The organism is Flavobacterium aquidurense (genome assembly GCF_002217195.1).
GTDB classification, from domain to species: Bacteria; Bacteroidota; Bacteroidia; order Flavobacteriales; family Flavobacteriaceae; genus Flavobacterium; species Flavobacterium frigidimaris.
In genome coordinates this window covers 1-115343 of sequence record NZ_MUGR01000020.1, presented here as the reverse complement: position 1 = coordinate 115343, position 115343 = coordinate 1, and the positions used below count along the sequence as shown (strand labels likewise).

The window sequence follows — 115343 nt, the reverse complement described above, 5'->3', positions numbered from 1 at the left end:
AAAAGTGCAACTTACTCACGAAGAAAATCAATTTGAACGAAAAACGTTTCCGATAACATTGGTTTGCGATCATATTTATTTTCAGCAAAATATAGGTTCTCTTTTTAGAATCAGCGAAGCTTTTGGGGTCGAGAATATTATTTTTTTAGGAAAAGATATTCCGCTAACACCCAGAAAAATCAATAAAACTTCCCGAAGCACGCATCTTCATGTGCCTTATACTATAATTGAAAAAACAGCAGGACTTGTTGACTTTTTACTTCAAAACAACTTTGAAATCATTGCTTTGGAAATTGCCAGCAACAGTAAACCTCTAAAAGAAGTTGTGATTCCTGATAATAAAAAAATTGCACTTTTGATAGGAAGTGAAATTGACGGAATATCAGACGAACTTTTAAAAATTTCGAACCAAATTGTGCACATCAACATGTTCGGAAAAAACTCCAGTATGAATGTTGTACAAGCTGCCAGTATTGCTTTGTATGAGATTACCAGCTTCTAATTTTTTGATCTAAATATTGTTAAATTTCAACTGATTAGAAAATAGTCTTCAAAAAAACTATCCAAAACCTCGATTAAAAGCAAATAAATACGTTAAAATACATTTTAAAAAACAATAATTAAGAAAAAACATATTAAAAATAAAGTTGCTATTTTTGTAAGAACTAGATTATACAAGGGTTTATAAATTTCTGACAAATAAATCGTTATAAAAATTTGGCTACAAAATGATTTTGTTATAAAATTGCGGAACAAACAACCAAATGTAATTTTTTATAACAAAAACCCAAGTTATTATGAAAAAAATTCTTATTTCCGCGGTAACAGCCTTATTGCTGTTTTCTTGTCAAAATGACCAATCAGAATCAACAGATTCAGAAGCAACAGCTGCATCGACGCGCCGCGCATGTGCATCACAACAAGTTTTAGATGATCAACTGAGAGCTGATCCTACTTTAGCCATCAGAATGAATGAAATCGAGGCTTTTACCAACAAGAGTATCCTTACTAATCGTCTTGTAAATGGTAAAATCGAAATTCCTGTTGTCGTGAATGTTTTATACAGAACGGCGGCACAAAACATTTCTGATGCACAAATTCAATCCCAAATTGATGTCTTAAACAAAGATTTCAATGCATTAAATTCAGATTACAATAGTGTACCCGCTTTATTCTCTGGTGTAAAAGCGAATGTTGGAATTACATTTGTGCTGGATCAGATTATTAGAAAATCTACTACCAAAACTTCATGGGGTACCAATGACGCAATGAAAAAAGTCGCTCAGGGTGGTTTAGCACCTACTTCGCCTGCCACAAAACTTAATTTATGGGCGTGTGCCATTGGCGGCGGAATACTAGGATATGCCCAATTTCCGGGTGGAGCTGCTGCTACAGACGGAGTTGTAATTGATTCTAAATACTTTGGTTTGTCCGGTGCCGCAAATGCTCCTTTTAATTTAGGGCGTACAGGTACTCACGAAGTAGGCCACTGGATGAATTTACGTCATATCTGGGGAGACGCTAATTGCGGAAGCGATTTAGTTTCTGACACTCCAACTCATAATGAAGAAAATTACGGTGTACCTGCCTATCCGCATTACAGCACATGTACGGGAACTCCTGTAGAAATGACTATGAACTATATGGATTATGTTGATGATAATGCCATGTACATGTTCTCACAAGGGCAAAAAAACAGAATGGCTGCTATATTTGTTACAGGTGGCCCGAGAGCTGCATTTGGAATCTAAAAAAACAGATTAAAAAAATAAGTTGAAAAGCGGGATGATATCATCTCGCTTTTTTTTATTTACCTCCCTGCTTTAAAAGCTTTTTTCCTATATTTATATCCTAAAATCGAAACATGATAACATCAAAAATCATTTCTAACGGAATACTAAGAGCTTTAGCAACAATTATTGTGATTCTGAGCATTTTATATTTTCTGTATGAAATACAAACTGTAATAGTATACTTGTGCATCTCACTGCTTTTGTGCCTTCTTGCCAATCCTTTGATACAATTTTTAAAGAATAAATTAAAATTCAGCAACTCCTTAGCTGCTACCACGGCTCTTATTCTTTTTATATTGTCGATAGTGGGCTTTATATTATTATTTGTACCACTAATTATTACACAGGCCAATAATTTATCTTTACTGGACACGCAGAGTTTACAACAGCAATTTATTGAAACTGAAAAAAGTATAGAAGCTTATTTCAATATTCAGAATGTGGATTTGAATAAGGTTCTGAAAGATTCTAAAATCACATCTATAATTGATTTTACCTATTTTACAGGTTTTCTAAATTCAATTTTAGGATTTATGGCCAATATGGGAATGGGTTTAGTATCTGTATTCTTTATCACCTTTTTCTTTATTAAAGATCAGGAATCCTTTAAGGTAACTGCCCGAAAAATACTTCCTGATACAAATGAAGATAAGATTATAAATTCTATTACTAAGATCAATCACTTTTTAACCCGTTATTTTATTGGTTTGCTGCTTCAGCTAACAGTTGTATTTATTTTATATCTAATTGTTCTGGTCATCTTTGGTAACAAAAATGCCTTTGTAATTGCCTTCTTATGTGCCATTTTGAATATTATTCCATATATAGGACCTATCATTGGAACTACTTTGGCCGGGATTTTAACGATGATCAGTATGATTGGCAGCGATTTTCAAACCGAAATCCTTCCGAAAACAATATATGTTATCATCGGATTTTTACTGGTTCAGGCAATTGATAATAATGTGAGTCAGCCTATAATTTCATCAAAAAGTGTAAATTCGCATCCGTTAGAAATATTCCTCGTTACTTTGATTAGTGGAATTACTTTTGGGATCGTTGGGATGATTATTGCTATTCCTGTTTTTACGATGGTAAAGGTAATTTTGAAAGAATTTTTTCCTAACAATAAAATTGTCTCCGTATTAACCGAAAGAATTTAACAGTGAACACTTCTATTTTGCACCAAAATATTCAGGATTTTATAACTCTGAATATTGGTGTACCGATTGCAAAATTAGCTCTTCAGAAAAATCCGTTTCCTGAAACTGACTGGATTCTAATTTTAAATCAAATAGAAGCCAAGTCGAAAGCCAAGGATAAATTACCTTCCTGGTTTTTGACTGAAAATATCATTTATCCCAGTAAAATTTCTGTTGAACAAACCTCATCTGAAAAAACAGCGGCTTATAAGGCGTCTTTGGTTTCCGGTGAAAGTTTAATCGATCTTACCGGAGGTTTTGGTGTGGATGATTATTACTTTGCCAAAAAAATCAAAAACATAGCGCATTGCGAAATAAACGAAGATTTATCTGCCATTGTGCAGCATAATTTCAAACAGCTTAATGTGAATAATTGTACCTTTTATGCGAAGGATTCAACTCATGTATTAAACGAACTGAACCAGAAATGGGATTGGATCTATATTGATCCTTCACGCAGAAATGATGCAAAGGGCAAAGTTTTCATGCTGAAAGACTGTTTGCCGAATGTTCCTGATTTATTGGATTTTTATTTTGAAAAAACAGATTCTATTTTAATCAAAACGGCTCCTTTACTGGATCTGTCAGCTGCTTTATCCGAACTTAAATTCGTTAAAAACATTCATATTATTGCACTTGAAAATGAAGTAAAGGAATTGCTTTTTGAAATTCATAAACATTACTCAGGCAAAATAACGATCAAAACAGCTAATTTATTAAAGGATAAAATAGAATCTTTTGAATTTCTGTTAGATGACGAAACTGTATCTGCGCATTATCACCTGCCGCAAAAGTATGTCTATGAACCTAATGCCGCTATTATGAAATCGGGCGGTTTTGATGAAGTAAGTGCTATTTTTACTATCAATAAACTTCACAAACACTCTCATTTATATACTTCAGATGATTTAATTGATTTTCCGGGACGTACTTTTCAAATTGAAAAAGTGATTCCGTACAGCAAAAACGAAATGAAAATTGCACTCTCTAATCAGCAAGCCAATATCACGACACGAAATTTTCCGGAGACGGTAGAAAACATCCGCAAGAAGTGGAAAATAAAAAATGGCGGAAATTTGTATTGTTTTTTTACAACTGATAAAAATGATAGCAAAATAGTTTTAATTTGCAGAAAAATTACTTAAATATGAAACAACTAATTACACTAACCTTTTTCTTGTTAACCTTTACCACATTTGCCCAAAAACCATGTGAATACAGTACCAATGTAAACGACTCGATTGGCAGTTATAAAGTAACGAACGAATACCTTATAAGCGAAAAATATTTTGGTGGTACTTTTGATTATATCTTCTTTTCGCTGGCCCAGACAGATGGTTTGCCTACCTTAAATTTACAACTTATCCAGAAAAGCAAAGATTTTATAAAAGCGAATTGTTTTGATAAAAACTCTAAGGTTTTTCTACAATTAGAAAATGGAAAAATAGTAACGCTGATTCATATCGAGAGAGAAAATTGCGGTACGCTTATTCGTGACGACAAAGGTTTTGACAATCGTATCAATACAGGAATTTTCATGTTTAAAAAAGAAAATTATGACGAATTAAAAAAATCTCCTGTTTCGATCATGCGAATCAAATACCTGACAACTACAGAAGATTATATTGTAAAAAGAGAATTAACTTCTGAGTTAAATGCCAAGGTATATCATCCTAATACGTACTTCATGGAAAACATGAGATGTGTGGAGTAATTAATCGCATTTCCATTTCTCGTTCGAAACCTTATCATTTAAACCTGCTTTTAAATTATAATGCCACCACTCTGAATCAAAAGAATTGAAACCGTTTTTTATCATTACCGTTTTAAGGTATTTTCTATTTGCTTTAACCGGTACCGGGAATTTTGTATAATTATGACTTGCCTGAATGCCGAAGAAATCAAAAGCGGTTCCCATTTCGAGTTCAGTTCCATCAGCATTGACTAAAGTAATATCTACGGCTCCTCCTCTATTATGGATGGAGCCTTTTTTTGGATCTGCAACATACTTGGGATTGGATACAATCTCCCACATTTTTTTCTGAATAGACAAGGGCCTGTAACAGTCAAAAAGTTTTATTTTGCATCCCTGCTTCATAAATTCCTTATTGGCTGCAATTAAGGCTTGCACTGTCTTGTAACGCAACAGACACTCAGCACAATCATATACTTTTGCTTTTAGAAAATTATCTTCGGTCGCATACTTCATATCGTAGATAAAATCACTACTATAATCTTTTAAATTTACAAAAGTGGTATCTGCAATTTCCTGTGTTGTTTCACTTGAATAGGCTTCGTTTTGAGCTTTTACAGCAACTCCAGACAAAATAAATGATAAGAATAATAAAAACTGAAGTTTTGAAGATGGGTGTATTTTCATTGTAAAAATGTATTGTATCCTGTAAATATAAAGATAAAAGTATTCTCTGGAAAATGGCATTTTGTATAATGCTTTATTAATCTTTATACTTTAAACTATGGTCTTTAATTATTTTCTGGCTTTTGAGTTTAACCGCTTTAGATAATTGTTTCCAATTTTCGTCGTATTCAATTCTGTAAACATCATCTTCATTTCCGGAAGGATAATAGGCTGTTGCTTTCGATTTTATAAAATTTTGGCTGACTGACTTTTCAGGAATTGTATAAATAATTTGCTTGAAAGGTTTTGCATCCAAACCATCGCTGTCTCCCATATACGATAAATAAAATTCTGGTTTACCATCTTTATCCTCATCGCTGATAGTACATTTTTGATAATCAAATTCAGGCCAATAGACTACGTTGCCAAAATCCTGGAATTTGGCTTTTTCAATCATTCCTCCGTGATCGTACAGCAAAACAAAGGCATATAAATTGTGCTCGCTAAAAATGATAGTATCCTGAGGTTTGCCTTTCATATCACTATGCTTCCAGGTTTCTTCTTCATGAACCCATTTTTTTGTTTTAAAGTTATAAACCTCACCAACAGCTCCATTTTTATAATCAATCATACGGCTAAGTTTATTTATTTTCTTTTTGAAAACAAATTCAAAATGACCATACTCACTTTCACAATGAATAATCATGGTTGTTTTACCATATAATTTGCTCTCGTAATTAAAATCAATATCAGGAACAGCCTTGCTGTATTTTACAGAATCTTTGGGATAATAACGCTGTACTATCAGAGGTTTCTTTTGTGCTATTATACTATTTATAAAAAAGAGTGACGTAAGAGTAAAAAGGTAATTTGATATTAATTTCATTTTCTTGGATTATGCTTTTCTTTATTAAATAATAAAAGCTTTATTGAGGTTCGAAATTAGTTTATTTTAGAAAACCTGATTACAGGAATTAGTCTTTTTTACACTACTTTAAGGTATTTATCATATGGTTTTGATAAATAAATTAAAGCTGCAATAGCCAGCCAATTGTAAGTAACACGCTTAAAACTTTTAGCATCTGTAAATGGTTTAGAATTATATATAAATTACTCATTAAAAAGAATTATTCTTTTTTATTTAAAAAATCCCCATATTCTCAGGTTTGATCGTAAATCCAATGCGCACCATACTTCTGTGTTCCTGATAATCGATCAAACTTTCTGTATAGCCCACAAACCATTGAAGCGTGAGATAATAATTTTCGTTTTTATAGGGTCTCCAGTTTACCTGCGTCTGCAGCGATCCATATTTCATAACACCGCTTCCTTTTCTAAACAGAATATCGGCACTCCATCTTCCGGGTTGTATCTGGTACGTTGCACTGGCTTCGCCATAACCTACATATTGGGTAAGATACGGATTGTCTTCTTTATCAACAATCGGAATCCATCCTCTAAGTCCAACCACCCAACGCGGAGAAATTTGCGATTTTAATGAAAAAGCCAGCATGTTCCAGGTTCTGGAATAAATAGAATCCCTTCCGTTTGATTCGTGTTCTAACGAGACAGTTCCGTAAGTGAGTCTTCCTCCTTTTAAATAAAACGGGCGAACGAGGGCTACTCCGGGATTAAAGTTTATTTCTGAAAATGGTTTTGAGCTTGCATAAATATCCCAAAAAGCTTTTTGGGTATACATTAAATACGGGAAAAAACCACCCCACAAAGGTTTCGAATTCAGCCTCAGCTTAAAACTTACCTGATATTTTACATCGGCTGTATTGCGGGTTATAGCTGTATTTATTGGTACGCCTGTTAGAAAATAATTGTCTTTGTGAACAGAAAAACTAGGTTCTTTCAGCAGTGAATCTGCTGCCCGAAAATTTTTTGCATCTTCGACAATTTGGGAATTTGTGTTGATCGAAAACAAAATGACACACGTTAACAGGTATTTTAAATACATTCTTACAGTTTAAATTGAAGCTTATTTTTTTAGTTTTTTTACTAAGGTAAGATATATTGATGCATTATATTAACTCAAAAAATACAAGTTTTAGCTCATTAACGTAAAATTTTCTTATGTTCTGCTGATGGAAATAAAAAAGGATTTTCTTCAATTCTGTCAAAGCAATCATAGAACATATTAGGATAGTTATCTGCCTGATCAATGCCAAATTGACCAACCTCGTAATAATAAATTCTTTTTAAATCTTCTTTGGCTTCGCTACTTAAAAAACAGCTATACATCAGGCAGCTCTCTTTTGAATTCTGCTAACATTTCTTCTCTGCTTTGTTTTTTTACAAAACCGCTTTTTTTTCCCTTATCTATTTTGGCTCTCACAAACTCATAGTATTCTTCTTGTGAACGGGCTTTCTTAGTCAGATAGTTAATAGCTTCACTTTTGCTGCTAAATTCTTAGGTCTCAACCTGATTTTTTAACCACTCTTCATTAGGTGCTGTTAATGATATACTTTGTCGTGTCATAATCCTAATTTTATTGGGTGTAAATTTATACCAGACTTTTCAAATAGAATTAAAATTTTATTTTTATTGGATTAACGTAAAACATCCTTTGGCTTTTGGAGATTTATCGTTTAAAAAAAAGCTCTTGTATTTCATTTAATTTTCAATTTCAAAACATTCACAGAATATGCAGGCAATTTCCATTGCGCTTTCTCCCCTTTCAGTTTGTATTCGCTTTCTTTTGGGCTTATCTTTTTAGGATCTGAAAATGTGTTTTCATCTTGTAAATTCGGACTTGTCAGTGTTGTTAAATTTCCTTTAAACTCTAATTTATTTCCTTTTAAATCAATAATAATATCCTGTGCCTCTGCCGATGTATTGACGACTTTTATAATTACTTCTTTGGTTTTACTGTCTTTTACGGCAGATGCGTACAAATTGTTTTGTCCTGTCAATGGTTTTCCGTCTTGGGTAATCGCTAATAAATCTGTTCCTTTATTGAGAGAAAACAACTTTTGTACATAGTAATTCGCTGAACCATACGTTTCGAGATTATTGAACCAAATCATGTCCGGTGTCCACTGCCAGGCCTCTTCGTGGGCCATTAGCGGCGCATAAGAAGTTAGAGTAACTACCTCAGCATTTCGCTCTAATCCGGTCATAAAAGCAGCTTCAGAAAATGCACATTCCCAATTATTCCTGTTATTGGGATTTGCCCCTGAAACACTTTGCGCCGCATATTCGCCTGCAAATATTTTTGGCCCTTTTCTGTCGTAGCTATCATAACGCCCCGCATTTTCTCTGAACCATTGCGGACTTTTATAATAATGCTCGTCGATCAGTTCTGCATCAAGCTTTTTAAGTTCCTGCATGGCATAATCAAAATGTTCCCCATCCGGCGAAGGTCCGCTTCCGGATACGATAATTATTTTTGGATATTTTGCTTTTATTGCTTTTTCAAATACTTTGTATCTTTCGATATAATCCGGTCCCCATTGTTCGTTTCCAACTCCAATGTATTTTAGATTAAATGGTTTTGGATGCCCCATATCGGAACGCAATTTCCCCCATGGCGTATCAATTGTTCCATTGGCAAATTCAATCAAATCTAAAGCGTCTTTTATATAAGGATCCAATTCTTCGATAGGTGCGAGTTCTCCGGTGTTGTACTGGCAGGCCATTCCACAGCTTAAAATAGGTAACGGTTCTGCCCCGATATCTTCCGAAAGCTGAAAATATTCATAAAATCCCAAACCGAAACTCTGAAAATAATCAGGCGTCTGTTTATGTCCAAATTCGACATTCCAGCGGTTCATCATCGTTTTTCTGTTCTCTACTTCCCCCACCGATTTTTTCCATTGATAACGGTCTGCGAGGGTTCTTCCTTCCACAATACAACCGCCCGGAAAACGCAAAAATCCGGGTTTCATATCATACAAAAGCTGGACAATATCTTTGCGTAAACCATTTTTCCTGTTTTTCCAGGTATCTTCCGGAAATAGTGAAATCATATCTAAATCAATGGTTCCTGTTCCTTCAAAAGTTATTTTTAATCTGGCCTTTGCCTCCGTTTGTGTGGCAGTAAATTGTGAGGTATAATTGTTCCATTCTTTTGATGACGGAATTATGCTGGTTTCTCCCAAAACCTTTTGGTCTTTATCGATAAACTGAAAGATGATTTTTTTGATCGTTCCGTCAGGGTTAGCTACTTTTAAGGAAAGATTATATTTCGCATCTTTCTTAATTCCCATTCCTCTAAAACCTTCATTGATGATGGCATATCCTTTATCGTCGTTGATCAGAATACGACAGAAATTAGGATTGTTTTTATTTTCTGAAACGTTAACAGGTGTTGCTACACCGGATTGCATATTCATAGAAGACCTTTTGGTATTGGGCTGCTCCCATCCCATTAAGGGTTTGTCAAACTCAAAAGAGCGGTTTTTAATCATTTCAGCATACAATCCTCCATCGGCAGCAAAATTGATATCTTCAAAAAACAAACCAAACATGGTGGGCTGTATTTTGGTAACCGTTTTAGCAATATCAACCTCTAATGTTGCCTTTTGGGCATTCGCATACAGACTGCCGAACAACAGACTGCAAATAGCCCATTTTGAAATAGTATTCTTTTTCATTTTGATATATTGAATTGATCTTCTAAGAGATAATTAATTTTAAACACATCGTTTATTATGTGAAGGAAATTGGTTTATTTTTAATGCTTTTTTACAGCTTTTAACTTCTCAGGAAAAGCGGATTGCCCTTCCAGATTATTTATGATTAGCGAATCTACATTTTTACTTTCGACTGCGTATGTAAAATAGTCCGGTTTATTTTTCCCCCATTCTACAGAACAGTTTTGCATTTTGATTTTCTCTGCCGAATCAAAATAGAAACCGGCTGTACTTCCTTTTACAAAACCTTCTAATTCAGACGGACGACGATCATAAATACCGCCCTGATGCGGGGTTGTTTTATCTATAAAAACACTGACATTGTCAAAAACTATATTTTGTATTTTGTCTTTAGATTCTGCACTTACATATACTCCATTTTCTCCTGTGCATTGAATATTGGTAAAATAGATATTTTTTATTTCGCCCACTTTTCCCTCGACAGCTCCTTTTGGAAAACGCCAATTGGCATCTTTATGATTTCCTTTTGCCCTGCGATATGCCGTAATATAAATAGGCTCTGCTTTTCCCCACCAGGTATCAGTCGTTAATTTTCCTTCGATAATGATATTAGAAAATAGAACATCACTGACTGTTCCCTCGTCTCTATTCTGAATTCCTAAGGCACGATTGCTGTTTTTGATAATGCAATTATTAAATACCACCTGTCTGATAGCATCCATATTTTCTGAACCAATCTTTATTGCGCAGCTGCTGCTGGTCATGGTACAATTGGTAACCGTTATATTTTCGCAGGCTCCAAATTCTTCAAATTCACGTCTGTTTTTCAGACAGATACAATCATCCCCGCTTTCGATATAACAATCGCTGATTCGGACATTTTTGCAATGGTCTAAATCGATACCATCGCTATTGCGTACTTTTAGACTGTTTAGTAATGTAATGCCGCTAATAACAACATCATTGCAACCTACAAGATGAATAGTCCAATAGGCCGAATTCCCGATATGAACATCTCTTATCCTGATATTTTTTCCGCCAATAATTGTCAACACATGCGGTCTTGGATCTAAAACTGTAAAAGGTTTCAAAACATAAGAATCTTCTAATTCCTTTCCCATAAAAGAAATTCCGTTTCCGTCTATTTCTCCCGTTCCGCTAATGCTGAAATTTTCTACATTTTCTCCTCCTATCCAGATTGTCCCTTCTCCCGGATTGCTTCGAAAAGCACTTTTGGTATATAATTTCTCATCGGGACTTGCGAGTAATTTCGCTCCGGCTTCGATATGCAGCTCTATTCCTGACTTTACATCAAATGGTCCTGACAAAAAAGTAAACGGTGCCGGTATTAATACTCTTCCGCCCGTTTTGCTGCAGGCGTCTATTGCTTTTTGAATCGCTGCTGCATCATTGGTTTTGCCATCTCCTTTGGCTCCGTATTTTTTTATATCATAAACCTTTTGCGCTGTGGCTGTCAGAGAAAAACAAAAAAGGGTGATGCCGATTATAAGTTGCTTTATCATTTTATTTTTTTATTAAAAGATTGCTTTAAAATCTCTTTGTGAGTTTTGGTAATTGAATTTATTTTGACGGCAATACAAATGTATTTTGTTTGGGTTCTATTTTTCTTTTTACAGCAGCTGCATCCAGATTATCGGATCTGACATCCTTAAAAACAATTTGATTTGTTTTGTCTGAAGGCACATTTATATCCTTCATGACAAGTCCGTTTACATCGTCAAAAACAAATGCGGGACGGAAATCTTCTTTTTCTAGAATCAATTTTATATTTTTCATTTCGATTCCGTTTACGTGGCGCACATAAAATCCCCACGAAGGCAATTCTCCAAACATGGTAAATTCCGGATAGCCTTTTACGTTCTCTAACACATCTTTTAATCTTGTCAAAGGCAGATAGGCCATTCCTTTTGTTGCTCTGCCGGGATAGGTAATTTCGATATTTTCTAATGTTACATTTTCAATAGAATGTCCCGGGATTCCGGCAATGGAAGACGGGAAAGGATTATGGAAATAATCTACTTCTGGGCCGCGCAAATCATAATCGATATCCGGACGCCCGAAAGGAATTTGGGCTTTTACATTTTTGATCGACACATTTTTAATATAACCCGGCTGTCCTCCGTTTCTGTGACCTAACCTAATCAGAATAGCATTTCCTGTGTTTACAGCTGTAATATTCGAAACGTTGATATTCTCAATTTCAGCACCATCAACAGATTCTATAGCAATAGCTGATCTGAAAGTATCAAAAACCTGAATATTTTCTATCGTTACATTTTTGAAACTTCCGTAAGAACCTGTCCCAAATTTAACGGCATTGGCACTTGATCTAATGGTACAGTTGGCGATATAAATGTTATTGTTCTGCAATCCCGGAGAATCTGATTTTAAACAAATCCCGTCATCGGCAGAATTGACATCGCAATTTGTTACTCTTACATTTTCACAGCCGTCGATATCAATTCCGTCATTGTTCCAATAGGCCCTGCTGTCTACTTTTACATAATCAACTACAATGTTGCTGCTTTGCTCAAAACACTGCACCCAACCCGGACTATTTTTGAGCGTGATGTGGGTCATGGTAATGGAATCACATTTTACAAAAGAAACCAGTTTTCCTCTTCCATCAGAAGGGCGCAGTCTTCTGTAGTTATAATTGGGATCAATTTTTACTCCGGTATGATGCAGGCTGTCAACTGCAAGTGCCAATTCCCTACCCTGTCCGTCAATAATTCCTTTTCCGGAAATAGCAATATTTTTCGCGGCATGAGCCAGCACCAAAGCTCTTATTCCTTCATATTTTGGATAATCATTCGGATCTGTGCTTCCTAACAAAACCGCTCCATCTTCAAAAAACAATTCCACACCACTTTTTAAAACGATACTTCCGGATAAAAACGTTCCTTTTGAAAAGACAACTCTTCCTCCTTTATTTTTATTTGCCGCATCAATGGCTTTTTGAATGGCTTTAGTATTTACTGTTTTGCCATCGGCCACAGCTCCATAAAAAGTAACCCGATACTCTTTTTTCTTAACGGCATACATTTCAACATTAAAACTCAACTGTAAAAGAAAAAGTAAAACGATACAACTTTTGAAAATTTTCTTATTATTATTCATAATTATTTTTTTACGCATTAATTTAAAATTACCAAAAGACCGTATATAATGCAATCAATATTCCGCTGATAATGAATGATCCAATAATAAACTCTGAGGACACCCTGAACATCGATTTGTCTATTTCGATTTTTAATGTTTTCTGCTGTTCTTCGCTTTCAGGATTAAAAAGGCTGATGGCAACCATTATCAATACGATTAAAAAGAAAGAAATCGTCATTCTGTCTAAGAAAGGATAATCCGGAAAAGCGCCATTTGTCCATACCGGCAGGAACTTTAATACTGCTGCAATTGGCACTGTCAGCAATGCTCCTGCAAGTCCGGCTGATGGCGTTGTTTTTTTCCAGAACATTCCCAATAAGAATATAGCCAAAACTCCCGGCGAAAAGAAACCAACATATTCTTGTATGAACTGATAGGCCTGATCTAATGATTTTAATGCCGGAGCTACTAATGCTGCAATAAACATAGCAATGACAACCACCCATCTTCCGGTCAATACCAATTTTCTTTCTGATGCTTCTTTGTTAAAATATTTTTTATAAATATCTAAGGAAAAAATAGTCGAAATACTATTGGCTTTACCCGCTAAAGAAGCCACTATTGCTGCGGTTAATGCCGCCAGGGCAACTCCTTTTAATCCTGCAGGCAATAAATTCATTAAGGTTGGATAGGCCTGATCCGGTTTTAAAACTCCTGCAGCATCTACCATTTCTTTTTGAAACATGCCGTTTTGATGCATTACATACATGGCAATACCGGGTAAAACAGCAATAATAGGAACTAATAATTTTAAAAATGCAGCAAATAAGATTCCTTTTCGGGCCGTTTTCAAATCAGCTCCCAAAGCTCTCTGAACAATGTACTGATTACAGCCCCAATACGCCAGATTATTAATTAACATACCACCTACCAGTACTGAGATTCCAGGTAATTCAGCATAATGAGGATTCGATTTATCAAGGATCATATGCAGGTGACCCGGCGCTTCTTCTTTTAAGACCATCAGCCCTTTCAGGATATCTTTTCCAAAACCAAACTGCTCTGACAATAAAGTCAGGGACAAATAAGTGGTTACCAAACCGCCCATAATCAATACGATAACCTGAAACATATCAGTATATCCTATGACTTTCATTCCTCCTAACGTTACTATTATCGAGAATAAACTTAACCCAATAACGCAAAACTGAAAGCTCACCGGTGCAATCGATGAGATGGCCAAAGCACCTAAATATATGATGGAGGTAAGATTGACAAATACATAAATCAACAACCAGATGATGGCCATGATAGTACTTACTGTACCGTTGTATCTTTTTGCCAAAAATTGCGGCATGGTAAATATCTTATTTTTAAGATAGACTGGTAAAATAAATACCGCGACAACAATCAGTGTCGCTGCAGCCATCCATTCATAAGAAGCAATCGCCAGTCCGATTGCAAAACCTGAACCGCTCATTCCTATAAAATGTTCAGCTGAGATATTAGAAGCGATCAATGATGCTCCAATTGCCCACCAGGTAAGGGAACCTTCAGCAAGGAAATACTCGTTGGAACTCGTAGTTGCATTTTTCTTGCTTCTATATATATACATTCCGTAACTCGAGACCAATACGAAATAAATAAAGAAGACAATGTAATCTGCGGTTTGTAATGCATTCATAATGATGTGGTTATTTTTTGGTTAGTCAGTAAAATGTATTCTTAAAATGTTTGGTTCTCCAAACAAATCATAAAGCTTCTCAAAGCTTAAATATTAAATCTATGTATCTATACTCTTTTCTCTTCTCTCTTCTTAAACTTTCAAAAACCATCTCTTTTTATACAAAAAATAAAGCAACAAAAGCTGTACAAAGGTGATGGACAGTGCAGTAAAAACGGGCTGCCAAATAAGCGGTGTAAACTTTATAATGCCGCCAAATACGTATTGGGCAGTGTGTGCAAAATCAACTAAACCTTCTGCTGCTATATAAATCAAAATCGAATTTGAACCGATCAACAATAAAGGAAATGCCCATTTATGAAATCCCAAAAGATCAATTACGAGATAGAAAAAAGTAAAAAACAAAATGCTAAATCCGCCTACAAAACATACAAAAGAGCTGGTCCATAAATGTTTATTGATTGGAAAATCATAATCCCAAATAACTCCTATCCCAATCAAAACAATTGCAGCAAGAATCATTACGGCCAATTTATTCCCTGATGAAAAATGGTTGTTCGTCTTTAAAAATGTTCCTAAAAACACGCCCAGTAAAGCTGTTGCAACAGCAGGAATTGTCGAAAACAAACCTTCAGGATCATAGACTGTGCTGTGCAGTCTTCCGGGTAAAAACAAACGATCAATATAACCTTCTAAGGAACCTTCTTTGGTTAGAACGCCCGCACCAAAATCAGGAACCGGAATAAATTTCATTGCCAGATAATATCCTGCCAGAATACCTGTAAACCAAAGCAATTGTGACTTGAGATTAAAATTCAAATAAATCAGTCCGGCAAAAAACCAGGCAAGTCCGATACGTCCCAAAACACTTGCAAAACGCGTTTGGTCGAATCCGTCAAAGCGTAATAATCCGTTGACAACAAATCCCAAAAACAATAAGATACAGGTTCTTTTAAGCATTGATCTGTATATTTTTTTCTTTTCTTTTGATGGCAGTTCCCTTGGAGTTTTGACACCAGCAAGATTCATTTTCTTTTCGAAAGAATACGGCATTGAAACTCCTGCAACAAATAAAAATATCGGAAAGATCATATCATAAAACGTAATTCCATTCCACTCCGCGTGATGCAATTGCGAGGACATCCAGATAAAAACCGGAATTGGCACAGCCTTTGCCAGCGCATGCATGATATGTTCGCCGCTCATAATCCAAAACATAACAAACCCTCTTAGAGCATCTAAAGAAATTAATCTATCCGGTGTAATTGCTTTACTCATATTCTACTTTATTTAAAAGCATATTTTATCTATTGATCTCTTTTTTGAGTATCAATATTTTTTTCTATTTAGTCATGATATATCCCTACAGATCGCCAAAATTGCGATTGTATGATGGCAGAAATTTTGACAATTAAAACCAGCAACAGGTACTTTTACTGCTTTTAATTGTCCTTTCTTATTTTGATTCTAGTGGTTTTATGATAAATCCGTAGCTGTATTCATTTTTGTCCAGTAGATATTTGTCATGCGGGAATGCTCCCCAACTATTGTCTCCACCCAAACCACGCTGGGTTAAGTCTACACAGACCACAACTTCTTCTCTGGGCGTAATATCACTCGAATGAAGGTTCTTTTTTGAGATGCCCCCGTCAAAATCACTCGGATAATTATTCAAAGTACTGATCCCTAAAGGCTGTAAACCTTTTATTTCAAGTCCATTTCCTTTGTTGTTCGAAAGTGTAAACCAGCGAACATCTGTTTTATATCCGTTTTCCTGCGGACGTGTATACGGCACATATTGATCTGCTACTTTGCTTTGATAAATTCCTTTGAATGCTGCTGTTTTTCTATCAGGATAATTTTCTAAAGGTCCTCTTCCGTAATAATCCAGATTTTCGAACTTGTTTTTTAAAACGAAAAGCATTCCAAAACGTGGCATTTCCGGTACCGGATTATTTCCTTTTTTATAGGATGGTATAATTTCTAAAGCTCCGTCATTACCCAGAAAATATTTGATTGTATAATCTGAAGCGACATCATTAAGTTTCAACTTTGCCACAATATATTTTTTTTCGTTTTCCTCGATTACCTGAATCGCTTCTAAAGTGCTGTTTTTACCTGCTGTTCTCCACACATTCGATTTTAACTGCATTTTATTTCCGAAGTCATTATCCGTTGGGGCTCTCCAAAAATTAGGTTCCGGATATTGCTTAAAATATTCCTCACCGTTTACTGTATAATTTGAAATCAATCCTGTTGTCTTGCTGATTTTAACGGTAACATTCGCGCTACTTAAAATAAACTCATTTTTCTCTTCCTGAACTTTTGAAGAAGACGAGGCCGTTTTTTCAAAATAATGATCACTTTCTAAAACAAATTGTTCTTTGGCAATTTCAAAATTTTGGGGCAGTAATTCTGATCCTCTTTTGGTATAAGCAAAAACATTCAATAAATATTCTACTCCTTGTTTGGATTGCAATTTTGGCAAATCCAATTTAAACTGTTTTTTTGATTTCGGATTCAAAGTGACATTGAATGCTCCTTCTTTGATCGCTTTTCCGTTTTCTACAATCTGGTATTTAAAGTTGTATTGATTCAGATTGGTAAAGCCGAAATCGTTTGTGATTTCAATTAGTCCGCTTTTGAGGTCGACAGCTTCAAATAAAATATCCTGATACACTTTTTTTACTTCAAATGCTCCGGGATGCGGTGTTCTGTCGGCGTAAACCAATCCGTTATGACAGAAGTTTTCATCATTTAGATAATTTTGGCTTCCCATATCACCTCCGTAAGCCCAGTATTTTCGACCTGCTTCATCAGTTTCTTCAAAACCCTGATCTACCCAATCCCAGATAAAACCACCCTGCATATTTTTACTTCCGCGAATAATATCCCAATATTCCTGAAAATTACCGCTGCTGTTTCCCATTGCATGTGAATACTCACACATAATAAACGGACGTGCAACTTCTTTTCGGGCTGCATATTCTTTCATGTAGGCAATTGTTGGGTACATAGGACAAACGATATCTGTATTTTCGTTTTCCTTTGCCTGCTCAAACTGAACCAATCGGGTGTTGTCTCTCTTTTTGATCCATTTGTAAGCTTCGTGAAAAACAGGTCCATTAGCACTTTCATTACCTAATGACCAAATAATTACCGATGGCATATTTTTATCTCTTTCTACCAAGCTGTAAATTCGGTCTAAATGTGCTTCTCTCCATTCCGGAAGATGGCCCGGATTAGTTTTTGGATTCATATAAATAAGAGGCTGCCCCTCTACTCCCATTCCGTGACTTTCGATATTGGCTTCATCTACTAAAAACAAACCGTATTTATTACACAATTTTACCCATAAGATATTGTTTGGATAATGACTGCAGCGCACCGAATTGATATTCAGCTGTTTCATCATCTTGATGTCTTTCAACATCGTGGCTTCGTCCTGATAATGTCCTGTAACAGGATTGTGTTCGTGAATATTTACCCCGTGCACCATTAACCGAACTCCATTTACCAGCAATTGTCCTCCTTTTAATTCTACTTTTCTGAACCCGATTTGGGTACCCACTGTTTCGATCAGATCTCCCCTTTCATTTTTCAAGGTTAACAGTAATGTGTATAAATTTGGCGATTCACTGCTCCATAATTTTGGATTTGATATGTTTTGTTGAAAACTGATCGTCTGAATTGTATTGCTTTCAAAATTGACTTTTAGATCCTTAACAAAAATATTTTTACCCGAAGCATCTACTAATTTTGCTTCTAGTTTTTGATTGCCTGCGGCTTTAGATGTCAGGTTTTTTAAAGTTACGTCTACACTTAAACTTCCGTTTTTGTATTGGGCATCTAAATCAGGTTTTGCAAAAAAATCGGCAATTCGAATATCATTCGTACTGTACAAATAAACGTCTCTGTCAATTCCGGAAAGTCTCCACATATCCTGATCTTCCAGATACGATCCATCGCTCCATCTGTATACTTCGACAGCCAGACTATTGTTTCCGGGTTTTAAATATTTACTAATATCAAATTCCGCCGGACTTTTTGTATTTTCTGTATAACCTACTTTTTCTCCGTTTACCCAAATGTACATTGCTGATGTTCCTGCTTCAAAATGAAGGTAAACATGGCGGTTTTTCCAGTTTTCAGGTACAACAAAATCTCTTTTATAAGAACCAACCGGATTATCTGAATGATTGATAAAAGGCGGGTTTCTCTCGAAAGGATACGTAATATTGGTATAAATTGGCACTCCATAACCGTTTAATTCCCAGTTTGAAGGCACTTGCAATTCTTTCCAGTGTAAAGTACTGTAGTCCTGCTTATAAAAATCTTTCGGGCGCTGATCGGGTGTTGGAGACCAGGAGAATTTCCATTTTCCATTCAATGAAAAATACCATGGAGAATTACTGTACTGATCCATTATTGCAGATGCTTCGTCTGCATACGGAAGAAATGCCGCTCGTGCCGGTTCTCTGTTGATCTGAAATACCGCCGGATTTTCCCAATCGTTACGTTCTGTTTCCTGAGCCGAAACAAAAGTTATGCAAAGTAACAGCAGGCTTAATAAAAGTATTTTGGTTTGGTTTTTATGCATTATTTTGGTTTTAGATAGCTGGCAATTCTTTTTATAACACATAGAAACATAGTTTTTTCTTTGTGTCAAAAGGCGTTTTACTTATTATAAAAACACATAGTTATGTGTGAGAAACCATTTTCTTTAAAAAAATCTTTTTTATGCTAAAAAGAAAATCTATGTTTCTATGTGTTTATGTAACCTTTTAAAACTTCATTTTCTCAGGCAAATATTTAGCGACTAGTTCTTTATAATAAGGCAATAACGCTTTTACATCGGGTTTAACAGGTGCTTTTGTATACAAATCATAAGGATTGAATTTGCGCACCCAGTCAAACATTTCGATGTCTTTCTCATTCATCAAATGTGCATAGGCATTTTCTTTGTGCTGTGAATAAAATGAATGGTAACGAATCATATATAATGCAGGATCCGGCAAATAATCTTTCATAATCTGATACAGATATTCATCATGTCCCCAGCTCATTTTTACATTTTCAAGTCCACAGTTTTCAGTATAAACCCCAAATTTCGTATTGAATCTTTCATCTGTATAATCGGGATTTTCCTTAAAAAATTCAGGATATACAATTTTATCGGAGTAAGAACAGCCTACCGGAAATGTGTCGCCAACAACGGCCCATTGCGGTTCGCCAAACAAACACAGAATTTTTCCTAAATCGTGTATAAATCCCGTTAGTACAAACCAATCCGGATGACCATCTGCCCTAATGGCTTCAGAGGTCTGCAAAAGGTGTTGTGTCTGGTCTAAATCTATATCGGGATCGCTGTCGTCTACAAGTGTATTGAGAAAATCAACAGCTTCCCAAATCGACATTTCTTTTTTATTAAACTGTAAAAATTCAGCTTCTTTACTGCACACAAAATCATAAGTCTGATAGGTGTGATTTATTCTGTAAAACTCCTTAACGGTTTCTACTCTTTCTGAATCGACATAATTTCGAAACTCATCTTTCTCCTTTACAGGTTCAGACGGATCCGGATAGCGTACTAACAAATCGTCTTCCCACTCATCCAGATTATGCAACGGATTATTACTGTCTATTGGCTTTTTCATAAGATCTAAAAATTAATTGTTACCAGACAAAAATAGAGTTACAAACCGCAATCAAAATGGATTAATACATCAAAAACATGGATAGATTTTAAATTTATGTGATTTTTTCAATAAAAAACAGTTACCAAACTAATTGTAAATCAAGAGTAAAGGGTTTTATCACTTGATATAACACTGGTATTAGATAAATTACTTTACAGAGACGCACTGCTTGTTTCTGTACCATATAAAATGTGTAGATTCCGCCACGAATTGCACGAATCTACACGAATTTATTGGTGATAATTTGCAGAATTTGTGGTGAAAAAAATACAGCCAAGACGTACCTCTGCAGTATAAAATGTGTAAATATCGCCACGAATCGTACGAATCTACACGAATTAATTGGTGATAATTTACGAAATTCGTGGCGAGAAAAAGATCATTTCTATTTAATCAAATCGCTCTTTGTATTTTTTGAATAAAGTATTCATTACTAAAAGAACTACTCCAACACCCAATAAAACCAAGGCCCTAATTAGGAAATCAGCATTTGACAAATCGAAAAACATAAGTCGGATTACGCAAACTCCAACTAAGGAGAGCGAAACGTAACGGAAGTATTTTTCTTTCAGGATAATTCCGAGTATTAGCAATCCTAAAGATTCTAAAATCCAGAAGAAAGTTAAAATTCCTTTGTCGAACGAGAGAAACAAAAACAATCCGATGCTAAATGTCGCAGGATAAATAATAATACTGTTTCTGAAACTGAAGTCTTCAATATATTTATAAATAATAAAGATGTATAAGGCCAACAGGACAAATATGATCAGATAAACAAATTCGAATTTAGATTCGTAATACGTGAAACTAATAAATGCCAAATGGAAATTTGCCAATAGATAATACACAATACTGATTTCTTTTTTGTTCCCTATTTTTTTATAGTAAAGACAAAGGTTTACTATGGCTGTTGCTGCCCAAAATACCGGAAGCCATTTGTGTTCTAATTGCGAGAACATAATGATAGAAAGCCAAATATTGATAACGATTTGGTAATCTATTCTAAGTGATTTTATAAACTCTTTTTTGTTCATCAGCAGCACTAAAACAATCAATAAAACAATGCTGGAAAGTTGTAAAACCCACGCCAACAATGTAAAATCATTTAGTTCCCGGATACTGTAAAAAACAGAAGTCAAAAGAGACAAAAGTCCGATAATGATCACGGATTCCGGAATCAATTCTATTTTTTTATATAAGATAAGACCAAAATTCAGGATGGCTAAAAGCATAAATAGTGGTGCCAAATAAATTACCTCTACCTGAATAAGTACTAAAGCGATTACCCACAGGTTCTGAATAATGGGCAAAAATGCAATAAACATTTTACCGTCTTCTCTCTGGCTTTTCATTTGCAGGTAACTATAACCAACAGATAATAAAACAGTTATTGCCTGTGTCGCATACAAAATATTTTCACTCACTGTATTGGCTTCAAAAGCAGCTAAATAAAGGCTTAGAAATATCCCGCCAATTAAAAGCACAAAAGAGTAAATGTTATAACGTTTAAGTCTGTCGATTTTTTGAAAAATCCCAAAAGTAACTAATGCCAGACCTCCTAAATAAACCGGAATATAATCGAGCTGAATACAGGAAAATCCAAAAACCAGAGCGTTAAAAAGAATGAGTTCTGAATTGATAACATTGAAATTCGCCCAGCCTGAAATAACAGCATTCGATTTGTTTCTGATTTTATCTGCAAATAAAATATAAATTTCAATTAATGAAAGTCCTATGGCTATTAATCCTATTTCAGTATTGCTCAAAAATCGCGTATTGTATGCAAATAAAGCACTTCCAAATACTGAGAATGCAAGACAAAAACCGTAGAGCAGGACCTGATTATCTTTCGTAAGGGTTTTTCGTTTGAACTGAATCCATAAAAACTCGTGATTGAGTAAAGCGATAGCAAACCATCCAAAAATCTGGATAATAGTATACGGTGCTAAATATTTATACGACAGCGAAATTAGCAATAGATTAATACCAATGATTCCGATAGTTTTGACAACCGATTCATCATTGTACAATAATTTCACAAACCAGTTAAACGTTACTACAATCATAATTCCTAAAGCAAAGACAATATCCAGATTCGATTTTGGCTCTGTGAGGGTCAACATTAATCCTGTGGCAATGGTGATGATTAAAAAGGTAAATCTTCCAAAATCAAAAGTATTTGTTTTGAATCTGAATCGTAAAAGGCACCACAATAAAGCGATAAATAAAAGCGGATAATAAAACGAAATTTCGATCGTATGGTACCAGCTTACAAAAAACAATATGGAGAACAGCACGGAGAAAATTCCGTTTAAACTCAAATCTTTTTTAAAGACAAAAGAGTCAATTTCGAGATATTCTTTTTTGACAGCACAAAAAACAGCAACTAATAATGTTATGAATGTCATGAAAATGACCGTGGCAAATGAGTTTGTAATGTGGGCTGGCTCAAAAGACGGATTGATGCACGTCAGAAAAAATACTAAAGTCATCAGGCAGAAAACGTGATTGAGCACTAAAAATATTTTGTGCAACAGCACTTCTTTGCTTTTGTAAACGACAAACAGACAAGCGATCACCAAAAGGTACAATGCACAAGCAATAATATCATAACCTACTTTCCAATCATTGAGCATGATGATACTTAACGCAAAGAGTATAAACGAAACCATTCCATCTAAATGGTACAGCCAGATAATCTTTTTCTTTCTGGCAAAAAGAGTTGCACAAAGACAAAGGATTGCGGCGGTAAATAAAACGAAAATTTTGATTTTGCTTCCCGTAGAATGTAAAATTAAGCCCAAAGCAAATAAAACCCAATTGACAAGATGCGTTATAAAAGCAATTCGGTCGAAACGGGTATTGGTGTAAATACTGCGATACTGCATGTACATACAACTTACTGAAACCAAAACAATACCAAGTATCGCAAAGATATTCTGAGACGGACTTAAAATACTTGTTCCTTGTGTAAACCAAATGTCAAATATTATAAAGGCGGAAATAACGATCAATAAATGATATTCCCATTTTTCTTTATACGATAAAATTATTCCTGCTGTTGCCGTTAACGACGCCAATAAAAATGTTATCAGGAGTTTCTCGGGAATTACACATAAAATAAGGAAACTCAGTATTACGTGAAGGGATAAAAAAGTCTGCTGCTTTATGATATAACCTACGTATAAATTGATTGCGATCCCAATCCCGATGAGCGAATATGCGAGCGGAATATTATGTATAAAAGTGAGCGCCGGAATTTGTGATGCACCAAAACAGCCAAACAAAAACAAACTTGCTCCGGCACTGCGAAGCCAAAGTCCTGTCTTAAGCCATTTTTCCTTTTTCTGCAGGAAATAATACGACCCCGCTAAAATTCCCGCGTAAAGCCACAGAATCAGAATTCTGAACATTGGCGAAACTTTCATGGCGGTATAAATACTAAGGTAGCCAATTCCTAAAACCATAATGGCTGTTCCTAAAATTCCGGTCCAGTTTTCGGCAAATTGCTGTTCGAGTTTTTTTATTAGAATCGAAAAAGCACTTTCTACATACACTTCTTCTTCGTATTTCTGAGGTTCAGGCTTTTCTTCTGCTTCATATAACTCCTGAGTTTGTTGCTTTTCGATATTTTCTACCGGTTCCGGTGTCTTTATTTCTGCAATATTTTCTTTTTTGTCATTGATATAAATCGTTGGACTTTCTATACTCAGAGCTAGTTTTTCAAGAACTTCTTCAGGTATTGTATCTTTCTCATTTTGGACAACTTCCTCCACAACAGGATCGGTAACGGATATAATTGGCGGAGGAACTTCCTGAGTTTGTTGGGGAATTATTTCTATTTTCTCTACTTTTGGCGCTATCGTTTCAGCAACAAAATCCGGCTGTGTGATTTGCTTTTTGATCTCCTCGATCTCTTTTCTCAAAGAGTTGTAATCTTCTTTATTCTTTCTACAGAGAGAATCCAGGTATTCGTTTTCCTTTTTTAAATTGGAAAAATTATTAAACAAAATAACAATACAGGCGATTAATGCCAAAAGAATAAAATTCTCCATAGTATAAATTTAGAATCGGCTAATGTAAGAATTATACTTTTAAATCAATTTTAAAAAAAGTTTTTCTCCTTTTAAGGTCTGTTTTTTGCGTTTAGTGTTAACATTTGCAGATAATGCATTGAACACTATAATAGTTCATTACGAAATGCACTAATTATCACGAATTTGATTATGATGAATTGATACAATTTGTGGCAAAAAAAATACCTGCAGTATTTGCCTGCTTTGCTTTTGCCACAGATTTCACAGATTAAAATGATTACTCTTTTTGGAATCATTTTAATCTGTGGCAATAAAAAGAAGCAATTTGTAAAAAAAACAGATCAATTTATCAATTTACTTGGCGGGAAACCAAACTGCTTTTTGAAACATCTGCTGAAATACAACGGATCATTAAATCCAACTAAATTGGTGACTTCCGAAACATTGTATTTTTTGGTTTTTAGAAGCTCTGCCGCTTTTTTCAAACGAATTGTCCTGATAAATTCATTGGGGGCCAAATCTGTCAATTCTTTGATTTTTCGGTATAATTTAGAGGAACTTACCCCCAGTTTATCGCATAGAAATTCTGTCGACAGCTCTACTTCACTCAGATTATCATTGATTAATGTTGTGATTTTTTCCATAAACTCCTCATCAATTGGTGAATGCGTCAATAAACTTATTTTACTTTCTACTTCACCGGAGAATTTTACTTTGAGCTCTAATCTCGACTTAATAATATTTTCAATAACCGTTTTTAGCAATAAAGGTTCAAAAGGCTTTACTAAATAACCGTCTGCGCCCATATCATATCCTTTTACCTTATCTGTGTTTTCAGCTAATGCGGTTAATAAAACAACCGGAATATGACTGATAAATTCATCGCTTTTTAGCTCTTTACAAAATTCTAATCCTGTCATAACAGGCATCATGACATCTGCAACACATAAAATAGGTTTTATTTGTCGGCAGATTTTCAGGCCTTCTTCACCGTTTTCGGCATCATAAACTTTATAATAATCTGACAAATAATCGACGAGATATTTTCGAAGTTCGATATTGTCTTCTATAACCAGTATTTTCTCTTTTAGTTCTGTATTCTGGATAATTTTTTTAGCTGCTTTTTCAGGAATAAGCATGCTTAGATTATCATTTTTCAAAGCATATTCAAATACTTCTTTACTGTCGTAAGAGGCACGATCTATTGGAATCTCAACTCTAAAAGTACTTCCTTTTCCCGGTGTACTTTCTACAGCTACAAATCCTTTATGAAGCGCCACCAATGATTTGACTAACGACAAACCAATTCCCGATCCCGTATTATTTGCTTTGCTGTTTGTGGCCTGATAAAATCGTTTGAAGATTTTTTCCTGACTTTTCAACGGGATTCCAATTCCATCGTCACTTACTTCAATAATTAATACGCCTTCTGTTCCTGATTTTAGTCTCAGAAACAAATCTACATTTCCATATTTGTTGGTGAATTTTAAGGCATTAGACAAGAGGTTATAAAGAATCTTATCGTATTTGTCATTATCAATCCAACCGTTAATACTGTCAACTTCGGCAATAAAATTTAATTTGATTTTCTTGTTGTAGGCCATTTCTTTGTACGAATCAAAGATATTTTTTGAATACACCAGAATATCCGTTTTTGAAACTTTAAGTTTTAATTCGCCTGATTGTGCTTTTCTAAAATCGAGCACCTGATTGACAAGGTTCAAAAGTCTGCTGGCATTCTGATAAATAAGATTGTACCTGCTTTTTTCGTATTCGGTTGCATTGCTGTTATTTTCATCTAATAACTGCTTGGCCGGACCTAAAATAAGTGTCAACGGCGTTCTTAATTCATGCGAGATATTGGTAAAAAACCTTAGTTTTTCATTGTTCAGCTTTACATCGTGTTCCCTGTTTACTTTTTCAGTAAGCAATTCCTGTTTTAGACGGATACGGTGTTTAATCTCTCTTCGAATAAAATAAAAAATACAGGAAAGTACTAAAATAAACAGCACAAATGAAGTGGGTGTAAGCCAGAAAGGCGGCAAAATCTTAATTTGATACGATACAACTTTACTCCAGTGTCCGTCACTATTGCTCGATTTTATTTTAAAAACATATTTACCCGGATAAAGATTGGTGTACTGAACAATTCTGGAGTTACTATTGACTGTAATCCAATGTTTATCAAAACCTTCCAGCATGTATTGAAACTTATTGAGCTTTTCGTTTGCAAATGAAGGTGTCGAAAACTGAAGCGAAAAATTGCGGTTTTTATAGTTGAGTTCTACTTCTTTGCCATAATTCAGATCTTTCAAAAGCGGAATCTGTCCATTGATTTCCATGTCGGGAAATACCTCTTCGTTCTGAATTTTAAATTCGGTAATAACCGGTTCCGGCGACCATTTATTTCTTTTCATTGCCTGTGGAGAAAAAGAAATAATGCCGTTTTTACCTCCTAAATAAATAGTTGTATTATTGAAATTGAAAAAACCGCCGGAGCTAAAAACATCGAGCCTGTTCCCACTATTGACATGATAAATATTGATGTCTTTCAAGTCTGATTTTACCCAGGCGATACTATTGTTATTGATGTTGAGCCATAAATTTCCGTTTACATCAGATACCATATCTGTAATCCACTTGCCGGACAATTCCTTAAAATTATTAACGGTTGTAAAACTGTTCTTTTTAGCCTCATAAAAACATAATCCAAAACGGGTTGAAGCCCATATTCTGCCTTTATTGTCTACAATAATATCGCTGACATTGTCTTCATGCGGTAAAGCGTTTTCTTTTTTAGAAAGTGTTTTATACGTTTCTATTTTACCGGATGGGTAATGGTATCGTACGACGCCTGTTTCTGTAGCAAACCATACATTTCCTTTGCTGTCTTTTTCGATGGCATTAATCTGAAAACCGGGTAATAATTTGCCTTTGGATGTCTGAATTTCTAAAGTTTTAGTATTCAGTATAACAGCTCCTTCTCCAAATGATCCAACAATAACCGACTGCTCGTTTATTTTATTAAATGCAAATACGGGCGATGTATCAAAACCAACACTAATTTCTTTTGATGAATTGGTACTGTAATTATAAACCAGCACATTGCCATCCCAAAGACCGCAATAAAAAATCCTGCCATCATCGGAGTAAATACTGGCAATATCTTTTGATTTATCGTGCAGCGGGACAAATCCTTTGGCGCTCGAAATAAAAAGTCCGTTATGACTTGTGACCACAATTACTTTTCCGTCGTAGGTTTTAGAAAAGCCACGTATACGAGGCGCCTGATTGCCTATAAAACGGGAGATATCTTTGTTGAGTGTAAACTGATTTTCATACGGATCGTACTTATCCAAACCATCTTCGGTTCCTATCCATAAAACGCCTGATGCATCAAAATAAAGTGCCGAAACTAAATTATCTACTATCGAAGTATCATCTGATAATATAGAATAGTACCATTTATAATCGCCGGTTTTAATGTCTTCTAACTGTTTGCAAACTAATAATCCGCCTAAAGTTCCTACCCAATATTTACCATCCGGTGCCTGTGCAACCGACAAAAAATAAGGCCCTAAACTGCCTCTGATTTCTTTGTTTTCGATATATAAATTAATAAACTGATCGTTCTTTTTATCTAATTTATACAATCCTTCACGGGTTCCTATAAAAATATCAGACTTGGCGTCTTCGTAAATAAAATTGATATACGGGTTTTTGACGTTCGAATTGGGAACAGTAAGCGCATAATTATTCATTTTTACAATCGTTCCTTTACTGTCGAAAGTTATTTTTGCTACTGAACCTTTGTCATAACTTCCAATCCAGATATTGCCTTTTTTGTCTTCAAAGATTTCTTTTACATAGTCAAAACCTTTTATCGGGATTTTTTCGAATCTGTTTTCTTTCAGGAAAAACATATAGACTCCTTTGGTTTTGGTTCCTACCCAGACTCTTTTGAATTTATCTACGTGAACCGAGCGAATCTCTTCCTCGGGCAGGCTGTTGGGATTGTTTTTTTGTTTGAGAAAAGTCACAAAAACCTGCGTGTCCATTTTAAAAAGGGTTAGTCCTTTTCTGGTGCCTATCCACAAATGATTCGATGCTTCATCAAGTTCTAAAGCAGTTATATCATCGTTTTTTAACTTATTTGTACCGGAAGCAGTACTCAGATAATTTTTGAATTGATATCCGTCGAAACGATTCAGTCCGGCAAATGTTCCAAACCACAAAAAGCCCTTTTTATCCTGCACAATATGTCTCACAGAATTATGAGACAAGCCATTATTGTCATTATAATGCGTAAATTTTATACTCTGCGAATTAGAATAAAAAAACGCAATCAAACAAAAAAATAAGATATAGGGATTCTGTTTCATAAAATGAATTATAACTGCAATATACTCTTTTAGATTAAATTATTATTATCTTTTTAAGGAGTTATTCGTTCAATTTTATTGGTTTTTAAGTTAATTTTAAAATGATCCGCAGGCTGTCCTTTCATGGTTTTCAAAAATATTGCAGACCATAACACGAGATTTTTATCATTTGATTTTTCTAGCGCTCTGCAGACTATTTCATATTGTTTTAATCTGCTGCTTCCTATTTCGGGAAGTGCTAATTCGTCTGCATTTTTTAATCGGTAAAAATCAAATATCATATCAAAACCGTTCCATGTTTCAAAATCCCTAAGGGTTAAGGAATTAGATTTTAATGTTGCTGCAACTTCTGCATTATTTTTATGGAGAAGCAGTAAATCTTTTCCGGAAAGATCCTGAATTGATTTTAAAAATGCAGCCGGAAAATCTTCAGGCAAAAACCTGAGACGTACTAATTCTTTCAGATGCCATTCGGTAAAATTCTTATAGTCCTTAGCTTTCAAAACTTCTTTATTCCAAATAGCGGGACTTTTTATATTCTGCAAATGCGCATATTCTTGTTCATAAAAAGGGAATAAACTATTGAATTTTGAAACGGAACCTACTATTACGGTTTCTACCTCAACTTCTGAATCAGAATGAATCGTGAGTATTTTATACGCCGGCATGTAAGCCGCCAATGATGGTGTCTGAATATTAAATAGCGTATTGCCTTTTGCAGTCGTCCGCACTCCTGTATCGTTGATGTGCATGTGCCCGCCAAAATGAATCTGAATTCCTGCATCGGCAAATGTTTGGGCCACTTCTTCACTGGGAACTCTTGACAATTGCATTTTATCGGCACCAAAAAGCAATTTTAATTCTGGTGAGGCATCATTATTAAAATCAACCAGAGGATAGTGACTAAAGGCGATTAGTATTTTTCCTTTTTGTCTGGCTTCTGCCGAGACTTTTTTTACCCAGTTGATCAAATGATTTTTATAAATAAGCACATTATTATACCCAATACTGGCTCCGGAAAAATCATTGGGATTGTCTGCCTGACCAGATAAATTTTTATTGGGAACATAAGCATTGGCATCGATTGCCAAAAGCCAGATCCCTTTTACGGGCTCGACCAAATAGCTCGCATCCGGAAGTGATAAATTGGTGTTTTTTACTGCATAGGTTCTTTTTTCAAGAACAGATTCTGCTGTAGCTGTATCAAAATTATAGGTGTCGTACGTATAAGTTGAAAAAGGAGTTTCCCAATACCAATCTTTTTTTTGCGGAAAGAATCCAAAAGCAGCCATTTCGTTTAATGTCTCTTTGTATCCCCAGTTTTTTATGTCGGCTGTGATTATCGGGGCTAATTGATTATCCTGTTTTTTAAAATTGGTTTTAGAACTGCTGATAATTTGTTCCTGACCGTCTTTTCCCAAAAAATCAGTCTTTACAGCTTCTTGTGCAAAAGGTTTTACAGCATCGTGATTTCCTGTGGTTACAAAAAACGACATGCCTTTCTCTTTTGCATACTGATCGAGTATTTTTCTCAGTCCGCGAACATGAACAGGTTGTCCGTCGTCGCTAAAATCGCCGGGAAGGACAACCTGTTTAATGCCTCTTTTTGAGATATCATTTAATGCTTCTAAAAATGCAAAATAATTTTCATTGAAGATTCTGGTCGAATGCAATTGCGAACTCATCGTTCTAATATTGGCATACTCCCCTGTTACAGGATTTTTGATTCCCTGATAATCATTGTCTTCAAATTTTGCAAAAATATCCTGTAAATGAGCATCGGCAATAAAGGCTATTTGTACAGCCTTTTTTTGATCTGTCTGTTTTGATTTACAGGCAAATAAAGAAAGTACTAGCACTATTAAACACGATACTCTTAACATGTATTTTTATTTTTTATCTCAGAGATAGTCAGCCTATTTGATGTAAGCTTCTAATTTATCCAAAGTATTTAACTCCGTTTCTCTGGTACTTGAAGAAATGATTTTTGTTTCTAAATTTTTAGTTGGTTTTGAGATCAGCAAATACTGCGTTCCGTCATCTGTATTTTTCTCATAATCTTTTGGATTGTAAATTATTGCAGCACCAATAGGCACAATTTCTGCTGCAACATCTTCAGGATGTTTTCCCCAGACTGCAATATAATTAGCTCCTTTTTTTGTTTCGAAATCTTTGAAATAATTTACTCCGGTAGCAAATTGTACTTTTTCTCCAGTCAGACTAACTGCTTCTACTTTTGCTTCTCTTTTTCCTGAAGTAACAGTCACACGAACCAGGATATCAACTTTCTTTCCTTTGTAAGGAACTCCTCTTGAAATCATCTCCATCCAAGAAGTGGTATCTGTTTTTCCCACACGTGCCAGACGATTGGTTACAGGGTTCAACGGTACCAGTTTGTCTCCGTCCCAAAGTTTTACACCTCCTAAACCTACAGTTGATGCTACTTTATAATAATCTGCTCCCCATCCTTCTTTTTGCTGTTGTGGAGTTGGATACCATTGTGCTTTTTTTAATTCCAGGCCCGGTTTTGCTTTAGAATAAACATCGATCGCTACTTTATCACTAAAATAGATTCTCAATGCCATCCACTCGTTTTCGATTGCAGGCCCGTGATGTCCTATTGTTTTATATAAATCCCCTGTTTCTGAACCTATGTCTGTCAGGTACGTTATTTTCTCAGATTTCATATACAAACTTGTGTCTGTATTATTTTGTGCAGAGCAAATAGAGCCAAACAACAAAGCAGTGATAAATGATAATTTCATGATTTTTATTTTAAATATTTAATTTTCGTGAAATTAAACTAAGATTTCAATATTACCCAAAGATTTTATCATTAAAATAGATTCATTTTGTGATGAAATGGTGTAAATCCTGTTATATAAACATGTTTCCCACTGGTTCTAAGGGTTCCCTGATGATAGGTATATTCTTCACTATCCAGATTTTCTACATTTAGATGTTCACATTTTCCCGGACCAAATTGTATTACATCTCCTGCCAGAACAATTTCTCCAAGTCCGGACTTGAGAAAATAATTGTTTTTCTCTTCTTTTACGTCTCCCTGAATGGTGCTTTCTTCGTTAAAGCACATTTCAATGGTTACTTCTACATTTGGAGGTCCTTCTACTGTAAAATCGAGACTTAGTGCTCCGTTGTTTTCAGTGATTTCGATTGTCGTAATTTGTTTTTTTACATTGCTTTTTATTCTCGAATCAAAGTCCATTTTATTCCAAAACCGGCCATCTTGTGATTCCGATAATTTATAATCGCCATCGGCTTTACGGAATTCGTGGGCCAAAGGCTGATAATAATCGGCTTCTTTGGTTTCTTTCAAAATGTATTTATTTCCTTCTTTTATAATACCATTACTGCTGAAATATCCCATTCTGAAAAATGAGGTAGACAAACGCATGTATTTTAATATTGAATTTCCTTTTCGGTACATTAAAAAATTGGGATTTGAAGATCTTCCGGATACAATCTGAACCGGCTGATCGTTTCCTCCAAATAATGTTAATGACGTTTTCCCACGCCTGATTCTGGCCAGATTAGAGATTGCAAAAAACTTTTCGAAATCATTATCGATCTTTCCATTCACAGAAAGTGGCTGCTGAAGCTCCTCATTTTCCATAAAGAAAGCCAACGAATCTGATAACATATCGTTTGTAAATTCAGGCAGATTTTCGATCGTATTGACCATATATGCAAATATGGGGTTACGGGTCCGGATTGCCATATAGCGGTACTGCAAATAAAATTTGGTAACTTTTAAAGACATGAACTGATCTTGTCTTTTGGAATCAACGGTTACTAAATCGCCATTGGGTTCTGTATAATAAAAATAGGTAATCAAATTTTTATTGACTATTTCGAGCAGCTGCGGCCTGTTTAACAATCTTGCCATTATAATTAATGCTTTGTCGATAACTGCGGAATAAACCCCGCTTCGCTCTGCATAATGTCCGTCTTCATTGATATAAATACCTTCAGCAAGCCATTCGTCGATTCTTTTGATATATCGTTCATCGGGATAAAGGGAATTAATACTGGCTAAAGCCGCACAAATAACCCATCTGTGATTTGGGGTATGAACTCCTCCCGTTATCATGGCTTCGCCGGCATTTAGAATAAATCTTTTGATTTTATCTCTTACTTCTGCAAGGTTCTTCTGTTTGTCTCTGTTTAATAAAACTGCCGCCGGACAAATATATTCTAAAACAAAAGCAGTATCTGGTGGTGATTGTCTGTTTCCTCCTGCGTCTAATGTGCCATCTGCATATTGCTCTTTTAATAAAATACCTATTGCCTGATGCAGCTTTTCAGCCACAAGTCCGGATTTATAATATTCGGATTTCGGATTTGATATCGAAGCTGTCATCACGGTTACACCACTTGCAATTGCCCGAAAATTACTGATCCTGATCGTTGGGTCAATCGGTTTTCCATTCAATATGCTTTTGACTTTGGCGTCATTATTCAAAATGAGCTTTTTCATTAATTGAATATCTTCTTTCCCCTCATTGTGATTTAGAAGCATATCATTGGCAAAAATAACATCACTGACCAGTGCTCCCGCTAATGTGAGGCCTGATAATCTAATAAATTCTCCACGGCTGATAGGTTTCATATTGTATTTTTTATTGTTTTGAATGAAGCGGTTTCTTATCTATTCTTTGATATAAATTTCCAGCGGAACGACATCTAAATCCAAATATTTCAACCCCGATAGGTTCTATTATAAATTCATTAAAATCTATAAATATGTCGTCCCGATAGGAATTGACTAATTTTTATCTGCTACTTTCACTAATGTAAAATTTATTCCTAACGGGTTTTTCATTATTTTACAGATCAACGGAAACTCCGGATTTTTCACAATCCACATTTCTGTTTCATCGATCTCTGCCACTACGTGCAATGCGTCGACTCCTTTTCCTTCTATCTCAACATTGTTATTTCCCTGATTCTGATCTAACACATAGGTGGTATTGTTGTAAATAAATTTGTTGTTTTTTACTACATCCTGATAAGCAGACTGCGAAATCATAAAAAATGTTTCTGTTGGTTTCAGGTTCAAAACCGGAGCATATTCTCCCTGATTAAAACTTAAGGCATTACCGTTTTTCAATGCTTCCGGTAACGTTACGATACTGCTTTTCACACCTCTTGTATCTAAATCCAAAATCAGTTTATCGCTTGTTATTCTCGCGGTTAGCGTTAGGGTTCTGGTCTGCCCGTGCAGTTTACAGATATAACTTAATGTTGTATTGTTTTTAAGGATTGGAATATATTTTTGCGCTGTTCCTACTTGATGCATTGCACACAAGAAAAGGATTAAAAGTATCTTTTTCATCTGCCTGTTTATTTTGTTGGTGGTACTATTGTTGTTCCCCAAGCCGAGGGTTTCGAGTCCATTTCGAGGATCAGTTCTCCTCCTTTGGCAACGTCATCGTGTAAAATCCAGGCTTTGTTGTAAGACTTTCCGTTTAATAAAGCTGATTTTATGTACCTGTTTTTATCGCTCATTTTCTTTGCCGAGATTTTAAAATACGTTCCGTTTTCTAACTTCAAAGTGGTTTCTTTAATCAGGGGCGTATTCAGTAAATAATACGGCTGACCGGCATTAGGATACAATCCCATCATATGAAATGCCAGCCACGAAGACATCGCGCCTGAATCGTCATTACCAGGCAAACCTTCATGGGAACTATTGAAATTTTCTTTTATGATGGTTCTGATTCTGTCGCTGCTCAAATACGGTTTTCCTATCCAGTGATACAAACACGGGGTCAAAAATGATGGCTCGTTGGCTACATTATACAATTTCGTATCAAAAAAAGTATCCAGTCTTTTTTGAAAAGCCGCTTCACCTCCGGATTTACGAACGAGCTCGGGAACATCATGTGGAATACTCAAAGAATACTCCCAGGAATTGCCTTCGTAAAAAAAGACGCACCAATGGCAAACATACCAGGGAGAATCAATAATGACAGGCGTATACCTGAAGGTTGGCTTCTGAATTTTTGATTCTCCAAAAACAATATCATCGAGCCATTTTCCTGAGGCATCTTTTGGCATAATAAATCCTGTTGATCCGTTATTTACATAATCGGAACGCCATAGATTTTGCCAGTTATCTGCTTGTTTTATGTATTTATTGTACAATTCTGTATGATTTAATCCTTTTGCAACTGTTGCAATATTATAATCGTTATACGAGTAATCAATAGTTCTGTTTCCTGCACGATCTGTACCGTAGGGCACGTATCCCAATTTCAGATAATCTAATAATCCGCCTCTGCCTTCTTTTTCCTCATTTCCTCCGGGTGGTACTGTAGCATCTTTAAGCATGGCCTGCAAAGCCAGTTCATAATCGATTCCTTTTAGGTTTTTTACAAAAGCATCGGCCAGAACGACCTCAGCATTAGAACCTCCCTGAACACGACCGTTATCATTTCCGCTTCGGGCTTCGGGCAAGTAACCTTCACGTTTGTATATGTTCAACATTGCATTGATAATTTCGACCTGACGTTTGGAATCGATTAATGTAATCAATGGACTGGAACTTCTGAAAGTATCCCAAACACAATAAAAATCATCGTAATACGGTTCGTCATTGGTCCATAATGGGTTTTCTCCCGTTCTGTCTACCGGCATTATCATGGTGTGATATAAACCTGTATAAAACATTTTTTTATATTCTTCAGAGGTATCCGCTGAGAGTTGAACACGGTTTAATAATTGCTCCCATTTGTTCTCTAAGGAAGCTAAAACGGTATTAAAATTCCAGTGTGGAATTTCTACTTCGATGTTATTTTTTGCTTTTAATTCACTTAAAAAAGAAATTCCGATTTTAATATTTACTTCCTGTTTTCCTTCAGTGCCAAAAGAAAGTAGTGCGGCTGTTTTTTTTCCTGAATCAAACTGAGCAGATTGATTGCTGTAAAATTTTCCGTCTTTCCAGGTTACATATTTTGCTATTGGCTGGTCAAAAACTGCCCAAAAATAAACGGTATAGGCGCGGCCGTTATTCCATCCGCCGCGAATTCTGCTGTAACCGCGAACTTCAGTATCTGAAACGATTTCGATCTGAGAGCCTACAAATTGCTGCGCTTCCCTTCCGTCTGGTATTGCTTCTTCTCCCAGGAAAAAACCCGGATCAATCTTTACATTTTTAGATGCATTTTTTGGATAAGTAATACGGTAAAAAGCGGCTTTTTCGGCTGTTGTTATTTCTGTTTTAATATTATTTTCTTTGAAAACAGTTTCATAATATCCGAGTTTTACATTTTCTTCGGCTCTGTGCGACGTTTGATCTAATTTGTCTAAAGCTCCTGAAAAAGGCATGATCTGAATGTTCCCGTATTTGGGCCCGCCACCGGTACCGCTCACATGCACCTGACTGAATCCGGTTACTTCTTTTGGCATTGGAAGCCAGCCGCTATTAGGACTAACAGTACAATCAGGACTTGGTTTCACCATTCCGTACGGACATGAAGGCCCGATAAAAACCCTGCCAACACCTTCTGATCCTATCATGGGATCAACATAATTATGAAGCGGCTTTTGGGCATTTATTTCATGGGTACAGCATAATGCTATTCCTAGAAAAGTGATGATTTTAATAGATAATTTCATTTGCTTTATCTGATATATTTTTTAATAAACAGTTCTTATTTTAACAATATTGTACGCTTAAAAAAGGCGTTTCACTTGTTCTAAATACACATCGTTAAACTATGTGAGAGAAATACATTTCTTTATATAAACTTTTTAAAACATAGATTTTATGTGTTTAAATTTAATCACCCGACAAATTTATTTAGTGTTTTGGTGTGCTGGACATTTCTAAATTTAATTCTCCTCCTCCCGTAATAGCCGAATGAGAAATAGTAAAGTTTTGTACCGGACTATTGTTATATTGTATTTCGTTTATATAGATATTTTCCGGACCGTTATGGTTCGCCTTAATAACAAACTTTTTGCCTTTGTAATAGTTTGGATTTAATTGAATGGACACTTTATTAAATATCGGACTTCCGATCTGGTATTCCGGATTTTCATCTGTACCTCCGTTCATTTGAAACAGACCAATTTTAAGCAATACACTCAGGCTTCCCATTAAACCCTGATCTTCATCTCCGTTGTAACCTGTGTTTGGAGACAATCCGCTGAAGGTTTCTTTTACTACATTCCTGGTCCAGTATTGTGTTAAATCCGGCCTTCCCAACAAATTAAAAATAAAAGAGGTTTGTATGGATGGCTGATTTCCAAAATTTATGGGAATACGGCTGAACTCGGGATGCAACTCGGCATCGTGTGAGGTACCGGATGTAAATTTCAATTGCTGAGAAACTTCAAATTGCTTGTTTAGTTTTTCCGCCGCTTTTTCTTTTCCTCCCATCAAAGCGATCAGACCGGCTATATCGTGTGGCACAAACCAGGTCGACTGTGCACCATTAGATTCTATAAAACCATTTTCATATTTATAAGGATCAAAATTTTCAAGCCATTTTCCGTTACTATCTTTGGGACGCATCCATCCGACTGTTTTATCAAAAACATTTTGATAGTTTTTGGCTCTCGCCATAAAATAATTATAATCGTACTGATGGTTCAGTTTCTTAGCCAATTGTGCCAATGTCCAGTCCTGATAAGCGTATTCTAAAGTTTGGCTTGCACCGTCCTGATGGCTTCCAAATTCGCCTTCTGGAATCGGATAAGGAACAAATCCTTTTTCTATATAATATTTTAATCCTCCGCCACTGTCTGTAGTATGTTCATAACCTGCTTTTCCCATAATACCATTGAGCATATGATTTTTTTTGAGCCCGGTATAGATGTTTTCTAAATCTTCTGTTATAATTCCTTTTTGAATTGCACTAACAATAAAAGGAGTGGTCGAAGCGCCGGTCATTACAAAAGTATCATTACCTCCGGAAGGTCCGCGCGGGATCATACCGCCATCTTTATAATATTGCATTAACGACTGTACAAATTCGCCCATGATTTCAGGATATGCAAGTCCCCACAGCGTATTTATTGTCCATTGTGCACCCCAAAAGGAGTCTGAATTGTATTGATTGAATTTAGGTTTTCCGTCTTTATCCACAGGCAATTGTCCTATTCTGAATTTTTCTCCTGTATTGTCCGGATAGGCACCATTGGCATCACTAATCATTTTTCTTCCCTGCAAAGCATGCCAGAGGTCGGTATAAAATCTTCTTTGGTCTGTTGCTGTTCCGCCTTCTACTTCAATTCTTCCGAGTAAATTATTCCATTCGGTTTTTGATTCTGAAACGACTTTATCAAAATCCCAATGAGGCAATTCTTCCTGAATATTAGCAGCGGCATTTTCAACAGAAGTATAAGAAATCCCCACTTTCATTAAGACCTTTTTATTCGATTTCTCTAAATTCACTAAATAATTATGGGTGGTATTATCGTGCTCGATCGAAGTAATTGGAGTATTGAATTTAATTTTAAAAAATACGGTCAATGGTTTCGGACGTCTGAAATTAGTGCTTAATACTAATGATCCTGAAAGCTCGTCATTACTATTTTTATCTAATATCCCATTGGTATTATCACAAGGCCCAAGAACTGTATTGAGATTAAAAAGAACTGATTTTTGTTCCTGATCGGGAAATGTATAACGATGAAAACCAACTCTTTTTGTACTGGTCAGTTCTGCTTTTATTTGATATTTATCTAATACTACCGAATGATATCCCGGAGTTATTTTTTCAGTTTCATGACTGAATTTAGAATAAAAATTAGTAAAAATAGTGGTCTTTTCTTCTTTAGAACGTGTTACGGGCATTACCGAAACTCCGGACATCTGCCATTCATGAATATGACTGAAGCCTTTTATCGTATCTGTTGTGTACTTGTAACCGCCTCCCCAATCGCCATTGATTTCTGTATCGGGACTTAAGTTGACCATACCAAACGGACGACTTGCAGAGGAAAAGAAGAACCACCTTGAATTTTCGGTATCCAGCTGAGGATACACCATATCTACTAATGATTTCTTTTTTTCAGCAGCATTTTTTTCGGTTTTACATGACACTAAAAAAATAAGAAAGAGACTTACTCCTATACGGCCTATTTTATAAATTTTATCCGGTTTCATTTATTGTATTGTATTGACAGGAACTACAGTTTTATTGGTATGGAATTATCTTTTTTGGGTGCCCATTAGTAAATGATATTCGCTTTTTACTGTCGTCATTCTCAAAATCTGAAAACGCGGTCTTAAAAAGACATTCTGTACTATTTGGAATTTTAATAAAAAAGGAGAAGGAATTTTCATCCTCTTCTCCTTTTATAAAGCTGTAATCTATTTTAGATTTGCTTTCAGATTAATACTCATTAATATCCTGTATTCTGTGTTAGTGCAGGATTTAAAACCAAAGCATTGGTTGGAATCGGGAAAATACGGCGATAGGTATCTGAGTTTGTTTTGAATCCCCATTGCCCTTCAAATTTTCCAAATCGGATCATATCATTTCTATGCCATGCTTCGTGAGCAAATTCGCGGCATCTTTCCTGATACAATTCTTCTAAAGTAACACCGCTCCATGCTGCAGAAGTAGTTCTGTTAGAACGAACCATATTTACCAGCGAAACGGCTGTCTGACCTAAAGTTTCATTTCCTCCGCGAAGGATTGCTTCGGCTTTCATCAGGATAACATCTGAATAACGTAAATAAGGTACATCGTTATTTTGATTACGGCTTGTTGAACCTGCATCAGGATAAAACTTAATATTTCTGTATCCCATATTCCAGGCAATCTCATCGTTTCCGCAATCGAATAAAGCAGGGTTTTGACGCAGTAGAATATCCGGCGTTAAATTTAACTGATACGTATAAGCAGCAGCACCATCTGATCCGGTATAGAACTGGTCGTACCCTTTTTTTGTAGTACTAACCATTACCGGAGTAACACCGTCATTCATGAATTGCAAACCGGTTAACCATTGTTTGTTACGAATATCATTCACATCATTAAAATAAGCATAAAATGAAGGTATTGTACTTCTTGGCGCACTAGGAGTAAAAGACAGTCCGAATTTTGCTCTTTCAGAACGCGGAACATCATACCGCGAATGATACATTTGTCCGTTGTAGCCTACCGTAACAGCCGATGGATCATAAGGAACAGCAAATATGAATTCTTTCATTTGCGGTCCGTTTGTTGGATAAAACATCTGAAGGTACGTGCTTCTTGGTTCTATGGCATACAATCCTGAATTGATAACGCCATCACAAGCTGCTATACAATCGTTGTAACGTTGTGTTCCGGTATAAACCTCAGCATTCAGATACAACTTAGCCAACAAAGCATTTGCTGTTTGTTTGTTTGGTCTTCCGTATGTTGTTATTCCGGCAACCGGATTTAAATTAGGAAGAGCTTTCTTTAATTCTCTTTCGATAAAATTGAATACGTCTTTTCTGTCTGATTTAGCGTGAGCTGTAAAATCTCCGTAAACGGTATCCAAAGGCACGTTGCCGTAGCTGTCCATCATAATAAAATAAGAGATCGCACGCATGGTTTTTAATTCTGAAATCATTGTAGATTTATCAGCACCTGCCGGCATTGTTTTATCTAAGATCGAAATGGCCTGATTACTGGTCCCGATTACTTTTGAAGACCAATCCCAAAGGCTTCCGATATTACCATTATCTGCTGTCCAGTCATGGTAATGCAGCATTCTGTAACCCTGATTATCATACCAGTTACCTCCTCTGGCGGGCAAAATAGATTCATCTGTACTTAAGGATTGTGTAAACCAGTAAGAAAACGAAAATTCACCGCGAAAAGCTGCATATACCGGACCTGCAGTCTGAATATATTGTGTTGAATTCTGAGGGAATACTTCTGGTGTAAGCTGCGTTGTAATGGGCACATCAAGATCCTCACAAGACCATAATAAACCAACCATAAGGATTGGAAGCCCTAAATATTTTACTATATTTTTCATCGTATTTATCATTTATTTTTTAGAATATCACATTTAAACCAAACAGGAAAGTTCTCGTTTTTGGATAGAAGTTATTTGAATCTACACCCGGAGCAGTTCCTCCTTGTTCTATTTCAGGATCAATTCCGGTGTATTTTGTAATAACAAACAGATTATTTACTGTTTCGTAAATACGGATCTTCTTAATGTATTTCCCCACTTTACCAAAATCATATCCTAAAGTCAAATTGTCTAATCGAAGGTAACTTCCGTCTTCTATAAATCGCGTCGAATACTTATAGGCATTTAAATCATTTGGAGATTCATTCTGGGCATCAACAAGAATGTTGGTGGTCATGGCAGTACTTGGCCTGAATAAATCTGCACGCGTTGCATTGAAAATTTTATTGCCAAATACACCTCTGAAAAAGATGTTCAGGTCGAATTTTTTGTAAGTGAAATTATTATCCCATCCCAATAAAAATTTAGGCTGTGCACTTCCTGCATAATGGTAATCTGTACCAATTGCCGGAGTAGTTGTTAAGCTTCCGTCTCTGGCAACATATTGGGAAACGCCATTGGCATTTTTACCTGCATATTGCAGTGTAAAGAATTGTCCAAGAGGTTTTCCTTCTTTAAAAATTTGCAGGGTACTTCCTGTCTGACCGCCTCCATCAGGCTGTACTCTTCGTATTGAATCTCCTCCCACAAATAATGGGTTTTTCAATTTGGTGATTTCATTTTTGTTTGTTGAACCATTTATAGTGGTCGACCAGCTGAAATTTTTAGTTTTGATAGCATTAATACTCAACGAGCCTTCAATACCACGGTTTGACATATTACCGCCATTGGCTACAATTGTTCCTACCGGCACTAATACAGGATTTACAGCATAATTGAAAATCATATCTGTGGTTTTCTTTTCATACACATCAACAGAACCCGATACTCTTCCTTTTAATATGGTGAAATCAAGACCAAGATTTGCGGTTGCTGTTTTTTCCCATTTCAAATCCGGGTTAGCGGCCTGATTGGGTCCATAAGCACCCATTTGTTGTCCGTTGTAATAGAATGTTCCAAGGCTTCCCGAAATAAACTGCGCCGTGTAAGCATTAAATCCTGAAGAGTTACCTGTTTGTCCCCAGCTTCCGCGAAGTTTCAAATCGCTGAAAACATTTTGATTTTTCATGAATCCTTCTTTGTCAATTCTCCATGCACCCCCCACTGAAGGAAAATAACCCCACTGATTATTGGTACCAAATACTGAACCTCCGTCTCTTCTGATGGTTCCCTGTAAAAGGTATTTGTCTTTGTAATTGTAATTTAAACGGGCAAACTGAGAAATCAAACGTCTTTTTTGATACGCTTTACTGTCTCCAAAATTAACAACATAACCGTTTACAGAAGTATAATTACTTAAAGCAAGGTTGTTATAACTCACATTATCTACAGGAAAATTAGTTGCTGATGCCTGAAATCCGTCACCAAGAATATCTTCCTGCCAGGAATACCCAATTACAGCCTTAATTTTATGGTCGCCAAAAGTTCTGTCCCAGTTTAAAAAGCTCTCAACGATAGTATTACTGTTTTGGTAAGAATTTCTCATTGCTGATCCGTTTACACCAAAATTTACTAATTGTTTTACCTGAGGCGGATCTGGATTATTGTAGAAAGTAGCACTATTATACTGCTGATAATAACTGTCATAAAACTCTCCGTGCAGTGAATTTAATTGTTGGTACGATAAATTCAAATTATAAGAGAATCCGTAAGGAAGTTTTAATTCTGCCGTAAGACTACCCACAAAATTATTGGTTTTGGTATCATCATCTCCATGCTCTATTAAAGCTACCGGATTGAAGTAACTGGTTTGAATGAAATTTTCAAAAAATGATCCGTCTGCATTTCTGATTGGCGATACAGGAAGGTGGCTTATCGATTGTTGAAGTACCGTATTACGCTGTGGAACATTGGTGTACTTCGTATTAGAGTTGGTTACATTCAGACCAATTTTTAAATTATCATCGAATGCAAATTGCTCAACAGCCAGACGTGCAATAATTCTCGAAAAATCACTGCTCAAAAGAACTCCTTCTTTGTTTACAGCGGTTACACTTGCAAAATAATTACCATGTTCACCACCTCCGCTTAACGAAAGGTTATGGCTGCTTGATTGCGCTCCGGAATTTCTAAGAATTGCTTTTTGCCAGTCTGTATTTGCCCCTTTATCATTTTCAGGAGTAAAATTTAAATTGTTCTTAACTGTAAATGCTCTCAATTGATTTGCATCCATCATATCAAGCTGGTTCGAAACATTCTCGACACCAAAATAATTGCTATAAGTAATCTGACTTCTGTCTTTACTTCCTTTTTTGGTAGTAACCATGATCACTCCATTTGCAGCACGGTTACCATAAATGGCCGTTGCAGCAGCATCTTTCAGCACATCAATACTCACAATATCTTCTGATGCAATCACAGAAATATCAACACCCGGAATACCATCTACTACATAAAAAGGTCCCTGAGAGCCATTTAATGTAGATACTCCACGCAAAACTACTGAAGACTGTTTCGTTGGATCCCCACTGGTTGAAACATTAAGACCCGAAACTTTTCCCTGAAGCATTTGTCCTACATCACTGATTACCCCTCTGTTCAGTTGATCTCCTTTTATAGATGCAACAGCAGTTGTTAAGTTTTTACGGGATCCTTTTCCGTAACCAACCACTACAACCTGTTCCAGATTAGTAGAGCCGGAATTCAGCTTAATAGTATAATTTGTTTTTGAGCCGTCCAGTTTAAGACGCTGTTCATCAAATCCTATAAAAGAAATAATCAATATCGCATTTTTGTTTGAAACAGTCATTTTGAATTTCCCGTCAAAGTCTGTTACAATATTATTCGGCGTACCACTTTCGAGCACATTGGCTGCTGGTAACGGCATACCCTTCTCATCCTGAACCACACCTGATATCTCAGTTTTTTGCGCCCATGAACTAATTGAGAAGCCCAGAAAAAAGGCTAGTAATAAAAGCTTAAGTTTTTCCATATTATTATTTGGTTAATTGGTTAAATAGTAAAGCGAAAATAGTATTAATGAATTGTTAAGAAATGGACAGGTTATTCACAAACATGGATTTTTTTAGTAAATCCAGCAAGAATAAGGGTTTCAGAGATTTATTTTCGTAACACATTAACATAAAAAAGAAATATATCCTGACAAATGTATTTTGGAGTCCGCTGAAACAATAAAGTTATTATGCTATAATGATCTTTGTTGAACTCCCTGTTAACGGCCTTTGTACATTTCGGGGCTTTCGCACCATTTTATTTCCCATTTTTTTATTGATGCTCTTACGTCTTCTTCTACAAATGGAGATTTGCTAATCTCTGATGCTCTTAATGCCTGTAAAAACATTTTCCATCTTGGCCAGTAAAATTCAGCATACATACCGCGCCATGATCTGGAAGCATAATCATTCAAATGTCCTTCACCGCCCCAAAGTGTTATTAGTGTCTTTGCATTTTTTACATATAGTTTTGATACTTCGGCATTGCTTCCGTAATCCCAAGCCGATTGCAGCCAATAGCTTAAATCATTCAACGGCTGTCCTGAAAGTATTTTATCTATAGCCAAAGCCTGTTTTTCTATTTCTTTATATAAGGTATCGGCTTTTTTCAGGTCTTTCTGTTGGTACGCTTTTACACATTCGATCAGTAAATCATCAATACAAAGTGAATAATAGTGTCTTGACACGTCGAGTAAATCATAATTGTAAAGACTGTTTTTATCAAAATTTTTACTTTCTAGCTGTAAAATATCCAAGGCTTGTTTGAGTTTTTCTTTGTCTCCGGGATTTCCTTTGAATTCTGTTATTTTTAAAGTTGGTCTCTTAAAAAACAAATACGCTCCGGCCCTATCATTCCACCAACGCGTTTCCCAATACTTTGTGCTGTAAACAGATTCAATTAATAATTGCCAGGACTCAAAAACCGAATTGGAAATATTTTTACCGTATCGTGCTTTCAAATAATTTTTCAGCCAGTCCTTTACCGGTTCTTTTCCTTGTGTCCAAGGTAGATCGTAAATATATTCGTATACTATCGAATTATTATTTAGACCTTCCGGCATTGCACCATACCCTGCAACATTTCCTTTATTTGGATTTTTTAATAAACTGGTCAATTCATTTCTGTAGAAATTCAAATCGCCGTAAACAGGATTAGATCCTCCGTAATTATGTACATAACCATATGTCCATTGCTTACCATAAAAAGCTTCCTGATTTTCCCAGACTTTATAGCGGTCATTGGCATAATCCTGAATCATCAGTCGGTCGTTAGGAACTTTACTTAAGAAAGCGCTTGTAGCTTCTTTAGTCCAAAACTCTTTATTGTCTCCAAAAAGCCATCCCTGCATGACCCATGTTGCTCCGGGTGACGCCTCATTAATAGTTTCGAATATCGTTTTTCCGTAATCCGAGAGTTCCTCATATTTGTGTTCTTCAGAAACAGGAGGTGTTATCTCATTGAAAGAATCAGCCAGATAAAAATCTGAATGCCCGTATACTTTAGTGTACATTTCGATAAAGCGTTTTCCTATTTCCTTAAACAAAGGATCTTTAGAATCTAACAAATAGGTACTTGCAAAACCACCTCCTGACCAGGTTTTTAGTTCTTTTATCTTTGATTCCGGATGTTTCTCTGCAAATGCTTTTGGCACATAACCACTAAAGGCGGGTACAACGGGATGCATGCCCAAAGCTCTCATCCTTTCCAGTATTTGTTTTTGAAGATTGCCTTTTTTATTGATCCATTCCTGAGGCAAAGGTCCTTCAAGACTGTTTATATTGCCCATTCTCTGCCACGGTAAAAATGCAGGTCCGGCAAAATGTGCTGCCACTTGGCTATCCGTCAATCCGTACCCTTTCCATAATTCCTGCCATACTGCTTCCTGTCCTTCCATGGCAGTAGGCAGATTAATACCGTGAAAAGCCATCCAGTCTATTTCTTGTTCCCAGCGTTTCCAGTCCCACCACGGAGTCGTATAACCAAATGTACAGGCGTTTAGATATTCTCTGTATTGAAACGGAGTCGATTCTTTTTTTGAATACCTGGGCCAGCTTTTGGGTAAATCTATTCTGTTGCCTTCCCAACTCACCAAAACAGCACAAATGTCCCTAAGAAAATTATAGGCGGCATAACAAAGGGCGGTATTCGAAGTTCCCTGAATTTTTACGCGGTTGCCTTGGGTTTCAACTTCAAACGAATCTGACTGATCCTGATTTTTATTTTCGATAATTGTCAGCTCAAATTCACTGGCCCGATTGCCAATAAGTCTTTCTAATACTGCTTTTGAACTTTTTGTATCTGCTCCGTTTTGTCCGCACACATCGGGTATTGAAAAAAGGAGGATTGCAAAAAATGGAATTATAATTTTTAAGAAATGGCAGCTTCTAACTGTGAGACATTCTCTTTTCATATTGTCTTATATTTAGGTAATTACTATCCGGTGTTTTTTCTGAAATTGAAACAAAAAATAGGGAGATGATATCTCCCTATTAAACAAAACCAAAATTCCAATCCAATATTCTTATGAGGCATTAGCATCTAAAACTTTTACAATTCGTTTCTGACAGTACTAATTAAATATTGAATCAGGGCTAAAATTATACAGAATCAATGTTTCCATCATGGACGTATCATTCAAAACTATAGACATATCCTGTATGGGCTGTAAAATGTTATATATACAGGTATTTCATGCTTCGGAAGTTTTAGGATTGTTTCTTTTTTTACCGGGATAAAAACAAAAAGCCACTCAGTGGAGTGACTTTCAGGCTAATCTTTAAGCAAAAACTGTAAGCTATGCTGCTATGATTTTGAGATTACTTTCGGGAATTGCATCAAACATGTTCTGATTATTTCAAATCGAATGTGGTATGCCTGATGAACTTTCGGTTATAGGTATACAAAATGTGTACTTTTTTATCTGAGGTCTGAATGATTGCGGGATAACTGAATTCTCCTTCTGTCTGGTTTTCCAGATCAAATATTTTTTTCCAGTTTACGCCATCTTTCGAATATTCTACGTCGAGTACATTGCGTCCGTTAAACCAGTCTTTTCCCATTTTCAGCGGATTATTTACCAACAAAAATGATTTATCGAACAGGGTTACGGCATCCACTCCTGAATTTGAGTTGACAACATTAATGCTATCTGTTCGCTGCCATGTTTTTCCATTATCCTCAGACCAGCTTGAAATTAATTTGTTGTGCCTGCTTCTGGATAAAATCTGAATTTCCTGATCGGAATGCACAAGGAATGTGGGCTGGATAATATCAAATTGTTTTGGATCATTAATGTCAATTCTTTCCCAGGTATCTGTGTTTTCTGTATACTTTTCTAAATGAACGCGCCATTTGTTATCATCGATACTTTCGGTACTGCTGCCGCACAGGATAATTCCGGGAGCTGTTTCAATTGGTTTGTTTCTAATTGGTCCTAATATTCCTGTTGGAAGGTATTTGGGATTACTCCAGGTATTTCCGTTGTCTTTTGAAACAATCATAGCGCCAAACCATTCTCTTGGATTTTTACCGACTTTATAAAATAAATACAGATTCTGGCTTTTGCTTTTAAACAAAACCGGATTCCAGCAAGGCAAGGTATCGCCTTCTTTGATCAAAGGCTCTATCAGTTTTTTAGGTGCAGACCATTTTTTATTTTTATAAGAGGAAACATAAATACTAACATCTTTGGCTCCTTCGTATTTTCCGCCAAACCAGGCTGCCAAAAGTGTATTGGGCTCCAGTTCTGCTAATGTCGAGGCGTGACTCGCAGCCGTAACCGGATGGTCCGCAATATAATTTTGAGTAATATTTACTGCTTTGGGTTCTTTCTTAAGCGAAGCGCAGGAAAGAAAAAACAGGAATAAAACAAATGAGTAACAGATTTTAAAATTCATAAGCTGATTGTTATATATAACAAAAGGAGAGTTCCCTCTCCTTTTGCGTTTTTTGAGTAAAGAATGTGTGGTTTCCTTACTCACCAAATTAATTATTTAGTATCCCACCAAAGTTTTGTTCCTCCGGTATCTGGACCTTTTAATTTTACGATTCCGTCTGCAACAGCATCTTTATTCGATGAATATTCATTTGTTGTATAAATAATTCTTTTCATCAAACTTTTACCAACTCCGGCATCATTGTTATCGGTGTTAAGCGGCGGATAAATTATTTTAGCATCGCTTCTGCGCAAATCTGCCCACGATTCCCAGGATTCAGGGAATATAGCCAGATACTTTTGAACTGCAATCTGCGTACGTTGGCTGGCAACAGCTGAAGACCATGCCACAGGAAGTTTTACAGGTATATCCTGTAGGTCTAAAGTTGGATAAACCGTTAGAACATTAGGTAAAACCGGTAATGTATTTCCAGCAACATAAGCATTGATTGTAGCGGCATCTGTAATTCCCCATTGTCTCAATGACAATCTGATACCTTCTTCGTATAAATCCTGAGCACTTCCGCCCATGTTCCATCCGTTCAAAGCACCTTCTGCTCTGCTGAAATAGTTTTCAGAAGCCATGAATACTTCAATATTTTTAGATTCGCTTAGATTTCCTGCTGCACCATTACCCATAACATCATTGTTGAATGCAGAGAATTTAGTGGTTCCAAACTGATCTTCTAAACCTCCAATAGGCTGACCACGATAAACACCGGTATCAATTGGAGCAAACCATTTTGCTAACCTTGGATCATTATATCCCACAAGGATACTTTCCATAGAAGCAGTCATAGTATATCCCCAGCTGTTTACGATCATGTTTAAGTTGTTTGGCGTAATGTTACTCGCTTTAAAGAATGCTCCCTGCTCATTGGTTTGCATAACACCCGCAGCAACCGCAGTTTCGGCTTGTGTTTTTGCTTTTGCAGGTTCGATATCAGAAATTCTTAAGGCTAAACGTAGTCTTAAACTGTTTCCAAATATTCTCCAGTTCGAAACGTTACCTGCATAAAGACGGTCATTAGGCTGAAATGAAGCCACTGTTGTTACAGCAGAACCACTTAATGTCGCATTTGCTTCATCTAATAGCTTAAAGAAGTCTTCATAAATAAATTCTACGCTGTCATAAGGTACTTTTTCTTTCTTATTACCTGCTTCTGTGTACGGAATTGGGCCATAAGCATCTACCATTTGATTGTACATGAACACTTTCCATATTTTAAGGATTGCCAAAGCTTCGGCATTTCCTTCAGATGCTTTGATCGCATTGTTTAAAGCCGGAACAGCAACGGTGTAAAATCTTGTCCATCCACGTCCTTCGTAACCATTTACGAATGCATTTCTTTCTGTACCATATCCGCAATTCAGATATTGTATAAAAGTAGAAGATAAAATACCTGTTGCAATACCCCACGTTCCCTGATCATCTACACCTGGCGATGAGTAAGATCCGTTGTGGATTCCTGCATAAACAGCAGATGCAAAAGACGGTCCTGCAAGAGTTGGGTCTAACTGATCCTCTGTAAGCGAATTAGGATCGGTGTTTATTTTATCAAAGTCGCTTGTACAGCCTGATAAAATAGAAACTGCCATTAATGCAACTCCTAGTGTTTTTATTTTAAAACTATATTTCATGATGTCTCTTTTTTAATTAAAATCCGAATTTAACATTTACTCCATAATCTCTCGTTGAAGGAATGTTGAAAGACTCTATACCTTGCAAGTTTCCTGTACCGGCACCGGCTTCCGGATCAAAGTATTTCGCTTTATTCACGAAGAAGAATAAATTTCTTCCTACCAGTGAAAAGTCAATATTTGTAAAACCTGAGTTCGCCAAAATACGTTTTGGTAAAGAATATCCTAAAACAAGTTCTCTTAATCTGATGTTTGTCGCATCATAAATAAAAGGTTCTGCGATAGGAGTTCTTTGTCCAATTGCTGTCCAGTATTGTTCAGCATTAATACTTGTTGTATTCTGAACATAATTTCCTCCTCCGGTTGCCACAACACCATCAACAATGATTCCGCCTTCTCTTCCTGCAAGGGTAACATCACTTACTCCCAGACCTGCTTGTCTTGCCTGAGTGTATGAAATAACTTCACCGCCAATTCTAAAATCAACAAGGAAACTTAAAGAGAAATCTTTGTATTTGAAATTATTTTTAAGACCTGCTGTCCAATCCGGGTTAAAGTTTCCGGCACGCACATCAAAACTATTTGTGGCAAGCGGAAGACCCGCGCTGTTTACAATAATTTTTCCGTCAGGAGATCTTTGGAAACCTTTAATATATAAATCTCCATATTCTCCACCCTGAATTACTTTACTTCTTACCAAACGTCCTTCACCAAGAACCAATTCTTCTCTTCCTCCATAAATAGATTTTACTTCAGATTTGTAAGTGGCAAAGTTTGCCGTAACATCCCAGGAGAAGTTTTCTGTTTGAACAGGAGTAGCAGTAAGAACTACCTCGATACCATTATTTTGAATTTCACCACCATTTACTACCGCTCTTGAAGTCGAAGAAGATTCCGGAGTATTGATGTAGAAAATCTGATCTTTTGTATTGGTTTTGAAATAAGTAACATCTAATCCTAAACGATTTTTGAAGAATTTAATTTCACCACCAAACTCAACAGAACTTGACATTTCCGGTCTTAAATCAGGATTTGCAGCTGTCGTTTGAGCATACAGCATACCTCCGTTACCACCAATATAAGACAATCTTGAACTTGTTTGATAAGGATCTGTATCATTACCTACTTTTGCGTAAGAGCCTCTTAGCTTTGCATAACTAATCGCTTCCGGAAATGTAAACATATCAGATAATACTGCCGATAGACCTACAGAAGGATAAAAGAAAGATCTGTTTGCTGCCGGTAATGTAGAAGACCAGTCATTTCTGGCAGTTAAATCCAAAAATAAATAATTTCTAAATCCAATTTGTGAGAAACCGTAAACAGAGTTAATTCTTTTTTCTGAAGCAGTAGATGTTGACTGAACTGTAGCCACATTTGATAAGGCAAAAAAGTTTCTTTTACTTAAAACTCCGCCTGAATATAATGAAGAACTTCTTTGTTGCAAGGAGTTGGCTCCCGCATTTACTCCAATAGTAAAATCACCCACTTTCTCGTTATAAGAAAGCAATGCATCTGTATTGAATTCGCTTACTGTTTCATACGATTCGCTGTATGAACCAAGATTGTTGTTGAATGCAATTGTGGCATATCTGTTTCTGACATTCTTGTTGGTCATTTGATCTAAACCTGTTCTTACTTGTAAGCTGATCTTATTTGTAAAATCATATTTAAGAGAAGCAAGACCTATAAATCTGTTTCTTTTGTCTGTACGTGCATCATCGCGCAAGGCTGACCAATATGGGTTACCGCCCGGAGCTCCGGCTTCATCTAAGAAATAGTTCATTTGTCTTTGTCCTGCAGCATCAAAATATTCAAAATCTTTATACTCATTGAATTTGATACTACGTGGTAGTAAGTAAGCAGAAGTACCAATAGATTCTTCCCCTGTTCTCAATAAATTATCAATATCCTGAACGATGTAGTTTGTTTTTACATCTAATGATAATTTGTCTGATATTTTACTTGTCAGTCTTAAGTTAACATTGTGTCTGTCTAATTGATTTCCTCCAACAATACCTTCAGCTTTTGTGTTGGTATAAGAAAAATAACCCTGCGCTTTTTCATTTCCTGTTGTCACAGTTAATGTGTTGGCTAAATTATAACCTGTTTTATAGAAATCAATAACGTTGTTGGGCTGAGGGCTGTAACTTGTTGTTGCCGGTCCTGTATAGTTAGGATTACGAACAAGTTGCCATGCCGAAACCTGGCTTCCGTCTAATTTTCCTCCCCAGCTTGAGCTTGAAGTGGCATTATAAGCACCTAAAGTTCCCTGTCCGTATTGATTTTGCAAATTCATCAAATCATAAGCTGATGAAGCCATAAAATTAGACGATAACGAAACCGATGTTTTACCGGATTTACCGGATTTAGTTGTAATTACGATGACACCATTACTCGCTCTTGTTCCGTAAAGTGCTGCTGCAGATGGTCCTTTAAGAACCGTCATCGAAGCAATATCTTCAGGGTTAATGTTTGAGATACCATCAGGCTGTGTTGTTCCTCCTGTATCAATGTCAGGATTTGTGTTTGTTGTTCCGTTGCTGATTGGTACACCATCTACCACATACATTGGCTGGTTGTTTCCGGTAAGGGACCTGTTCCCTCTTAATGTAATTCTCGAGGAACTACCCACACCGTTTGAAGTTGTAGAGAAGTTAAGACCGGCAACTTTACCTGAAAGTGAGTTGGCAACGTTTAGTGATCTTGCTTCTGAAAGTTCATCTACCGAAATGTTTTGCGCAGAATAGGTAATCGCTTTTTTCTCCCTCTTAATACCCAGAGCGGTTACTACGACTTCACCCAATTGCTGAGTGGCTGCACCTAATGCTACATTTACAGTACTTTGATTTCCTACGGCTACCTCTTTTGGTTCTGAGCCAACGTAAGTGAAAACCAAAACTGAAGATTGGTTTGGAACTGAAATACTGTACTTACCATCAAAATCTGATGATGCACTTGTTTTTGTTCCTTTAACAATAACATTTGCCCCTGGGATCGGAATTCCGCTTTGAGCATCTGTTATCGTTCCTTTTACTGTTGTTTGTGCCTGCAGACCTTGAAATCCGAATAAGCAAATTACAAACAGTAATTTTAGTACGTCCTTAATCATGTTTAGTTGTTTTGAGTTAATAACATGTTAAACTTATGAATACATTTTGTTAACAAAATATAATTTCGACAAATGACAGGTTTGAAAAGGTGTAGGGAATACATTTATCCTTTTTGATCACGAAAACGTTTTAAATTGTAATCTTAATCTTCTTTATAAATAATTCTCATTTCGAGGTAATCGAAATGATTTTCCCTTTTTTCAATAGCATTCTTCGCTTAACATGTTATTCACTAAACATTTTATTCCATTTACAGGAATTAGTTCAATACTTTGAAATCTGTTTTAAGGACGTCAACGGAGTTTCCTCCTACCATAACTTCAAAATCTCCGGGCTCTACAACCCTTTTCATTTCACGGTTCCAGATCGATAATTCATCTGGAGTAAGCGTAAATTCAACTGTTGCAGTTGCTCCTTTTTTAATAGGTAATCGCTTAAATCCTTTTAAGGTTTTTGCGGGAGTTGTTACGCTGCTGTATTTATCATGAAGATACAATTGCACTACCTCATCGCCATCCAGATTTCCTGTATTTTTGACATCGACACTCACTTTCAGTTCTCCGTCAGCTTGGATTGCAGGCGAACTGATTTTAAGATTTGAATATTCAAACTTCGTATAACTCAATCCGTAACCGAATGTATATAAAGGATGTTCACTCTCTGACACATATTTATGAATCGCAGATGGTTTTTGATTGTAATATATAGGCAGCTGCCCAACAGATTTTGGAACTGTTACGGGAAGTCTTCCGCCCGGATTATAATCTCCAAATAAAACATCGGCTACAGCTCTTCCTCCTAATTCTCCCGGAAACCAGCCTTCGATAACTGCCGGAATGTTTTCGCTGATCCAATTGGTAGAAAGCGGACGTCCGTTGAGCAATACGCAAATTACCGGTGTTCCTGTTTTTTGAATCGCTTCAATCAGTTCCTGCTGCATCCCGTGTAAATCCAATGAAGCAACATCTCTGTTTTCTTCCACCAATTCGTTAGATTCTCCTAAAACGACAATCGCAACATCGGCTTTTTTAGCAATGTCGATCGCCGGCTGAAAGTTTACTTTTTCCAGATTCCAACGCAAATGCGCTCTGGCTCCCCAGCCTCCTTCCCACATTTCGATACGGACTTTATACTTTTTTCCCGCTTCGATATTTTTTGGAGTTGTCACCATGCTTGTCGCCCCTTTCGTCCAGTTGTCAATCACCAATTGATCGTCAATCCACATTCTGATTCCGTCATCAGAACTTAAACCCAGCCAGCCATCAAAGGCTTTATCTGATTTTAGATATCCTGTCCAGCGAATAGAGAAATCATCATCTGTAACGCCATCGCCCGGAGACCAAGGCCAGTCAAACTCTAATTGGCTGTCGATACGGGTCAAAGCCGGAGCTCCTTCTACATTTCTGTTATTGAAATACTCCCCTTTTAATCCGTTTTGGGATTCATCCGGCGTAAATAAATATTTCGACGGTATAATCTGCCCTTTTACAATTAAAGAAACTCCTTCTTCATAAAGTACATTGGCAGTTTTACCCACAACTTCCTGAACTCCTTCTAAAACCGTTGTTCCCACTTTGTTTTTAACGGAATATCCTCCTAATCTCGAAGCATTTGCGTTTGGACCAATAACGGCAACTGTTTTAATATCTTTCTTTAAAGGCAGTATGTTGTTTTCGTTTTTTAATAAAACAATCGATTTGTGCGCCGCTTCAAGAGCAACATCCTGATTTTCTTTGGTATGAAAACGTTCTTTAATTAAATTTTTATCTGTATACGGATTTTCGAATAATCCCAATAAGAACTTCAATCTCAAAACTCCTCCCGCAGCACGATCAATCTGCTCCATTGTCAGTTTCTTTTCGTTGACCAGTTCTACGATGCTGGTCTGCCAGAATTCATTTGTAAAATCATAGAACTGCATATCCACTCCCGCTGCAACGGCTTCTCTAATACTTTCTTTTGGAGAATTTGTCACATAATGTGTGGTCTGTAAATATTTTATTGCACCTAAATCAGATACTACAATTCCTTTGAAACCCCACTCTTTTCTCAAAACATCAGTTAGTAACCAATGATTTGCCGCACATGGAATCCCGTCTAATTCAGAGTATGCACACATTGTTCCCAATGCACCGCCTTTTCTGAATGCTTTTTCAAATGACGGCAAGAAGTCCTGACGTGCTGCACGCTCACCCACCAATACAGGCGAAGAATTTGCTCCGCCTTCCGGAATACCGTGAACTGCAAAGTGTTTTGGCTCTGCAATAATAGAACGATCTGATTTTAGATCATCTCCCTGCATTCCTTTTATCATTGCCGTTCCCATTTCGCCAACCAGATAGACATCTTCACCAAATGTTTCGGCAACTCTGCCCCAGCGTGGTTCGCGGCCAACATCAAGATTGGGTCCTAAACCAAAATGAACTCCGTGTGCCCTGGCTTCGGTACCAATTACACCGCCCACTTTTTTCATCAAATTAGTATCCCAGGTGGCACCTAAACCTATATTCATTGGGAACGCCGTACTACCGTCATCTAAATAACCGTGAAGCATCTCGCACATGATAAGTGCAGGAATTCCCCATTTGTTTCTTTTGATTACTTCGCTCTGAAGTGTATTAATCATTTTTGCAGATCGTGGATAAATATCATGAATTGCTCCAATTCCCAGATTTCCAATTTTTGCCGCAGACCTGGTTTTAGAAAAATCTTCTTTTTCCTTAAAAAATTCGCCTTTGTACATGTCCATCTGACGTACCTTTTCTTCCAGTGACATTCGGCTTAATAAATCACTTACCCTTTCTTCTACAGGTAGTTTTGCATCCTGATACGGGTACTTTTTCTGGGCTTGAATTGGGCAAAAGAATCCCGCAGCCATTACAAAAATAATGGCTGTTTTTTTGATTTTTAATTGTAACATAGTTGTGAGTGTTTAGTACTGAATCACCTTGAGCGTTTTTCCATTCACAAAAGCATCGTGCGAAATAAAATAACTGTTCAATGGTTTTCCATCCAATTGAATTTGTTTGATTTTGTCGTCACTATTGATTTCTCTTTCGATGACAACACTTTCTTTTTTATAATATCGGGGATCTAATTTTATGGTCACTTTATCAAACATTGGCGTTGTAATCGTGTAAATTGGATCTCCCGGAGAAATTGGGTAAATTCCCATCATAGAATATACCAACCAGGCAGACATCGTTCCGGTATCGTCATTTCCGGGCAATCCTTTTGGCTCATTTCTGAAATATTCACGTACCAGTTTTTTGACCATTTCCTGACTCTTCCATTCTTCGCCTTTTATATAATTAAATAAATAAGGATAAGCGATATCCGGTTCGTTTGCCATGTCAAATTGCTTGATATCAAAAACTTTTTGCAATTGATCTGAGAACGCTTTTTCACCGCCCATTAATTTCATCAACCCCTTGATATCATGCGGCACCATAAAAGCATATTGCCACGCATTGCCTTCAATAAAACCTACATTTGTCTGAAAATTAGATCCTGCTTCCGGATCAAAAGGTTCATACCATTTTCCGTTAGCCAATCTTGGGCGAAGTAATTTTAAATCTTTGTCGTATAACTTTTGGTAAGAAAGCGAACGTTTGGTAAAACGCTTATAATCGTCTTTTTCTCCTAACGCTTTCGCTAAAAGTGAAATTGCATAATCTGACGTATTGTATTCTTGAGTTGTAGAAACCGGACCGGCATAATTAGTCGATAAATATCCTTTTTCGATATATTCTTTAAGTCCGGGACGCAACGGATTATTTTCTGTCTGATCGGCCCCTTTCAGCATTGCGTAATATGCCTTGTAAATATCAAAATCCTGAATTCCCTTTAAGCAGGCGTCAACGATAACAATACTTGCAGGATCTCCTACCATCGTAAATGTTTCTGTTGAATTTAATTCCCATTTTGGCAGCCAGCCGTTTTCATCATACATATCCAGCATGCTTTTTATCATATCTGATTGCTGCTTAGGATAAACTAAAGACGTTAGCGGATGCATATTTCTGTAGGTATCCCACAAAGAAAACACGGTATAACGCGTACCTGTGGTTTTGCCTATCTTAGTTCTTTTGATTTTCGGATATTCCCCGTTAATATCATTTAAAGTATTGGGATGTATTAAAGTATGGTACAATGCGGTGTAAAAAATAACTTTATCCTGATAAGAACCTCCTTCGACTAAAATCTTCGAAAGTTCTTCGTTCCATTCGTCATACGTTTCTTTGTAAACGGCATCAAAATTTTTATTTCCGGTTTCTTTTTCTAAATTCTCACGGGCATTTTCGATACTTACATACGACACTCCAATTTTTACTTCAACGGTTTCTTCCTTAGCGAATTTATACGTAAAGTAAGTTCCTATACTGTCGCCAACAACCGTTTTTATGGTGTTGTCCATCATTCTGGTTTTCCCGTTATATCCCATCCATTGTGCTTCTACGCCTTCATATTTTGGTGTTTTTTTCCAAACTCCGAATTTATCTGCGGGTTTTGAAAATTTAGCTACAAAATATACCGGATAAGCATCTTCAGGACTGTTATAACAAAATGATCCCACGGTGCGCATTCCTTCTATTTCTGTCGAAGAAACTACTTTTACCATCGCTCCTTCTTCATTTGTTAAACCTAAACCAAGATTCAACAAAATATTAGATTGCCCTTTTGGGAAAGTGAATTTGCTTACTCCTACTCTTTTTGAAGCTGTAAATTCGCCTTTGACTTTATATTTATCAATATTAACACTGTAATAAGCCGTTTTAGACACTTCTTTCGAATAAGCAGAACCATATTGCAGATGGTTGGTTTCGACTGCGCCTGTTGTTGGCATTAATAAAATAACACCTAAATCAGGACAACCTACTCCGCTTAAATTAACCTGACTGAATCCCGTTAAAAACGTATTTTCATTTACATAAGGGTTAGACAGCCATTGACTGTCTTTTTCTAAACGATTTTGAGCGCCCGCCACATTAAACGGACTAATGCTTGCCATACCTCTTGGTGCAATTGGTCCGGGAGACGTAGCGCCATAATTTGAAGTTCCGATAAGGGGATTTACGAACTCTGCCGGCTGTTGTGCAAAAGCATTTATGCCAAAAAACAGCATGTTAAAAACACATGCTGCCTGTATGGTTATTTTTTTAGTCAAAATCATATTTAGTCTTCTATCTGTTAATGGCTTCAATCTTTAAAGTCCAGACTTCTTTACAGGGTAAATTATTTAGTAAGCTTTCTGGAATTGTGACTTTAAATCCGTCAGCAAATTTAGTCCATTTTAAGGCTTTTTTAGAACCTAACATCGTAATTTTTGTTCCTTTTTTAGGATTAATCGATTTTACCACCACTTCAGATGCGATTTTATTCTCTCCTTCTTTGGCCAAATAAAACAAGAATACATTTCCGGCTTTATTTTGCGTCATACAAATGTTATTTTCCTTAAACGGAGCAATTGGTTTTGTGTTATAAATGGCGGTACTGTTTACTTTCATCCAATCTGCGTAAGCTGCCAGTAAATCATAAGCTCCTTTTTGCCATTCTCCTTCAGGACTTGGAGCAACATTCAATAATAAATTCCCGCCTTTTGCTACCACATCAACAAGCATCTGAATACCTTCTCTGCCTGTCATATACTTTGCATCCGGAGTATACGACCATCCTCCGCCGGAAGTAATACAAGATTCCCAGGGATAAGGAAGTGTTTTTTCCGGAACTCTGTTTTCAGGAGTCAGGTAATTTTGGTTTTTACTGTGAACTGCTCTGTCGACTACGATTAATCCGGGTTGTTTCTGACGTGCTTTTACCACCAGTTCGTCCATTTTAGGATCCTGATCTACAGCTCTGTGTTTGATAAAACCATTTTTAGAGGTATTCTCTGCAAATTTGCCATCATAGTATTCTTTAATATCTTGTGGACTATCTTTTTGAACCCATCCGCCATCTAACCATAAAATGTCTACTTTACCGTAATTGGTGAGGATTTCTAAAATTTGGTTGTGTGTAAAATCAACATATTTCTGCCATTTTTCTGGATACAATAACGGGTCATAGTTTACGTTTCTGTCAAAAGGAGGGAAATAAGGATCCCAGTAATTTTCGTTGTGCCAGTCCGGTTTAGAAAAATAAGCTCCCGTTGAGATATTCTCATTTCTAAAAGCAGTAAAAACTTCTTTCAGAATATCTGCTTTGGGATTGGCGCTAAACGGACAATCTTTGTCTGTTACTTTATAATCAGAATATTTTGTGTCGTACATACTAAATCCGTCATGGTGTTTTGTTGTAAAAACCATGTACTTCATTCCTGCTGCTTTGGCTGCTTTGGCCCATTTGGCCGGATCAAATTTTGTTGGATTAAAGGTCTTTTTCAAACCTTCATACTCTTTTACATACTCTGTATAATTTCCCGGATTGCTTCCTTTTTTGCGTTCACACCATCCGTAATCTTCCGGGCAAATTGACCAGGATTCTACAATTCCCCATTGACTGTAAGTTCCCCAGTGCATCAACAATCCGAACTTTTTTCCCTGCCATTCCTCCAGATTTTTCAATACCAGCGGATCTGTTTCCGGTATATAACGCTCGTCTTCATAAATGGCCTGTGAGAACATTTGAACTGAAAACAATACTGCAATTATCAATATTCCTCTTTTCATTTTTATTCTTTTTAAAGGTTTTTGGTTTCGTTTTTTGTTTTGTTTTGTTTTTATGTTGTGATTTCTAACATTTCAGAGCTAAAAAGAGCAATGAGCTATTGTGCGAGAAACCGGTTTCTTTACTACTCTTTTTTATTCACTCTAAAAATAAATCCTATGTTACTAGGTGTTTAAACCTTTATTTGCAATTCAAACTTTGACAAAGTTTAATTCACTAAAATTTCATCTACAAATAACCATGAATCCTCGCCTTTAGGACTTTTCTTTAAGTTATAAGCAATTACTTTTACAAATCTGGCATTCGTTTTTACAAAATTGATTTTGAAACTTTTCAATTCTGATGTCACATTTGCGGCATAATCACGGGATATTTTTCCAACTTCTTTATACTTGATTCCGTCATTCGAAACCAAAACCTTAATCTGTACAGGAAAAAATATACCCGCGCCCTGACTTTCTAAAGTTCCAATGATTACCTGCTCAACACTTTCCTGTTTTTCAAAATCAATCACCAGTTCCATATCATTTACCAGCCATGCCTGCCATTGTCCGTCATGAAAATTTTTACTGCCGCGAATGGTATTGACCATCGTATTGGCATCTCCTTTATAGTTTTGATTGAATGCTGTTAAGTATCTTACTTTGTGCGCCACTGCTTTATGAAAAACAATTGTATCCGTAAACGTTTTTCCAATGGGTTTATCATCCTGAAACAGCGATGCTTTTAGAACAGTTGTGGCTTTAAACTCAATTGGGTTCACATATTTTTCTGCATGGCGATCGATACTTTTATCTCCCAAAACATATCGGATATCCGGATTTGGAAATTCGTTTTTCAATGCCACATTGATTTGTTTTTTAACCAAATCTGCACTTGAAGAAGCGGTAACCAGATAAGCACTTTTTGCATAATTGATTCCCAGATAATCGTAGCGTGTCAATAATGGCATTAATCTCGTTGTAAAATCATTCCAGTTGCGGCTTTCTTTTGAACTCCATAAAACTTCAGCCATAGCAGCCAGTCTCGGAAAAATCATGTATTCTGAATCCTTTGGTCCTGCAAGATGTTCTGCCCATAAATTGGCCTGTCCGCCCAGAACATGATTGGCTTCGACAGCCGACATTGTTGGTACCACAGGATCAAACTCATAAACTTTATTCAAGGGTGTATAAGCATCAAAAGCCAAAGGTTCGTCGTTTTGAGGTCCCTGATAAAAATTAAAATAACAATGTGATTCCGGAGTCATAATAACATCATGTCCCTGATCTGCTGCTTCAATACCGCCTTTTGTTCCTCTCCAGCTCATTACGGTTGCTTCGGGAGCTAAACCTCCTTCGACAATTTCATCCCAGCCAATTACTTTTTTGCCTTTAGAATTAATGTATTTTTCAATTCGTTTTACAAAATAACTCTGCAGTTCATTGGTGTCTTTTAACCCCAGATCTTTCATCCTTTTTTGACAATGCGGGCATTTTGTCCAATTGGTCTTTGTCGCTTCATCTCCTCCGATATGAATGTATTTTGATGGAAAAATGGTCATGACTTCAGCCAGCACATTTTCCAGAAACTCAAATGTGCTTTCTTTTCCTGCACAATAGATATCTGTAATAGGCCATAATCCTCCTGAAGGAACACCAATGCGCTGATCAAAACAAGAGAGTTCTGGATAGGATGCAATGGCAGAACTTACGTGTGCCGGCATTTCGATTTCAGGAATTACTTCGATATTTTTTGTCGCGGCATACTTTACAATTTCTTTTAATTCTTCCTGTGTAAAAAAACCGCCATAGGTTCCTTTTTCATCCGGATTTGTCGTTAGCCTTGCATTCCATGACAGGTTTTCCTGATCGACTCTCCATGCCCCGACTTCGGTAAGTTTTGGATATTTCTTAATTTCAATTCTCCAGCCCTGATCGTCAACCAAATGCAGATGCAAAACATTCATTTTATGCATGGCCAGACGATCGATTGTAGCCAGGATATAATTTTTATCAAAGAAATGACGCGATACATCCAGCATCAGACCTCTCCATTGAAAACGCGGTTCGTCTGTAATCGTTACATTCGGGATCTGCCATTTTGCAGTTGTTATTGCAGCATTACTTTCGATCGCAGTTGGCAATAATTGTCTTATTGTTTCTAGTCCATATATAAAACCAGCGTTTCCTTTTGCTGTAATGGTAATAATGTCATTGTTTACTTCCAGTTTATAAGCTTCTTTATGAAAGGCCGGATCCACCTTAAACTGAACAAAATTACGCTGCGGTGCTTTTACGCCCAAAACCGGACGCCAGCCTGCAGCAATCCCGAATTTATTGATTAAGGCATTCGAAATCTCTTTTTGAAAATCGCTGCCGGCAACAAAAACAGTGTTTTTAGAAAACTCGAAGATTCCCGGCTGCACTGCCAATTGATTTGGTTTTGGAATAATCTTAATGTCTTTTTCCGTGAAAATTTTCTGGCTATAACCTGAACTTAAAACAGCAAAGAAGAGTAAGACAAAAAGTGGTTTTAATGCTCTCATAATTATTATTTTAAAGAAGGTGTTATTTTAAATTGATACTGATAATTTTTGTCTTTCAAAAGGTATTTTTCCATTGGCCATGCCTGCCAGCTGTCGATTCCGCCAACGCCCATCTGTTTGTAATCGATTTTTAAACTTGTTAAATCTCTTTCTTTCAATTCAGCAGCGTGTCTTTGGTCTTTCTGCAGTTCGTCATCCAGATCTTCATTTAAAAAATGTAAAGCTGTAATCGCTAACAGATTATCTGATGTTACGGTCAATTTTAGTTTATCGCCTGATAATGCTAAGAAACGTACATCTGTTTTATTTCCGGTTTCCTGCGGACGGATGTACGGATAATACTGCTCTGAGACCGTTTGTGTATAAAGTCCCACGGGAGAACTGTAGTTTCTGTCGATGTAATTTTCGTACGGTCCTCTTCCGTAATAGGTCAAATTGCTAAAATCCTTCGGAACAATTACTTCCATACCAAATCTTGGCAACATGGGCTGTTCTTTGGTTTTATCCCTATTTAAAATTTCTTTTACAACTAATTCACCATTACTGTTGAACTCATAATTCAATTCTAAAGTCGCCGTAACCTGTGGTAAACTATACGTTGCTTTTACCAGAATTTTATTGTCTTTTGTTGCCGAAGACGTCCAGCTTACCAACGTTGGATTTTCTGTTGCGTCTTTCCAGGCTTTCAGGTTTAGCTGAAAATTGGCCCCAAAATCATTATCGTTTGGTGCCCTCCAAAAATTGGGACGCAATTGATAACCGTCTTTTATAACCGGAAGATTCTGAAAGGAATAACCACTGATAAATCCGGTTTTTTTATCGAAAGTAATCTCCGCTTTATCACTTTTAAACACGGTGCTGTTTACTTTTTTCTCAACGGTAATTTTTGATGCGCCTTCAATTTTAATATCGTTTTTCCAGATTCCTTTGTATGCCAGCTGTTCTGTTGCAATTTCGAAACCTTTTGGTAAAAACTGCTCGTCTTGTTTTAACTGATAACTGATATTAATAAAAGCTTCCTGGTATTTTTTATCGCCTAAATTTATTGGCAATGTATATGTTTTTGACTGTGTTGGGTCGATTGCCAAGTAATCGATAACGCCTGTTGTTGCTGTAACTCCGTCTAAAATTAATTCCCAATGCAAAGTAACATTGCTTAACTCTTTAAACGAAAATTCATTGTATACTTTTATTGTTCCTGTCTCCTGATTTTCCCAGGAAGTCAGAATGTTCTGCATCACCTTTTTTACTTCAAAAGCATGCGGATTTGGTTTCCTGTCAACAGTAAATACACCGTTGTTTACAAAGTTGTTATCGCTTTTTACATCTTTAGGCCCAAAATCCCCGCCGTAAGCTAAAATTGTAGTTCCGTCCGCTTGTTTTTTATATACAGACTGATCGATCATATCCCAGATAAACCCGCCCTGAAAATTTGGATACTTACGAATGACATCCCAATAATCTTTAAAATTCCCCATCGAATTCCCCATTGCATGTGCGTATTCACACTGAATATAAGGTCTTGACGGATTTGGATTTGCCAGAATATATTCTTCCATTTTGTCCGGCGAACTGTACATTGGGTCAATAATATCAGAATCCCAGTCAAATTTTAAATCCTTTCCGTCCCAGGCGCCTGCAGTAGCTCTTTCGTACTGAATTGGTCTTGATTTATCTCTGTTTTTAATCCATAAATAACCTCTGTAAAAGTTATAACCGTTTCCGGCTTCGTTCCCCATACTCCAGATAATGATCGATGTATGGTTTTTATCTCTCTCGATCATACGCTGCATGCGCTGTAAATGCGCCAGTTCCCAATCGGGTTTATTACCCAAAGTTTTGGTAATATCATAACCCATTCCGTGAGATTCTATATTGGCTTCATCAACCACATAAATTCCGTATTTATCGCACAATTCATAAAAATATTCATCGTTTGGATAATGTGACATTCGTACTGCATTGATATTAAACTCTTTCATGATTTTAATATCCTGCTCCATGCGTTCTCTCGAAATCGTCTGGCCCGTTACCGGATCTGTCTCATGTCGGTTAACACCTTTTATATAAATTGCTTTTCCGTTTACTAAAAGCTGTCCGCCCTTAATTTCTACTTTTCTAAAACCAACATTGTGATTGATAACCTCAACAACAGCTCCTTTTTTATCCTTTAAAATAAAACTGACCTGATACAAATTCGGAATTTCAGCACTCCATTTCTTCGGGTTATTAACTGAAAAATCAAATCCTGATTTTTTAGTTTCCGATGATAAAACTGCTTTTTTTGAATCGATAATTTTTCCGTTATCTTTCAGCTGTACTTCAAAAGTGTAACTTTCTTTTTTATCTAAATTTGAAAATTCAGTTGAGATTTTCAAACTTCCGTTTACGTAATTGGCATCTAAATCCGGAATGATTTCAAAGTCATTCAAATGTGCTTTATTTCTCGCCACCAAATACGAATCTCTGGTAATCCCGCTCATTCTCCACATATCCTGACATTCTAAATACGAGCCGTCATTCCATTTCATCACCTGCAGTACAATCGTATTTTTACCCGTTTTTAGATATTTATTTAAGTTGAATTCAGAAGGAAGTTTTCCGTCTTCGCCATAACCAACATATACACCGTTTACCCAAACCGTAAGGTTGGATTTTGCTGTACCAATATGAAGAAAAATATCTTTTCCTTCCCACGATTTATCGATTGTAATTTCTCGTCTGTAAACTCCTGTCGGATTATATTTTGTGGGAACAAACGGCGGATTTGGCGCCATTAAATAATCAAAATCATAAGATGTATTGACATACACCGGATAGCCATAACCGTTTACATCCCAGCTTGCGGGAATTTTAAAATTGTCCCAGGCTTTATCGTCAAAATTGGTTTTCTCAAAATCTTTTGGAAGCGCAGCCGGATTATCCACATATTTAAATTTCCAGGCTCCGTTGATGTCCAGATAATTTTTAGATTGTCTCCATTCGTTTTTGTCCGCTAATGCTTCATTTTCAAAAACATAATAGGCGGCGTGCATGGGCTCTCTATTATCTTCATTGATTTTTTCATTCTGCCAAAACGGAACTTTCTCCTGTGCATTTACAGCTAAAATGGAGGTAATTAATACTGATAATATGGATATTGATTTTTTCATTCCTTATTTTTTTATTCTGCCTGTGCTTTTTTCTAAACACATAGAAATGGACATTTTAAATCTAAAAAGGCGTTTCACTTATTGAAACAAACCTATCTATGCGATAGCAACCTGTTTTGATGTGTTTAAATTGATACACAATTCGGCCTTCTATAAGTTCGTCATTTCAAGGAGAAATCGCATTAGTTCATCGACAATGATCAACGAATGACTTTGAAGAGTTTCCTGTGTGATTTACTTCGTCTGTTCGATATCACTCGCGTCTCCTTCGTCGAAATGACAATTTTGTGTTTACAATCAGGACGTAACACTTTGTCAAAGTTTAAAGCTTTGACAAAGTTCAAACTGTACGTACTAATATTTGATCTGCTATTTTAAGCTCGCTTTTGTTTCTTTGATTGTCTTCAGATTACTTTCAGACAATGCATTTCCGTCAAAAAATGAAACACCCACTGCCCCATTTTCTTTTGCTAACAAAATGGCTTCTTTTAGTTCTGCATCATTCTTAAGTCCCGGAATATAAATTCCTGTGTTGATTTTTGTTTTTTTACCTTCTAAATCAGCCACACCTTGTTTTGTAGCATAACCCACCCAGTCAATTTCTTCATCATAAAAGCTATGATAAATCATTGGATATACTTCGTCAATATTCCATTTATCCCAACGCTGGCGCACCATATGATCTGCCATTTCCGGATAAGGAAATACCGCTGCAGTCAATTGTTTGTTGTGTTTGTGTGCAATTGCATACGCATCGTTAACAACGGCTTGTATCGCATTTAATCTGAAATTTTTCCACTCCATATCGATAGAGGTATTGTGGCTTTCTTTTGGATTTTTATGGTGAATTTTTTCAAATGCTTTTACACATTCATCACAATAACAGAAATCAAACTGAGGCAATTCTACGTCCTGAACCAGATTGTATTTTGGCAATAAACTGATGGGTAAAAAGATGTCAGGGAAACGAATATAATCCAGGTGAACACTTTCGATTCCGTCTACTTTTGCCAGTTCTTCCACCAGGGCTAAAACGTGTTCTCTTGATTCTTTTCTGGTTGGACATAACCATTGGTAATAATCAACGTAAGGTCTATTATCAAAACAAGATTTTCCATCTTTACTTACCTGATACCATTCCGGGTGCTGCAGAGCAATGGAGTCTCCGGGTCTGTTCATTGCCATAATCCAGGCATGCACTTTTAGTCCTTCTTTGGTCGCTAAAGGCACTAATCTTTTTAGCAGTTTTGGATCTGTTGTCGTATTGATTAATACTTCATCGATACCGCCATCTTTATATTTTTTGAATTCTTTGGTGTAATCTGCGTCTGATTTTTTAGCATCTGCGGTTGTCCAGACGCCAAACTTAAATGTGGTGGTTTCCTCTTTGCTGGCGCACGAAAAAATAGTAAGTGCCAATAAAAAAAATAATAGTTTTGGTAGTTTCATAGTGGTTTATTTTGTGATTATTTTCCCGTCCTGCCTTATCACGAATGTTTGATTAGAGAAAGGACTTTTTACTAATATATTAAATCCTGATGCATGATTTTCTAGTATTGGTTTTAAAATTTTATGATCTATACTGATCGTTTCTTTCGTAAGATCCGTAATTGATTTTGCCCAGACTTTATGTTTTTGATAATATTCTTTTTGGGTCCTGTATAAATTATAAAGTTCCCATTTTACTTTTTCGTCCTGTGGAATCGTAAAGCTGTCTTTGCCTTCTTTTGAAGAAAAGTAGACATATCCCCATTTTTCAGGTTCATGCATATTGATTACGCCCATTGGCGACCAAACCCAATTGTACTCCGGAAGAAATTTTCCGTCAGCACCTTTTTTGCGTTCATAATTACCGTTTGTGATTGTATGCTCCCAGTTTACCCTTGAAAAATTAACTCTCCAGAATTTATCCGCAGGAACATTTTGGTCGAAATAGGATGTTTTATAAGAAGCCCACGGAATTGCCATTTCTAAGACCCAGCCCTCATCAATATCATTGGGATTATTGAGGGTACCATGAATTTTAACTGCTGATTTCAGACCCGGAATATTCCAGTCGTTCAAAACAACCATGTCATTTTCTCTGTAAGGTTTTGACAAAAACAAATCCCAGGCTGTATTTAAGGCGTTTATTTCTAATTCATAATAATTAAAAGTGTCGTTGTCCGGATCTACAAATACCTCAAAATCATTGTTATAAAAAATAATAGTATCGCGTTGTTTTAAATTTGCCCAAACATGCGGTTCATCCATTTTTGCCAATATATAAAAATTGGTTTCGTCCCAGAGCATTTTTACTTTTGTTGCATACTTTGGTTTTACGTTATTTTCTATATCCTCAAAAAGAGCCGTCCATTCTGCTTTTGCCCACGAAGCATCAGATTCGTCGCCATCAATCAAAATTGGAGTTGCAGTTTTTGACGCCACATACGTTTTAGGTATAATGGTACTTTTTTTTGATTGGGAAAAACCTGCAACCGAAAGAAAACCTATAACAACTGTTAACGATTGAAATTTTAAACGCATCTTTTTTTCTATAAACTGTTATCTTTTGTAAACTGAATTACTTCACTTAATTTACCAAATGCAAGTGCTACCACTGTATCTGCTGCTCCGTAATAAACGGCCAGTTTATCTTCTTCGATACTGTGTAAAGCGGCACATGGAAAAACCACATTTGCCACATCGCCAACTTGTTCGTAAAGTTCTGCAGGACCTAATAAATAAGGCTGTGTTCTGTATTTTACTTTGTCCGGGGAATCAACTTCGAGAAGTGCTGCTCCCATTGCATAACGAAAACCATTGCAGGTATTGATTACACCGTGATAAATCATCAGCCAGCCCTCTTCTGTAAGAATTGGGATTGGTCCCGCGCCAATTTTGGTACACTGCCATGCGCTGTCTTCAAAAGGAGACGGTTTCATTACCAAACGGTGCTCTCCCCAATATTTCATATCCGGGCTGTAGCTGATCCAGATATCTCCAAAAGGCGTATGTCCGTTGTCACTTGGACGGCTTAACATCGCATATTTTCCGTTTATTTTTTGTGGAAACAAAACACCATTTCTATTGAAAGGCAAATAGGCATTTTCGCATTGAAAAAATTCTTTAAAATCAAAAGTATATCCAATACCAATTGTGGGTCCGTTGTAACCATTGCACCACGTAATCCAGTAACGGTCTTCGATAAAAACAACACGCGGATCGTACTTATAAGCCGATTCGATCATGTCTGTATTTCCTGCCTGCATTACGATTGGTTCGTGGTTGATATCCCAATCGATTCCGTTTTTACTAAATCCGGCAAAAATATTCATTTGAACCGCTTTGTTATCACATCTGAAAACACCCGCATATCCATCTCCAAAAGGAACTACAGCACTATTGAATACACTGTTTGAAGAAGGAATTGCATTGCGTTGTATAATTGGATTTTCAGAATATCTCCACATTACATCATTACTGTTTTCGGGTCTGTCTTGCCATGGAATACTGCTCATCTTTTTTGTTTTTTGTTTTTTGTTTATTATTTTTTGTTTTTATTTTTAAACTTTGTCAAATTTTCGGGCTTTGATAGAGCTGTCGTATTTTTTAAACACACAGAAACATAGTTTTTGAAACTGCATAAAAAGACGCTTCACTTGCATTAATACACATAGCCGTCAGAAACTTGTTCCTTTTTTATTCTTTTTTATACACACTTAAAACTAGGTTTCTATATATTAAAACTCCTAAGAGCTTCGTCTACTTTTCTAATTTTCTAATTGCCCAATTATCCAATCATCTAATCCGCTATTTTTCGAACTTTATCCAACCACGTAAATTTCAGGATTGCCATAGTCACTAAAAATACAATTAAAGCCACTATTGCTTTTGGATAATCTCTGATAATGAAGAATATTGGGAGCAAAATCATACTGGACTGCCATACAATTCCGATAGCGCAATTCATCATATCCAGTCCAAAATCTTTATTTTTTTCGAAAGTCTGATCTTCTGCTTTTAATTCCTTATACACCGGATGCCAGAATCCCCAAGGTCTTACATTAGAATAGAACGATTTTAAAACTTCCATATCTGTTGGTTTGCTTAAAAAAGTTCCCAAAATACAACCCAAAATCGAGAATCCAAATATTATTGGAAACAGATAAATTGCCTGCACTTGTGCTAACTCGTATAAAAACGAGCCTTCTGCTAAACTTCCTTTGGCCTGACCAAGGGCAAATTGTAAAGAAGCCACAACTAATCCGGCGAACATTCCCCAGAAATAACCCCAACCGTTAAAACGCCACCAAATCCATTTTAAGAAATTCGCTGCCACATAACCTCCGTACAAAGCACTTGTAATCCAAAGTGTTAACGAGTTGATAGAGTCTGCAAAGAATCCCATAAAAACCCCTAAACCTACAACCAAAAAAGAAGAAATCTGACTTACTTTTATATAATGTTCGTTTGTCGCAACAGGTTTAAAGTATTTTTTATAGATATCATTTACAATATAGGCCGGCCCCGCGTTTACAAAAGCTGAAAATCCGGACATGAATGCGGCTAATAAACCGGCTAATAAAATCCCTTTTATTCCAACAGGAATGTACAGATTCACCACTTTTGGCATTAATAATTCTAAATCAGCTCCCGTTAAATTTGTATTCGCATTCAGCTCCGGCGCCATATTGACCAAAGCAATGACTACGATTCCGGTGATTAATAAATATCTTGGAATGAATAAAATTAAGTTGGTAAAACCACTCATATATGCCGCTTCTTTTACCGATTTTGTAGAAAGAACTCTTTGTAAATCGTAACTTGGTGTTGGTCCTGCAATACTCGCAAAAAATCCTTTAAACAAAGTCATTCCGATAAAAGCACCAAACATTTTATAACCTTCAGAATCAATTAAATTGTTGAAGGTCTGAAATTTATCACTCCATTGAGTTTCAAACTGCCATCCGAAGAAAACATTTTTCCACTCTTCTGTAATAACCGAATTAATCTGAATGTCCGTATAATTGATAAAAGCATATCCGGCAATCAGTACTCCGGCTATAATCATAATAATATACTGCACCACTTCTGTGGCTACTACAGAAAACATCCCTCCTTTTACGGTATAAATAGTGGTTAAAAATATAATAATCAAGGCATAAGAACGCTCTGAAGTCAGCAAAATCATATCTCCATAATGAAGTGCTAAATCCCACGGAAGAATGATGGTAACGAATTTTCCGATTCCTTCAAAAAAGTAGGCGATAAAACCAATCGTAGAAATAATAGCAAAAACGGCCACAATAATATGAGACGCTTTTCCGGCCCTGTCGCTTCCAAAACGAGTCAGAATCCACTCAGAACCCGTCATTACTTTTGATCTTCTAATCCAGACTGCCAGGAACATCATGACAAAAATCTGGTTCCAGATCGGCCAAAGCCACATAAACATGAAACTTTTTACACCGTACAGAAAAAGTACTCCAATCATCCAGGAAGTTCCGGATACATCAAACATTCCTGATCCATTGCTAAGACCTAAGAAATACCATTTGATTGTTTTTCCGCCAAGAAAATAATCATCTAATCCTTTTTTTGCTTTTCTTGAAATCCAGATTCCTATACTCACAGAGAGTAGAATATAAGCCACAATTATCGATACGTCAATGATATCCATTAAGTCTATTTGTTGTTAGGTTAGTTTTGTTTTTTGTTTTTGTTTATTTTTTTATTCCCCAGTTTTTATTTGGCTGTGCTCCCATTACAAAATGTAAAACACCGCCTTTTAAAATCTGTTGGTGTGAAATTGCTGTTTGATTAAAGTCTGCTCCGTTTAAAGTAGCTGACTGGATATAAAAGTTTTTATCGGAGACATTTTCTGCCTCGATTACAAACTTTTTACCGCCCTCCAGATTAATTGTTGCTTTTTCAAAAATTGGACTTCCGATTTCGTATTCTGCCGAAGCCGGATTCATAGGATATAATCCCATTGAACTAAAGATATACCAGGCCGACATTTGTCCGCAGTCTTCGTTGCCGCTCAATCCATTTGGTGTTGTATTGTACTGTGTGTCTAAAATGTGACGCACCCAATATTGTGTTCTCCAGGGCTGCCCTGCATGATTGAACATATAGGCGATATGATGACTTGGCTCATTTCCGTGTGCATATTGCCCGATTAATCCTGAAATATCTGCCGAAACATTGTTTCCTGTAATTTCTGAACTCTCTGTAAACAATTGCTCTAATCGTTTCGTAAAAATTTCATTGCCACCATGAAGCGAAACAAAATTTTCGACATTATGAGGTACAAACCAACTGTGCTGCCACGCATTTCCTTCGGTATAATCCGTATGTTCTCTGTGGTTGGAATGTTTCGGGTCAAAAGGTTCGTTCCACGATTTTCCATCTTCAGATTTACCTCTCATAAATCCTGTTTTCGGATCAAATAAATATTGATAGGCCTGTGATCTTTTTAAGAAAAACTGATAATCTTCATTTTTACCTAAAGCTTTCGCCATTTGCGCTACACACCAATCGTCATAAGCATATTCTAACGTAATCGTAACCGATTCGTCAAGTAAATTATACGGAATATAACCGTATTTTTTGTAAAAGTTTAAACCGCGTTCATCCTGCATCATGGTGGTTTTCATAGCAGAAAATGCTTTTTCGGCATCAAAACCTCTAACGCCTTTTAGATAGGCATCAACAATTACCGGAATCGAATGATATCCTGTCATTGTATTGGTTTCGTTGGCATACAATGTCCAGACCGGTAATATTTTTTTGGTATCGTAATACGCCAACATTGAATTTACAATATCCGACGTTTTATCCGGAGCCAATAAAGTCAGTAAAGGATTTTCGGCTCTAAAGGTATCCCAAAGCGATAAAGTAGAATAGGCTGTATAATTGTTGGCAGTAGCTATTTCATCATTTTCTTTTCTAAACTGACCGTTTTTATCACTGTATGTAACCGGTGCAACCTGTGCGTGATACAAAGCCGTATAAAAAATTGTTTTAAGAGAATCTATTGGTGTTTCAATTTCAATTTTGCTTAAAGCCGAATTCCAAATAGAAGCCGCCTGCGATTTTACAGTCTTGAAATTTGATTTTTCATCATCTAAATTTTCTTTCGCATTTGCCACACTTACAGATGACAAAGCCACTTTTAGGAATAATTCATCTGAATTTCCAGCATCAAAAAATAATTGTGCTGCTGTATTTTCACCATCCGTTTTTTTAGTATTTACAATTTGTTTATCAGCAGTTAAAACAGATTCTTTAATGGGTTTTGAAAACACAGCGACAAAAAATACTTTCTGATTTTTTGCCCAGCCCGTGCTGTAACGATAACCGCTTATAGTATATTGGTCTTCAATTGTAATTCCTGTTTTTAAGGCCTTATCCCAATTTATCGCAAATCCCAAATCGATCACTACAGATTGTTTGTCGTTTTTTGCAAATGTATATTTATGATAAGCTGTTCTTTGAGAAGAAGTTAATTCTACATTGATTTTAGGATCTTTAAGAAAAACTTGGTAATAACCCGATATTGACTTTTCGTTAGCATGACTATAGGATGATTTATAAGGTAATTGATCTCGTGAAATTGTTTTGGTTGTTAAATCGACTTTTTTGTTTGTTGGCATAAATAAAATATCTGCCAAATCCCCAATTCCTGTTCCGCTTAAATGCAGGTGGCTAAAACCAGACACAATCGAGTCTGAATAATGATATCCTGAACACCAATCCCAGCTCGAGATTCCGTTGTCCGGACTTACCTGCAGCATTCCAAACGGAACTGTCGCTCCCGGATAAGTATGTCCATGTCCTCCGGTTCCAATAAATGGATCAACGTAATCAGCAAAAACATTTTTCTGATTCTTATTTTTATACGATTTTACTTTACAACTTGTAATAAAAACCAGAACTAAAACAGACAGTAGAATTTTCTTCATTTAAAACAACATTAATTTAACTTTAAATTTAAACAAACTGACTTTTTATTAAAAGTAATTTAGACGGACAACATCTAAACTCAGACCAACATCAAAAAAAGTAACAAAATCCTCTTATATGAATTTCAATTCTAATAAGTAATTTCAAATACTGTTGCATTATCATATTATTTTTGGCTCAATAATTATTTATTTTATATTTTTAAGAGAGAGGAAGCTAATTTTATGATTATTGGCATTCTATAAAAACCAATTTATTTACATTTTCCAATTCACATAATCTTGTAGTGTTTAGATATTCCACTTTTAAATGAAGATAATTTTAAACATGAGGTAAGTAAAAATGCGTAAAACAGATCCATCAGCATTCAACCTAACACAGTAGGAGGTTTTCTACGTGTCTCTGTTTCCAATTCAATGTCTGAAATTATGTAACATCAGCATAATTTTAACAAGTTAAGTGGTATATGTATCGGAAATGCAAAAAAAATGAGCGGGGATGATATATAAAAAATGACCATAAGCCTTCTTTTAAAAATAAAAAAGATATTTTTGTCGTTATACAAGTGATTAAAATTACCTGCTAAATTATTTCGCTCAAATAACTAAGATTATAGAAATGAAAATAAATTGTTTGATTATTGACGATGAGCCATTGGCAATCAATGTTATTAAAAGCTACTTAGAGCCAATTGAAAATTTTGAGGTGACAGAGACTTTCAGTAATCCGATAGAAGGGCTAAATTTTCTTAAAAACAATAAAGTTGATGTCATTTTTCTTGATATTAATATGCCTGTTCTGGACGGTATTAATTTCATAAAAAGTCTTGAAAATCCACCATTGCTTGTAATCACGAGTGCCTATAGCCAGTTTGCAATTGAAACTTATGAATTGGATGTTTTAGATTATTTAGTAAAACCAATCGAGTTTCCAAGGTTAATGAAAACGCTGAATAAAATCAGTAAAAGACTCGAAAACAAAACAAATCCTGTTCCCGAAAATACTACAGAAAGCCCTTTTATTTTTGTCAAAATTGATAAAAAGAGAATGAAGAAGATTTTTTTCAACGAGATTTTGGTTATCGAAAGCCTGAAAGATTATTTAAAAATAAATACACTAACGGGTAAATACATTATTCACAGTACTTTGTCTGACTTTACGGATTTACTACCGGAAAAGAACTTTCTAAGAATACACAGATCTTACACCATTGCGATTGATAAAATTGATGCAGTTGAAGGAAACAGCATCGAAATTGAAGGACTTAGGTATGTAATTGGCCGATCTTATATTGATCTTGTAAAACATAAAATTTTAAATTCCTCGATTTAAACTAATCTCATCCTTAGATTACCAAAGATCTTTTCTATAAAAAAGCCTTTGTCAAGTTTAAAACACTGACAAAGGCTTTTAAATTTAATCGTCCGGGTTATATTCTTCAATTAAATTTACCAGCAGCTAAACTCATAAAATACAGAACAAAAAAAAATGCAGCCAACCACGGCTGCATTTAAAAATGGTAACTAACCAAATAAACCACATGAAATAGTCTATTTTATTTTAAAGATTATTTTAGAAATAGTACCTCTTAAAAGCTTCAATTGCAGAATAATCTGCTAAACCTAAAGCGTGGTACTTTTCGGCCGTTAATCTGTTTCTGTCTTCTACTCTCACCCAGAATTCCCTACTGTCATCGCCCTGAAACATTACACCGTCTTTTTGAGACTGGTGATAGAAAATAGCATGGCGTTTTTTAAGCACCTGATCAGGACTCATAGGAACCGCCATTTCAATTTGGTACGATTCCCATTCATGCCACGCTCCTCTGTACAGCCAAACCCAACAATCGTCCATAAAACTTTTATGTTTCAATCGTTTCAGAGCCTCAAATAAACTGTCCAGACAAACTTTGTGCGTTCCGTGTGGATCTGCCAAATCTCCGGCGGCATAAATCTGATGTGGTTTTATCCTCTCAATAATATCACACATAATTTCGATATCAGCTTCACCCAGATTGTTCTTTTTCACCGTTCCAGTTTCATAAAACGGAAGATCAAGGAAATTTACATTAGAATCCGGCACACCAAGATATCTGGTCGCTGCCATAGATTCACTTCGTCTAATCAGCCCTTTTAATTTTCTAACTTCCAAAGAATCGATATCATTACTTTTTTTATTTTTTAAAAAGTCAATGATCTTTTCAGATGCTACAGAACTGGCATTTAATGCTTTTGAAATTTCAGCAAATTTTAAAGCTTCCTCATTCGAAACCGCTATATTCCCTGAGGTTTGATAAGCGATATGAACATCGTGCCCCTGCTCTACCAATCTGTCAAAAGTTCCTCCCATCGAAATGACATCATCATCCGGATGCGGACTAAAAATGATAATTCTTTTTTTCTCCGGAGTGGCACGTTCCGGTCTGTATGTATCGTCAGCATTTGGTTTTCCTCCCGGCCAGCCTGTAATCGTTTGCTGCATTTTATTGAACATTTTGATATTCAAATGGTACGCAGTTCCTTCTTCTTCTAAAACACTCGACATTCCGTTATCGTTATAATCCTTGTCTGTCAGTTTCAGGAACGGTTTTTTAGTCAATTCGCTTAACCAGGCAACCGCCTTTAACTTTAACTCTTCTGTCCAGATTACCGATTTTACCAGCCAGGGCGTTTTCACTCTCGTTAATTCCGATGAAGCTTCAGTATCTAAAACAAATGTTGTGTTGTTGTGCTGTTGTAAATAAGTAGCCGGAACACGAGAGGAAATTTCGCCTTCGATTGTTTTCTTTATAATTTCCGCTTTGCTGATTCCCCATCCAAGAAGCACAATTCGTTTGGCATTTCTTACTGTACCAATTCCCATTGTAATTGCTTTTCTGGGTACATTATCAACTCCTAAAAATGAAGAAGCGGCATCCTGACGTGTCAGGTGATCCAGTGTAATACTTCGTGTTGCTGAATTAATATGAGATCCCGGTTCATTAAACCCAATGTGTCCCGTTCTTCCAATTCCCAAAAGTTGAAAATCTAATCCGCCATAGGATTTAATCTTCATTTCGTAATCAATGCAATATTGCTGCAAGTCTTCGTTGCTGACATTTCCGTCAGGAATATTGATGTTTTGAGGTAAAATATTGACGTGATTAAAAAGGTGTTCATGCATGAAATACCAGTAACTCTGAATATCTTTTTTATCCATTGGATAATACTCATCTAAATTGAAAGTTACTACGTTTGCAAAACTCAAACCTTCTTCTTTATGAAGCCTTACCAGTTCTTCGTATACTTTTACAGGTGAAGATCCTGTAGCAAGTCCTAAAAGACAAGGCTCGTTTAACTCTTCTTTTCTTTGAATTATATTGGCTATTTCCTGAGCTACTAAAACCGAAGCCTCCTGAGATGACTCGAAAATCACATTATGAATTTTCTCAAAACGGGTTTCTTCGAACTTTCCTGCTTCCTTAAAATTTATATTTTCTTTAATCATTTGCCTATTGTTCTTATTATTTAGCATAAAATTAAATAACAGACAATGTAAATAATCAAAAATTCGACTAATAACCTGTAACCTTCGCCAGAAAACATAATTTGAAACTTTAAGAAGAAGACCCACCAAATTCCAAATCAAAAATACTGTCGTTTGAATAGTTTACTACATTTTCGTTTTTTAAAGCCTTCTTAAATTTGCTTGTTTTCTACTCTTCATGCGGCTGAATGAAATTAAAATTATAATTTGTATTTTCGTTTAACTGAAAATATTCTGCTTGAATCAACTTTACTTTTAACACTAAAAAGTCAGCTGATAATTGATAACGCCGAAACAAAATCAACATGAAACCACCAAAACTTTTTACTTTGTTACTTATACTGGCGCTTTTTGTTTCTTCTTGCTCTACTGTTTTGAAGAGCTCAAAAATTGATTATCTGACTAGTAACTATTGTCAGCCTACCATTCAATATGATTATTCTCAACTTGAAACGCCACAGCATAAAATACAAAAACAAGACAGTATTTTAAATGCCAATATATCCAAACACGATCTGTTGGTCAGCAAAGCTATTGGCATTGAAACGTATTTGGCAGAATATCTTCAAATAAAAAAAGACACTTTGAAAAAATTGGTTTTAAAACAAAAAATCACTGATCGTCTTATGCTTACCACCATAGAAATAAACGCATTGGCATCAGAACTAGACTGTAATGGCGAACGCATCAATAAGCTAGCAGACTTTGTTGATGACATCAATAATAAAAGAACCAAAAATCTAACTGTTGCTTCTGTCACTTTAGGTGCATTGACGACCGTGGCGACTGTTTTAATAAAGAACAACAATGCCAGTAATATAGTTGGTGTAAGTGGTGGATTACTAAGCGCCGGATTAGGAGCCCTGACCATTTCACCAAAAGGCAAAAAGATCAACCTAAGACTTCAAAGAAACCTTTTGGGGAATATTTGGTACAATGACAATTCAAACGAAACATATCCCAACTCGATATGGACAATTATAAACGAGAAACAATTTAGTAATTCCGGAGAAAATGATTTACAGGAAAGTATTAAAAATCGATGGCTGCAATACAATTTCAATGGAAAAATAGATTCTGAAACCCAAAAACTTTTCTTTGACGATGGCGGCATCTATTCTGCCGATGATCTACATTCCAGAGCGAATATGCTAAACGAATTACAAGCAACGATTCGTTCGCTTGAACAGGATTTAAAAAGCTTAGCAGTGAGACTTAATAGTTTTTGATGGTGCATACAGGGAAACTAGAAACCAATTCAAATATAAAACAAAAAAACCACTCGATTTGAGTGGCTTTTCGTGAACGCAGAAGGATTCGAACCTTCGACCGCCTGCTTAGAAGGCAGGTGCTCTATCCAGCTGAGCTATGCGTCCTTCATAATAAAACAAAAAAGCCACTCGTTTAAGTGGCTTTTTATGTGAACGCAGAAGGATTCGAACCTTCGACCGCCTGCTTAGAAGGCAGGTGCTCTATCCAGCTGAGCTATGCGTCCATTTGTTTTAAAACTTTATGGCAAAGTTTTCGTCGGGGTGGCAGGATTCGAACCTGCGGCCTCCTGCTCCCAAAGCAGGCGCGATAACCGGGCTACGCTACACCCCGAAGGCAAAATTATTAAGCGGAGAGACAGGGACTCGAACCCTGGCGACGGTTACCCGTCGACAGATTAGCAATCTGCTCCATTACCGCTCTGGCACCTCTCCAAGCTCAAGAAACGTGTTCTGTTTTGCGGTTGCAAAGGTATGACAACATTACATATCTCACAAGTATTTTGGTGCTTTTTTTTATCTTTTTTTAATCTTTTTTCTAAAACACTTCACAATCAAACGAATAGAATTAACAAAAAATTCATATTAAATTTAAAATTCAATCGAATTGAACCAAAATTTGAATTTATTCAAATAAACAGTAAATTTGCTTGATTAACTAATATTAACAGAAAATGAACAAAAGAGTTGTTATCGTTTCTGCCGTTAGAACACCTATCGGAAGTTTCATGGGAGGTTTATCTACCGTACCCGCACCAAAATTAGGTGCTGCCGCTATAAAAGGCGCACTTCAAAAAATTAACCTTGACCCAAAATTAGTTGATGAAGTATTTATGGGCAATGTAGTACAAGCCGGAGTTGGACAAGCGCCAGCGCGCCAGGCTGCACTTTTTGCCGGTTTATCAAATGAAGTTGCTGCGACAACCGTAAATAAAGTTTGTGCTTCAGGAATGAAAGCAGTTATGTTTGCTGCCCAGGCTATTGCTTGTGGAGACGCTGAAATAGTAGTTGCCGGAGGAATGGAAAACATGAGTTTGATTCCACATTACGTACAAATGCGTAACGGAACTAAATTTGGCCCTGCAACAATGCTTGACGGAATGCAAAAAGATGGTTTGACAGATGCTTACGACAACAACGCAATGGGAGTTTGCGCTGACTTATGTGCGTCTGAATACAACATTAGCCGTGAAGAACAAGACAATTTTGCCATTCAGTCTTATGAAAGAAGTGCAAAAGCCTGGGATGCCGGAAAATTCGACAACGAAATTGTTCCTGTAGAAGTTCCTCAAAGACGTGGCGAACCTATTATCGTTTCAAAAGATGAAGAATACACCAACGTAAAACTGGACAAAATTCCTTCATTAGCTGCCGTTTTCACAAAAGACGGAACAGTTACTGCCGCAAATGCATCTACAATCAATGACGGAGCCGCAGCTTTAGTTTTAATGTCTGAAGAAAAAGCAATCTCACTAGGGCTTAAACCCCTGGCCTATATAAAAAGTTATGCTGATGCAGCTCAGGAACCAAAATGGTTCACGACAAGCCCGGCAAAAGCATTACCAAAAGCGTTAGACAAAGCAGGAATTACAATTGGCGATGTTGATTATTTCGAATTCAACGAAGCTTTTGCAGTTGTTGGACTAGCCAATTCAAAAATTCTTGGTCTGGATAATGACAAAGTAAACGTAAATGGTGGCGCCGTTTCATTAGGTCATCCATTAGGGTGTTCCGGAGCGAGAATCATCGTAACTTTGCTGAATGTTTTAGAACAAAACAATGCCAAAACCGGAGCAGCTGCAATTTGCAATGGTGGCGGTGGCGCATCTGCAATTGTTATCGAAAGAGCTTAAATAATATTACATTAGGAGTTATTAATTTTAATAACTCCTAATGTTTCAAACTAATACATTACTAAATGTTCGGAATTTGCAATTTAGCCATAGTACCCGTTCGAGCTGAACCAAGTGACAGAAGCGAAATCGTTACACAACTTTTGTTTGGAGAACACCTCCAGATTTTAGAACGCCAAAATCAATGGGCCCGAATAAAAATGCAATACGATGATTACGAAGGCTGGGTAGATTCCAAACAATATCAGGTAATTTCAGAAGCAAATTACAATCAGCTTAGCAATGATGCCATTATTCTTAATGCTGATTTGATTGATTATATCAGTGCACCGGATAATTTATTATTACCAATTCCGCTTGGTGCATCATTATCCTTTTTGAATAATAATGAAATCAATATTTCAAACTTTGATTTCGAAGGCACCAAAACAAGTGGCATAAAACCTAAAAGCGCTTTAATAAATACTGCTTTTATGTACTTAAACGCACCTTATCTTTGGGGCGGAAAAACACCTTTTGGAATCGACTGTTCGGGTTTTACCCAAATGGTCTACAAACTAAACGGATACAAGATTCACCGCGATGCCTCACAACAAGCACGTGAAGGAGAAGCCTTGAGTTTTATTGAAGAAAGCGAAGCAGGAGATCTGGCCTTTTTTGATAATGACGAAGGAAACATCATTCATGTAGGCATCATTATGGACAATAATTACATCATTCACGCAAGTGGAAAAGTGCGTATCGACCGTTTAGACCATTTAGGAATTTACAATCCAGAATTAAACAAACACACGCATAAACTTAGAGTAATCAAGAAGATTATATAATTTTTTTGCCACTGATTACATAGATTCACACAGATTAAAAAATCATTTTAATCCTTTAATCTGTGGCCAAAAAAAAGAAAAATCCGCAATAATCCGTGTTTTTGCTTGCAAATCGGTGTCATCCGCGTGCCAATTTATCACGCACTAATACGAATCACTTTTCGAAACTCCGAAGGACTATTCCCTCTCTGTTTTTTAAAGAACTTATTAAAATGACTTTCATCCGTAAAACCAAATTCATAAGCAATTTCGTTGATTCGTTTATCACTGAATTGCAAACGATGTTCAATTAGTTTTGTTTTATAATTGCTGATATATTGCTGCATGGTTTCATTCGCATGTTTCTTAAAATAACGTCCTAAATACGTATTCGAAATCCCGAAATACTCACTCAGCGATTCTGCTTTAATTCTTTCCGGATAATAAATATTGTTCTGAATGTATTGCAAAATATCCATTGCTTTCGCCTCACAGCCAATATTGACCTGTTCCGGCAAATACTTCGCGATATTTCGAGCCACAATAATAATTAAAGTATTTACCAATTGCTGAATCAGTTCTTTATTATAAACATCCTTATCCTGACGTTCGCGAATAATCGCTTCAATCATTACTTTTACCAGACATTTATCTGCTTCATTTTTCAAAATACAACCCGGCTGATGGTTTGCATTTTGTAAAATATATTCTAAACGCTGAATATTTTCATTTTGCAAACTCGAGTTTTTCAAGTAAATATCATTAAATCTCAAAAAGAAAAATTTCGTTTCTGTCTCAATAGTAAAATTATGACAATCCTCAGGCGTCAGTAAAAACATATGTCCCGCATCATATTCAAAAATATTTTTGTTGATACACTGCCTACCCGTTCCTTCCAAAATATAAACCAATTCAAAGAAATTATGACGATCTCCAACATCCGGATATTCATCTAAAGTCTCAAAGGAAACGGTAAACGGCTCGTATAAATTTTCTTTTTTCATAATGGTCTTTATTAATTCGGCTACAAATTTACATAAAAAACACAAATATATACCATTTAACACTCTTAAAAATGGTATAATTTTGCCAAACAATTTTAAACGATAAAAAACAACGGTCATGGAATATAGAAAATTAGGCAATACTGAACTTGAATTATCAACTATTACATACGGCGCATTTGCCATAGGAGGAAACATGTGGGGCGGAAACGAAAAAGCAGATTCAATTGCCTCAATTCATGCTTCAATCGATCACGGCGTTACTACAATCGACACCGCTCCTTTTTACGGATTTGGCTTAAGCGAAGAAATGATCGGTGAAGCCTTAAAAACACAAGACCGATCAAAAGTACAATTGTTAACCAAATTTGGTTTGGTTTGGGACGGAAGCAACAACCAAAAAGGAGAATTCTTTTTTGATGCAGAAGACAACGGAAAAAAAATACCGGTTTATAAATACGCTTCAAAAAACAGCATTATAAAAGAAGTTGAAGAAAGCTTAAAACGTCTTCAAACCGATTATATCGACTTATTACAAATTCACTGGCCGGACGCTACAACACCAATAAGTAAAACAATGGAAGCACTTGAAGCTTTAATCCAACAAGGAAAAATCAGGGCTGCCGGAGTGAGCAATTATAGCCTTTCGCAAGTTCAGGAAGCACAAAAAACAATTCAATTAGCATCCAACCAGGTTCCGTACAGTATGTTGAACCGCGCTATCGAATCAGATTTGATTCCGTATACCACAGCAGAAAACATCGGAATCATTGCTTACAGTCCAATGGAAAGAGGTTTGCTAACCGGAAAATATTTCACCAACAGCAAACTAAAAGACAACGATCACAGAAATGGTTATTTTGGTCAGTTTGATCTTCAAAAAGTAAAAACTCTGGTCGAAGAATTGAGTTCATTAGCAAACGCAAAACACATTTCAATCTCACAATTGGTCTTACGCTGGACGACTTTACAAAAAGGAATTACCATCGTTTTAGCCGGAGCAAGAAACGCAGAACAAGCCATTTCTAATGCAAAAACTTTTGACTTTGATTTATCAATTTCAGAATTAGATTTTATCAATCAGGCTATTGCAAAAGTTAAATAATCGAATTCTTAAAAAATATTTAAACACATAGAAACATAGCCAATAGAAATGCATAAAGGCGTTTCACTTATTTAAATTCACATAGCTGTAACGAAAAGCCTGTTATGAGCTTTGTCAAAGTTTTGAACTTTGACAAAGCTTGTCACCGACTATGTGTTAGAAACTAGTTTCTTTTTACATTCTCTAAACACAAAGCAAAAACCTATGTTTCTATGTGTTTAAAATTCTACGCAACAAATTAAAAAACAATAAAAATAATTTGGGTGTGTTTCGCCGCGGCGAACCGGGCTATCCGTTGCAATCTTTTATGCCGAACCCCGGCACAAAAGGATTTCCACTGCTATCCCTCACACTTACGAATTCATAAGAAAACAAGAAAATGAAGAAAATATTTATCATCAACGGAAGTCAAAATTTTGCGCATTCAGGCGGAAAATTCAACGAAACGGTTACCAACTGGACAATCGAATACTTCAAAAACAGCAAGCAATTCGAAATTAAAACCACCGACATCAAACAAGATTTTGACTTAGACGAAGAAGTTGAAAAATTCGTCTGGGCAGACGTCATCATTTATCACACACCGGTTTGGTGGTTTCAATTACCCAACCAGTTTAAAAAATACATCGACGACGTCTTCACCGCCGGACACAACAAAGGAATTTACAAAAGCGACGGAAGAACCAGAACAAATCCGGACATTAATTACGGAACCGGCGGACAATTGCACGGACGTAAATACATGTTAACCACCAGTTGGAATGCACCCGCAGCAGCTTTTACACTTCCGGGAGAATTTTTCGAAGAAACATCTGTAGATGATGGAGCGATGTTTGGTTTCCATAAAATGAATAAATTTACAGGTATGGAAAAATTAGACGGTTTCCACTTTCACGACGTTGAAAAAGGTGCAACTGCAGAAAACATTGACATCTTTAAAGAAAATTACACCAAACACTTAAAAAAAACTTTTAACTTTTCACAATTATGATCTCAATTACAGCACTATTCAAAAGTAAACCAGAAAATAAAGAACAATTACAAAGCATGTTAAATCATTTGGTTACCGAAACCAGAAAAGAAGCTGCCTGTGTACGTTACGACCTTCATCATTCTGAAAATGTATTTATTATCTGGGAAGAATGGAAAGATCAGCCAGGTCTTGACATACACAACAATCAGCCTTATCTACTGGATTTTATTGCCAAAAGCGAAAATCTTGTAGCTGTACCCATTCAGGTTTACAAAACGGTTCAAATTCTATAATTCTTTTGCCACGAATTTCACAAATTTAAGCTTAATTAAAAATAAAAAAAACGCGAAAATTCGTGAAATTCGTGGCGAAAAATTAATCACTTAATCCCGCCAAAAGCGCCAAAACACATATTTTTGTGCAGGATTTCGACACTCGTGAAACCTACTTTTTTCATTAGATCTAACTGGTAATTCATTGATCTTGGCGTGTCTTCTTTTTCTACATAATCCAAAACTTTCTGGCGGTATTCTTCACCACCAATTCCTTCTAAATAATCACCATAACGCTGCCAAGTATATTCGTTTAACAATTCAGTATCTTGTGTTATCAAGTCCGAAATCATAAAACATCCGCCTGGTTTTAATAATTTAAAAATCTTGGCAAAAGTCGTTTCCCAATCCTGATCATCTCGTAAATGATGCAAAACGGCACCGGCTAAAATAATATCAAAATGATTTTCGGGCAAATCTACTTCACGTATATCCCCTTGCTTTACTTCTACCCTTCCGTTTGTTTCTTTTGAAACCCTGTCAAAAGCCCGATCCAGCATCGGCAAACTCAAATCGACCAGCGTACAATTCAAATCAGGTGTTTTAGACAACATCTTTAAAGTATAATTTCCTGCTCCACAACCAATATCTAAGACATTTTTAGCATCAGGAACGATTCTTTTCGAAGCTTCTGTGATTAATTCTAAAGAGATTGTTGCGTCAATTGTCGCGACCTGCCCTGTTTCTAAATTTGAGAATCGCTCGACATCATTGTCAAAACGCTCTCTGATTTCTGCAATAGTTGATTTTTTCATCGCTTTTTGTTTTAGGTTTCACACAGATTTTACAGATTAAGGCAGATTTAAAATGATTGTCTTTTTTACTTATTACAATCTAAATAAAAATCTGCGACTATCTGCTTCAATCAGTAGAATCTGCGTGAAACATTTTTTCCAAAAGTATTCTTTTGATATATACTTCAAAAATACTTATTTTGTCAATTATTAATACTTAATAGGTATTTATGGAATTACGACACTTGAAATATTTTCTGGCTGTAGCCGAAGAATTAAACTTTACCAAAGCCGCAGAAAAGCTTTTTATTTCACAGCCGCCTTTGAGTCGCCAGATTATCGAACTAGAAGAAGAAATCCAGGCGCGCTTATTCATTAGAAACAATAAAAAAGTCGAATTAACCGAAGCCGGGAAATATTTCGAAAAAGAAGTACGGGAACTTTTCCAGCATCTGGAACGCATCACCATCAAAACGCAGAAAATAGCCGAAAATGTTTCCGGAGAATTCAGGATCGCTTATATCAGTTCGATTTATTCAAGTGTAATTTCAGAATTGATACAACATCTAAAAGCCGAATATCCATACGTGAATTTCAAACTTTTTGAAGTTTCGACAACCAAACAAATCTCAGCTTTAGAACAAGGAAAAATTGATTTGGGAATTATTCGATCTCCCATAAAATCACCTAAAATAAATTCAAAATTATGGTTTCAGGACGGTTTTTCAGTAGTTTATAATAAAGGTTTAATTCAAATTAATTCTGAGAAAGAAATTCCGAAACTGAAAGATGAAACTTTTATTTTTTTCAATAAAGATTACGCGCCGCATTACCATGAAGTTTTGCTGGAACTTTGCGCCTTTTATGGCTTTACACCGAAAGTTGTTCACGAATCAAACAACATCAATTCGATTGTACAACTGATCAAAAACGGTTTAGGAATTTCGATTGTTCCATCAAATATCGCCAGAAACAATCAGTATTCTGAAATTGGTTTTATCGAATTGAAGAAAGTCAATTTATACACTGATGTTTCATTAATCACTTCAAAAGAAGACGATTCAGAAATCACGAAATCCGCAGTTGAATTTTTATTGCAGTTTAAAAAATAATCTCGCAGAGGCGCAGAGGTGCAAAGTTTTTTCTCATTTTATGTCATTTCGAGAACGAGCGATCCTCGCAAGAATCTCGACAAAGATTGGTAATTTGCGTGCGTAGAATGGATTAAAATCCCTTGAAACGCAAAGTAACCCCAATCTACTCATTTCGAGGAACGATATAAAAACTCTGCGCCTCTGCGACTTTGCCGAGATTAATTAAAGTTATGGAAATCCGTAAAAAACAAGACCTTAAAGGAATTAAATTGCACACAATAAATACACAAAACACTAAGCAATTAGCGCAAAAAAGTTACAATTTATCACAGATAAATCTTCTAAAAAGAACGAACTTTTAAATACCTTAGCAGATTATTACAATACCTAAACAAAATCAATAAAAATGGCGGAGCAATCTTCAATTCAGTGCCCAAATTGCGGAACAACTATCGATGTAAATGACATTCTGAAGCATCAGTTAGAAGACAGCATCCGTAAAGAGTTTCAACAAAAAGCAAATGCTCAGGCAAAAGAACTGGAACTTAAAAACGAACAATTCGAAAAGGCCAAAACTGAATTTGAAGCTAAAAAGAAACATGAAAATGAACTTTTTGCAGAACGTCTGGAACGCGAAAAAAAGGTAGCTGAAAAAGAAATTACCGAAAAACTAAAAACCAAACTCGACGAAGAAAACAAAGATCGTTTGCTATTGATGGAAAAAGAACTTTCCGAAAAATCAGAGAAACTTCGTGAACTTAGTAAAATGCAAGGTGAAATTGCGAAACTTCAACGTGAAAAACTGGAGATGAAAGACGCAATTCAGGCCGAAGCCGAGAAACAACTCAATGCGACCTTGGTTTTAGAACGGGACAAAATCCGCAAACAGGAAGAAGAAAAAAACGAACTCAAAATAAAGGAATACCAAAAACAATCTGACGATCAAAAAAAGCTGATTGAAGAAATGAAACGCAAGCAGGAACAAGGTTCTATGCAATTGCAAGGCGAAGTAATGGAATTAGCGATCGAAGAATGGCTGGCGAATAATTTTCCGCTCGATACTATCGACGAAATCAAAAAAGGCGCAAATGGCGCCGATTGCCTCCAGATTGTCAATACCCGCGAATTACAAAATTGCGGTTCTATTTATTACGAAAGTAAACGCACAAAAGCTTTTCAACCTGCCTGGATCGAGAAATTTAAAAATGATATCAGAACTAAACGAGCCAATATTGGTGTTTTAGTAACTGAAGTTATGCCGGCTGGAATGGACAGAATGGGAATGCGCGACGGTATCTGGATTTGTACGTATGAAGAATTCAAAGGTTTAAGTGCCGTTTTACGTCAATCGCTAATTCAGGTAAGTCAGGCGGTTCAGGCGCAGGAAAACAAAGGCGACAAAATGTCGATGCTGTATGATTTCTTAACGAGCAATGAATTTCGCTTGCAGATAGAAGGAATTGTTGAAGGTTTCACCCAAATGCAGAGTGATCTTGATTCTGAAAAAAGAGCCATGCAGCGTATCTGGAAACAGCGTGAAAAACAAATCGAAAAAGTTATTCATAACACTCTGGGAATGTACGGATCGATTCGTGGTATTGCCGGAAATGCCGTTCAGACTGTACGAGCCTTAGAATTAGATTTTATAGAAGGAGAAGAAAAAGAAGAAGATCCTAAGGAATTGTTAGATTAATGAAAATCGTTCAATATCCTGTTTATTTTTTAGCGACAAATCTTTGTCAAAGTTTTGAACTTTGACAAAGATAATTACGCAAATCTCCTTGCTTAAGCAGATTAAACTTTACAGATAACAAGCTAATCATCAAAAAAAAAGAATACTCTAATCGACCTTTCTAAAAACCAATAATTTTCCTGACGGATTAGACAATGTCAATCGATTATCTCCAATCGAATACGTTGTGGTACTTTGAAGTGCTTTTGTAAATTGATCCTCTTTATTTCCAGGTCCGCAAGCCATCATTGTCGAAGCTACCTTAGAAAATCTTAAAACGTCTTTTTCATAAAAAATACTGCCGCTAATAGCGTTACAACCGCCAAACCCCATAAATCTATTTTCGGATGAGTTAATCTCAATTCTTGGCAATTCCTTTTGGAAATCCGTAATAAAAACTTTGAATCCGTTTAGCTCTTCTAAAACCCAAATATCGTGAAGGCGATAATCAGTATTATACTTCCCGCAACCGTCTAATTTTTTCGATTCAAGTTCTGAATTATTCTTTATTTCAACCGAAACTTTATAGGGAGAAATAACTCCGGACATTGAATCCTGACAATCCAGTTGCTGAATCGTAACTGTAGCCGTCGCAGTCGAATTGCTCAGTTTATACATTTTTACATTAGCATCCATAGCTTTAATGGGGTCAACAGATGAAAAAGTCAGCTTCTCCTTTCCTTCTATCAGGGAAGTAAATACTGTTTTCTCTTGTCCAATTGTTATTGCCCAAAAAGGCTCATTTCCGGTCGCTTTAAAATAAATTGCCATATCATCTTCCTGAGAATTCGTTGTCGAACTTGTTTCTTTCGTTTCAGAACTTTGAGTTGCTGCTGTTTTACAGCCAATTATCAAAGATGACAATAACAATAGAGAAAGTACTTTTTTCATATAATTTGTTTTTAGAATGAATTTGCTTTGAAAATGGAGTCTAAAACTAAGCCAAACTTGAGGCGTTTTTTGAAATACTTATTTAGATCTATTTCAAATTTAAGAAAAATAATACAGTTTTAAAAGAAATTATACCATCAAAAAAGGGCATCAATACCGCACTACTTATAAGATTATAATTAAATACGTATTTATAACTCCTGTTTCTCTAACAAAAAAATATCAATATTACGTATTTTAATAAGTACAAATACTTATATTTGCGTAATAATACTTAATTAAAGAAATCATGATTAGAGTAATAGTAGTTGGAAACGGCATGGTTGGTTATAAATTTTGCGAAAAATTCATTGCAAAATCAGGACAGGAAAAGTATCAGATCACGGTATTTGGTGAAGAACCGAGACGTGCTTACGACCGGGTTCACTTAAGTGAATACTTTGGAGGCAAAACCGCAGATGATCTCTCGCTTTCTACAAGTGAATGGTACTTAGAAAACAATATTACTCTGAATACTTCTGAATTAATTACTGATATTAACAGGGAAGAAAAAACAATACACACACATTTAGAAAAAACCCATACGTACGACTACTTAGTTCTCGCAACAGGATCATCAGCATTTGTTCCTCCTATTGACGGAGTTGAAAAAGAAGGCGTTTTTGTTTACAGAACTATCGAAGATCTGGACGCAATTATGGCCTACGCCAAAAAAATAAAGCAAAAAGGCGCTACAGAAGCCGCTGTTTTAGGAGGCGGATTATTGGGTCTCGAAGCCGCAAAAGCCGTTAGGGATTTAGGTTTGAATCCGCATGTGGTAGAATTTGCACCGCGCTTAATGCCAAGACAATTGGACAAAGGCGGAAGTGATATGCTGCAATCTAAAATCGAAGAATTAAATATTGGAATCCACCTTAACAAAGCCACACAATATATCGATGGAGGAGCACGCATAACGGGAATGATGTTTGCTGAAGATGAATTATTAAAAGTCGACATGCTGGTGATATCTGCCGGAATTAAACCTCGCGACGAGCTGGCACGGGTTTCAGGATTAGAAGTTGGCTTAAGAGGCGGTGTCGTAGTAAACAATCAGATGCAGACCTCAGATCCTTCCATTTTTGCCATTGGCGAAGTGGCGCTTTATAATCAAAATATTTACGGACTTGTTGCTCCTGGTTACGAAATGGCTGATGTTGCTGCTGAACAAATCTTAAACGGTTCCAAAACCATGAGAGAATCCATCGATATGTCAACACAATTGAAACTAATTGGTGTTGAAGTGGCGAGTTTTGGTGATCCTTTTATCGAAAATGATAATGTGACGGCCATTATTTATGAGAATAAATTAAGCGGCATTTACAAAAGAATCAATGTTACCAAAGATTCCAAAACTTTAATAGGCGGAATTTTAGTAGGAGATTCGAGCGATTACAATACACTTTTTCAGATTTTCAGCAACGCAATGGCCTTGCCAAAAAATCCGGAAGATTTGATTTTAGGTTCCAGAGACGGTTCAGAGGGTTCAGGTTTAGGAAGTGTTTTAGATTTGCCCGACACCGCTGTAATCTGTTCTTGCGAAAATGTGACCAAAGGTTCCATTTGCTGTTCACTTTTAGACGAAAGCTGTTTCAGTTTTTCAGATGTTGTCAAACATACCAAAGCGACATCCGGTTGTGGAGGCTGTAAACCAATGGTTTCAGATTTGGTAAAGGCCACTCAAAAATCACTTGGTAAAGAAGTCAAAGATGTTATTTGTGAACACTTTAGCTACACACGTCAGGAATTATTCGACTTGGTAAAAATCAATAAATACGAAAATTTTTATGAAGTTATCGATCATCATGGCAAAGGTGATGGCTGCGAAATCTGTAAACCAGTTGTAGCTTCTATTTTCTCCAGTATTTACAACGATACCGCCAATAAACATGTTACCACTCAAGATACAAACGATCGGTTTTTGGCCAACATTCAACGAAACGGAACTTATTCTGTTGTTCCAAGAGTTGCCGGTGGAGAAATTACAGCCGAGAAATTAATTGTTATTGGAGAAGTTGCGAAACAATTCGACTTATACACCAAAATTACCGGTGCTCAGCGTGTCGATTTATTTGGGGCACATTTGAATGATTTACCCAAAATCTGGAAAATCTTAATTGATAATGGTTTCGAAAGTGGTCATGCTTACGGAAAATCACTTCGTGCCGTAAAAAGCTGTGTCGGAAATGCATGGTGCCGTTACGGAATGGACGACAGCGCAGGATTTGCCATCGAATTAGAAAACAGATACAAAGGAATTCGTTCTCCGCATAAATTAAAAGGCGGCGTCTCGGCTTGCATTCGCGAATGTGCCGAAGCCCGAGGAAAAGATTTTGGACTGATTGCCGTTGAAGGCGGATGGAATTTATACATCGCCGGAAATGGTGGCGCCAACCCAAAACATGCCGTTTTATTGGCCGAAAAAATAGACAAAGAAACGGTTATTAAATACCTCGATCGCTTTTTAATGTATTACATCCGTACAGCCGGACCGCTAATCAGAACGGCAACCTGGCTAGAAAAATTAGACGGAGGTTTAGATTATTTGAAAGAAGTAATTCTGGAAGACAGTTTAGGAATCTGCGAAACGCTGGAAGCCGAAATGCAGACTTTGGTTAATACTTTTGAATGCGAATGGAAACAAGTTTTAGAGAAACCAAGATTATTAAAACGTTTCAACCATTTTGTAAACTCTGATGAGAAAGATGATAATGTTGTTTTTGTTCCTTTAAGGGATCAAAAAGCACCAAAGGCGTGGACTTAAAATATATTTAAACACATAGAAACATAGATTTAATAAGTGTTAATTTATTTTGCCACAGATTAAAGGATTAAAAAGATGAAACATTGTAATCTGTAAAATCTGTGGTAAAAAAATCAAAAAAAATTAAAATGGAAGAAATTTTAAATCAATACGAAACAGTTCATCCAAACGATGCCACAATTTGGTTCAAAGCCGGAAACGTAGAAGATTTTCCAACCAATCGTGGCGGATGCATTAAATACAAAAACAAACAAATTGCCATTTTCAATTTTACACGTCGCAACGAATGGTATGCTTGTCAAAATGCCTGCCCGCACAAAATGGAAATGGTTTTGGCGAGAGGAATGACAGGATCTGCAGATGATATCCCAAAAATTGCCTGCCCAATGCACAAAAAAACATTCTCATTAGTCGATGGTTCTAACCTAAACGGCGACGATTTTAAAATTGCGATCTACCCTGTTAAAATAATTGAAAACGAAGTATTTATAGGTTTTACAGATTAACAAATCATTTTGCCACAGATTAAAGGATTAAAAAGATTAATCATTATAATATGTGAAATCTGTGGCAAAAATAAAAGCAAAAGACTTAATTCAGTATCTTTGAAATTCTATTATCTTACCAAAAAAATGAACACACCTTTTCAAAAAGCAAGCGAATGGATTGATGCTGAAAACGCACAGGATCCTAATATCGAAATCGACCAGAATACCGAATATCCAAAGGAATTATTGTACTCCAACAGAATGTACGAAAAACTGATGCAATTTCAACCAAATGCTTCAGAAGAAGTTCAGATTGCCTCAAAAGCACAACACATCTGCCGATGGAAAGTAGCCCGCGAATCATACCCAATGGATCGTGTAGGATATTTGAAATGGAGAGAAGACCTTAAAAAATTTCATGCCAAAACTGCTGCCCAAATTTTAGAAAAAGCAGGTTATGATCAGGAATTTATTGCAAGAGTTTCTTTTTTAATTGAAAAGAAACTGCTTAAAAAAGATGCTGAAACTCAATTACTCGAAGATGTCATCTGTCTGGTCTTTTTAGAATATTATTTAGATCCTTTTGTACACAAACACGATGAAGAAAAGCTGAAAAACATCATCAAAAAAACCTGGGATAAAATGTCTGACAAAGGACATCAGGAAGCGTTAAAAATCAACTACTCCGAAGAAAATTTAAACCTGATAAAAGCTTCTTTAGGATTGTAATCTGATTTTTTTTATGAAATGAGCGCAAGCGAATTTCATTTTCCGATAAAAAGACAAATATTATCTTCGAATGAAAAAAAACAATCCGGAAGCTGCTGATAAAATCACGTTTAAAAATTTACGCCGACTGTATTTTTTTGCACTTCTTACTATTGCCGTAACCATAATTGCAAGCCAGATTTTAGTACAATACAATCTGAACCAACAATTAAGCGATTCTAAGATTATCAATATTTCCGGAAAACAGCGAATGTTGAGTCAGAAAATCGTCAAAGAGATTCTGATTTTACATTATGTTTCGGACAAACCTTCGCAAAAGCAAATCTCACATTTAAAGAACGTTTTGTCTCTTTGGAAAACTACTCAAAATTCCCTTGAGAATGGCAGTGACAGCTTGGCTTTCCCAAAAGAAAAAAGCGAAACGCTGAGCACATTATATTCAGCAATCAACCCCATTTTCAATAGTATTACGGAGGCAACGGATTTGTTTCTTTTGAATTTAGAACAAAAAAACAATCTCGCCGAAAATCAAAAATTGGTACAAATCATTCTAAAAAACGAAGATGCCTTTCTTTCGAAAATGAATGAAATTGTGAGTCAGTACGATCTCGAAGCTCACGAAAAAGTTACCAAACAACGCCAAATAGAATACTGGATTTTTGCCTTTACCCTCTTTGTTTTGCTCTTAGAATTCTTCTTTATTTTTAGACCTACCAACAAAAAAATCGAGAATCTTATTTCAAAATTATTATCGTCTGAAAAGAAAGCTTTAAAACTCGCATATGACACAGAAATCATAAGCGAAATTAAAGAAAATTCAGTAAAAGAATTGAAATCGCTGAATCACGCCATGGAAAATACGCTCCTTTATTGCCGTATTGCCCCGGATGGCTCCATTATTCATGTTGGTGAAAAATTTGCTAAACTTTTAAATTACACCAAATTTTCATCCAATAAAAAATTCTCTGAGATTTTAACAATCGACGAAAAGGACCAGCTCAATATTGACCGTATTATATTTGAAAAACAACGCAGCGGGTGGCAGGGTGAGCTTAAAATTATCAATAAAGAACACCATACGATTTGGTTGGATTTATCAATGGTTCCGGTTATGATCAAAAAGGGCGAATTAGAACTTCTGATCGTTTGCTTCAATATTACTGAACGTAAAAAAGCACAAAGAGAAGTTGAGCGCCTGAACCTGGAAAACAGTACGGAAAAAATCAACCAGCAAAAGATTATTTCGAGTAAAATTGTAGAAAATCAGGAAAAAGAACAAAACCGAATTGCCAAAGAAATTCACGATGGAATTGGCCAGATGCTTACAGGTTTAAAATTTAGTCTAGAAAGTATCAATCTGGACGATAAAGAAAAGTCGGCTCAAAAAATCGAATATCTAAAAAAATTATCACTCGATATTATCAAAGGAGTCCGTACAGCAACTTTCAACCTCATGCCTCCGGAACTGAGCGATCACGGAATCGTTTCTTCGCTGGCTAAACTTGCACTGGAACTTTCAAAATTAACGGGAAAAGAAATCCTCTTTTACAATAAAACTGATTTTGATCAGCGTCTGGATTCTTTAATCGAGATCAATATTTACCGTCTCGCGCAGGAAGCCATCAATAATGCCATAAAATATGCCGAATCGTCTCATATTATCGTGCAGCTTTCCCACAGCCAGACTTTGCTGAGTATCATTATTGATGATAACGGAAAAGGCTTCGATATATATGCGGCAGACAAAAAAAGAAACAGCGAATCCGGAATGGGATTATTGTTTATGAAGGAAAGAATCCAATACATCAACGGACGCGTTTTCATCAAATCAATTCCCGGAGAAGGAACGAGGATCACCTTCAATATTCCGATTTAAATAATTAGAGAATGAAATAATTTTCTGTAAAATACAACTAAAAGACAATCTTTGGGCGAGAGAGCATTAGAAGATATTTGGGAACAACAGCAATTAATCGCATTTTTATCACACTGAGCGATCCGAGACTTTGGGAGAAGTCACGCAAAAAAACACAATCAACCTCGTTAAACTTTACCAACCAAAACTTTGACAAAGATTTAGAAATTGTGATTTCGATTGATTTTTGATATTGCAGTTGGATTTTGCAATTTCAAAAATTTGGATTTTCTTTAAGTAATTACGTATCTTAGCCTCATATTTATAGATGAATATACGTAAAAAATCAGACTCAAAATTAAGTAAACCATGAGTAATATTATTAGAGTAGTCCTGGCTGATGACCATGTTTTTGTAAGAGATGGCATAAAATCATTGTTAGAAAACGTTGCCAACATTGAGGTTGTAGGTGAAGCTATTGATGGCGCTGACGCTCTTGAAGTCGTAGCAGTCAATAAACCGGACTTACTTATAGTAGATATTCGTATGCCTAACCTGACAGGGATCGAAGTAGTAGAAAAACTTAGAAACGATAATAATGATGTCAAAATCATCATGCTTTCGATGCACGAATCTGAAGAATATGTCTTAAAATCAATTAAAGCCGGAGCCGATGGTTATTTGTTAAAAGGTTCCAGTAAAGAAGAATTTTTAAAAGCATTATACACAGTTGCTGCAGGTGGAAAATATTTTAGCGGCGATATCTCTTCTATATTAATTGGTCAGTTAACCAGCTCTTCAGTTTCATTAGAGCCTAAACAAAATTTAGCCGGGGAAATGATGATTACCAAAAGAGAAAAAGAAATCCTAACTCTTTTGTTATCCGGAAAAGGAAATAAAGAAATTGCTGAAGCTCTTGAAATCAGTAAACGAACTGCTGAAGTGCACCGTTTCAATTTAATGAAAAAGCTAAAAGTAAAGAACCTAATGGAACTTTCGAACAAAGCAGCTGAATATTCACTGCTTTAAAAAAATACGTATAAATACGTAATTATTTTCATAAAACTGCGTTTTAGCAGTTTTAAACTAAGCTATAGTACTTATTTTTATCAAAAATTATAAGTACTATGAAAACCACAAACTCATTATCGCAATCACACAAGATTTTATTTTTGAACACACTTGCCTTTACAGTGTGTTTTGCCTGTTGGACATTAAATGGGGTTCTCGTTACCTTTTTAGTCGATAACGGAATTTTTCATTGGAGCGTTGTACAGGTTGGATGGCTTCTTGGAATCCCAATTTTAACAGGCTCCATCATGCGTTTGCCTATTGGTATCCTGACAGATAAATTTGGCGGCAAATATATTTTCTCCCTTTTACTTCTGCTCTGCTCGATTCCACTGTTTTTATTGCCTTTTGCTGACAGCTTTTTTATGTTTGCTTTACTAAGCTTTTTATTCGGAATGGTAGGAACAAGTTTTGCGGTTGGAATTGGATATACTTCGATTTGGTATCCAAAAGAATGGCAGGGACGCGCTTTGGGAATCTTCGGAATGGGAAATGCCGGAGCTGCAATCACTACCTTTTTAGCACCCTCTTTACTGAATCATTTTTCTATTGACAATCCTCAAAATGGCTGGAAAATACTTCCTGTTATTTATGCTGTTGCGTTAGTCGTAATCGGAATTGCCTTTTTGATTTTCGCCACAAACAAAAAGATTGAGAACAATACCAAAACAGTCTCACAAATGCTTCAATCTTTAAAAAGTGCCAGAGTTTGGCGTTTTGGAGCCTATTACTTTTTAGTATTCGGATGTTTTGTAGCTTATTCGCAATGGTTGCTTCCCAATTTTATGAATGTCTATCAAACCAGTTTGGTTATGGGCGGTTTGTTCGCAACACTTTTTAGTTTGCCATCTGGTGTAATCAGAGCTTTTGGAGGTTACTTATCGGATAAATTTGGTGCACGAAAAGTAATGTACTGGGTTTTGAGTTCTTCCGTTATTCTGAGCGCTTTATTGATGATTCCAAAAATGGAAATTACCACAACCGGACCAGGAGTTTTAGCTACTAAAAAAGGAACAATAACGGAAGTATCTAATGAAAAAATAAAAATCGGGAATACTGATTTTGCTGTTGCACAGAAAAAAGAAACCGAATCTGAAAATGCAATTTTCCCAACCAAAACTTCATGGCAGCAAGTTGTGGTTGAACAAAATCAGACCGTGAAGAAAAAAGAACTATTAGCCAAAGGAATTACAGTAATTAAGTTTGATGCCAATATGTGGGTTTTCCTGGTTTTGGTAATCCTGATCGGAATTTCCTGGGGAATTGGCAAAGCAGCGGTTTACAAACACATTCCGGAATACTTCCCGACAGAAGTTGGCGTTGTAGGCGGAATGGTCGGAATGATTGGCGGTTTGGGCGGTTTCTTCGGGCCAATTATCTTCGGATATCTATTAACAGCAACCGGAATCTGGTCAAGTTCATGGATTTTTATTTTACTACTTTCAGTAATTTGCCTGATTTGGATGCACTACACCATCACCAAAATTATGAACGAAAAACAGCCTGTTTTAGCCAAAGTAATAGACAGGCAATAAGTCATCGTAAAAGTTTAAAAAAGTTAGTGGTGAAATATGATTTTTATCATTCCTAACCATATCCTTTTCTTCTAATTTAACATCTTGTTTAAACCAGCCAAATTATGAAAAAATTAAAAATAGCACTTTTAGTGCTTTTAGCAGGAATAAGTTACGATATTCAGGCACAGGAACTAGATGTAAATTTGCAATTAAGACCTCGTTTTGAATATCGTAACGGATACAAAACTCTTATACCGGAAGGTACAGAAGCAACATCTCAAATCTCACAGCGTTCAAGACTAAATTTTAATTACAAACAGGATCAATTAACTGTAAAATTAACTTTTCAGAATGTCAGAACATGGGGAGATGTGGCAACAACCGCAACTTCAGATAAAAATGCTGTAGCTGTTTTTGAAGCCTGGGCACAATATGATATCAGTGAAAAATGGAGTGCAAGAGCGGGCCGTCAAGTACTTTCTTATGATAACCAACGTATTATGGGAGAAATTGACTGGCTGCAACAGGGACAAAGTCACGATGCCGTAATGGTTTCCTTTCATCCAAAAAACCATCAGCTTGACATGGGATTTACCTATAACTCTGATGCCGAAAACAACTTTCAGACTCCTTATACAGTAAACAATTATAAAGCCATGCAATATGCCTGGTATCATGCTAATGCAGACAAATTAGGCGTTAGTTTGTTAGTTTTGAATACAGGTTATGAATATGCCAACCCGGATAAAAAGTTACTCGTAGATTACAAACAAACTTTTGGAACTTACCTTACTTACAAAACCAAAAAAGTAGATAGTAACTTGAGTTTCTACGGTCAAACCGGAAAAAGTGCAGACAAACAAGTTAGTGCCTGGGATGGCGCTGTAAACTTTGCCTATAATCTAACCGATTCTTTTAAAGCCGGAATTGGTTATGAATACCTGTCAGGAAAAGACATGAACGATGCAAGTAAAGTAATCAAATCATTTAATCCTATTTTTGGTACCAATCACGCTTTTAATGGTTACATGGATTATTTTTATGTTGGCGGAGGTCATCAAAACAGCGTTGGTTTACAAGATGCTAATTTGAAATTCAACTACAATGTAAAAAAATGGCAATTTGCCTTAATGCCACACGTATTCCTTTCTGCTGCTGATGTAGTTGTAGCAAACAAAAAAATGGATTCGTATTTAGGAACTGAGATCGACTTTACGGCCGGATTCAATTTCAAAAAAGACATTATACTTACAGGAGGCTATTCTCAAATGTTTGGTACTAAAACTTTAGAAGTTTTAAAAGCTCCCGGATATGCAGGACATACCAACAACTGGGCCTGGTTAATGATTTCCGTAAATCCGAGAATTTTCAGCTGGAAGAAGTAAAACCATTCTTAAAATCTGATATACATTTTACCCTTTTTCTCATTTGGAAGAAGGGTATTTTTGTATCCTGCAATATCACATATATTACACTTTAATTTGTATTTTCGTTCAATATAAATAACTTTTTCATAAACTAAATAGTATACATAAGCAGACATGAAGAGATTAAAATATTCACTTTTTTTAGGACTAGGAACAAGTCTGTTTTTTACCACATATTTTTATTTTAAAGAAAATATTCCCTCTGATGTCCTGCTGGTTATTGCAGTATTTATAACTATATTCATGACAGTAATATCTTACTTCAAGATGTTCTCGCATATAAATAATGAAGAAATCACTTTTCTGGAATTAAAAAACATAATCTATTCCGGAAGAGCTAATCATTATTTAAATGGTATTGCAGTTGGAGGAAGTCTTTATATAACAAATAATCAACTTGTGTTTCAAACCAATATTATTAATTTTCTGCAAAAACACGAATGCATAATCAATATTGAAGATATAATCGCTGTAGAATTTGAAAAAACTTTAGGAATAGCTAATAATGGAATACTAATAAGAATTAAGAATGACTCAAAAGAACAATTTGTTGTAACAAATAGAGAGATTTGGAAAAATCAAATTGAGAATAGAACCAAAATTAAATCCTCAAATTCTATCTAAACATATCAATCAATGAAAATTATAGCTTGGAATTGCAATATGGCATTCACTTTCAATTCTAATATTAAGAGACAATACACAGCGATCACGAACCATTAATAATTAAATTCAATATATAATGACGAACAACTGGACTCAAAGATGGGACAACCGCTACAGCAGCGAAGAATTTGCCTACGGCACAGCACCCAACAATTATCTAAAAGAACAATTAGAAAAACTAGAACCCGGACGTATTCTCTTCCCCGCCGAAGGCGAAGGACGTAATGCTGTTTTTGCAGCGAAATCAGGCTGGAAAGTTGCCGCTTTTGACATAAGCGAAGAAGGAAAAAACAAAGCTCTTAAGCTTGCCGAAGCCAGTAATATAACTATTGAGTATCAGGTTGGAGAATTAGAAACGCTACACTATCAACCAGAACAATTTGATGCTATTGCTTTAATTTACGCTCACTTTCCCGCAGAAATTAAATCGGCGATTCACAAAACACTTGAAACTTATTTACGCAAAGACGGTATGATTATCTTTGAAGCTTTCAGTAAAAAACACTTAGAATATCTGGCCATTAACGATAAAGTTGGCGGACCAAAAGATATCGAATCTTTATTCTCTATTCAAGAAATTCAAGCTGATTTCCCAAACTATGAAATCATCGCATTAGAAGAAAAAGAAATTGAATTGAGCGAAGGCTTATTCCATAACGGAAAAGGTTCTGTAATTCGATTCGTTGGCAGAAAAAAATAATTGTACTCGGCGTAGATGCACTGCGGTGTGCCTCTGCAACTCGCTCTTTTAAAAAAATCTAAAAAAAACATTCCCTTAGAAGATAATTCCTAAATTTGAAAAAATATTGAATATGATGGATTTACAAACTAGAAAAATAGAATTTGTACAAGAGTTTTTAAAAATTCAAAGCGAAGAATTGATTTCTCAACTTGAAAATTTATTAAACAGAAACAAAAAAGGTTTTGATGATGAAAACTTTTTTACCGCAATGTCAGTTGAGGAATTTAATAATAGAATTGATAGATCTGAAGATGATTTTAAAAATGGAAGACACAAAACTACTTCTCAACTTTTGGAAAAATACAAATAATGAAATTGAAAATTATTTGGTCGCAATTCGCAGAGAATCAAATTGATGAATTTTATGACTATTACCTTCAAAAAGCAGGAACCAGAATTGCAAAAAAAAAATTATCAAAGAAATAATTTCTGAACCTAACAAACTTACTAGCAGTACATTTTCTACTCAAATCGAAGATCTTTTAATTGATCGAGAAAACAAGTATCATTATTTAACTTGCAATAACTACAAAATTATTTATTGCCTCGATCAAGAAAATAAGCAAATTAAAATCTCTGATGTTTTTGATACTAGACAAAATCCGTTAAAAATTAAACGCACAAAATAGATTTTAAGTAATAATACTTACTTCTAAAATCTAAAAATATTTATGCTCCATAATTTCAGTTCGTAATTCAGGAATAGCCAAAATACCAATTCTCTTTCCCACCGTTTTAATTAGTGTTTCTTTTTTAAGGCTCGAAAGTATTCGGATCGCTTGTTCTTCAGTAGTTCCCGCAAAATCAGCAATTTCTTTTCTCGAGAGTTCAATGTCAATTAAACCGTTTACTTGTCCAAATTTGCGATGGATGTACAACAACAAATCAATCACACGCTCACGCACATTCATGTGAGCAATTTTCCGAATGTTATTTTCACTTTTGTTGAGTTCATCAGCATAAAATAACATTAAAGCATACGTAAATTCAGGAACGGTTTGCAGAATTTCTAACATCGTTTCATTACTAAAATTACACAAAACACTATCTTCAAGAGCATAAGCGCCAATCAGATAACGTTTTGAAGTTCCAAATCCGCGAAAACCAATTGTATCGCCGTTTTTCGTCAGACGCACAATTTGCTCCCGACCGTTTATACCTGTTTTAACCGTTTTTACTTTCCCGCTGCAAATAAAATAAAGCCCTTGTAATGGAGCACCTTCAGTAATAAACTGTTCTGATTTTTTACAGACAAAACTCTTCTTCTTCAAAACAAATTGTCTCATTTGCTCTAAGTGCAGGTGTTTTTTGATAAAACAATTTTCATTGATACAGGTATAACAAATTGCTGATTCTTCTTTCATGAGTCCTCTATTTTATCAGATTAAAATAAATGGGGCGCTGCTCTTTTATTTTAATCAAAAATAGAAAAATAAATTCTAAAAATAAGTATTAATACGTAAAAATACTTATTTTTACATAAAACTAAATAAGTGAATTATTTAGAATTCTGCACCAATCAATAATAGTAGTATCCAAAAAAACAGTTGTAATGCAAAATACCAAAATCAAAACTACCTGTTCGTACTGTGGCGTTGGCTGCGGGATTATCGTCACCAACGATGCTAAAAACGGTGTGATGGTAACCGGCGATAAAGACCATCCGGTAAACAAAGGCATGTTGTGTTCTAAGGGAATGAATTTGCATTACGTTGTCAATGATACTTCAGACAGGATTTTATATCCTGAAATGCGAGGCAGCAAATCCTATCCGTTAGAGCGTGTGAGCTGGGATACTGCTCTTGATCGCGCTGCTGCTGTTTTTACTTCTATTATAAAAAAACACGGACCGGACAGCGTTGGTTTTTATATTTCAGGGCAATGTTTAACTGAGGAATATTATCTGGTAAACAAACTCGTAAAAGGCTTTTTGAAAACCAATAATATCGACACCAACTCGCGCTTGTGCATGAGTTCTGCCGTAGTAGGTTACAAAAAGACTTTTGGCGAAGACTCTGTACCCATTGCTTACGACGATATTGAACTGGCGGATACTTTCCTGATTACAGGAGCAAATCCTGCCTGGTGTCATCCCATTTTATTTCGAAGAATTGAAAAACACAAAGAGAAAAATCCAAAAACAAAAATCATTGTTATCGATCCAAGGCGAACAGATACGGCTGCTTTTGCCGATTTGCATTTGCAAATTCTTCCCGGAACTGATATTATTTTATATCATGCCATTGCCAAGCGCATTATCGAAAAAGGATATGTCGACAACGATTTTGTAAAAAATCATGCCGAAAACTTCAAACAATATAAAGACTTAGTCTTAAATACCTCTTTTGAAAAAGCTTCTAAACTTTGCGGAATTTCTGTAAACGACATTAAACTTGCCGCAGATAGTATCGGAAAAGCAAAAGGATTTATTTCGCTTTGGGCGATGGGACTTAACCAAAGTGCCGTTGGTGTTGATAAAAATACCGCTTTGCTCAACTTATCCTTATTGACGGGCCAAATTGGCAAACCCGGTTCAGGTCCTTTCTCTTTGACCGGACAACCGAACGCAATGGGCGGACGTGAAGTGGGCGGAATGGCAACATTACTGGCCGCACACAAAGACATTGCAAATCCAGAACATCGCAAAGAAGTAGCTGATTTTTGGGGAGTTGATGAAATCTCAGACCAACCTGGTTTAACCGCAACAGAAATGTTTGAAGCCTTAGAATCAGGAAAAATGAAAGCGGTCTGGATCATCTGCACCAATCCTATGGTGAGTTTACCTGATTCACGCCGTATCGAAAAAGCGTTGCAAAATGCTAAATTCGTAGTCGTTCAGGACATTTCGCACAATGCAGATACCTCAAAATATGCCGACTTATTATTGCCTGCTGCGGGCTGGCTGGAAAAAGAAGGCACAATGACAAATTCAGAACGTCGTATTTCGTATTTGCCTAAAGGAATAAATGCTCCCGGAGAAGCACTTCCGGATATTGAGATCTTAATTCGTTTTGCTAAAAAAATGAATTTCGATGGTTTCGATTTTAATAGTGCCGAGGAAATCTATAAAGAACATTGCGCGTTAACCAAAAATACTAATATTGACATTTCATTTTTAAATTACCATCGTTTAAGAACCGAAGGCACTTTTCAATGGCCGGTTCCTGATTATGGACATCCGGGAACTCCACGCCTTTTTACGGATAAAAAATTCTATACACCATCACAGAAAGCCATTTTCAATTTACCAACCCATATCGAAAATACTTCAGAAGCACCAAGTCCAAAATTTCCATTTATACTAACTACAGGAAGGGTTCGCGACCAATGGCATACGATGACGAAAACCGGAAAAGTATCTCGTTTGATGCCCCATACGCCTAGTCCGGTTTTAGAAATCAATCCGATTGATGCTTTTAAAAATGATATAAAAAATGGGGATATTGTCGTTGTAACAAGCAAAAACGGAGAAGTTCGTGTAAAAGCAAAAGTAACCGATTCAATCAAAGAAAAAGTAGTTTTTCTGCCCATGCATTGGGGCAAACAACTCGAAAATGATCTGAACAGAACCAATAATTTAACGAATACAGTTGTCGATCCTGTTTCAAAAGAACCTGATTTCAAATATACTACGGTTGCCATTTCCAAATACGTAAAGCCTTTTCAAAAAATCGTCATTGTAGGTGCCGGAGCAGCAGCTTTCCGATTCATTCAAAACTATCGTGAATTCAATACAACCGATGAAATAATTGTCTTCTCGAATGAAGTAAACCCGTTTTACAATCGCGTTTTGCTTCCGGAATATATGACGGGGGAATTTACGTGGGAACAACTTTTAAAAGTAAAAGATGGTGAAGCTTTAAGTAAATTAAAAATTACCATGAAAGCCGGTGTAGCAATTACGAAAATCGATGCCCCTCAAAAAAACGTACTAGACAGTTTGGGTGAGACACATACTTATGACTCCCTGATCATCGCAACCGGAAGCCGTCCGTTTGTTCCTGAAAATGCCCAACTTCATCTTCCCGGACGTTTTACCGTAAGACGGAAAGAAGATGCCGATCGTCTAAAAAAACATCTTGACAGCACGAATTTGCCGTCCGAGGAACAACACGTTGTCATTATTGGAGGCGGTTTATTAGGTTTGGAATTGGCCGCTGCCCTCAAACATAAAAAAGTAAAAACAACCATAATTCAAAGAGCTTCCCGATTGATGGAACGTCAGCTCGATCGGGTCTCAAGTAAATTATTGGCAGAAGAAGTTCAGCTTCGCGACATTCAGATTTATTTTGATAATGAAGTCAGTACTGTTTTTGAAACCGATAATAAAAATGAAATAGAAATCGCTTTGAAAAGTGGCCGGATCATTACCGCAAATGCCATCGTTTATACCATTGGAACAATTCCGAATATTGAAATTGCACGCGAAAGCGGACTTGCCTGCGGACGCGGCGTAAAGGTAAATCAGTATTTACAATCTTCAAATCCTGACATTTATGCTATTGGTGAGATTGCTGAATTTGAAAATAAATTGTTCGGAATCACTTCTGCTGCCGAAGAACAGGCTGATATTTTAGCCAACTTTTTAGCGGGAGATATCAGCAGTTTTTACAAAGGCTCTATTTTAATGAATATTTTAAAACTAGAAGACATTAACCTCTGCAGTATTGGCGATTTGACTATTCCTGAAAATGATGATTCTTATGAAGAAATTATTTTTGCCGATTTAAAGAAACGCTATTACAAGAAATGCATCGTAAAAGACGATTTGCTTGTTGGGGCCATTTTAATGGGGGATAAAAACGAGTTCGCCGAATTTAAAACCATGATCGAAAGTAAAATCGAATTGTCTGATAAGCGAAATACACTGCTAAGAGGAAGCTCAAACGCAAAACCTGTTTTAGGAAAATTAGTCTGTTCCTGCAGTCAGGTAGGAGCCGGAAATATAGAAGAAGCAATAAAAAGCGGCGTAAACAATTTTACCGATTTGTGCAAAAATACCGGTGCCGGGTTAGGCTGCGGAAGCTGTAAAACAGAAGTAAAAGAAATACTTGCAAAGTGTAAAATTTAGTTTTTTTTGTTTCAGGTTTCAAGTTTCAAGTTGTTGGAACGTACAGAAACTTGAAACTAAAAAACTTGAAACCTGAAACAAAAGTTATGGAACTAACAAGATTAATAGTAAAAGGAGGCGTTATTTCGCCGGGTGAATTACGGGAAGTAGTCAATATGGCAATGCATCAGGGTTTAGATTCGATTTCATTTGGTTCAAGACAAGATATTATTTTTCCAAGCGGATTTAAATCTTTAGATAAAGAAAAACTGGGCAAACATCATTTTGTTTTTCCGGAAGAAAAAAGCGGCAACAATATTGTTTCTTCGTATGTTTCTACAGATATTTTCAGAAATACCAATTGGCTTACCGGAAACAAATTTTTATATATTTTAGAACAGTTTAAAGAACAGCCAAAGCTAAAAGTCAACATCAATGACCCAAAGCAGCAATTAGTTCCCTTATTTACCGGTCACCTTAATTTTATTGCCTCAGAACACGAAGATTATTGGTATTTATACATTCGTTTGCCTAAATGGCAACGTATGGAAGTATATCCTATTCTAATTTACAGTTGGGATATTGCCCAGTTTTACTATGAAATCGAAAAAATTACCGCTGAGGAATCAATTGGTATCGACCTGATATTTGCTCTTGTCAGCGAAGCTTTGGATACCAATAACCGAACAATTGACAAACCTTTGAATATTCCGTTTTATCCTTTTCCCTATTACGAAGGCATGAACCGAATGGGAATTGATCAATATTGGCTCGGATTATACTGGAGAAATAATTTATACAATCTGGATTTCCTGAAAGAAATGTGTGATTTATGTTTCGATTGCAAAATTGGAAAAATATGTATCACGCCCTGGAAATCGTTTATTATAAAAGGGATTCCAAAAGACAGAAAACTGGAATGGGAAAAGTTCTTAGGTAAAAAAGGAATCAATGTCCGTCATTCTTTATTAGAACTGAATTGGCATTTACCTGTCGCATCAGAATGGGCTTTAAATCTTAAAACCTTTCTGGTCCGCACACTTGATCAGTTCGACATTAGTACATATGGTTTGACTTTTGGTATCTCTGAGTACAATCGTGACGGGCATTATTTTACTTCGATCGTAGTCGAAAAAAATGAATTGCCCGCAGCTTTAGAATCCATTAAAATTCGGGATACTTATAATGTATTATTTGCAAAAAATTTCGATGCCAATACACGAGAATACGTTGTGCATTCACAAGATATTGATAAACTGGAATTACCAACAATTTTAATTGAATTAAGCCGAAAGTATTTCGATGAACTCGGAAATTCGATTCCGGAAGCAACAGAAAAGCTACAAAAAAAAGAAAAAAAACAATTAGACATCTATCAATGTCAGGAATGTTTAACGCTTTACAAATCAGAATACGGAGATGAAAACCAGGGTATCCCGAAAGGTATTTTATTTACTGATTTAGCCGAAACTTATTGCTGTTCGTTATGCGAAGCGCCTAAAAGCAATTTTAAAATTTTAGAAATTCCTGAGAATTAAACTGCCTTCTTTCATTAGTATTTTCAGGAGCTAATCCAGCTGTCCGCTATATCTTTTACTTTTTAAAGAAAAAAGTAAAAGGATGCCGCTTCCATCTGGGCTATGGCACTCGTTTTCAAGAGAAAAATCTAGCAAACTACCACGTTATCATTCTTTCATCTTTACAAAGTAATTTACATTATTTCTCAAGTAGAATTGTTAAGAGATTTTAGTCTTTATTTTTTAACAAAAACTCAATCTATTAAAAATAAGATCCTTATCGTTAATTTTTAAGTAAAAACTTAACATTGAGAGACTTGTTTTATGTTTATCTTTACTTAACTGTTAATTAACAATTTAGTTACATTGTAGTAATTACTCATCTAAAAACGCATCAATATGGAAAACGAGAACGAAAAAATTACCCCAGAAAAAACTGATTCACCAACACCTGAAAATACTCAGCCTGTTACAGAAAATAAAAAAACGGCAAATACAACAGCTACAAAAACAACGGCTACAAAAACACCAGTTCGCAAAGCAGCACCAGTTAAACCAACAACTGCTGCAAAACCGGCTGCACCAACCAACACAACTCCAAAAGCCACAACAAAAACAGCAGCTGCAACTTCGCCAAAGCCCGCAGCACGAAGAGCTCCGGCAAGAAAAATTACTCCGGCTGCTATTGAAAAAACAGAAGAAATAATAACTCCAAAAGTAACGATCAAGCAACCAACAAAAAAAGAAATATCAGAAAGTAAAGCTGATGACGTGATAAAAACAAAAGGAGAAAGTAAGAAAGATAAATCAACAGATAAAAAGAAGAAAAAAGTGAAAGACAAAGACAAGGAAAAAGAGAAAAAGAAATTAGCTAAGAAAAAAGATCAGGCTAAAAAAGACAAAAAGAAAGAAAAAGCTAAAAAAGCAAAACAAAAAGCTGCTGCTAAGAAAAAAGAAAAAGCTAAAAAAGCGAAAGAAAAAGCAAAGGCTAAAAAAATAGCCAAAAAGAAAGCGAAATCTAAGAAAAAAGAGAAAGCTAAAAAGAAGAAATAAAATTAAAAGAAGGTTTGACTTGAAAAAGTCAGACCTTTTTTTATCCTCCAATCGCAATCATACTACGATTATCAAAGTGAAGTTTAGGGTCGTCTATTTCTTCGATCGTGACCATTCCTGCTCTGACTTTCTTTTTAGTTTTAATAGATTCAGAAATCAAATTGGCAATCGATTCACCATTTCTAAAAGGGGTCAGCAAATCGGTTTCAGCATTAGAGAAAAGGCAGTTTTTAATTTTTCCGTTTGCTGTAAGTCGAATTCTGTTGCAGCCATCACAAAACGGATTAGTAATCGAACTTATAATTCCAAAATCGCCTTGAAAACCTTTTATTGTATACGTTCTGGCCGTGAAGTTTTTTTCATCTTGTAATTTCTCCATTTCTGCAGAAGAAAAGACATTTTCTATTTGCGCCAGAATCTCCTTTTGCGAAACCATTTTACTCCTGTCCCACTCGTTTCCGGCAAATGGCATAAACTCAATAAACCGAATTGATACAGGCAGAAACTGAGTTAGTTTGACAAAATCTACAATTTCATTTTCATTAAAGCCTTTCATCAAAACCACATTTATTTTAACCTGAAAATCATTATTCAAAAGCAAATGCAGATTATCGATTACTTTCTCAAACTGATTTCGAAGCGTTATCGAATGAAATTTAGAAGAAACCAGAGTATCTAAACTCAAATTAACTTTTTTGATTTTAAACTGCTTTAAAACATCAATATGGCGGTCAATTAAAATTCCGTTTGTCGTAATGGAAAGCAAAACATCAAGAGAAGCCAGTTTAGAAATAATCTCCGGAAAATCTTTTCTTAAAAGTGGTTCGCCTCCGGTTAATCTTATTTTGTCAACACCGTTTTCAACGAAAGTCCGGGCAATAGCAAAAATCTCATCTGCCGTCATTAAACTGGCTTTGGGAGATAATGCGATTCCGTCAGCAGGCATGCAATATGCACAACGTAAATTGCATTTTTCTAACAGCGAAATACGCAAATAATTGTGTTTTCGCCCAAAATCATCCGTCAAAATTGTGTTAGAGGGCATCATGATTTTTTCCTTTTAAAATATGAAAAACGTGCATTACATGCGGAAAAACAGCATCCATAGATTCTCTGGCTCCGTTGGTTGATCCCGGCAAAGCCAAAACCAGGCTTTTTCCTAATGTTCCTGCAACGGTTCTCGATAACATCGCATAAGGCATTCTTTGTTGGCCGTAATCACGAATAGCTTCTTCGATTCCGGGAATTCTGCTTTCCAAAATTGGTGATAAAGCTTCCGGTGTAACATCTCTTGGAGACAAACCTGTTCCTCCCGTAAAAATGACCAACTGGTGCTCTTTGGCGAAAGCCTTAGTTTTTTCCTGAATAATAGCTATTTCGTCCGGAATAATTTCGTAATGCGCTGTTTCAACTCCGTAAGAAGTTAATTTCTCCACAATGATTTTTCCGGAGCGGTCTTCTTTATCACCGGCAAAAATAGAATCTGAACAAACAAAAACTGCCGCCTTTATTACATTCGGGAATTTATTTTTGAAAGAAGATTTCCCTCCTTCTTTATTGATTAATTTAATTGTCGAAATCTCTATTTCCTTATCAATAGGTTTCAGCATATCGTACATCGTCAACGCTACTATTGATGCGCCGTGCATGGCCTCAACCTCAACTCCGGTTTTGTAAACTGTTTTTACACTAAAAATAATCTCAATCGTCAAGCCTTCGATTTTATAGTCTACCGATGTAAATTCAATTGGAATCGGGTGACAATCCGGAATCGATAAGTGGGTGTTTTTTACCGCAAATAATCCGGCTGTTTTGGCCATTTCGAATACATTTCCCTTCGGAACCAAATTATTCACCACGGCATCAATTGTTTCCTGTTTACTAACTTTGACAATTGCTGTGGCTGTTGCAGCTCTTAATGTGCTTATTTTATGCGTAATATCAACCATTATTGTTTTGTTTCCAGGTGAATGTATCATTCTCAAACATTTCTTTACCAAAAATAGGCACATCTGTTTTTATCCAGTTTACGATCGCTTCTGTCGCCTCATAAACTTGTTTGCGTCGTGTTGCCGAAACAAAAACGAACAAACAAATTTCGCCTGCTTTTACAACTCCCAAACTGTGATAAATGTGCATGCAGGTTAAGTCGAATTTAGCAAAAGCTTTTTCCCGAATCGCATACAAAGCTTCATTCGCCATATCGGTATAAGCCGAATAATCGATCGCAACAACTATATTATCGTGAATTACATCGGCACGAACTTGTCCCAAAAAAATATTGTGCGCACCAATAGTGTGTTTCGACTGATGTTTGGCGATTGATTCTGCAATAAATTCAGGAGCTATTGGCCCTTCTACAAATACATTTTTACTCATTTTTTTATTTTTTTTGCCCAGGATTAAACGTTTTCACTAATTAAACATTTTACATTTTTATCTTTTTAAATCTGTAAAATCATCATTTTTAAAAACCGTTCAACAAACCTTTTAATTCTTTTGTTCTGCTTATTGTGATTTGCATTCTGCAATCTGCATACATTTTATTGGCTATAACTCCACCTTCACCTTCCGGATAGCTTTTAAATTTGCAATTTGAATCTCTAAATTTTATCCAGTCTTTTTGAGAATTGATCAGGTTTGCCTGATCTATTGCTCCTAACTTATTTTTTAATTGATTATAAGTTGCATTCAGTTCCTTATCCGCTTTTTCATAAGCTACATAAATTTCTGTTTCACCAGTTGCGTCAACATGTTTTTGGGAAAAACCAAATTGACTAAAACAGAGAGACAAAAACAATCCAAAAAATATTTTTTTCATAACATTATTAAATTAAATAGTAAATTTTTCTTGTAGTAATTGTTTCATTGCAAATGCGCCGCCAACAATATTTTTTATGTTTTTAAATTGATGTTTCTGAAGCAATTGAGCTGCTATCTTACTTCTGATTCCGGATTGACAGAAAACGTAAATGGTTTGGCTTTTATCCAGCTTTTCCATTTCATTTTCTAAATTCATGAGCGGAATCTGAATTCCATTTTTGAAATTGATTTTCGGAAATTCAACTTCATTTCTAACATCCAGAAATAAAACTTCAACATCATTAATTTCATCTAAAACAGATTCAAAATTCACTTCTTCAATCTGATTTTCTTCTATGCCATACTTTTTATCAAAAATCTCTTTGTTCATCAATAGAACATCACTTTTATCAAAATCATACTTTTGCTGTTCGTTATTCAGAATATTGTACACCACTATTTTTCCTGTCAAAACGGTTCCTGTTTCCACAATCATTTTGATTACTTCGTTGGCCTGTAACATTCCGATAATTCCAACAGACGTTCCTATAACTCCTGCATCTTCGCAATTTGTAGCTGTACTTTTTTCATCCGGATACAAACATCTGTATGTGGGTCCGTTTTGATAATTAAAGACCGAAACCTGCCCCTGAAACCTGAAAACGGAGCCATAAACCATTGGTTTATTTGTTACTAAGCAAGCATCATTTATGAGATATTTTATCGAAATATTATCTGTTGCATCAACAATAATAGTATATTTTTCAAATAAAGTAATCGCATTTTTTCCGGATAATTTCTCCGTTATGGCATTCACTTTCACGGAAGGGTTCAATTCTGAAATCATTGATTTTGCTTCCTCGGCTTTGTATTTTCCAAGAGCTGAACTTTTGTAAATCACCTGACGATGCAAATTTGAAATTTCGATACAATCGTGATCCACAATTCCAATTTCCCCAACACCTGCTCCAGCCAAATAAGGCAAAATAGCCGCTCCCAAACCTCCGGCTCCTACAATCAGAACTTTGGCTTTCGATAATTTGAGCTGACCCTTGTCTCCAATTTCAGTCAGCATTATTTGTCGGTTATAACGTGTTGAATCATTCATACAATTAATTTTATCCTCCGGCAAAAGGAGGTAATAAAGCAACGATATCAGTTGTCTGCAAGATGTATTGAGTCGCTTTTGGAACTATTTTCTGGTTTATTGCAACGCTAAAGGACAAGGATTCGAATTGGTATTTTTCGTCTAAATCCTGCAGTAATTCCTGCAGCGAAACTTCAGAAAAAGGGATTTTTTCGAATTCACATTTTGTCTTTTCTGCGACAGCTCCAAAATATTTAATCTCGATCATTATTCTAAATTTAAATTCTGAAAAATAAATTCATCTTCAAAGTGTTCCTGAAAATAAGAAGTCAATTTTGATGTATTTTTCACTACTTCACCAATCACAATAATGGCGGGTGAAGAAATTTTATTTTCTGCTACTAATTTAGTAATTGAACGAATCGTTCCCACTACTTTTTGTTCCGTATTTTTTGTTCCGTTTTGAATAATTGCGATGGGCAAATCATCGGTTCTGTTTTCTTTATAAATCGAAATTATTTCTTCTAATTTGTGCATTCCCATCAAAATAACCACTGTTGCGGCTGATTTTGAAGCTAAATAAACATCTTTAGATAATTCGTGATTCGATGTCGTTCCGGTAATTACCCAAAAACTTTCGGCTACCTGGCGCTGTGTCAAACTAATTCCTACTGAAGCAGGAACGCCTAAAGCCGATGAAATGCCGGGAACAACAGCGGTTTCTACACCAAATTTTTCTACGTATTCAATTTCTTCACTTCCTCTTCCAAAAACAAAAGGATCTCCGCCTTTTAAACGTACTACATGACCAAAACGGTTTGCCATTGAAACAATCAATTCGTTGATCTGATCTTGCGTATACGCGTGACAACCCAGGCGTTTACCCACAAAAACTATTTCAGCCTTTACAGCATATTGCAATAATTCTTCGTTTACCAACGCATCGTACAATACAACATCGGCATTTTCTAAAGCTTTAATTGCTTTTAAAGTGATCAGTTCAGCATCGCCCGGACCTGCGCCTACAATTGTTAATTTTGGTATTTTTGAGTTTCGCATAACTTTTAACTTAAATTGATATTCAGGTCATTTAATTCGTCTGCCGAATTGATGTTGGTCAAATGAAAGTTTTCACTTTCTTCAATTTTGATAATTTGATGCGGTATACTCACCAGCAAATTCATCATTTTTAAATCCTCGCTATCAATTGCGCTTTTGATAACGGGCAATACTTTTTTAGAATAAATCCCAATTAAGGGATGCATTCTGCTTTCTGAAGCAAAAATCGTAATTTCAGCTTCTTTATTGTGTTTTGAAATTAACTCTGATAATAATTCAGTAGAAATTAACGGAATATCACAACTCAAAATCAAATTAAACTCCGTTTCAGAATGGGTTAATGCAGTGTAAATTCCACCTAAAGGTCCTTTATCCAAAACAATATCCGGTATTTTCTGATACGGCAGATAGTCATATTCTTTCGTAGCCGTAATCAATTTTATCTCATCGGTAATAGGCAAAATCGCCTGAATAATATGCTCAATAAAGGGTTTTTCCTGAAACAGTACCAGTCCTTTTTCCGACTGCATTCGGGAACTTTTTCCACCACAAAGAATAAATACTGTTAGTGCTTCCATGATTAATTTTTGTTTCAGGTTTTGCAATCTTACCTTTTTTTAAACACATAGAAACATAGCTTTTTGCAACGTTAAAAAAGGCGTTTCACTTGCATCAATTTACATAGCAACGTGTTATCGATATTATCTTCTTTTTCAAACTATAAAAACCTATGTTTCTATGTGTTTAAAAATTAAATTCATTTTATGGAAAAATCAATTTAATGCTTGCCATTAAGATCACGGTTCCTAAAACAAATTTTAATGTTCTGTTAGAGAAATATCCACTTCCGTAAAATCCTCCTAAAATGCCTCCCACCACCGCAATTGGAACGAGATAAAAGCTTTCTGTAGGAATTGTTTTTCCTCCCAAAAAGAATCCCAGCATTCCGGCAAACGAATTCACAAAAATGAATAAACTCGAAATTGCCGCCGATTCCTTGACAGAAGCCCATCCTAAAAACAATAAAATAGGGCTTAATATAATTCCGCCGCCAATACCCAACATCCCTGATAATAAACCTATGACAAATCCTATTGCCAATGCAAAAGGTAATTTTATCTGAACGGCTTCTTTTTCTTTAAAATTGAATATTCCAAACAATCTCAATGCTGCAAAAACCAATACAATTCCTAAAATAATTTTATAAATTGTATTGTCCAAGGTCACAAATCCGCCTATAAAAGCTGCGGGAACAGAAGCTATTGCAAACGGATAAAACAGCTTTGGTTTAAAATAATTCTTCCTGTAATAAAAGAAAAACGAAATACTTGCCACAAACAAATTCAACAACAAAGCCGATGGTTTCATAATCGAAACCGGAAAAGCAAAAATCGTCATCAAAGCCAAATAGCCTGACGCTCCTCCGTGCCCAACGCTAGAATATAAAAAAGCAATTACGATTAAGGCGAAGCTAAACAGGATAATATTTTCCGAACTCAAGAGATTCATTTATTTTGTTTCAGGTTTTAATTTTTTGTTTCAGGTTTTCTTTGTTTCAGGTTTATTTTGTTTCAGGTTTCAGGTTCAACGAATCTTGTCATTCCCGAGAATTACTCGTGGTTGGTTTCAGTTTGTGCTGTATGTTTAATTTTACATACTGCATTAAACAATTATCTCATTATCAAATTATCTCATTATCCAATTCTAATCTATCGGCAATAAAGTCACTAAATCTCCTTTTTTTAGAGTTTCTGTATCATTAGGAACAATTAATAAACTATTTGCTATGGCAAAAGTATTAAGCATTGCTGAACTCTGTCCGTCTAAAACTGTTACATGAGTTTCATCGTATAACGCTTTTAAAAACAATGTTTTCCCTGAAGTGTTTGTAATATCTTCGCTTAATTTTCTGGTCAGCTTTTGTAAATGCGTTTCAGAGAAACCCATTTTGTTTTTAATCGCCGGATAGACATAAATATAAAAATTAGTTAGCGATGACGCCGGATTTCCGGGCAGAGCAAAAACTAAAGTTTCATTTTTAGAACCAAAAAACATTGGTTTTCCAGGTTTCTGATTGATTTTATAAAACAACTCTTTTACCTCGTTTTCTAATAATGCTTCTTTTACAAAATCGTAATCACCAACTGAAATTCCGCCGGAAATTAAAACAATATCGTATTTTAATAATATACTGTTTAAAGCTCTTTTAGTTGCCTTTAGGCTGTCTTTTACTTTATAAACTTTCGTTTTTTTAATTCCGATCGTTTGAAGTGCCGCCTGTAACATGACCGAATTGCTTTCGTAAATTTTTCCTTTAGGCAATATCTTTCCTGGTTTTACCAATTCGTTGCCTGTTACTAAAATGGCTACTTTTGGCTTTTTATACACCGGTATTTCAGTAATTCCTAAACAGGCCAAAAAACCAATTGCAGCTGGTGTAATTAAAGTATTGGCATCAAAAACGACATCTTCCTTACCAATTTGTTCCCCTTTATTTCGAACATTAGCAAATTGCTCGGGCATAATAGTAATTAGAATGGAGTTTTCATTTGCCATCACATGTTCCTGCATTACGACTGTATCTGCATTATGAGGCACAAATGCACCGGTAAAAATGCGAACTGCTTCATTTTCTTTTAGTTTTAAACTCGAATGATCTCCTGCCTGCGAGCTGCCTATTATATCATATTGATGTTTACCGCTATGAATAATAGCATAGCCATCCATCGCCGACTGTCGGAAGGGCGGCATGGCAATTGGCGAATAAATAGTCTCTGCCAAAATATAACCAAGTGCTTTGTGCACTGGTATTCTCTCAACAGGCATATTTGAGCTGTTCTCTGCCACAATCGCTAAAGCTTCTTTAACTTGTATCATTATTTGTTTTGATAAAACTAAGTATTAATACTTATTACAAATATAAGTATTAATTCATAGTATGAGTAAAAAATTTAAAATTATTTTAATGTCTATAAAATTAGTCTAATTTATTCAAAATCAACTTTAAAAAGGATGCTAGTTTTTTGCTTAAAAACATCTTTTAAATCCTTAATTGATCTTCTAGAGACGTTTTACACTGGTTATTTTAAAAAACAAAGAAGTTTAAAATCAAAAAAATAAGTATAAAATACTACATTCTGTATCGTTTCAGGAGTAGAAATTAACATTTGTCATCTATTTTTAAAACAACATTAAACACTTAAAGATCAATACATTAAATAAACAACACACATAAAACAGACCTCTTTAGT

The 115343-nt window shown here is 36.0% G+C and carries 76 protein-coding genes and 4 tRNA genes; 27 read left to right on the top strand and 53 right to left on the bottom strand.

Going from position 1 to position 115343, the window contains the following annotated elements; all coding sequences use genetic code 11:
* Positions 1-4: 4 nt before the first annotated feature.
* The 5 genes from B0A67_RS11035 to B0A67_RS11015 all read left to right on the top strand — a co-directional run bounded on the left by B0A67_RS11035 (position 5) and on the right by B0A67_RS11015 (position 4709).
* A complete protein-coding gene (locus tag B0A67_RS11035; protein ID WP_072959980.1) occupies positions 5-502 on the top strand; it encodes a TrmH family RNA methyltransferase in 498 nt (165 codons plus the stop codon).
* Between the two features lie 295 nt (positions 503-797).
* A complete protein-coding gene (locus B0A67_RS11030; RefSeq protein ID WP_072959984.1) occupies positions 798-1751 on the top strand; it encodes a zinc metalloprotease in 954 nt (317 codons plus the stop codon).
* A gap of 113 nt (positions 1752-1864) precedes the next feature.
* Positions 1865-2956: an AI-2E family transporter gene (locus tag B0A67_RS11025; RefSeq protein WP_072959987.1), complete on the top strand. Its 1092-nt coding sequence runs from the start codon at positions 1865-1867 to the stop codon at positions 2954-2956.
* 2 nt (positions 2957-2958) lie between these two features.
* Positions 2959-4140 (top strand): THUMP-like domain-containing protein, encoded by a 1182-nt coding sequence (locus B0A67_RS11020; protein WP_072959990.1) that lies wholly within the window; start codon positions 2959-2961, stop codon positions 4138-4140.
* 2 nt (positions 4141-4142) lie between these two features.
* Complete coding sequence (locus B0A67_RS11015; protein WP_072959993.1) at positions 4143-4709, top strand: hypothetical protein; 567 nt, start codon at positions 4143-4145, stop codon at positions 4707-4709.
* Here the strand turns inward: B0A67_RS11015 and B0A67_RS11010 are convergent, their stop codons facing one another.
* From B0A67_RS11010 to B0A67_RS10835, 34 genes are all read right to left on the bottom strand, one after another.
* Complete coding sequence (locus tag B0A67_RS11010; RefSeq protein WP_072959995.1) at positions 4710-5375, bottom strand: M15 family metallopeptidase; 666 nt, start codon at positions 5373-5375, stop codon at positions 4710-4712.
* Between the two features lie 76 nt (positions 5376-5451).
* Entirely contained in the window at positions 5452-6240 is a 789-nt protein-coding gene (locus tag B0A67_RS11005) for a hypothetical protein (protein WP_072959998.1), read from the bottom strand.
* A 255-nt stretch (positions 6241-6495) separates the two neighbouring features.
* Positions 6496-7317 carry a phospholipase A gene (locus tag B0A67_RS11000; RefSeq protein ID WP_072960001.1) on the bottom strand — a complete coding sequence of 274 codons (822 nt, stop codon included), beginning with the start codon at positions 7315-7317 and terminating at the stop codon, positions 6496-6498.
* A gap of 653 nt (positions 7318-7970) precedes the next feature.
* Positions 7971-9956, bottom strand: a complete 1986-nt coding sequence (locus tag B0A67_RS10985; RefSeq protein WP_072960007.1) for an alpha-L-arabinofuranosidase C-terminal domain-containing protein — start codon at positions 9954-9956, stop codon at positions 7971-7973.
* Between the two features lie 80 nt (positions 9957-10036).
* Entirely contained in the window at positions 10037-11479 is a 1443-nt protein-coding gene (locus tag B0A67_RS10980; protein ID WP_072960009.1) for a glycoside hydrolase family 28 protein, read from the bottom strand.
* Positions 11480-11537: 58 nt separating this feature from the next.
* Entirely contained in the window at positions 11538-13097 is a 1560-nt protein-coding gene (locus tag B0A67_RS10975; protein ID WP_084074563.1) for a glycoside hydrolase family 28 protein, read from the bottom strand.
* 28 nt (positions 13098-13125) lie between these two features.
* Positions 13126-14763: a sodium/sugar symporter gene (locus B0A67_RS10970; protein ID WP_072960015.1), complete on the bottom strand. Its 1638-nt coding sequence runs from the start codon at positions 14761-14763 to the stop codon at positions 13126-13128.
* 132 nt (positions 14764-14895) lie between these two features.
* The gene (locus tag B0A67_RS10965) at positions 14896-16041 is read right to left on the bottom strand and encodes an acyltransferase family protein (protein WP_072960018.1); all 1146 of its coding nucleotides are present in this window, start codon (positions 16039-16041) and stop codon (positions 14896-14898) included.
* 178 nt (positions 16042-16219) lie between these two features.
* Positions 16220-19363, bottom strand: coding sequence for a glycoside hydrolase family 2 TIM barrel-domain containing protein (locus B0A67_RS10960; RefSeq protein WP_072960021.1), 3144 nt, complete (start codon positions 19361-19363; stop codon positions 16220-16222).
* A gap of 184 nt (positions 19364-19547) precedes the next feature.
* A complete protein-coding gene (locus B0A67_RS10955) occupies positions 19548-20420 on the bottom strand; it encodes an inositol oxygenase family protein (RefSeq protein WP_072960023.1) in 873 nt (290 codons plus the stop codon).
* A 431-nt stretch (positions 20421-20851) separates the two neighbouring features.
* A complete protein-coding gene (locus B0A67_RS10950) occupies positions 20852-24517 on the bottom strand; it encodes a hypothetical protein (protein ID WP_072960026.1) in 3666 nt (1221 codons plus the stop codon).
* A 323-nt stretch (positions 24518-24840) separates the two neighbouring features.
* Positions 24841-28881, bottom strand: coding sequence for a hybrid sensor histidine kinase/response regulator (locus tag B0A67_RS10945; protein WP_072960029.1), 4041 nt, complete (start codon positions 28879-28881; stop codon positions 24841-24843).
* 53 nt (positions 28882-28934) lie between these two features.
* Positions 28935-30764 (bottom strand): metallophosphoesterase family protein, encoded by a 1830-nt coding sequence (locus B0A67_RS10940; RefSeq protein WP_072960032.1) that lies wholly within the window; start codon positions 30762-30764, stop codon positions 28935-28937.
* 33 nt (positions 30765-30797) lie between these two features.
* On the bottom strand, positions 30798-31646 hold the full coding sequence (locus B0A67_RS10935; protein ID WP_072960035.1) for a DUF4861 family protein: 849 nt from the start codon (positions 31644-31646) through the stop codon (positions 30798-30800).
* Between the two features lie 71 nt (positions 31647-31717).
* Positions 31718-33511 carry a hypothetical protein gene (locus B0A67_RS10930; protein ID WP_072960038.1) on the bottom strand — a complete coding sequence of 598 codons (1794 nt, stop codon included), beginning with the start codon at positions 33509-33511 and terminating at the stop codon, positions 31718-31720.
* 156 nt (positions 33512-33667) lie between these two features.
* The gene (locus B0A67_RS10925) at positions 33668-34237 is read right to left on the bottom strand and encodes a hypothetical protein (protein ID WP_072960042.1); all 570 of its coding nucleotides are present in this window, start codon (positions 34235-34237) and stop codon (positions 33668-33670) included.
* Positions 34238-34245: 8 nt separating this feature from the next.
* Positions 34246-36522 carry a GH92 family glycosyl hydrolase gene (locus B0A67_RS10920; RefSeq protein WP_072960045.1) on the bottom strand — a complete coding sequence of 759 codons (2277 nt, stop codon included), beginning with the start codon at positions 36520-36522 and terminating at the stop codon, positions 34246-34248.
* Positions 36523-36706: 184 nt separating this feature from the next.
* Complete coding sequence (locus B0A67_RS10915) at positions 36707-39019, bottom strand: GH92 family glycosyl hydrolase (RefSeq protein WP_072960048.1); 2313 nt, start codon at positions 39017-39019, stop codon at positions 36707-36709.
* A 239-nt stretch (positions 39020-39258) separates the two neighbouring features.
* The gene (locus B0A67_RS10910; RefSeq protein ID WP_072960051.1) at positions 39259-40872 is read right to left on the bottom strand and encodes a RagB/SusD family nutrient uptake outer membrane protein; all 1614 of its coding nucleotides are present in this window, start codon (positions 40870-40872) and stop codon (positions 39259-39261) included.
* A 19-nt stretch (positions 40873-40891) separates the two neighbouring features.
* A complete protein-coding gene (locus tag B0A67_RS10905) occupies positions 40892-43903 on the bottom strand; it encodes a SusC/RagA family TonB-linked outer membrane protein (protein WP_072960055.1) in 3012 nt (1003 codons plus the stop codon).
* 240 nt (positions 43904-44143) lie between these two features.
* The gene (locus B0A67_RS10900) at positions 44144-46336 is read right to left on the bottom strand and encodes an alpha-N-acetylglucosaminidase (RefSeq protein WP_072960058.1); all 2193 of its coding nucleotides are present in this window, start codon (positions 46334-46336) and stop codon (positions 44144-44146) included.
* Between the two features lie 439 nt (positions 46337-46775).
* The gene (locus B0A67_RS10895; protein ID WP_072960061.1) at positions 46776-47822 is read right to left on the bottom strand and encodes a sialidase family protein; all 1047 of its coding nucleotides are present in this window, start codon (positions 47820-47822) and stop codon (positions 46776-46778) included.
* A 92-nt stretch (positions 47823-47914) separates the two neighbouring features.
* The gene (locus B0A67_RS10890; RefSeq protein WP_072960065.1) at positions 47915-49501 is read right to left on the bottom strand and encodes a SusD/RagB family nutrient-binding outer membrane lipoprotein; all 1587 of its coding nucleotides are present in this window, start codon (positions 49499-49501) and stop codon (positions 47915-47917) included.
* Between the two features lie 16 nt (positions 49502-49517).
* Positions 49518-52613 (bottom strand): SusC/RagA family TonB-linked outer membrane protein, encoded by a 3096-nt coding sequence (locus B0A67_RS10885; RefSeq protein WP_072960067.1) that lies wholly within the window; start codon positions 52611-52613, stop codon positions 49518-49520.
* Between the two features lie 260 nt (positions 52614-52873).
* The gene (locus B0A67_RS10880) at positions 52874-55534 is read right to left on the bottom strand and encodes a glycoside hydrolase family 3 protein (RefSeq protein WP_072960069.1); all 2661 of its coding nucleotides are present in this window, start codon (positions 55532-55534) and stop codon (positions 52874-52876) included.
* Between the two features lie 12 nt (positions 55535-55546).
* Positions 55547-57787 carry a GH92 family glycosyl hydrolase gene (locus tag B0A67_RS10875; protein ID WP_084074557.1) on the bottom strand — a complete coding sequence of 747 codons (2241 nt, stop codon included), beginning with the start codon at positions 57785-57787 and terminating at the stop codon, positions 55547-55549.
* 10 nt (positions 57788-57797) lie between these two features.
* Complete coding sequence (locus B0A67_RS10870) at positions 57798-59282, bottom strand: alpha-L-fucosidase (RefSeq protein WP_072960071.1); 1485 nt, start codon at positions 59280-59282, stop codon at positions 57798-57800.
* A 206-nt stretch (positions 59283-59488) separates the two neighbouring features.
* Positions 59489-61807 carry a glycoside hydrolase family 20 protein gene (locus B0A67_RS10865; protein ID WP_072960073.1) on the bottom strand — a complete coding sequence of 773 codons (2319 nt, stop codon included), beginning with the start codon at positions 61805-61807 and terminating at the stop codon, positions 59489-59491.
* A gap of 5 nt (positions 61808-61812) precedes the next feature.
* Positions 61813-64959 carry a glycoside hydrolase family 2 TIM barrel-domain containing protein gene (locus B0A67_RS10860; RefSeq protein ID WP_072960074.1) on the bottom strand — a complete coding sequence of 1049 codons (3147 nt, stop codon included), beginning with the start codon at positions 64957-64959 and terminating at the stop codon, positions 61813-61815.
* A 369-nt stretch (positions 64960-65328) separates the two neighbouring features.
* A complete protein-coding gene (locus B0A67_RS10855; protein ID WP_072960076.1) occupies positions 65329-66408 on the bottom strand; it encodes a putative glycoside hydrolase in 1080 nt (359 codons plus the stop codon).
* A 6-nt stretch (positions 66409-66414) separates the two neighbouring features.
* Positions 66415-67485 (bottom strand): carbohydrate-binding family 9-like protein, encoded by a 1071-nt coding sequence (locus B0A67_RS10850; RefSeq protein ID WP_072960078.1) that lies wholly within the window; start codon positions 67483-67485, stop codon positions 66415-66417.
* Between the two features lie 8 nt (positions 67486-67493).
* Positions 67494-68459 carry a glycoside hydrolase family 130 protein gene (locus B0A67_RS10845; protein WP_072960080.1) on the bottom strand — a complete coding sequence of 322 codons (966 nt, stop codon included), beginning with the start codon at positions 68457-68459 and terminating at the stop codon, positions 67494-67496.
* Positions 68460-68743: 284 nt separating this feature from the next.
* Entirely contained in the window at positions 68744-70621 is a 1878-nt protein-coding gene (locus tag B0A67_RS10840; protein ID WP_072960082.1) for a sodium:solute symporter family protein, read from the bottom strand.
* 43 nt (positions 70622-70664) lie between these two features.
* Positions 70665-72908, bottom strand: a complete 2244-nt coding sequence (locus B0A67_RS10835) for a GH92 family glycosyl hydrolase (protein ID WP_072960085.1) — start codon at positions 72906-72908, stop codon at positions 70665-70667.
* 619 nt (positions 72909-73527) lie between these two features.
* On the opposite strand from B0A67_RS10835, the gene B0A67_RS10830 reads away from it, so the two are divergent.
* Positions 73528-74241 (top strand): LytR/AlgR family response regulator transcription factor, encoded by a 714-nt coding sequence (locus B0A67_RS10830; RefSeq protein ID WP_072960103.1) that lies wholly within the window; start codon positions 73528-73530, stop codon positions 74239-74241.
* Positions 74242-74481: 240 nt separating this feature from the next.
* Here B0A67_RS10830 and nagB read toward each other — a convergent pair whose 3' ends face one another.
* Entirely contained in the window at positions 74482-76395 is a 1914-nt protein-coding gene (nagB, locus tag B0A67_RS10825) for a glucosamine-6-phosphate deaminase (protein ID WP_072960105.1), read from the bottom strand.
* 344 nt (positions 76396-76739) lie between these two features.
* Here nagB and B0A67_RS10820 point away from each other — a divergent pair, with 344 nt between their 5' ends.
* The gene (locus B0A67_RS10820; RefSeq protein WP_072960107.1) at positions 76740-77663 is read left to right on the top strand and encodes a hypothetical protein; all 924 of its coding nucleotides are present in this window, start codon (positions 76740-76742) and stop codon (positions 77661-77663) included.
* Between the two features lie 73 nt (positions 77664-77736).
* On the opposite strand, the gene B0A67_RS10815 is transcribed toward B0A67_RS10820, so the two are convergent.
* The 4 genes from B0A67_RS10815 to B0A67_RS10800 all read right to left on the bottom strand — a co-directional run bounded on the left by B0A67_RS10815 (position 77737) and on the right by B0A67_RS10800 (position 78137).
* Positions 77737-77810 (bottom strand) — tRNA-Arg (locus tag B0A67_RS10815).
* Positions 77811-77855: 45 nt separating this feature from the next.
* Positions 77856-77929 (bottom strand) — tRNA-Arg (locus B0A67_RS10810).
* A gap of 32 nt (positions 77930-77961) precedes the next feature.
* Positions 77962-78036 (bottom strand) — tRNA-Pro (locus B0A67_RS10805).
* Positions 78037-78053: 17 nt separating this feature from the next.
* Positions 78054-78137, bottom strand: a tRNA-Ser gene (locus B0A67_RS10800).
* Positions 78138-78376: 239 nt separating this feature from the next.
* Between B0A67_RS10800 and B0A67_RS10790 the strand changes: the two genes are divergently transcribed.
* Positions 78377-79555, top strand: coding sequence for an acetyl-CoA C-acyltransferase (locus tag B0A67_RS10790; protein WP_072960111.1), 1179 nt, complete (start codon positions 78377-78379; stop codon positions 79553-79555).
* Positions 79556-79620: 65 nt separating this feature from the next.
* Positions 79621-80382 (top strand): C40 family peptidase, encoded by a 762-nt coding sequence (locus tag B0A67_RS10785; protein ID WP_072960113.1) that lies wholly within the window; start codon positions 79621-79623, stop codon positions 80380-80382.
* Positions 80383-80519: 137 nt separating this feature from the next.
* On the opposite strand, the gene B0A67_RS10780 is transcribed toward B0A67_RS10785, so the two are convergent.
* Positions 80520-81365 carry an AraC family transcriptional regulator gene (locus B0A67_RS10780; RefSeq protein WP_072960406.1) on the bottom strand — a complete coding sequence of 282 codons (846 nt, stop codon included), beginning with the start codon at positions 81363-81365 and terminating at the stop codon, positions 80520-80522.
* Positions 81366-81483: 118 nt separating this feature from the next.
* Here B0A67_RS10780 and B0A67_RS10775 point away from each other — a divergent pair, with 118 nt between their 5' ends.
* The 3 genes from B0A67_RS10775 to B0A67_RS10765 all read left to right on the top strand — a co-directional run bounded on the left by B0A67_RS10775 (position 81484) and on the right by B0A67_RS10765 (position 83736).
* Positions 81484-82470, top strand: coding sequence for an aldo/keto reductase (locus tag B0A67_RS10775; protein WP_072960115.1), 987 nt, complete (start codon positions 81484-81486; stop codon positions 82468-82470).
* Positions 82471-82849: 379 nt separating this feature from the next.
* Positions 82850-83461 (top strand): NAD(P)H-dependent oxidoreductase, encoded by a 612-nt coding sequence (locus B0A67_RS10770; RefSeq protein ID WP_072960118.1) that lies wholly within the window; start codon positions 82850-82852, stop codon positions 83459-83461.
* A complete protein-coding gene (locus tag B0A67_RS10765; RefSeq protein WP_084074558.1) occupies positions 83458-83736 on the top strand; it encodes a putative quinol monooxygenase in 279 nt (92 codons plus the stop codon). Before B0A67_RS10770 ends, B0A67_RS10765 begins: the two co-directional genes overlap by 4 nt.
* An 86-nt stretch (positions 83737-83822) precedes the next feature.
* On the opposite strand, the gene B0A67_RS10760 is transcribed toward B0A67_RS10765, so the two are convergent.
* Positions 83823-84530 carry a class I SAM-dependent methyltransferase gene (locus B0A67_RS10760; protein WP_072960120.1) on the bottom strand — a complete coding sequence of 236 codons (708 nt, stop codon included), beginning with the start codon at positions 84528-84530 and terminating at the stop codon, positions 83823-83825.
* A 209-nt stretch (positions 84531-84739) separates the two neighbouring features.
* On the opposite strand from B0A67_RS10760, the gene B0A67_RS10755 reads away from it, so the two are divergent.
* On the top strand, positions 84740-85621 hold the full coding sequence (locus B0A67_RS10755; RefSeq protein ID WP_072960121.1) for a LysR family transcriptional regulator: 882 nt from the start codon (positions 84740-84742) through the stop codon (positions 85619-85621).
* 388 nt (positions 85622-86009) lie between these two features.
* Positions 86010-87296, top strand: coding sequence for a DUF2130 domain-containing protein (locus B0A67_RS10750; RefSeq protein ID WP_072960122.1), 1287 nt, complete (start codon positions 86010-86012; stop codon positions 87294-87296).
* A 147-nt stretch (positions 87297-87443) separates the two neighbouring features.
* Here the strand turns inward: B0A67_RS10750 and B0A67_RS10745 are convergent, their stop codons facing one another.
* Entirely contained in the window at positions 87444-88226 is a 783-nt protein-coding gene (locus tag B0A67_RS10745) for an META domain-containing protein (protein WP_072960123.1), read from the bottom strand.
* Between the two features lie 289 nt (positions 88227-88515).
* On the opposite strand from B0A67_RS10745, the gene nirB reads away from it, so the two are divergent.
* The 10 genes from nirB (at position 88516) to B0A67_RS10695 (ending at position 99834) form a co-directional block, all read left to right on the top strand.
* Entirely contained in the window at positions 88516-91029 is a 2514-nt protein-coding gene (nirB, locus tag B0A67_RS10740) for a nitrite reductase large subunit NirB (protein ID WP_072960124.1), read from the top strand.
* A gap of 128 nt (positions 91030-91157) precedes the next feature.
* Positions 91158-91535, top strand: a complete 378-nt coding sequence (gene nirD / locus B0A67_RS10735) for a nitrite reductase small subunit NirD (RefSeq protein WP_072960409.1) — start codon at positions 91158-91160, stop codon at positions 91533-91535.
* Between the two features lie 126 nt (positions 91536-91661).
* Positions 91662-92246 (top strand): DUF4202 domain-containing protein, encoded by a 585-nt coding sequence (locus B0A67_RS10730; protein ID WP_072960413.1) that lies wholly within the window; start codon positions 91662-91664, stop codon positions 92244-92246.
* Between the two features lie 70 nt (positions 92247-92316).
* Positions 92317-94122, top strand: a complete 1806-nt coding sequence (locus tag B0A67_RS10725) for a sensor histidine kinase (RefSeq protein WP_072960125.1) — start codon at positions 92317-92319, stop codon at positions 94120-94122.
* Between the two features lie 348 nt (positions 94123-94470).
* Complete coding sequence (locus B0A67_RS10720; protein ID WP_072960126.1) at positions 94471-95130, top strand: response regulator transcription factor; 660 nt, start codon at positions 94471-94473, stop codon at positions 95128-95130.
* A 98-nt stretch (positions 95131-95228) separates the two neighbouring features.
* Positions 95229-96707, top strand: a complete 1479-nt coding sequence (locus B0A67_RS10715; protein WP_072960127.1) for an MFS transporter — start codon at positions 95229-95231, stop codon at positions 96705-96707.
* A 104-nt stretch (positions 96708-96811) separates the two neighbouring features.
* Positions 96812-98074: an alginate export family protein gene (locus B0A67_RS10710; protein WP_072960128.1), complete on the top strand. Its 1263-nt coding sequence runs from the start codon at positions 96812-96814 to the stop codon at positions 98072-98074.
* Positions 98075-98230: 156 nt separating this feature from the next.
* Entirely contained in the window at positions 98231-98740 is a 510-nt protein-coding gene (locus B0A67_RS10705) for a GRAM domain-containing protein (RefSeq protein WP_072960131.1), read from the top strand.
* 118 nt (positions 98741-98858) lie between these two features.
* Positions 98859-99482 (top strand): class I SAM-dependent methyltransferase, encoded by a 624-nt coding sequence (locus tag B0A67_RS10700; RefSeq protein WP_072960133.1) that lies wholly within the window; start codon positions 98859-98861, stop codon positions 99480-99482.
* 112 nt (positions 99483-99594) lie between these two features.
* On the top strand, positions 99595-99834 hold the full coding sequence (locus B0A67_RS10695; protein ID WP_242670950.1) for a hypothetical protein: 240 nt from the start codon (positions 99595-99597) through the stop codon (positions 99832-99834).
* A 349-nt stretch (positions 99835-100183) separates the two neighbouring features.
* On the opposite strand, the gene B0A67_RS10685 is transcribed toward B0A67_RS10695, so the two are convergent.
* Positions 100184-100888 (bottom strand): Crp/Fnr family transcriptional regulator, encoded by a 705-nt coding sequence (locus B0A67_RS10685; RefSeq protein ID WP_072960138.1) that lies wholly within the window; start codon positions 100886-100888, stop codon positions 100184-100186.
* 188 nt (positions 100889-101076) lie between these two features.
* Here B0A67_RS10685 and B0A67_RS10680 point away from each other — a divergent pair, with 188 nt between their 5' ends.
* The 3 genes from B0A67_RS10680 (at position 101077) to B0A67_RS10670 (ending at position 107144) form a co-directional block, all read left to right on the top strand.
* Positions 101077-104595, top strand: coding sequence for a nitrate reductase (locus B0A67_RS10680; protein ID WP_072960141.1), 3519 nt, complete (start codon positions 101077-101079; stop codon positions 104593-104595).
* 86 nt (positions 104596-104681) lie between these two features.
* Positions 104682-106112, top strand: a complete 1431-nt coding sequence (locus B0A67_RS10675) for a rubredoxin (protein ID WP_072960416.1) — start codon at positions 104682-104684, stop codon at positions 106110-106112.
* A gap of 378 nt (positions 106113-106490) precedes the next feature.
* Complete coding sequence (locus tag B0A67_RS10670) at positions 106491-107144, top strand: hypothetical protein (RefSeq protein ID WP_072960144.1); 654 nt, start codon at positions 106491-106493, stop codon at positions 107142-107144.
* A gap of 40 nt (positions 107145-107184) precedes the next feature.
* On the opposite strand, the gene moaA is transcribed toward B0A67_RS10670, so the two are convergent.
* The 10 genes from moaA to B0A67_RS10620 all read right to left on the bottom strand — a co-directional run bounded on the left by moaA (position 107185) and on the right by B0A67_RS10620 (position 114969).
* Entirely contained in the window at positions 107185-108192 is a 1008-nt protein-coding gene (gene moaA / locus B0A67_RS10665; protein WP_072960147.1) for a GTP 3',8-cyclase MoaA, read from the bottom strand.
* Positions 108179-109093 carry a bifunctional molybdenum cofactor biosynthesis protein MoaC/MoaB gene (moaCB, locus tag B0A67_RS10660; protein ID WP_072960150.1) on the bottom strand — a complete coding sequence of 305 codons (915 nt, stop codon included), beginning with the start codon at positions 109091-109093 and terminating at the stop codon, positions 108179-108181. The genes moaA and moaCB overlap by 14 nt, the downstream gene beginning before the upstream one ends.
* Entirely contained in the window at positions 109086-109523 is a 438-nt protein-coding gene (locus tag B0A67_RS10655) for a molybdenum cofactor biosynthesis protein MoaE (RefSeq protein WP_072960152.1), read from the bottom strand. Before B0A67_RS10655 ends, moaCB begins: the two co-directional genes overlap by 8 nt.
* 88 nt (positions 109524-109611) lie before the next feature.
* Positions 109612-109965 (bottom strand): lysozyme inhibitor LprI family protein, encoded by a 354-nt coding sequence (locus tag B0A67_RS10650; protein ID WP_072960155.1) that lies wholly within the window; start codon positions 109963-109965, stop codon positions 109612-109614.
* Between the two features lie 12 nt (positions 109966-109977).
* Positions 109978-111054: a HesA/MoeB/ThiF family protein gene (locus B0A67_RS10645; protein ID WP_072960158.1), complete on the bottom strand. Its 1077-nt coding sequence runs from the start codon at positions 111052-111054 to the stop codon at positions 109978-109980.
* A 10-nt stretch (positions 111055-111064) separates the two neighbouring features.
* Positions 111065-111301 (bottom strand): MoaD/ThiS family protein, encoded by a 237-nt coding sequence (locus B0A67_RS10640; protein WP_072960160.1) that lies wholly within the window; start codon positions 111299-111301, stop codon positions 111065-111067.
* Positions 111301-112092, bottom strand: a complete 792-nt coding sequence (gene cobA / locus B0A67_RS10635) for a uroporphyrinogen-III C-methyltransferase (RefSeq protein ID WP_072960163.1) — start codon at positions 112090-112092, stop codon at positions 111301-111303. Before cobA ends, B0A67_RS10640 begins: the two co-directional genes overlap by 1 nt.
* A 5-nt stretch (positions 112093-112097) precedes the next feature.
* On the bottom strand, positions 112098-112670 hold the full coding sequence (locus B0A67_RS10630) for a molybdenum cofactor guanylyltransferase (RefSeq protein WP_072960165.1): 573 nt from the start codon (positions 112668-112670) through the stop codon (positions 112098-112100).
* A 184-nt stretch (positions 112671-112854) separates the two neighbouring features.
* Complete coding sequence (locus B0A67_RS10625) at positions 112855-113601, bottom strand: sulfite exporter TauE/SafE family protein (protein WP_072960167.1); 747 nt, start codon at positions 113599-113601, stop codon at positions 112855-112857.
* 195 nt (positions 113602-113796) lie between these two features.
* Positions 113797-114969 (bottom strand): molybdopterin molybdotransferase MoeA, encoded by a 1173-nt coding sequence (locus B0A67_RS10620; protein ID WP_072960170.1) that lies wholly within the window; start codon positions 114967-114969, stop codon positions 113797-113799.
* Positions 114970-115343: the final 374 nt, after the last annotated feature.

What these genes read in the sequence shown, in the direction of transcription:
- B0A67_RS11030 (WP_072959984.1), top strand. Translation starts at nt 798, where the DNA reads ATGAAAAAAATTCTTATTTCCGCGGTAACAGCCTTATTGCTGTTTTCT.
- B0A67_RS11025 (WP_072959987.1), top strand. Translation starts at nt 1,865, where the DNA reads ATGATAACATCAAAAATCATTTCTAACGGAATACTAAGAGCTTTAGCA.
- B0A67_RS11015 (WP_072959993.1), top strand. Translation starts at nt 4,143, where the DNA reads ATGAAACAACTAATTACACTAACCTTTTTCTTGTTAACCTTTACCACA.
- B0A67_RS11010 (WP_072959995.1), bottom strand. Translation starts at nt 5,375, where the DNA reads ATGAAAATACACCCATCTTCAAAACTTCAGTTTTTATTATTCTTATCA.
- B0A67_RS11005 (WP_072959998.1), bottom strand. Translation starts at nt 6,240, where the DNA reads ATGAAATTAATATCAAATTACCTTTTTACTCTTACGTCACTCTTTTTT.
- B0A67_RS11000 (WP_072960001.1), bottom strand. Translation starts at nt 7,317, where the DNA reads ATGTATTTAAAATACCTGTTAACGTGTGTCATTTTGTTTTCGATCAAC.
- B0A67_RS10985 (WP_072960007.1), bottom strand. Translation starts at nt 9,956, where the DNA reads ATGAAAAAGAATACTATTTCAAAATGGGCTATTTGCAGTCTGTTGTTC.
- B0A67_RS10980 (WP_072960009.1), bottom strand. Translation starts at nt 11,479, where the DNA reads ATGATAAAGCAACTTATAATCGGCATCACCCTTTTTTGTTTTTCTCTG.
- B0A67_RS10975 (WP_084074563.1), bottom strand. Translation starts at nt 13,097, where the DNA reads ATGAATAATAATAAGAAAATTTTCAAAAGTTGTATCGTTTTACTTTTT.
- B0A67_RS10970 (WP_072960015.1), bottom strand. Translation starts at nt 14,763, where the DNA reads ATGAATGCATTACAAACCGCAGATTACATTGTCTTCTTTATTTATTTC.
- B0A67_RS10965 (WP_072960018.1), bottom strand. Translation starts at nt 16,041, where the DNA reads ATGAGTAAAGCAATTACACCGGATAGATTAATTTCTTTAGATGCTCTA.
- B0A67_RS10960 (WP_072960021.1), bottom strand. Translation starts at nt 19,363, where the DNA reads ATGCATAAAAACCAAACCAAAATACTTTTATTAAGCCTGCTGTTACTT.
- B0A67_RS10955 (WP_072960023.1), bottom strand. Translation starts at nt 20,420, where the DNA reads ATGAAAAAGCCAATAGACAGTAATAATCCGTTGCATAATCTGGATGAG.
- B0A67_RS10950 (WP_072960026.1), bottom strand. Translation starts at nt 24,517, where the DNA reads ATGGAGAATTTTATTCTTTTGGCATTAATCGCCTGTATTGTTATTTTG.
- B0A67_RS10945 (WP_072960029.1), bottom strand. Translation starts at nt 28,881, where the DNA reads ATGAAACAGAATCCCTATATCTTATTTTTTTGTTTGATTGCGTTTTTT.
- B0A67_RS10940 (WP_072960032.1), bottom strand. Translation starts at nt 30,764, where the DNA reads ATGTTAAGAGTATCGTGTTTAATAGTGCTAGTACTTTCTTTATTTGCC.
- B0A67_RS10935 (WP_072960035.1), bottom strand. Translation starts at nt 31,646, where the DNA reads ATGAAATTATCATTTATCACTGCTTTGTTGTTTGGCTCTATTTGCTCT.
- B0A67_RS10930 (WP_072960038.1), bottom strand. Translation starts at nt 33,511, where the DNA reads ATGAAACCTATCAGCCGTGGAGAATTTATTAGATTATCAGGCCTCACA.
- B0A67_RS10925 (WP_072960042.1), bottom strand. Translation starts at nt 34,237, where the DNA reads ATGAAAAAGATACTTTTAATCCTTTTCTTGTGTGCAATGCATCAAGTA.
- B0A67_RS10920 (WP_072960045.1), bottom strand. Translation starts at nt 36,522, where the DNA reads ATGAAATTATCTATTAAAATCATCACTTTTCTAGGAATAGCATTATGC.
- B0A67_RS10915 (WP_072960048.1), bottom strand. Translation starts at nt 39,019, where the DNA reads ATGAAACCGGATAAAATTTATAAAATAGGCCGTATAGGAGTAAGTCTC.
- B0A67_RS10910 (WP_072960051.1), bottom strand. Translation starts at nt 40,872, where the DNA reads ATGAAAAATATAGTAAAATATTTAGGGCTTCCAATCCTTATGGTTGGT.
- B0A67_RS10905 (WP_072960055.1), bottom strand. Translation starts at nt 43,903, where the DNA reads ATGGAAAAACTTAAGCTTTTATTACTAGCCTTTTTTCTGGGCTTCTCA.
- B0A67_RS10900 (WP_072960058.1), bottom strand. Translation starts at nt 46,336, where the DNA reads ATGAAAAGAGAATGTCTCACAGTTAGAAGCTGCCATTTCTTAAAAATT.
- B0A67_RS10895 (WP_072960061.1), bottom strand. Translation starts at nt 47,822, where the DNA reads ATGAATTTTAAAATCTGTTACTCATTTGTTTTATTCCTGTTTTTTCTT.
- B0A67_RS10890 (WP_072960065.1), bottom strand. Translation starts at nt 49,501, where the DNA reads ATGAAATATAGTTTTAAAATAAAAACACTAGGAGTTGCATTAATGGCA.
- B0A67_RS10885 (WP_072960067.1), bottom strand. Translation starts at nt 52,613, where the DNA reads ATGATTAAGGACGTACTAAAATTACTGTTTGTAATTTGCTTATTCGGA.
- B0A67_RS10880 (WP_072960069.1), bottom strand. Translation starts at nt 55,534, where the DNA reads ATGTTACAATTAAAAATCAAAAAAACAGCCATTATTTTTGTAATGGCT.
- B0A67_RS10875 (WP_084074557.1), bottom strand. Translation starts at nt 57,787, where the DNA reads ATGATTTTGACTAAAAAAATAACCATACAGGCAGCATGTGTTTTTAAC.
- B0A67_RS10870 (WP_072960071.1), bottom strand. Translation starts at nt 59,282, where the DNA reads ATGAAAAGAGGAATATTGATAATTGCAGTATTGTTTTCAGTTCAAATG.
- B0A67_RS10865 (WP_072960073.1), bottom strand. Translation starts at nt 61,807, where the DNA reads ATGAGAGCATTAAAACCACTTTTTGTCTTACTCTTCTTTGCTGTTTTA.
- B0A67_RS10860 (WP_072960074.1), bottom strand. Translation starts at nt 64,959, where the DNA reads ATGAAAAAATCAATATCCATATTATCAGTATTAATTACCTCCATTTTA.
- B0A67_RS10855 (WP_072960076.1), bottom strand. Translation starts at nt 66,408, where the DNA reads ATGAAACTACCAAAACTATTATTTTTTTTATTGGCACTTACTATTTTT.
- B0A67_RS10850 (WP_072960078.1), bottom strand. Translation starts at nt 67,485, where the DNA reads ATGCGTTTAAAATTTCAATCGTTAACAGTTGTTATAGGTTTTCTTTCG.
- B0A67_RS10845 (WP_072960080.1), bottom strand. Translation starts at nt 68,459, where the DNA reads ATGAGCAGTATTCCATGGCAAGACAGACCCGAAAACAGTAATGATGTA.
- B0A67_RS10840 (WP_072960082.1), bottom strand. Translation starts at nt 70,621, where the DNA reads ATGGATATCATTGACGTATCGATAATTGTGGCTTATATTCTACTCTCT.
- B0A67_RS10835 (WP_072960085.1), bottom strand. Translation starts at nt 72,908, where the DNA reads ATGAAGAAAATTCTACTGTCTGTTTTAGTTCTGGTTTTTATTACAAGT.
- B0A67_RS10830 (WP_072960103.1), top strand. Translation starts at nt 73,528, where the DNA reads ATGAAAATAAATTGTTTGATTATTGACGATGAGCCATTGGCAATCAAT.
- nagB (WP_072960105.1), bottom strand. Translation starts at nt 76,395, where the DNA reads ATGATTAAAGAAAATATAAATTTTAAGGAAGCAGGAAAGTTCGAAGAA.
- B0A67_RS10820 (WP_072960107.1), top strand. Translation starts at nt 76,740, where the DNA reads ATGAAACCACCAAAACTTTTTACTTTGTTACTTATACTGGCGCTTTTT.
- B0A67_RS10790 (WP_072960111.1), top strand. Translation starts at nt 78,377, where the DNA reads ATGAACAAAAGAGTTGTTATCGTTTCTGCCGTTAGAACACCTATCGGA.
- B0A67_RS10785 (WP_072960113.1), top strand. Translation starts at nt 79,621, where the DNA reads ATGTTCGGAATTTGCAATTTAGCCATAGTACCCGTTCGAGCTGAACCA.
- B0A67_RS10780 (WP_072960406.1), bottom strand. Translation starts at nt 81,365, where the DNA reads ATGAAAAAAGAAAATTTATACGAGCCGTTTACCGTTTCCTTTGAGACT.
- B0A67_RS10775 (WP_072960115.1), top strand. Translation starts at nt 81,484, where the DNA reads ATGGAATATAGAAAATTAGGCAATACTGAACTTGAATTATCAACTATT.
- B0A67_RS10770 (WP_072960118.1), top strand. Translation starts at nt 82,850, where the DNA reads ATGAAGAAAATATTTATCATCAACGGAAGTCAAAATTTTGCGCATTCA.
- B0A67_RS10765 (WP_084074558.1), top strand. Translation starts at nt 83,458, where the DNA reads ATGATCTCAATTACAGCACTATTCAAAAGTAAACCAGAAAATAAAGAA.
- B0A67_RS10760 (WP_072960120.1), bottom strand. Translation starts at nt 84,530, where the DNA reads ATGAAAAAATCAACTATTGCAGAAATCAGAGAGCGTTTTGACAATGAT.
- B0A67_RS10755 (WP_072960121.1), top strand. Translation starts at nt 84,740, where the DNA reads ATGGAATTACGACACTTGAAATATTTTCTGGCTGTAGCCGAAGAATTA.
- B0A67_RS10750 (WP_072960122.1), top strand. Translation starts at nt 86,010, where the DNA reads ATGGCGGAGCAATCTTCAATTCAGTGCCCAAATTGCGGAACAACTATC.
- B0A67_RS10745 (WP_072960123.1), bottom strand. Translation starts at nt 88,226, where the DNA reads ATGAAAAAAGTACTTTCTCTATTGTTATTGTCATCTTTGATAATTGGC.
- nirB (WP_072960124.1), top strand. Translation starts at nt 88,516, where the DNA reads ATGATTAGAGTAATAGTAGTTGGAAACGGCATGGTTGGTTATAAATTT.
- nirD (WP_072960409.1), top strand. Translation starts at nt 91,158, where the DNA reads ATGGAAGAAATTTTAAATCAATACGAAACAGTTCATCCAAACGATGCC.
- B0A67_RS10730 (WP_072960413.1), top strand. Translation starts at nt 91,662, where the DNA reads ATGAACACACCTTTTCAAAAAGCAAGCGAATGGATTGATGCTGAAAAC.
- B0A67_RS10725 (WP_072960125.1), top strand. Translation starts at nt 92,317, where the DNA reads ATGAAAAAAAACAATCCGGAAGCTGCTGATAAAATCACGTTTAAAAAT.
- B0A67_RS10720 (WP_072960126.1), top strand. Translation starts at nt 94,471, where the DNA reads ATGAGTAATATTATTAGAGTAGTCCTGGCTGATGACCATGTTTTTGTA.
- B0A67_RS10715 (WP_072960127.1), top strand. Translation starts at nt 95,229, where the DNA reads ATGAAAACCACAAACTCATTATCGCAATCACACAAGATTTTATTTTTG.
- B0A67_RS10710 (WP_072960128.1), top strand. Translation starts at nt 96,812, where the DNA reads ATGAAAAAATTAAAAATAGCACTTTTAGTGCTTTTAGCAGGAATAAGT.
- B0A67_RS10705 (WP_072960131.1), top strand. Translation starts at nt 98,231, where the DNA reads ATGAAGAGATTAAAATATTCACTTTTTTTAGGACTAGGAACAAGTCTG.
- B0A67_RS10700 (WP_072960133.1), top strand. Translation starts at nt 98,859, where the DNA reads ATGACGAACAACTGGACTCAAAGATGGGACAACCGCTACAGCAGCGAA.
- B0A67_RS10695 (WP_242670950.1), top strand. Translation starts at nt 99,595, where the DNA reads ATGATGGATTTACAAACTAGAAAAATAGAATTTGTACAAGAGTTTTTA.
- B0A67_RS10685 (WP_072960138.1), bottom strand. Translation starts at nt 100,888, where the DNA reads ATGAAAGAAGAATCAGCAATTTGTTATACCTGTATCAATGAAAATTGT.
- B0A67_RS10680 (WP_072960141.1), top strand. Translation starts at nt 101,077, where the DNA reads ATGCAAAATACCAAAATCAAAACTACCTGTTCGTACTGTGGCGTTGGC.
- B0A67_RS10675 (WP_072960416.1), top strand. Translation starts at nt 104,682, where the DNA reads ATGGAACTAACAAGATTAATAGTAAAAGGAGGCGTTATTTCGCCGGGT.
- B0A67_RS10670 (WP_072960144.1), top strand. Translation starts at nt 106,491, where the DNA reads ATGGAAAACGAGAACGAAAAAATTACCCCAGAAAAAACTGATTCACCA.
- moaA (WP_072960147.1), bottom strand. Translation starts at nt 108,192, where the DNA reads ATGATGCCCTCTAACACAATTTTGACGGATGATTTTGGGCGAAAACAC.
- moaCB (WP_072960150.1), bottom strand. Translation starts at nt 109,093, where the DNA reads ATGGTTGATATTACGCATAAAATAAGCACATTAAGAGCTGCAACAGCC.
- B0A67_RS10655 (WP_072960152.1), bottom strand. Translation starts at nt 109,523, where the DNA reads ATGAGTAAAAATGTATTTGTAGAAGGGCCAATAGCTCCTGAATTTATT.
- B0A67_RS10650 (WP_072960155.1), bottom strand. Translation starts at nt 109,965, where the DNA reads ATGAAAAAAATATTTTTTGGATTGTTTTTGTCTCTCTGTTTTAGTCAA.
- B0A67_RS10645 (WP_072960158.1), bottom strand. Translation starts at nt 111,054, where the DNA reads ATGAATGATTCAACACGTTATAACCGACAAATAATGCTGACTGAAATT.
- B0A67_RS10640 (WP_072960160.1), bottom strand. Translation starts at nt 111,301, where the DNA reads ATGATCGAGATTAAATATTTTGGAGCTGTCGCAGAAAAGACAAAATGT.
- cobA (WP_072960163.1), bottom strand. Translation starts at nt 112,092, where the DNA reads ATGCGAAACTCAAAAATACCAAAATTAACAATTGTAGGCGCAGGTCCG.
- B0A67_RS10630 (WP_072960165.1), bottom strand. Translation starts at nt 112,670, where the DNA reads ATGGAAGCACTAACAGTATTTATTCTTTGTGGTGGAAAAAGTTCCCGA.
- B0A67_RS10625 (WP_072960167.1), bottom strand. Translation starts at nt 113,601, where the DNA reads ATGAATCTCTTGAGTTCGGAAAATATTATCCTGTTTAGCTTCGCCTTA.
- B0A67_RS10620 (WP_072960170.1), bottom strand. Translation starts at nt 114,969, where the DNA reads ATGATACAAGTTAAAGAAGCTTTAGCGATTGTGGCAGAGAACAGCTCA.